This window comes from Paenibacillus sp. RU5M (assembly GCF_900221055.1).
Taxonomy (GTDB): Bacteria; Bacillota; Bacilli; order Paenibacillales; family Paenibacillaceae; genus Paenibacillus; species Paenibacillus marchantiae.
The window spans coordinates 519,042-634,384 of sequence record NZ_OBQM01000002.1; the positions used below are offsets into that span (position 1 = coordinate 519,042).

At 45.0% G+C, this 115,343-nt stretch carries 124 protein-coding genes and 1 pseudogene (1 of these 125 only partly in view); 15 read left to right on the forward strand and 110 right to left on the reverse strand.

The features are described from left to right. Positions 1-16 precede the first annotated feature (16 nt). The 36 genes and pseudogenes from CRO25_RS08040 to CRO25_RS08220 form a co-directional block, all read right to left on the reverse strand. A complete protein-coding gene (locus CRO25_RS08040; RefSeq protein WP_079694605.1) occupies positions 17-901 on the reverse strand; it encodes a class I SAM-dependent methyltransferase in 885 nt (294 codons plus the stop codon). A gap of 13 nt (positions 902-914) precedes the next feature. Then, on the reverse strand, positions 915-1,346 hold the full coding sequence (locus CRO25_RS08045; protein WP_079694606.1) for a GNAT family N-acetyltransferase: 432 nt from the start codon (positions 1,344-1,346) through the stop codon (positions 915-917). Between the two features lie 33 nt (positions 1,347-1,379). After that, positions 1,380-1,802 carry a DUF1801 domain-containing protein gene (locus tag CRO25_RS08050; RefSeq protein ID WP_079694607.1) on the reverse strand — a complete coding sequence of 141 codons (423 nt, stop codon included), beginning with the start codon at positions 1,800-1,802 and terminating at the stop codon, positions 1,380-1,382. A gap of 245 nt (positions 1,803-2,047) precedes the next feature. Then, positions 2,048-2,470, reverse strand: coding sequence for a GNAT family N-acetyltransferase (locus tag CRO25_RS08060; RefSeq protein ID WP_079694609.1), 423 nt, complete (start codon positions 2,468-2,470; stop codon positions 2,048-2,050). A 143-nt stretch (positions 2,471-2,613) separates the two neighbouring features. Beyond that, a complete protein-coding gene (locus tag CRO25_RS08065) occupies positions 2,614-3,087 on the reverse strand; it encodes a GNAT family N-acetyltransferase (protein WP_079694610.1) in 474 nt (157 codons plus the stop codon). Between the two features lie 98 nt (positions 3,088-3,185). Then, positions 3,186-3,449: an N-acetyltransferase gene (locus CRO25_RS08070; RefSeq protein WP_079694611.1), complete on the reverse strand. Its 264-nt coding sequence runs from the start codon at positions 3,447-3,449 to the stop codon at positions 3,186-3,188. 75 nt (positions 3,450-3,524) lie between these two features. Then, entirely contained in the window at positions 3,525-4,049 is a 525-nt protein-coding gene (locus CRO25_RS08075) for an AAA family ATPase (protein WP_079694612.1), read from the reverse strand. Continuing rightward, on the reverse strand, positions 4,050-4,568 hold the full coding sequence (locus CRO25_RS08080; protein ID WP_079694613.1) for a GNAT family N-acetyltransferase: 519 nt from the start codon (positions 4,566-4,568) through the stop codon (positions 4,050-4,052). A gap of 25 nt (positions 4,569-4,593) precedes the next feature. Next, positions 4,594-5,142 carry a GNAT family N-acetyltransferase gene (locus CRO25_RS08085; protein WP_079694614.1) on the reverse strand — a complete coding sequence of 183 codons (549 nt, stop codon included), beginning with the start codon at positions 5,140-5,142 and terminating at the stop codon, positions 4,594-4,596. A gap of 244 nt (positions 5,143-5,386) precedes the next feature. Next, positions 5,387-5,911, reverse strand: coding sequence for a GNAT family N-acetyltransferase (locus CRO25_RS08090; RefSeq protein ID WP_079694615.1), 525 nt, complete (start codon positions 5,909-5,911; stop codon positions 5,387-5,389). A 133-nt stretch (positions 5,912-6,044) separates the two neighbouring features. Further along, a complete protein-coding gene (locus tag CRO25_RS08095) occupies positions 6,045-7,040 on the reverse strand; it encodes a serine hydrolase (protein ID WP_079694616.1) in 996 nt (331 codons plus the stop codon). Positions 7,041-7,065: 25 nt separating this feature from the next. Next, the gene (locus CRO25_RS08100; protein WP_079694617.1) at positions 7,066-7,536 is read right to left on the reverse strand and encodes a DUF5662 family protein; all 471 of its coding nucleotides are present in this window, start codon (positions 7,534-7,536) and stop codon (positions 7,066-7,068) included. Positions 7,537-7,668: 132 nt separating this feature from the next. Further along, a complete protein-coding gene (locus CRO25_RS08105; protein WP_079694618.1) occupies positions 7,669-8,070 on the reverse strand; it encodes a GNAT family N-acetyltransferase in 402 nt (133 codons plus the stop codon). A 45-nt stretch (positions 8,071-8,115) separates the two neighbouring features. After that, complete coding sequence (locus tag CRO25_RS08110) at positions 8,116-8,865, reverse strand: class I SAM-dependent methyltransferase (protein ID WP_079694619.1); 750 nt, start codon at positions 8,863-8,865, stop codon at positions 8,116-8,118. A 211-nt stretch (positions 8,866-9,076) separates the two neighbouring features. Continuing rightward, entirely contained in the window at positions 9,077-9,784 is a 708-nt protein-coding gene (locus CRO25_RS08115; RefSeq protein WP_256863607.1) for a GNAT family N-acetyltransferase, read from the reverse strand. Positions 9,785-10,710: 926 nt separating this feature from the next. Continuing rightward, the gene (locus CRO25_RS08120; protein WP_079694621.1) at positions 10,711-11,079 is read right to left on the reverse strand and encodes a hypothetical protein; all 369 of its coding nucleotides are present in this window, start codon (positions 11,077-11,079) and stop codon (positions 10,711-10,713) included. A gap of 12 nt (positions 11,080-11,091) precedes the next feature. Next, positions 11,092-11,352, reverse strand: a complete 261-nt coding sequence (locus tag CRO25_RS08125) for a hypothetical protein (RefSeq protein ID WP_079694622.1) — start codon at positions 11,350-11,352, stop codon at positions 11,092-11,094. 304 nt (positions 11,353-11,656) lie between these two features. Continuing rightward, positions 11,657-12,277 (reverse strand): zinc dependent phospholipase C family protein, encoded by a 621-nt coding sequence (locus tag CRO25_RS08130; protein WP_079694623.1) that lies wholly within the window; start codon positions 12,275-12,277, stop codon positions 11,657-11,659. Positions 12,278-12,352: 75 nt separating this feature from the next. Further along, positions 12,353-12,868: pseudogene (locus tag CRO25_RS08135) on the reverse strand (AAA family ATPase). Between the two features lie 64 nt (positions 12,869-12,932). Continuing rightward, the gene (locus tag CRO25_RS08140; RefSeq protein WP_143806518.1) at positions 12,933-13,289 is read right to left on the reverse strand and encodes a hypothetical protein; all 357 of its coding nucleotides are present in this window, start codon (positions 13,287-13,289) and stop codon (positions 12,933-12,935) included. A gap of 68 nt (positions 13,290-13,357) precedes the next feature. Beyond that, entirely contained in the window at positions 13,358-14,416 is a 1,059-nt protein-coding gene (locus tag CRO25_RS08145; RefSeq protein WP_079694928.1) for a DUF3626 domain-containing protein, read from the reverse strand. Between the two features lie 254 nt (positions 14,417-14,670). Then, on the reverse strand, positions 14,671-15,060 hold the full coding sequence (locus tag CRO25_RS08150) for a hypothetical protein (protein WP_079694625.1): 390 nt from the start codon (positions 15,058-15,060) through the stop codon (positions 14,671-14,673). Between the two features lie 232 nt (positions 15,061-15,292). Continuing rightward, the gene (locus tag CRO25_RS08155; protein ID WP_079694626.1) at positions 15,293-15,859 is read right to left on the reverse strand and encodes a histidine phosphatase family protein; all 567 of its coding nucleotides are present in this window, start codon (positions 15,857-15,859) and stop codon (positions 15,293-15,295) included. Between the two features lie 173 nt (positions 15,860-16,032). After that, entirely contained in the window at positions 16,033-16,512 is a 480-nt protein-coding gene (locus CRO25_RS08160; protein WP_079694627.1) for a hypothetical protein, read from the reverse strand. Positions 16,513-16,717: 205 nt separating this feature from the next. Next, positions 16,718-17,248, reverse strand: coding sequence for an ATP-binding protein (locus tag CRO25_RS08165; RefSeq protein WP_079694628.1), 531 nt, complete (start codon positions 17,246-17,248; stop codon positions 16,718-16,720). Between the two features lie 195 nt (positions 17,249-17,443). Next, positions 17,444-18,247 carry a hypothetical protein gene (locus tag CRO25_RS08170; RefSeq protein ID WP_079694629.1) on the reverse strand — a complete coding sequence of 268 codons (804 nt, stop codon included), beginning with the start codon at positions 18,245-18,247 and terminating at the stop codon, positions 17,444-17,446. 137 nt (positions 18,248-18,384) lie between these two features. Then, positions 18,385-18,876 (reverse strand): NUDIX hydrolase, encoded by a 492-nt coding sequence (locus CRO25_RS08175; protein WP_306454208.1) that lies wholly within the window; start codon positions 18,874-18,876, stop codon positions 18,385-18,387. Between the two features lie 178 nt (positions 18,877-19,054). Next, a complete protein-coding gene (locus CRO25_RS08180) occupies positions 19,055-19,708 on the reverse strand; it encodes a lysozyme inhibitor LprI family protein (RefSeq protein WP_079694631.1) in 654 nt (217 codons plus the stop codon). A gap of 264 nt (positions 19,709-19,972) precedes the next feature. Next, positions 19,973-20,755: a nucleoside phosphorylase gene (locus CRO25_RS08185; RefSeq protein WP_079694632.1), complete on the reverse strand. Its 783-nt coding sequence runs from the start codon at positions 20,753-20,755 to the stop codon at positions 19,973-19,975. Positions 20,756-20,961: 206 nt separating this feature from the next. Next, positions 20,962-21,468 carry a hypothetical protein gene (locus CRO25_RS08190; protein ID WP_079694633.1) on the reverse strand — a complete coding sequence of 169 codons (507 nt, stop codon included), beginning with the start codon at positions 21,466-21,468 and terminating at the stop codon, positions 20,962-20,964. A 199-nt stretch (positions 21,469-21,667) separates the two neighbouring features. After that, on the reverse strand, positions 21,668-22,765 hold the full coding sequence (locus CRO25_RS08195; RefSeq protein ID WP_079694634.1) for a Gfo/Idh/MocA family protein: 1,098 nt from the start codon (positions 22,763-22,765) through the stop codon (positions 21,668-21,670). A 94-nt stretch (positions 22,766-22,859) separates the two neighbouring features. Further along, positions 22,860-24,032: a Gfo/Idh/MocA family protein gene (locus tag CRO25_RS08200; protein ID WP_079694635.1), complete on the reverse strand. Its 1,173-nt coding sequence runs from the start codon at positions 24,030-24,032 to the stop codon at positions 22,860-22,862. Next, complete coding sequence (locus tag CRO25_RS08205; RefSeq protein WP_079694636.1) at positions 24,029-24,940, reverse strand: sugar phosphate isomerase/epimerase; 912 nt, start codon at positions 24,938-24,940, stop codon at positions 24,029-24,031. Before CRO25_RS08205 ends, CRO25_RS08200 begins: the two co-directional genes overlap by 4 nt. A 231-nt stretch (positions 24,941-25,171) precedes the next feature. After that, positions 25,172-25,669 (reverse strand): metallophosphoesterase family protein, encoded by a 498-nt coding sequence (locus tag CRO25_RS08210; RefSeq protein ID WP_079694637.1) that lies wholly within the window; start codon positions 25,667-25,669, stop codon positions 25,172-25,174. 36 nt (positions 25,670-25,705) lie between these two features. After that, a complete protein-coding gene (locus CRO25_RS08215) occupies positions 25,706-26,137 on the reverse strand; it encodes an Rrf2 family transcriptional regulator (protein ID WP_079694638.1) in 432 nt (143 codons plus the stop codon). A 62-nt stretch (positions 26,138-26,199) separates the two neighbouring features. Then, complete coding sequence (locus CRO25_RS08220; protein ID WP_024630343.1) at positions 26,200-26,577, reverse strand: DivIVA domain-containing protein; 378 nt, start codon at positions 26,575-26,577, stop codon at positions 26,200-26,202. A 205-nt stretch (positions 26,578-26,782) separates the two neighbouring features. Between CRO25_RS08220 and CRO25_RS08225 the strand changes: the two genes are divergently transcribed. Then, on the forward strand, positions 26,783-27,349 hold the full coding sequence (locus tag CRO25_RS08225; RefSeq protein WP_063563237.1) for a TraR/DksA C4-type zinc finger protein: 567 nt from the start codon (positions 26,783-26,785) through the stop codon (positions 27,347-27,349). 155 nt (positions 27,350-27,504) lie between these two features. Here the strand turns inward: CRO25_RS08225 and CRO25_RS08230 are convergent, their stop codons facing one another. The 7 genes from CRO25_RS08230 to CRO25_RS08260 all read right to left on the reverse strand — a co-directional run bounded on the left by CRO25_RS08230 (position 27,505) and on the right by CRO25_RS08260 (position 33,659). Beyond that, a complete protein-coding gene (locus CRO25_RS08230) occupies positions 27,505-28,188 on the reverse strand; it encodes a transcriptional regulator (RefSeq protein ID WP_063563236.1) in 684 nt (227 codons plus the stop codon). A gap of 110 nt (positions 28,189-28,298) precedes the next feature. Continuing rightward, complete coding sequence (locus CRO25_RS08235) at positions 28,299-29,585, reverse strand: MFS transporter (protein WP_063563235.1); 1,287 nt, start codon at positions 29,583-29,585, stop codon at positions 28,299-28,301. Between the two features lie 188 nt (positions 29,586-29,773). Further along, positions 29,774-30,049, reverse strand: coding sequence for a barstar family protein (locus CRO25_RS08240; RefSeq protein WP_079694639.1), 276 nt, complete (start codon positions 30,047-30,049; stop codon positions 29,774-29,776). A 17-nt stretch (positions 30,050-30,066) separates the two neighbouring features. Next, positions 30,067-30,507 (reverse strand): ribonuclease, encoded by a 441-nt coding sequence (locus tag CRO25_RS08245; RefSeq protein WP_079694640.1) that lies wholly within the window; start codon positions 30,505-30,507, stop codon positions 30,067-30,069. Between the two features lie 286 nt (positions 30,508-30,793). After that, complete coding sequence (locus tag CRO25_RS08250; RefSeq protein WP_072732446.1) at positions 30,794-31,801, reverse strand: Gfo/Idh/MocA family protein; 1,008 nt, start codon at positions 31,799-31,801, stop codon at positions 30,794-30,796. A 2-nt stretch (positions 31,802-31,803) separates the two neighbouring features. Further along, the gene (locus tag CRO25_RS08255) at positions 31,804-32,178 is read right to left on the reverse strand and encodes a helix-turn-helix transcriptional regulator (RefSeq protein ID WP_063563231.1); all 375 of its coding nucleotides are present in this window, start codon (positions 32,176-32,178) and stop codon (positions 31,804-31,806) included. Positions 32,179-32,513: 335 nt separating this feature from the next. Next, on the reverse strand, positions 32,514-33,659 hold the full coding sequence (locus CRO25_RS08260; RefSeq protein WP_079694641.1) for an acyltransferase: 1,146 nt from the start codon (positions 33,657-33,659) through the stop codon (positions 32,514-32,516). Between the two features lie 61 nt (positions 33,660-33,720). Between CRO25_RS08260 and CRO25_RS08265 the strand changes: the two genes are divergently transcribed. Continuing rightward, positions 33,721-34,131: a YidH family protein gene (locus tag CRO25_RS08265; protein WP_063563228.1), complete on the forward strand. Its 411-nt coding sequence runs from the start codon at positions 33,721-33,723 to the stop codon at positions 34,129-34,131. Between the two features lie 140 nt (positions 34,132-34,271). On the opposite strand, the gene CRO25_RS08270 is transcribed toward CRO25_RS08265, so the two are convergent. Then, entirely contained in the window at positions 34,272-34,874 is a 603-nt protein-coding gene (locus tag CRO25_RS08270; RefSeq protein WP_079694642.1) for a general stress protein, read from the reverse strand. A 121-nt stretch (positions 34,875-34,995) separates the two neighbouring features. Here CRO25_RS08270 and CRO25_RS33255 point away from each other — a divergent pair, with 121 nt between their 5' ends. Further along, positions 34,996-35,148 carry a hypothetical protein gene (locus tag CRO25_RS33255; protein WP_170867772.1) on the forward strand — a complete coding sequence of 51 codons (153 nt, stop codon included), beginning with the start codon at positions 34,996-34,998 and terminating at the stop codon, positions 35,146-35,148. On the opposite strand, the gene hrpB is transcribed toward CRO25_RS33255, so the two are convergent. The 10 genes from hrpB to CRO25_RS08320 form a co-directional block, all read right to left on the reverse strand. Beyond that, on the reverse strand, positions 35,132-37,648 hold the full coding sequence (gene hrpB / locus CRO25_RS08275) for an ATP-dependent helicase HrpB (RefSeq protein WP_079694643.1): 2,517 nt from the start codon (positions 37,646-37,648) through the stop codon (positions 35,132-35,134). The two genes, CRO25_RS33255 and hrpB, sit on opposite strands and share 17 nt — an antisense overlap. Before the next feature lie 178 nt (positions 37,649-37,826). Continuing rightward, complete coding sequence (locus CRO25_RS08280; protein WP_079694644.1) at positions 37,827-38,633, reverse strand: SDR family NAD(P)-dependent oxidoreductase; 807 nt, start codon at positions 38,631-38,633, stop codon at positions 37,827-37,829. Between the two features lie 188 nt (positions 38,634-38,821). Further along, a complete protein-coding gene (locus CRO25_RS08285) occupies positions 38,822-39,649 on the reverse strand; it encodes a hypothetical protein (RefSeq protein WP_079694645.1) in 828 nt (275 codons plus the stop codon). Positions 39,650-39,659: 10 nt separating this feature from the next. Then, a complete protein-coding gene (locus CRO25_RS08290) occupies positions 39,660-40,412 on the reverse strand; it encodes a vWA domain-containing protein (RefSeq protein ID WP_064639011.1) in 753 nt (250 codons plus the stop codon). A 33-nt stretch (positions 40,413-40,445) separates the two neighbouring features. Further along, entirely contained in the window at positions 40,446-42,536 is a 2,091-nt protein-coding gene (locus CRO25_RS08295) for a hypothetical protein (RefSeq protein ID WP_079694646.1), read from the reverse strand. A 157-nt stretch (positions 42,537-42,693) separates the two neighbouring features. Beyond that, positions 42,694-42,969, reverse strand: a complete 276-nt coding sequence (locus CRO25_RS08300) for a WXG100 family type VII secretion target (RefSeq protein WP_017689071.1) — start codon at positions 42,967-42,969, stop codon at positions 42,694-42,696. A gap of 193 nt (positions 42,970-43,162) precedes the next feature. Beyond that, positions 43,163-43,711, reverse strand: coding sequence for a hypothetical protein (locus tag CRO25_RS08305; RefSeq protein WP_079694647.1), 549 nt, complete (start codon positions 43,709-43,711; stop codon positions 43,163-43,165). 6 nt (positions 43,712-43,717) lie between these two features. Then, positions 43,718-44,548, reverse strand: a complete 831-nt coding sequence (locus CRO25_RS08310; RefSeq protein ID WP_079694648.1) for a hypothetical protein — start codon at positions 44,546-44,548, stop codon at positions 43,718-43,720. Positions 44,549-44,564: 16 nt separating this feature from the next. After that, on the reverse strand, positions 44,565-48,569 hold the full coding sequence (gene essC, locus CRO25_RS08315; RefSeq protein WP_079694649.1) for a type VII secretion protein EssC: 4,005 nt from the start codon (positions 48,567-48,569) through the stop codon (positions 44,565-44,567). Positions 48,570-48,625: 56 nt separating this feature from the next. After that, positions 48,626-48,946 carry a hypothetical protein gene (locus tag CRO25_RS08320; protein ID WP_063566325.1) on the reverse strand — a complete coding sequence of 107 codons (321 nt, stop codon included), beginning with the start codon at positions 48,944-48,946 and terminating at the stop codon, positions 48,626-48,628. A 423-nt stretch (positions 48,947-49,369) separates the two neighbouring features. Between CRO25_RS08320 and CRO25_RS08325 the strand changes: the two genes are divergently transcribed. Continuing rightward, positions 49,370-49,609, forward strand: coding sequence for a hypothetical protein (locus CRO25_RS08325; protein WP_063566326.1), 240 nt, complete (start codon positions 49,370-49,372; stop codon positions 49,607-49,609). A gap of 126 nt (positions 49,610-49,735) precedes the next feature. Here CRO25_RS08325 and CRO25_RS33260 read toward each other — a convergent pair whose 3' ends face one another. The 5 genes from CRO25_RS33260 to rsgA form a co-directional block, all read right to left on the reverse strand. Next, positions 49,736-49,888, reverse strand: coding sequence for a hypothetical protein (locus CRO25_RS33260; protein WP_170867771.1), 153 nt, complete (start codon positions 49,886-49,888; stop codon positions 49,736-49,738). 248 nt (positions 49,889-50,136) lie between these two features. After that, the gene (locus CRO25_RS08330; RefSeq protein ID WP_079694650.1) at positions 50,137-51,612 is read right to left on the reverse strand and encodes an aldehyde dehydrogenase family protein; all 1,476 of its coding nucleotides are present in this window, start codon (positions 51,610-51,612) and stop codon (positions 50,137-50,139) included. Positions 51,613-51,775: 163 nt separating this feature from the next. Further along, positions 51,776-52,318: a GNAT family N-acetyltransferase gene (locus CRO25_RS08335; protein WP_063566328.1), complete on the reverse strand. Its 543-nt coding sequence runs from the start codon at positions 52,316-52,318 to the stop codon at positions 51,776-51,778. A 65-nt stretch (positions 52,319-52,383) separates the two neighbouring features. Beyond that, entirely contained in the window at positions 52,384-52,722 is a 339-nt protein-coding gene (locus CRO25_RS08340) for a L,D-transpeptidase (RefSeq protein ID WP_063566329.1), read from the reverse strand. 56 nt (positions 52,723-52,778) lie between these two features. Further along, positions 52,779-53,858 (reverse strand): ribosome small subunit-dependent GTPase A, encoded by a 1,080-nt coding sequence (gene rsgA / locus CRO25_RS08345; RefSeq protein ID WP_063566428.1) that lies wholly within the window; start codon positions 53,856-53,858, stop codon positions 52,779-52,781. Between the two features lie 150 nt (positions 53,859-54,008). Here rsgA and CRO25_RS33820 point away from each other — a divergent pair, with 150 nt between their 5' ends. After that, positions 54,009-54,200: a hypothetical protein gene (locus CRO25_RS33820; RefSeq protein ID WP_063566330.1), complete on the forward strand. Its 192-nt coding sequence runs from the start codon at positions 54,009-54,011 to the stop codon at positions 54,198-54,200. A gap of 153 nt (positions 54,201-54,353) precedes the next feature. Here CRO25_RS33820 and CRO25_RS08355 read toward each other — a convergent pair whose 3' ends face one another. Beyond that, a complete protein-coding gene (locus CRO25_RS08355; RefSeq protein WP_063566331.1) occupies positions 54,354-54,947 on the reverse strand; it encodes a metalloregulator ArsR/SmtB family transcription factor in 594 nt (197 codons plus the stop codon). A gap of 176 nt (positions 54,948-55,123) precedes the next feature. Here CRO25_RS08355 and CRO25_RS08360 point away from each other — a divergent pair, with 176 nt between their 5' ends. From CRO25_RS08360 to CRO25_RS08370, 3 genes are all read left to right on the forward strand, one after another. Continuing rightward, entirely contained in the window at positions 55,124-56,122 is a 999-nt protein-coding gene (locus CRO25_RS08360) for a YpdA family putative bacillithiol disulfide reductase (protein WP_079694651.1), read from the forward strand. Positions 56,123-56,127: 5 nt separating this feature from the next. Next, the gene (locus CRO25_RS08365) at positions 56,128-56,571 is read left to right on the forward strand and encodes a DUF441 domain-containing protein (RefSeq protein ID WP_024630316.1); all 444 of its coding nucleotides are present in this window, start codon (positions 56,128-56,130) and stop codon (positions 56,569-56,571) included. A 185-nt stretch (positions 56,572-56,756) separates the two neighbouring features. Continuing rightward, a complete protein-coding gene (locus tag CRO25_RS08370; RefSeq protein ID WP_063566333.1) occupies positions 56,757-57,272 on the forward strand; it encodes a hypothetical protein in 516 nt (171 codons plus the stop codon). 125 nt (positions 57,273-57,397) lie between these two features. Here CRO25_RS08370 and CRO25_RS08375 read toward each other — a convergent pair whose 3' ends face one another. Continuing rightward, complete coding sequence (locus tag CRO25_RS08375; protein ID WP_063566334.1) at positions 57,398-57,847, reverse strand: NUDIX domain-containing protein; 450 nt, start codon at positions 57,845-57,847, stop codon at positions 57,398-57,400. A gap of 71 nt (positions 57,848-57,918) precedes the next feature. Continuing rightward, positions 57,919-58,215, reverse strand: a complete 297-nt coding sequence (locus CRO25_RS08380) for a HesB/YadR/YfhF family protein (protein ID WP_024630313.1) — start codon at positions 58,213-58,215, stop codon at positions 57,919-57,921. A 531-nt stretch (positions 58,216-58,746) separates the two neighbouring features. Between CRO25_RS08380 and CRO25_RS08385 the strand changes: the two genes are divergently transcribed. The 5 genes from CRO25_RS08385 (at position 58,747) to CRO25_RS33265 (ending at position 64,604) form a co-directional block, all read left to right on the forward strand. Further along, positions 58,747-60,492: an ABC transporter ATP-binding protein gene (locus tag CRO25_RS08385; protein ID WP_063566335.1), complete on the forward strand. Its 1,746-nt coding sequence runs from the start codon at positions 58,747-58,749 to the stop codon at positions 60,490-60,492. Positions 60,493-60,504: 12 nt separating this feature from the next. Continuing rightward, the gene (locus CRO25_RS08390) at positions 60,505-62,595 is read left to right on the forward strand and encodes an ABC transporter ATP-binding protein (RefSeq protein ID WP_063566336.1); all 2,091 of its coding nucleotides are present in this window, start codon (positions 60,505-60,507) and stop codon (positions 62,593-62,595) included. A 338-nt stretch (positions 62,596-62,933) separates the two neighbouring features. Then, entirely contained in the window at positions 62,934-63,617 is a 684-nt protein-coding gene (locus tag CRO25_RS08395) for a TetR/AcrR family transcriptional regulator (protein ID WP_063566337.1), read from the forward strand. A gap of 23 nt (positions 63,618-63,640) precedes the next feature. Next, positions 63,641-64,405: a DUF4097 family beta strand repeat-containing protein gene (locus tag CRO25_RS08400; RefSeq protein WP_079694653.1), complete on the forward strand. Its 765-nt coding sequence runs from the start codon at positions 63,641-63,643 to the stop codon at positions 64,403-64,405. 25 nt (positions 64,406-64,430) lie between these two features. Beyond that, the gene (locus CRO25_RS33265; RefSeq protein ID WP_162842452.1) at positions 64,431-64,604 is read left to right on the forward strand and encodes a hypothetical protein; all 174 of its coding nucleotides are present in this window, start codon (positions 64,431-64,433) and stop codon (positions 64,602-64,604) included. Positions 64,605-64,651: 47 nt separating this feature from the next. Here the strand turns inward: CRO25_RS33265 and CRO25_RS08405 are convergent, their stop codons facing one another. The 5 genes from CRO25_RS08405 to argS all read right to left on the reverse strand — a co-directional run bounded on the left by CRO25_RS08405 (position 64,652) and on the right by argS (position 69,446). Then, positions 64,652-65,299 (reverse strand): YdcF family protein, encoded by a 648-nt coding sequence (locus tag CRO25_RS08405; RefSeq protein ID WP_079694654.1) that lies wholly within the window; start codon positions 65,297-65,299, stop codon positions 64,652-64,654. After that, positions 65,299-65,850, reverse strand: a complete 552-nt coding sequence (locus tag CRO25_RS08410) for a hypothetical protein (RefSeq protein ID WP_063566340.1) — start codon at positions 65,848-65,850, stop codon at positions 65,299-65,301. Before CRO25_RS08410 ends, CRO25_RS08405 begins: the two co-directional genes overlap by 1 nt. A 101-nt stretch (positions 65,851-65,951) precedes the next feature. Then, the gene (locus CRO25_RS08415; RefSeq protein WP_079694655.1) at positions 65,952-66,662 is read right to left on the reverse strand and encodes a hypothetical protein; all 711 of its coding nucleotides are present in this window, start codon (positions 66,660-66,662) and stop codon (positions 65,952-65,954) included. After that, positions 66,659-67,702, reverse strand: coding sequence for an ATP-binding cassette domain-containing protein (locus CRO25_RS08420; RefSeq protein ID WP_079694656.1), 1,044 nt, complete (start codon positions 67,700-67,702; stop codon positions 66,659-66,661). The genes CRO25_RS08415 and CRO25_RS08420 overlap by 4 nt, the downstream gene beginning before the upstream one ends. A 4-nt stretch (positions 67,703-67,706) precedes the next feature. After that, on the reverse strand, positions 67,707-69,446 hold the full coding sequence (gene argS, locus CRO25_RS08425; RefSeq protein WP_079694657.1) for an arginine--tRNA ligase: 1,740 nt from the start codon (positions 69,444-69,446) through the stop codon (positions 67,707-67,709). A 130-nt stretch (positions 69,447-69,576) separates the two neighbouring features. Here argS and CRO25_RS33005 point away from each other — a divergent pair, with 130 nt between their 5' ends. Then, the gene (locus CRO25_RS33005; protein WP_143806520.1) at positions 69,577-69,948 is read left to right on the forward strand and encodes a hypothetical protein; all 372 of its coding nucleotides are present in this window, start codon (positions 69,577-69,579) and stop codon (positions 69,946-69,948) included. A 145-nt stretch (positions 69,949-70,093) separates the two neighbouring features. Here the strand turns inward: CRO25_RS33005 and CRO25_RS08430 are convergent, their stop codons facing one another. Together CRO25_RS08430 and CRO25_RS08435 are read right to left on the reverse strand one after the other, a co-directional pair. After that, on the reverse strand, positions 70,094-70,429 hold the full coding sequence (locus tag CRO25_RS08430) for a four-helix bundle copper-binding protein (protein WP_079694658.1): 336 nt from the start codon (positions 70,427-70,429) through the stop codon (positions 70,094-70,096). A gap of 67 nt (positions 70,430-70,496) precedes the next feature. Then, positions 70,497-71,591, reverse strand: a complete 1,095-nt coding sequence (locus CRO25_RS08435; protein WP_079694659.1) for a GTP-binding protein — start codon at positions 71,589-71,591, stop codon at positions 70,497-70,499. A 166-nt stretch (positions 71,592-71,757) separates the two neighbouring features. On the opposite strand from CRO25_RS08435, the gene CRO25_RS08440 reads away from it, so the two are divergent. Further along, positions 71,758-72,279 (forward strand): molybdenum cofactor biosynthesis protein B, encoded by a 522-nt coding sequence (locus CRO25_RS08440; RefSeq protein WP_095206169.1) that lies wholly within the window; start codon positions 71,758-71,760, stop codon positions 72,277-72,279. A 41-nt stretch (positions 72,280-72,320) separates the two neighbouring features. Here CRO25_RS08440 and CRO25_RS08445 read toward each other — a convergent pair whose 3' ends face one another. The 41 genes from CRO25_RS08445 to CRO25_RS08640 form a co-directional block, all read right to left on the reverse strand. Beyond that, complete coding sequence (locus CRO25_RS08445; RefSeq protein ID WP_143806521.1) at positions 72,321-72,854, reverse strand: hypothetical protein; 534 nt, start codon at positions 72,852-72,854, stop codon at positions 72,321-72,323. 95 nt (positions 72,855-72,949) lie between these two features. Beyond that, a complete protein-coding gene (locus CRO25_RS08450; RefSeq protein ID WP_063566348.1) occupies positions 72,950-73,969 on the reverse strand; it encodes an acryloyl-CoA reductase in 1,020 nt (339 codons plus the stop codon). Between the two features lie 101 nt (positions 73,970-74,070). Further along, a complete protein-coding gene (locus tag CRO25_RS08455; RefSeq protein WP_063566349.1) occupies positions 74,071-74,718 on the reverse strand; it encodes a hypothetical protein in 648 nt (215 codons plus the stop codon). A gap of 309 nt (positions 74,719-75,027) precedes the next feature. Continuing rightward, positions 75,028-76,482 carry a nicotinate phosphoribosyltransferase gene (locus CRO25_RS08460; RefSeq protein WP_079694661.1) on the reverse strand — a complete coding sequence of 485 codons (1,455 nt, stop codon included), beginning with the start codon at positions 76,480-76,482 and terminating at the stop codon, positions 75,028-75,030. Between the two features lie 206 nt (positions 76,483-76,688). Beyond that, positions 76,689-77,258, reverse strand: a complete 570-nt coding sequence (locus CRO25_RS08465) for a cysteine hydrolase family protein (RefSeq protein ID WP_079694662.1) — start codon at positions 77,256-77,258, stop codon at positions 76,689-76,691. Between the two features lie 64 nt (positions 77,259-77,322). Then, positions 77,323-78,126, reverse strand: a complete 804-nt coding sequence (locus CRO25_RS08470) for an NUDIX domain-containing protein (RefSeq protein ID WP_062326181.1) — start codon at positions 78,124-78,126, stop codon at positions 77,323-77,325. Positions 78,127-78,184: 58 nt separating this feature from the next. Further along, positions 78,185-78,610, reverse strand: a complete 426-nt coding sequence (locus tag CRO25_RS08475; protein ID WP_063566353.1) for a PaaI family thioesterase — start codon at positions 78,608-78,610, stop codon at positions 78,185-78,187. A gap of 245 nt (positions 78,611-78,855) precedes the next feature. Next, positions 78,856-79,269 (reverse strand): RicAFT regulatory complex protein RicA family protein, encoded by a 414-nt coding sequence (locus CRO25_RS08480; RefSeq protein WP_372828763.1) that lies wholly within the window; start codon positions 79,267-79,269, stop codon positions 78,856-78,858. 304 nt (positions 79,270-79,573) lie between these two features. Beyond that, positions 79,574-81,130 (reverse strand): tRNA (N6-isopentenyl adenosine(37)-C2)-methylthiotransferase MiaB, encoded by a 1,557-nt coding sequence (gene miaB, locus CRO25_RS08485; protein ID WP_079694663.1) that lies wholly within the window; start codon positions 81,128-81,130, stop codon positions 79,574-79,576. 306 nt (positions 81,131-81,436) lie between these two features. Next, the gene (pduL, locus tag CRO25_RS08490) at positions 81,437-82,009 is read right to left on the reverse strand and encodes a phosphate propanoyltransferase (protein WP_053783855.1); all 573 of its coding nucleotides are present in this window, start codon (positions 82,007-82,009) and stop codon (positions 81,437-81,439) included. Between the two features lie 234 nt (positions 82,010-82,243). Beyond that, the gene (locus tag CRO25_RS08495; protein WP_079694664.1) at positions 82,244-83,209 is read right to left on the reverse strand and encodes a dipeptidase; all 966 of its coding nucleotides are present in this window, start codon (positions 83,207-83,209) and stop codon (positions 82,244-82,246) included. 92 nt (positions 83,210-83,301) lie between these two features. Continuing rightward, positions 83,302-83,562, reverse strand: coding sequence for a stage V sporulation protein S (locus tag CRO25_RS08500; RefSeq protein WP_019005392.1), 261 nt, complete (start codon positions 83,560-83,562; stop codon positions 83,302-83,304). A 117-nt stretch (positions 83,563-83,679) separates the two neighbouring features. Beyond that, the gene (locus tag CRO25_RS08505; protein ID WP_024630289.1) at positions 83,680-84,474 is read right to left on the reverse strand and encodes a TIGR00282 family metallophosphoesterase; all 795 of its coding nucleotides are present in this window, start codon (positions 84,472-84,474) and stop codon (positions 83,680-83,682) included. A 160-nt stretch (positions 84,475-84,634) separates the two neighbouring features. After that, entirely contained in the window at positions 84,635-86,176 is a 1,542-nt protein-coding gene (gene rny / locus CRO25_RS08510) for a ribonuclease Y (protein WP_062326115.1), read from the reverse strand. A gap of 310 nt (positions 86,177-86,486) precedes the next feature. Then, positions 86,487-87,224: a regulatory protein RecX gene (locus CRO25_RS08515; RefSeq protein ID WP_079694665.1), complete on the reverse strand. Its 738-nt coding sequence runs from the start codon at positions 87,222-87,224 to the stop codon at positions 86,487-86,489. 354 nt (positions 87,225-87,578) lie between these two features. Beyond that, complete coding sequence (gene recA, locus CRO25_RS08520) at positions 87,579-88,643, reverse strand: recombinase RecA (protein ID WP_053783851.1); 1,065 nt, start codon at positions 88,641-88,643, stop codon at positions 87,579-87,581. 240 nt (positions 88,644-88,883) lie between these two features. Beyond that, positions 88,884-90,140, reverse strand: coding sequence for a competence/damage-inducible protein A (locus CRO25_RS08525; RefSeq protein ID WP_063566358.1), 1,257 nt, complete (start codon positions 90,138-90,140; stop codon positions 88,884-88,886). Between the two features lie 107 nt (positions 90,141-90,247). After that, positions 90,248-90,835, reverse strand: coding sequence for a CDP-diacylglycerol--glycerol-3-phosphate 3-phosphatidyltransferase (gene pgsA / locus CRO25_RS08530; RefSeq protein WP_063566359.1), 588 nt, complete (start codon positions 90,833-90,835; stop codon positions 90,248-90,250). 323 nt (positions 90,836-91,158) lie between these two features. Then, a complete protein-coding gene (locus CRO25_RS08535) occupies positions 91,159-91,650 on the reverse strand; it encodes a YajQ family cyclic di-GMP-binding protein (protein WP_017689115.1) in 492 nt (163 codons plus the stop codon). A 153-nt stretch (positions 91,651-91,803) separates the two neighbouring features. Beyond that, positions 91,804-91,974, reverse strand: a complete 171-nt coding sequence (locus CRO25_RS33270) for a hypothetical protein (RefSeq protein ID WP_157258470.1) — start codon at positions 91,972-91,974, stop codon at positions 91,804-91,806. A 67-nt stretch (positions 91,975-92,041) separates the two neighbouring features. Beyond that, entirely contained in the window at positions 92,042-93,082 is a 1,041-nt protein-coding gene (locus CRO25_RS08540; RefSeq protein WP_079694666.1) for a RodZ family helix-turn-helix domain-containing protein, read from the reverse strand. Between the two features lie 66 nt (positions 93,083-93,148). Then, on the reverse strand, positions 93,149-93,916 hold the full coding sequence (locus CRO25_RS08545) for a DUF3388 domain-containing protein (protein WP_024630282.1): 768 nt from the start codon (positions 93,914-93,916) through the stop codon (positions 93,149-93,151). Between the two features lie 197 nt (positions 93,917-94,113). Next, positions 94,114-94,377: a DUF3243 domain-containing protein gene (locus CRO25_RS08550; protein ID WP_063566361.1), complete on the reverse strand. Its 264-nt coding sequence runs from the start codon at positions 94,375-94,377 to the stop codon at positions 94,114-94,116. A 177-nt stretch (positions 94,378-94,554) separates the two neighbouring features. After that, positions 94,555-95,325, reverse strand: coding sequence for an elongation factor P 5-aminopentanone reductase (gene ymfI, locus CRO25_RS08555; protein ID WP_079694667.1), 771 nt, complete (start codon positions 95,323-95,325; stop codon positions 94,555-94,557). A 1-nt stretch (position 95,326) separates the two neighbouring features. Beyond that, a complete protein-coding gene (gene yfmH, locus CRO25_RS08560; RefSeq protein WP_063566363.1) occupies positions 95,327-96,607 on the reverse strand; it encodes an EF-P 5-aminopentanol modification-associated protein YfmH in 1,281 nt (426 codons plus the stop codon). A gap of 3 nt (positions 96,608-96,610) precedes the next feature. Beyond that, positions 96,611-97,891, reverse strand: a complete 1,281-nt coding sequence (gene yfmF / locus CRO25_RS08565) for an EF-P 5-aminopentanol modification-associated protein YfmF (protein WP_063566364.1) — start codon at positions 97,889-97,891, stop codon at positions 96,611-96,613. A gap of 126 nt (positions 97,892-98,017) precedes the next feature. After that, positions 98,018-98,848 carry a spore cortex-lytic enzyme gene (sleB, locus tag CRO25_RS08570; protein ID WP_063566365.1) on the reverse strand — a complete coding sequence of 277 codons (831 nt, stop codon included), beginning with the start codon at positions 98,846-98,848 and terminating at the stop codon, positions 98,018-98,020. Between the two features lie 187 nt (positions 98,849-99,035). Then, complete coding sequence (locus tag CRO25_RS08575; RefSeq protein WP_063566366.1) at positions 99,036-101,750, reverse strand: DNA translocase FtsK; 2,715 nt, start codon at positions 101,748-101,750, stop codon at positions 99,036-99,038. A 90-nt stretch (positions 101,751-101,840) separates the two neighbouring features. Next, positions 101,841-102,071 carry a YlzJ-like family protein gene (locus CRO25_RS08580; RefSeq protein WP_079694668.1) on the reverse strand — a complete coding sequence of 77 codons (231 nt, stop codon included), beginning with the start codon at positions 102,069-102,071 and terminating at the stop codon, positions 101,841-101,843. Continuing rightward, positions 102,068-102,841 (reverse strand): ClpP family protease, encoded by a 774-nt coding sequence (locus CRO25_RS08585; protein WP_371121193.1) that lies wholly within the window; start codon positions 102,839-102,841, stop codon positions 102,068-102,070. The genes CRO25_RS08580 and CRO25_RS08585 overlap by 4 nt, the downstream gene beginning before the upstream one ends. A gap of 215 nt (positions 102,842-103,056) precedes the next feature. Continuing rightward, complete coding sequence (locus CRO25_RS08590) at positions 103,057-104,736, reverse strand: ribonuclease J (RefSeq protein WP_063566368.1); 1,680 nt, start codon at positions 104,734-104,736, stop codon at positions 103,057-103,059. Positions 104,737-105,213: 477 nt separating this feature from the next. After that, positions 105,214-106,089, reverse strand: a complete 876-nt coding sequence (gene dapA, locus CRO25_RS08595) for a 4-hydroxy-tetrahydrodipicolinate synthase (protein WP_079694669.1) — start codon at positions 106,087-106,089, stop codon at positions 105,214-105,216. Positions 106,090-106,136: 47 nt separating this feature from the next. After that, the gene (gene dapG / locus CRO25_RS08600) at positions 106,137-107,354 is read right to left on the reverse strand and encodes an aspartate kinase (protein ID WP_063566369.1); all 1,218 of its coding nucleotides are present in this window, start codon (positions 107,352-107,354) and stop codon (positions 106,137-106,139) included. 421 nt (positions 107,355-107,775) lie between these two features. Continuing rightward, a complete protein-coding gene (locus CRO25_RS08605; protein ID WP_024630269.1) occupies positions 107,776-108,372 on the reverse strand; it encodes a dipicolinate synthase subunit B in 597 nt (198 codons plus the stop codon). After that, positions 108,369-109,268, reverse strand: a complete 900-nt coding sequence (gene dpsA / locus CRO25_RS08610) for a dipicolinate synthase subunit DpsA (protein ID WP_079694670.1) — start codon at positions 109,266-109,268, stop codon at positions 108,369-108,371. The genes CRO25_RS08605 and dpsA overlap by 4 nt, the downstream gene beginning before the upstream one ends. 226 nt (positions 109,269-109,494) lie before the next feature. Continuing rightward, on the reverse strand, positions 109,495-109,941 hold the full coding sequence (dut, locus tag CRO25_RS08615) for a dUTP diphosphatase (RefSeq protein ID WP_170867769.1): 447 nt from the start codon (positions 109,939-109,941) through the stop codon (positions 109,495-109,497). Further along, positions 109,901-111,184, reverse strand: coding sequence for a pitrilysin family protein (locus CRO25_RS08620; RefSeq protein ID WP_072732415.1), 1,284 nt, complete (start codon positions 111,182-111,184; stop codon positions 109,901-109,903). Before CRO25_RS08620 ends, dut begins: the two co-directional genes overlap by 41 nt. A gap of 98 nt (positions 111,185-111,282) precedes the next feature. Beyond that, positions 111,283-112,278 carry a polysaccharide deacetylase family protein gene (locus CRO25_RS08625; RefSeq protein WP_076289532.1) on the reverse strand — a complete coding sequence of 332 codons (996 nt, stop codon included), beginning with the start codon at positions 112,276-112,278 and terminating at the stop codon, positions 111,283-111,285. 222 nt (positions 112,279-112,500) lie between these two features. Then, positions 112,501-114,603: a polyribonucleotide nucleotidyltransferase gene (pnp, locus tag CRO25_RS08630; RefSeq protein WP_063566373.1), complete on the reverse strand. Its 2,103-nt coding sequence runs from the start codon at positions 114,601-114,603 to the stop codon at positions 112,501-112,503. Between the two features lie 252 nt (positions 114,604-114,855). Next, the gene (gene rpsO / locus CRO25_RS08635) at positions 114,856-115,125 is read right to left on the reverse strand and encodes a 30S ribosomal protein S15 (protein ID WP_056700672.1); all 270 of its coding nucleotides are present in this window, start codon (positions 115,123-115,125) and stop codon (positions 114,856-114,858) included. A gap of 159 nt (positions 115,126-115,284) precedes the next feature. After that, on the reverse strand, positions 115,285-115,343 hold the 3' portion of the coding sequence (locus tag CRO25_RS08640) for a bifunctional riboflavin kinase/FAD synthetase (protein WP_079694929.1). Its footprint extends 880 nt past the window's final position; 59 of the gene's 939 nt are visible here — the last part of the coding sequence; the start codon falls outside the window, past its right edge; it ends in the stop codon at positions 115,285-115,287.

Below are 115,343 nucleotides of genomic sequence, written 5' to 3' on the forward strand. Positions count from 1 at the left end.
GAACCCACAGTTTTTATCACCCTTCTCTACGGACCGTTCCAAATGAAATCTTCATGCTGGCTGCATAAGTCAACCAAGATTCATTATCAAATACTTTGGAAAATGTTAATTCCGCTTCATACTGCGCCTTTGCTTCATTTTGGGTTAAGCCCCGAGTTGATAATCGTTTGGTTACCTCTACTGAATCGCCAGGATCCTGTCCTATACCATCTTCTTTAATTGAGTGATAGAGAATGTTTTTTTGGGTAGAGTCCATGTTTTGATCTAGAAAGTTGACCTTATCACTCATTCTACATTCCACATTCGTTAATCCTAATTGACTCATTAATATGGGCAACCGCATTCCAATATTTCCATCTTTACCTGTACGTATATGATCTTGTTCAAATAATCTCTGTAAAACGCCTAGTTTAATGATTTCACTTTGTTCAACGCCCTCCACATGATAGTTCGCCATACTCCCAATCCAATGAGGTTCAAAACAGATGATTCTTCCACCCTCCAGTACACTTTCAATCATCTTTTGGAGTATTTTCACAGAGTCATCCATATGTAATAAAAAAGCATGACTCAATGCAATGTCATACTTCCTCTTCAATACAACGTCTTCTATATCCCAAGTAATAAACTCTGTTTCATAGGGAAGTTGGGAGAAGATCGTCTTAGCTTCATTGATTAATGTTTCACCCTTATCTACTCCAGTGTAGGTTGACCCTTTTGGTAACAAAGGCAGCAGTTTAAGACCCAAATAACCAAACCCACACCCATAATCGATAACGCTTACAGGTTTATCTATCTTCCAAACAAATTGCACTAAAAATTGAAGGTAATCGTCATTGTAGTAAAGCCATCTCGTATTTTTAAGGTATTCAATTTTATTATCCCAATAATATTCAGACATTCGATTAGGCTCCTTATAGTTTCTTTTGTAGCAATACTTCTTCCGTTCTGGCATAGTTTGATTTTTCGTATGTCTTTATAGCCCTTTCATTACTTTGGCCTGTCAGAATCTTTACACTGGTAACACCTCGTGCTTTGAGCTCCTCCTCTATAAAAGCAATTAACAACGTAGCCAATCCTCTTCTCCGGGCAACTTCGGCAATATACATTTCTGTGATTTCTCCCTGGAGTCCACGATAACAAAAGGATTTAAAATATTGAGCACAAGCGAACCCAACTGCCTGGCCGTCAATCACAGCTAGAGCAATCAACTCATTAGATAAAGCAAGGCTCTCTTTTACTTCCTCCATGTTTGTACCAACGCCATTAAAAGCATCATTGAGCTTAAGAAGGTCCTCTGCATCATTTTCGTTCGCCCATCGTATGTGAATGTTCTCTTCTTTCATCACGTGACCTCCAATAATAACAGTGTACAGAAATTAATGATTCGGATAGGTTTCTCTCAAGAACTTGATGGATTGGTTGATCAATGCTTGTAATACATCTAGATTGATATCTGCAACTTTATTGACGTATACACATGCTTTTCCTGTCGTATGTTTTCCAAAGTCTTTTAATAGATTCTCTCGCTCGGCATCACCTGTCGCAAAATACAAACTGATTTTTGCTTTTCGAGGAGAAAAGCCCACCAGTGGTGCATCACCTTCATGACCAGATTCATATTTATAATGATAGGCGCCGAATCCAATAATACTCGGTCCCCACATCTTTGCTTTATACCCTGTTGTTTCAGTGAAAATATCTAATAGCTGATACGCGTCTTCACGTTTTTTGGGACTATCAACATTTTCAATAAATTCAATGACGCTGTTGTCTGTTTCTTTTGTTTTAAGTTTATACATTGATAAAATCCCCCTTCATGTCTTTCGTAGCTTTAACGCAGGAAAAAGACTTAATATCAGACCAAGAATCAGAAACAATATCCATTGTGCGTAACTAATGATTAGAATCAGTTCCCACAAGCTTGCTGACCCGGAGTTTGGTTCATCACTGTAGGGATAGTCAAAAATAGCTGGTATTACTCCAAGGGCTATAAAAATTATCCCGATGATCAAAGAAAGAAAATAAACAGCTCTCTTCAATGTCATCACGCCCTCAAATAATCAGGAAGTCTTATCATGAAGCGTTCACTATTTCTATTAAATTGATATTGTTCATATAATTCATGTGCATCCAATGTTCCGAGTAACCCCATTAAATCTTTAAAGCGATCCGATTGTGTAATCACTTCAATTAGTTTCTTACCAAGTCCTTGGCCCCTATATTCCTCATGAATAAAAACATCACAAAGCCAATACATTGTCGCATCATCTGTGACAACCCTTGCAAAACCAACTTGAATTTCTTCCTTATAAATCCCAAAACATACTGAAGAATGTATGGACTTCTCAATTTTTTCATCGGATCTCTTATTGGCCCAATAGCTTCTAGCTAAGAAACCCTTTACCGCATGGATATCCATAAGTTCTTTGTTTTCACTGATAAGATATTCTCCATATATAAAATCCATCAATCCCAGCTCCTCTCAAAATCCTTGATGATTCAAGTAATACTTAATTCCAGCACGATCAACATCAGAAAAATCTAATGGATTCTCCATAAATAAATCTCAACTGCTCATCAGTTTCAATGTTTTGACCTTTTTTTGATAACCTAGGTCATACGTTTTTCATAAATCACAATTGTCATTTTGTCGTTAATTTGTTTCGTATCTCCCTTCTGTCTATATCCTAATTTCTCATAAAGGTAACAATTCCTCTGCTCTTCTGAGATTGTAGCCAACTCCCATATTCTCGCATCGCTATACCTATCTTCTATCATTGAAAATACTTTTTGTGCAATCCCTCTCCCTTGATAGTCGGGTAAAATAAATACAGGGCTTACTCGATAGATTTTATTCTCTTTTTTTACTATTCTAATGGCCCCCACAGGAATATTTGCTTCTCTTATTAGGTGATAATCTGTATAGCTTTGATTTATTCGATCTTCTATTTGTTCTACCGTTTGATTTGATGGGTTTGTTTCATAGTCTTTATATTTATTTAATAGAGGCATGAATGCTTTTATTTGCATTTCGTGAATGATTGAAGCTTCTTTAAGACCTGCTTTGGATAATGAGATTTCCATTTCATATCATCCTCCGTTATTGAAATTTGTGTTCTTCTTCTATGTTAGTTCCCAACATTACACGTATAATATGCGGTTTCGTTCTTCTTGAATGCATTCTAAATCTCTAACTTCATTTGTATAGTTATTATTTTTTGTTCATCTAAATTCGTTATTCGCATATCAATGGGTGTAAATCCATGCTTGTGATAAAATGCTAGTCCTCTTGAATTCGTGCTATGACATGATAATAATAAGTGTTTAACTTTATAAATCGATTTTGCCTTCATTATCATCGTTTCCAACAAATAATTAGCAGCACCTTTTCCTCTAAAATCCTTCGATACAATAACGTTGCCTAACCAACATACTTCTTTCTTTATTTCTAGAGTTACGACTGTCGAATTTTTTTAAAGCGTTTGCATTTTTTCTCATTAGATCTTCGATTTCACGACACATCATTCTTCATCAATATAATTTAAAACATTATTTAAATACATCTCTATAGGTTGTGACGAATCAACAAGCAAACATTGAATATCATTAGGTTTCTTACTTTCATTAATATTTTTTCTAAACTCTTCTTCAGATGTGCCCGAAATCTGACTTATCATCCGTTCTCGATGTTGTAATCTTTTACTTATTTCCTGATAGTCATTCAGGTAACATTCAACGTACTTATAATTAGCATTATACTTCTTACTTAATGACGAACCTCTTTCAATCATCTCAGAATAAAAGCATGGACTATCGAATATTACGTCATAGCCTTGGGAGAGATAAAACTCTATCAGGGCCCAATCAATATTATATGAAGTCATACCTAAAACTTTTAATTCTAAATTACTATCCCCAATGGATTTTAATATGGAAGACTTTGAGATATCATGATCAATAATTATGGCACCCGTAATTTTAGCGATCCTTCTTGAAAGAGTTGACTTACCGGAACCAGGAAATCCCGACATTTGAAGAAAAAACATCTATGAAACCACCTTTCCCTTAGAGATTTCCAATTCATATTTAACTTGCGTTTTACTGTGCCCTTCTATGGTTTCGATCATTTCTTCTATTTCTTTAAATCCACTTTTCTCATAAAATGTCCTTCCTCTATGATTCTCTTTCCCTACCCAGGCAACCATTTTATTTATTGGCTTTAAAATTTGAATGAATCTCTTAATAAACTCTTTACCTATTCCCATTTTGTGATATTCAGGTCGTATATAGATTCTTAGCAATTCGTATTCTTCTTCTTTCACTTGTCTTGTTTGAGCATATCCAACGACCTTGCCATTGAATTCAGCTATTAAAAAACTCCGTTTGACACTTTGAACATCTCTCTCGACAGATCGACTTAAATTCTCATCTGAATATGCTCTACTTAGAAAATTTTGTATGTAGCCTTCGGAGTATATGCCTTTATAAGTATAATTCCATGTTCCTTGAGCTATGGATTGAATGTGTGGGATATCCTTATTTGAAACAAATCTAATTGTAATCATCTGGTTATCCTTCTTTCGTTAGTTGTTAATGACCTTTATAGTCTTTCTTAAGAAATGCATAAATGGCATTATCAACAAATCGATTCTTCCAAAAATAATTTTCCTTTAATATGCCTTCTTCTATAAAGCCGATTTTCTCAAGAACCTTTCTTGATCCCACATTCTCTGGTTCTACAAATGCTTCAATTCGGTTTAAGCCAAGCTTATTAAATCCATATTCAATTACCTTTTCAACTACTTCGGTCATAAAACCTTGATGCCAATATTCTGGTGTTAGTTCATATCCAATGACAGCTTTATAATGATTTTTCATCCATCCATGAAAGCCACATGTTCCAATTACTTTGTTTTCAGACTTCAAAGTGATTCCCCAACGAATAGCTTGACCTGATTCAAATCTTTCATTCCATCTTTGAATTAATTCTTCTGCTTGTTTAATGGTTGTAAAACTCTCCACATCATAAAACTTCATAACTTCATCCAATGAAAAACATTGAAATATATCTCTGGAATCATTCTGTGTTAGTTCTCTTAATACAAACCTTTCTGTTTCTAACTTGGGAAACTGCGACATTTTAGTTCTCCTTAATAGTTTAAGTAGTTTCACTCAGCGTCTCTAGAATCCAAATAAAAATAAATCCATAGAAACCAGGCATCCAACATGTCCTTTAATCAGGAAATTATATGCACTAAGCACTAACCATATTATTACATATATGAAGTAAATCAAGCAAAAAAAAGCAGATGGTTTCTCATCTGCCCTGAAATATGGAGAAAGCCATGCAGCTGATTTAAAATCCCCCTCCATGCTCTTGATCTTAATTTTCCTTGACTGCCAATCTCCAGTCATTACATCGTATGGTAGTCCCAATAGGGTATTCAAAATCACACTCGCCAATATACGAAAAGCCCAGCTTGCGACAAATGGCATTTGAAGCGGGATTCTTGGTTTTAGGAAAAGCGTGAATGAATTTATGTTTCTTCTTTTCAGAACGGATAGAAGCTATGGCTTTTGCTGTTGCTTCTGTCGCTATTCCTCTACCTTGATATTCAGATAAAACACTCCAGCCTATTTCGTAAATAGATTCTTCTTTCCAGGTCTGATCCCAATACCCTACACTACCCACGACTTCAAGATGCGGAAGCAAGAGGATCTTAAACATTTTCCCTGTTCCATTTTGTGCGATTTCATAATAGCGCTTATGACGAGCTAGGATTTTCTCCTCAGTCTCTGGTCCTCCGAAGTGTACTGTCATCTCAGGCGAATTTAATTGGCGAAGCAAATCTAAATCTCCTTCGTCCCATAGTTCAATTCTTACCTCTGGCGCATTCCTTTGTTCCATCTCACTCACCTCACTGTTTTTATTTGTAACCAAATTTAGAGGAAGAGATTTACTATTTTCAGTTCAATTATACCAGAACATATATTCTTATTCAGTAAAAATTTATCATTATCATTTAAGCCAAGTTCACGGTTTATATATCTTCTATGTACTTACAGACCAAATTCCCAAATGTTTTGATATCCTCAAGATAATCGTACCCCAACGGATTTTGTTCAGTCTGATTATACATTCTTACCGCTACAGCTTTACACTTAGGAATGACAAGACAGGCACATCCAGTGGCACCCAGAGACTGAAAAGAACCATGTGGTAGTTTATCACCTAATTCTGTATTAGACCGCGGCTCATCTTGCACAAACCAAAAAAAACCGTTTCTCGGCAATTGTTGTTCCAGGTCAGGAGGACTAATAATAGTGGTTGTTTGCTCGAATATTTCTTTAGGAAGTATCTGCTTCCCGTTTATAGCTCCCTTATTCAAATGCAGATAACCCCAATATGCCAGTTCCTTTGTGCTCATAAATAAGTTAGCTTGGTTACCTTGATCATCCTTATATTGCTCATCAAGCCATACTAATTTTTCATTACTTTCCTTTCTCCATCCTGTTTGGCTAAAGCCCATAGGTGAGAATAAACGCTCTGCGAGTAATTGTGATAAAGGGATTTTATATAATTTCCGAATAATCTCAATTAGTAGATTAACACCAATATTATTGTACTTCCAGTCAGTTCCCTGAAGAAACAATCTATTATGCAGATCATTTAAACCATGAGTATGGGTTAACAAATGTCGTATTGTTATATGCCTTAATGCGTCCCTATCTACCTCATTCAAGTAGTCCACAACAAGATCATCTATACTTCTGACCTTACCCTCAAGTAATGCGAGACTAATAGCAAATCCTAAAAATGTTTTTCGAACTGAAGCAACATTAAATTGTGAATCCTCATTAACTAATCGACTATGTTTAGAATTGTCATGTACTCCTGAGTACCATTCATTCACGATACGATCATTATGAATAATATATGTCGCAGCAGCGGTAGCAGATATTTTATTCTTTACCTGTAAGACATAATCATTCAGTTCAATGAATGCTTTATTATTTGATATTTTTAAGTTAAACAATGAAAGGTGCACCTTCTTCACTGTGTTATTGTTGTTGTTTTTTCTTCATGAAATTTTCAAGTTCTTCCCTTGTATTTGGGTGTAATATTATACTTTCAGATGTCATCATTCTTTCTGGTAAATTAGTTTCTTTAACTTTACGCCCCCATTTTCTTGAGAATGCCCGCCAGTCACATACCATTTCTACTAAATATTTCTTTGGCATTGGTAAGGCTTCTCTAGTATTTTTATTTACTATCCAATATTCCCAGTGGTGTTTATTATGATTTTGATGGTGCAGCCACGCATTCTTCCATCTCAGCTCGGTATCCTCGTCCTTCTGATTTGAATAGAATTTACGTGCATAAGGAAAAAATTCGTTAGGAGAGAATTTAGACATGTCATGGATTACCCCTTGAAGATATAATCCTTCTTGCCAACATTCGATTAGAACGTTTAATTTATGATCCATAACATAAAGAAAATACCGCCAATATACTAGGAGTATAGTGACCATCTCCTTCGGTTTTAAAGTTTCTTACTCAATTTCAAACAATTCTTACAACGTTCTCATATTCAATAATGCTCCTTTTTTATGATTTTACATTTCTTTCACATAACGTTCCCGTATACACCACGTGAGCCGACCTTAAATTCCTTGATTCTTATAATGCATTACAATTTGCTTTGTCCGTTTAAAACCTGACAATTCGTAAAAACCACCCAAATCCTCTGTACAAAACAAACTAATAACGTCAATATCTTTTAACTCATCTAAAATTCTTTTGACCATTAGTTCTCCTATTCCTTTATTTCTGTACATACTTAATACAACAACATCTTCTACATAAGCCCGATATATTCCGTCTGAAATAGACCTACAGAAACCAACTAATATATCATCTTTCCAAGCTCCTACTGCAACACCACTAACAAGTAGCTGTAATATTCCATTCTCATCTCGGTTAGGCCACCAACCAGCATCTTGATAAAGACCCATTAGTTCAGATTGTAGAATCGGTTTCTCTGTATGTAATTTTAAAGTTACCATGAGTAACCCCCATAGATAATATTTTTTTGGATCAATTCAGTAATTTCAAAGTTTTCTTGCTTTGATAACAAAGGTTACAGGAAACATTTTTGCTTTTTTTATAACATCATTATTTTCATCATGCAGTTGGATTATTTCCTGATCGGTTTCTTCAATCATTTGTTCAATAACAAACCCCGCTTTCGCTAACGCATTTATATAGGTTGATAGTTTACGATCAGACAAAGTTAGCTCGCCTTGAACAAAATCAGGAGCGACCGAATACCAAGATTCATCAAAATAAGACTTGTTAAAAACCAATCTATTATTTTCATCAACAACACATTTGTGAATTGGATGAGACCAACTGAAAATAAATATGCCGTCCTTTTTCAAATAAGAAGCGATTCGACGAAAAGTTCCTTCAAGATCGGTTGTCCAGCCTATGGCGTAAATCGAATAAACAAAATCAAAATAATCCACAGGGATGTTAGATCCTTCTTCCATAGGAGAACAAATCAATTTTGCTGAAAGACCACACGTTGTCAGATGTTGCTTCGCCTTTTCAATTTGCTTTTCTGATATATCCATCCCCCATAGCTCAGCTGCTTTACGATCTCCCTGATATTGCAAAGATTGACCATCTCCACAGCCGATCTCTAACATCTTTTTTCCTGAGACATCGCCAAAAAGTTGGCATTTTTCCTCTGTTACAAATGCTCCATAAAAAGGAAGCACGATTGCTCTTAAAAAGTCATTTCCTTTTGTATCCCAATAGGAGCTGTTTGTTTCATAAACACTATGTTTATTCACCATGATAACCCCCTCAATATAATTTTGTTCGCAGCTCCATTCGTTTACTTAATGCCTCTTCGTAATCGATCTTGCAGCCCCCTGAACTTTTCCGATTAGTTCTGTTATTTCAATTGGGAGGCCCTGAATATTCATGCATTCATCCTTTCTTACAATCCTTTCCCTTTTAGATAGCCTTCACTACATTCACGAACCCGAAAGGCTTAAGAAAGTATCAAATGTTATGCCAATAGAAAGTAAAATGAGAATGCTGTTGAAAGCCTATTGACTTATAAAAAGAACTATCCGAAATAACATATGCTTTTTCTGCACCCAGGGAGCGGCCTCTTTTCAAGGCTTCTAAAACTACTGCTTTTCCCAGCCCCTTCTGCCGATACTCTGGAATTGTACATACAGGTTCAACATAAACATAATCCGTTTTTTGACTGTACCATAAGCCACAATAAGCAACGTATTCCCCATCTTCATTTTCAGAAACAATATGTAGGAATGAATTCATATTTCTTGCTGACAACATTCTTTTTTTCTTATCAATGGTGATTTCATCATCAGGCACAGGACCTTCATGATTAGAGCCTTTCCATAATAATTTCCGATACTTAAACAAATCATTATTAACATCCATATTCTTTAAAATTACGCCTTCAGGATTTACATAATCAAGGCTAACATTCTGTAGTGTAAGTTCAAGTATGTTTTCAGTCAGATCATTCTCCACAAACTTCTTACTGCGTAATAAATCTAGAGTGTGAGTATCTTTGTCATTCACCGCAATCCCAAGGCCATTTTCATTACTGAAAGTAGTAGTGGTATATTCTAATATATCTTTTTCCAATTCTTCAAACCCTGGTTTAGTAGCAAAAAATGCTTCACCAAAATAGTGGTCATAGGTTGCTATCCCTAAAAACAATCTCCATTTCAATCCCCCATAAAATATAAATTTTCCAGTGAAGAATAAAACACTAATGCGCCTTATACACGTTACATAAACTATATTTCTTGCTCTCCAAGTTCGGTGGTAAAGATCAATTCGTAACTGAAGGGGGCTACTCCGTTTACTTCTTGTAAAGTTCTTTACCCTCATTGTCGAATATTACTAAGTTTTCTACTTCATTAATTTGAGTATTAGGAATCAGATAACCCTTCTTTTCCGTAATCCCTCTTGAATAGGACTTACCATCAGTATAAGTAATAAAAATACGAGCAGCTCCAGAACTTAACATCTTGTTATTAATTATGACTGCTATATATGGATTTCCGTTTCCTACAGTCACAGGATCTGAATAATTTATTCCCCACGATAGTTTTTGGTCATATACCTTCCCATGTTGATCTGTATAAAGGGTAATTAATGAATTTTCGAGTAAAATGATTGCTGAGTCCTTAATCCATATACTATCTTGTAAATCTAAACGATGACTATTTACATAACAGTGATTTGTTCATTGGTTGGGGCGTTATATATTAGCTCGTTCTTGTTACACCCCATTAATAAGGTTGAAATGAATAATATAAACACTATACATTTTTTCATTTTTCGCTCCTTGTATATATATCCGGCATTTCACATAACGCTCCTGTATTAACGATGTCCGACGAAGTCGAATGTTTTACTGAGCCAGCTTCCCTGAAATTCATTCTGCAGACCAAGGTTCCGTAAGAAGCCGCTGCGTAAACATATTGTTATCTGATTTTGGCTCATATCCTTGACTAAAGACAGGACGTCAGGAGGTGCATGATTTTTATAATTCACTATGAACAAACTATCATGTCCCGTTATTTAAACAGGCTACCTAATATCGGTAGCCTGACCCGTATTACATATAAAATTAACAAAAGATGCTCATATCATAATTCATAATGCTCCCGAACTAATCTGAATTGTTCTTCTATACCCAAGTCAGGTGTTCTTTCAAGTGTTTTGATATTGTTATTAACGCAGGCTTTTCTAATTTCATTGGAGAATTTCACCATAGTTTTGTTGCTATGTTTAATCGTTTCCGCTGGATCTGATGTAAGGTTAATAACATCCAAAATCATCTTATGGTCTTCTCTAAAGAAATATAGCCTTTCTATTTCTTCATCAGATGTATAAAGACATATCATTCTTTCTTTAGGAATAAAGGGTAGGATATGTTCAGGCATTATTCCTAAATCGATAATGATTGGTTTATCCGTCGGCATCTTCAATAAATCAATAACTAAAAATTCCATCATCTCTACAACGATTTAACAAAGCCACCGAAATACCACATCAGTTGGCCTATTAAACCACTCCTCCCAGTTTAAACCTGGATGGGGATATTGAAGAGCAGGATATTCAGTCGGATTAGTGAATGGTCTATACTTCAAGACATCATCGCTCAATGTTTGAAACCCTAACTCTGCAACAAATTTCTGTGTCATCGTTGTCTTTCCCGCGCAACAACCACCATTTAACCAATACACATGCTTTAATTGTTCTTTTAGATAATTGTTATTTATTCTCATTTTATTCCTCCTCAATTTTTAATATTGAGGGAGATTACGGATTCTTATCGGTTTTTTATACACACAACAAAACCACATAATATAATCCTCCTTTTCTTATTTATACCTAAATAGTATTCGGCGAATTAAAGCTTACTCCTTCATTTACCATTAATCTGTCCGTTAGATTAATTATTATATTTACAACTTCGAGCTACATGACATTGCGATTGACTTTATCTTATGTCTTTAGATCGAACAGCTACCATGAGGGTGGGATACGTGGATGCATTGTTAAGGGACACCTCAGACTTCACAAAATTATTTACAAATTGTACTTTATCTTTATATACTTCATATTCAATATTCCCATATCGACTGATGTCTCTAAGTATCCAATGATCTGCTCAAAAGTAAAAACATTAAGGGCTTCTATCAAAATTTCTTTGTCATAATTCAAATCGTCAAATATATATGGCACAAACTTTTCGACATCTGTAGATTTAACTTCCTCTAAATCCGGTATTGTTGGAATGTGATTGAGCCTGTTTCTTAATTCCTCTTTATATCCATAATGTTCAAGCAACTTCCCATTCATTAATCTAAAGTCGTTATGATAATGTTTATATAATTCCTTATTAGCTTCCATTCTGTTCCTTAACCAAGGTAAATTAAAACCTTTCAACCATATATCATCTGCAATTAAATGTGTGAAATAACCTAGAACATAAAGGTCTTCTGCCTGTGATCGATACTTATGTAAAAATCCTTTATAGTCTACGTTCCTTGAATAATCCTGAATTTCACCAGCAAAAAAATGTGATGAATCTTTTGTTGTAACAGCATCCGGTGCAATATTTCCAAGTAAAAAAGGCGTTTTATCTACTATAGATAAGGAATTTGCGATTCTATTTGCCACAATCAGATGCATTATTCTTGAACCCATACTTCTTCCTCCCCTTAATGAAAGTTTGAAGTCTGTTTACCTGATTCTGATTCCTTGAACTGATATTTCAAATCATTATTTCTTGAATAGTGATGTGATAATCATTTCTGCACATTCTTCCGGCGTATTCAAACTCGTATCGACTGAAAAGCTATAGCGAATGTGTTGCGACATTATTTTATTTTGCTCATCGGATTGATCTTCTCTTCTGTCACCACGTTCTATATTTCGCTTACGACAAAGATTTAACGGGCAGTACACCTCAATGATATCCAAAGGATATCCATCAAATATATCTTGGACTTTATCATAATGTGGCTTTAATTCCGGTCTTTCAACAAGTACCCCATCGATTAAAACATTCTTTCCATGATCCGAAAATTATTTTGCTGTATGATACATTAGAATGATGGCTTCACTTAAATACTTCCAGTAGTCTGTTTGCAAATGTTTATCACCAATCGTATTTTCAAAAAGATCATTGGCCACAACATATAAAAAGGGTTCATCGTAATTTTGCATCGCTTCTACGATTGAAGTTTTACCTGAACTGGTTACGCCATTCAGAAATATAATTTTCCCTTTATCCATTTTCTCATCTTCCTTTGCGCGAGTTATATTTAAAGTGTCTATGATTCTTCGAATTGCTAAATTTCTAAAACTGTACCTCTTTTAATTTCAATTTTTTTATGAACTGTTCAATTAAGTTGAATATGAGGCCACTACACATACCAATTTCATAAAAGATAATCACTTCGTTCGAAAAGAATATATCTATTCCATGTTCAGCTCCTGTAATTCCTAACAATAATATTGTAATTATTAATCCACCAAATAGATGCACTATTAATTCAATTAGGTTGAACTTATAAGAATTTCGAGAAGTTTTTATTATCACTGATGCTGTTACTGAAAATGGAATGCCTCCAATACCATATAAAAGCATGAACATTATTATCCCCAATAAAAATGTACTTCCGAACTCATCAGGAAAGAATATCGTTGCGCACATAAAAGACATAATAATCGTTGATAATACAGCACTTGTTAATTTTATTAATAATGATTTCTTCAGTAGAATCATCCTTTATACAGCTTATCAATCGATTTACCATATCGAACGAGTATATGCCACATGTATTTTAATTCCTGAAGCACTTCTTCGTAATTACCTCTGTCAGACCAGAGATCAGGATTGTGCTTCAAATCGTTGACAGCATTCCCGATCACACTTGCGTCAATATTACCGTTGCTTGCAATTCGCTTCGCTAATGATGGCATGGTTGGACCCCTAAAATCAGAGGGCACTTCCTCTGCACGCATTGCAAATCCCATATGCCAAAATAGTTCAATGGAATATTTGATGCAGATTTGCTCTAAGTAATTCCCTATTTCTGTTCCTTTGAACGATGGGTCAGCTACTAAAATTTCCACATCATCTTCAAGATATATATCTCCATGAATTTGAGTTTCGATAAAATGGTTAAGATTCCGATGTGGGGCCAGTTTTGACGGATCCTCTAACGGGCGTTCCAGATTGTACAATAGCTGATCTATCAATTTTTTAGGAGTAAGATCTTTTTCTCCAATAGCATAATCCCGAAAGAAAGCATCCGTAAAAAGCGCAGATAAAATATCGTCTAATTCCTCATATGTCCCCTTTTCCTTTGGAGCATCTTGAGAGCCACCGTAAGTGAACGTACAGCGATGTGAAGCATTCGGTTTTAAAAGAAAATAACAAGAGCCGAATCGTGGAGACGGTCCATCCGGATGTAACAACAAATGAAGAGCACCATACTTTGGCCGTTCAAAGTTGGTTGCACCTTCTAACTGATATGCTCCGTCAAATAGTTTTTCCTCCCAAAGATCTCTTGCACCACCTACGTATGCAGATACGCTCCCATTAGATATGAAAGTCTCGAACTGACTTTTATAGATTCCCTGCTTTAATAAAGATTGAGCAACACTTTTCATATCTACAACCGGACGATCCGGATGAAAATGCAAAGCCACCCGTGCATGGGATTTAATCTTATGAACTGCTTCTTCATAGGTATTCCACGGAATATTGGAAAACTGAAAAATTTCTTTGAGTGATGCTTGAGCTTCTCTTTTTTGGGATCTCGTGCAATTACTCATATACTCAATCGCTGCGTTCTGAGATCTTGTAAGTTGGCTGTTGTTCGACACAAGAATCACCACCCTTTCTAAAATTGAGACCTCAATTTACTTTTAACAACAAGATTAAATTTTTCCAGTCTGTGAATGTCTCCAGCAAATCTGCTTCTCCGAAATGCCTCTTCCGGACCACAAGTCGGGCTTGACCCGGACGATACGTTGAATACGACGCTAGAGGGCGTCACTCACTTCTTCGAGTTACATTTAGAGTAAATTTATTCTTGTTTCCATTTATGTATTTCGAGTAGTTTTCCGGTTCCATAAAAATACTTTATTACTTCAAGCATGGGAATTAATTCTATACAAATGTTATCACAATAATTGCCTAACTGACCACCAGCAACCAGGGGAATTTCACTGTTGCCCTGGTTATCGTTCATAAGAGTATATATATTATCATCAATAGTAATAGACACAATGAAATGTTCCGGTCCACCCCCAACTAATACTGAATCGGTGTCTGATACCTCAAAAAATACTAATGTAAATTTATCTCCATCGAGTTTTCTCAAAAAACTTAAAGTGTCCGTCCATGTGGGATTCACAACGATTTCTTCCTTAAATGTGGCCCCATTCCATTCATCAATACTAATAGATTTTATCATTTTTTCTTTTCATCCTTCTTAGATGTTTAATTATTTGGATGTTTTCATATAACGTTCCTGTATTCACGATGCCGAGAAGCTTAAGAACCAAAAAATCCGGCTGCGCTTGCTCAGTTTGCCTCTCAGCGTTGTCTTCCTGCTCACACTTCACCGAATTGCTTCCAGCAAGACCAAGGCAGCGTGAATACTCTGTCATGTAATGTCTCAGTTTTCTTTATATACCTTAGGAAATCTAATCATTCCACATTCTTGTTACTTCTTCTAATTCTAAGTCCTCGAATTGCATTTTATAAATATCTGGTTTCTTTAATTGATTCAAAAACTCCAAACCAAAAGCTGAATTAAAATGATTCATCATCAAAGTCATCACAAGACCATGAGTCCCGATTGCTATTTTCTTCCCTCTGTTCTCTTTTAGTAAGGGTTTTAGAACTGAGATTGCTCTTTTCTGACAATCAGCATTGGACTCTCCACCCGGCAAGGTATAATCAAAATCTTTAAAACTATCTCTGATACTAGACATTAACTCTGCATTTTCAATATTATACGAAGCAAAGTGTCGTTCTCTGAGATCTTCAAATACTTTAATATCTAACTTTAAGTGCTCGGCCAATCCCTCAACACTCAGAATTGCTCGAGTATAAGGACTTGATATAATCATGTCTATTCCTTCACCTATAAGTAACTTCGTTACTTTTTCAATATCGATCTTTCCTTTTGGCGTAAGCCCTCTTGTTCTTTCATTTCCTTCGTTGTATGGTGATTCTCCATGCCTAACCATATAGATAATTGTCTTCATACAAGCCTCCTTTAGATGCTTTCATTAAATGTCACACTATGATTTCACATAAAGTTGATATAATCGCATGGGTACCAGCCTGATTACTCTTCTCGAATATACTTCTGGTAGATCAAGGGCCGTATAGACCTCAGTTCGAATATGGTGTTATGTGATTTGACCGTCTTCTTGCGTTACTTACAATTGATTATTTCTAGAGCTGCAAGAGCTCTCCTTCTTACATATTCAACATAGTCCTCACTATATTTCTTAATTAATTCTATTACTTTAGTTTCCTGATCTTTAACCTGTATTAAATAGTGTGCGAATTGCCACCTAGCATCATTATCAGAATACCTAAGAGCCTCTTCTGCAAGGAACAAAAAACTTGATGATCTTTCGCTTAGTTTATCTATAATCGTTTCACATTCATTGTCTCTTGCAATTAAATATAATAAGTTATTTAGAGTATTTTGATCCCATTCTGTATACTCTGTTGTTTCTATTAATGAAAACACCAGAGAGATTAACAAAGACCAATTTGAGTAATTGGTTTCCCATTCTAGTACTTGCTTTTGCTTCTTTGACCATATCCAAAAGTCGTCTACTATCTCGTCAATTTTTGTGTAAATATCTTTAGATGGGTCATGTATTAAAAGATATAGGTCTTCCATCTTTGTTTTTCCTCTCTGACCTGCTTTACAGTAATTTCACCTAACGATATTGTATTCACGACTCGATCCGGCCTTATATAGCTCCTATCTTAGGTCGGCTTGTGTGTCGTCCGATTATCTAACATGAGTATAAATCGGGACGACAAAGGGGCGTAAACCCCGAAGCTTGGATATAATGTTATCTGAAGGATCAGCCTTCATCGAATCATCTAGTACCCGTGATTGCTATTATTTGTTGAATAATTTCCGCTGTATTATTGGGATCCTTAATGATAAATACATAATTTGCTTCATCTTTACTAGGTTGTATTTCTGAAAAATTTTCTTGTCTCTCCAATACTTCCAAAAAGCTTGATGCACTTCTAAATATAGCCTTGCTTCTTTGCGTACGTATAACACGGTCTTTCAGTAAATCATTGGGTAAATCAAAATAAACAATAATACTTTTAAATTCTTTATTATGAAAATATCGGAGAACTTTTGCTCTTCCTGATTTATTCAAATTAGAGTTACTTAAGATAATGTGGAAATTGCTTTGCTCCGTAGCATAGTTAACAATTGCGTCAGTGACAGAGAATTTTAAAGTGTTCGGGCCTTCTGTAGGGCGAAGTTTCTTGTAGTGTTCATTAATAAATTCAGCATGATTATCTTGATCAATTACAATAGCTTGTTGTAATACCGATTCTAATTCTTTGGCAAAGGTAGTTTTGCCACTATGAGTTTTTCCTACCGTCATGACTACCAAGCGTTCCTTAAGAATCTCTCCTATTTCTATTATGGTTTTTACCGGTCTCTCACTTAAAGTTCTCGTATCCACAACGTCTCATCGCCCGGTCGGAACGAGGGCCCTATGCATGAATATAGTGTGATGTGATGCTTAAGACTTCATTTGAATTTCTCTCGAATTCCTATTCCTATATCTGTATAGTCATTACCAATCTTCAAGTTCTGAAAGTAATACACCTTTTTTGGTAAGTTTAAGACTTTTATTGCTTGTAAAACCTTCAAAACTCTGAATTTGCTTATGGATAAATGAGAATTCAAATATCTTTGTAAAATCTCCATTCAAAGTAAAATGAACTTTACTTTCTTCTGGAACAAATATAAGTGAAAATTGGGTTGGATAATCCCCACTTTGCTGAGCAGTATCCTTAAGCAAGTTAAGGCCTGTTTCAATATTAAATGTTTCTTTGTTATTTGTAATGACTTCATAGGCCTTTATATATCTATCCTTTCCTGGTCCTTCAACATTCTTATATTCATTATTGAATTTATCCGATACTGGAAAATTAGTTAGTACCATGAAGTCACTATCGGAAGAGTTAATATCAATGTTCTGTCTTCCAGGCTCAACAATATATGTCTTCCGATTTCTCCCGGCTATCAAACTGTGGACACTATGACTCGGGACATTAACAATTACGTTATTGGTTAAATATTCATTTAATTGAGATAACTCGATCCGTCCTGAAAGAATTTCATCAAACAATTTCATAATATGTACGCAATTCTTGCCACGTCTATATTTGCCTTCTTCAATTGGATCGACCATTAATAAATTCATGAATGTACCACTACTATTCAAACCGAAGGCTGGATAAAATTGTCCATCATCATTCTGAAGAACTAATAGTTGATCTTCACCAATCATAATAATTTTGATTGGTCTTCGAGAAATATCGAAGTTCATACCAATAAATGTCTTGTCTAAATGAACAGCGAAGCTAGTACACATTGAGGTAATCTCCTTTTATTGTTTTTTCTTTTTTCCGCCATTCCAGAGTTTCAAATAACGTTTCTGTATTCGCGAGGTCCATCCCCCTTAGATAGCTCTTATCTTAGGGAAATGGACCTCGCGAACAACTAACAAAATTACTTATTGCCTTCGTTAAAATATGTTATTTCATGTCCATCTATTAATCTTCTTAATCCTTCTTTATAATAAGGCATTAATTGTTCAGCCCTCTCTATATCAATCCAAGCTATTTGAGAAATTTCATTAGGTCTAACTATTTCTTCATTCCCACCGATTACCTCACCTTTAAATGTTATAAATATTACATGTTCTTCTTTTTCCGGAAATTTACATTCATTTACTGCCACTATTCCATGAACTTTAATATCTAGTCCAGTTTCTTCTTTAGCTTCCCTTATTGCTGCTTGGTCTAATGATTCTTCTCTTTCAACAGCGCCGCCTGGAAGTGACCATCGGTCACTAGAATCATCTACATTCCTTACCATTAATATTTTGGAATTGGTTGGGTCAGTAATTAAGGAATAAGCTACATCGACTCTGATCATTATGTTTGACTTCCCTTCTGATTTAGATCTGATATATCTTTCACATAACGCTCTTGTATTCACGAAACGAGCCAGCCTTTGATAGCTCTTATCTTAGGCTGGCTCGTTTGTTGTCTGAGTGTTCTTCCATGATTATACATCTGGCAGCCAAGGAGTGATATCCCCGCAACATGAATATATTGTTATGCGCTGTTAATGTCTCCTAAGCATCACCTAGAAACCTTTGATCAAGATTCCCACTCTATTTTTTACTTTGGTATAAAAACTCAACTTCACTATCTAGCAAATATCGATATTCAAATAATTGCATTGTTCTTTCCCTAATTCTCTCCCGTATAACCGTGCCTAGGCTTACCGATCCTTTTGATCCAAGGTAACCATTATTAATAAATGTCTTCTCTACAAATGTTGTTTCCCTTAAGTGATACTGTAACCATTCTTTCTGCGATTCGATTAGTGCTTCTCTTGGTTCTCTATCCAACTTAGAAAGAAGCTTTTTATATATTTGATTCAACTCTTTATCCCAAATTTCTGTATATTTGCTTTCCAACGATCCCCATCCCATTGTTGTAATAATCTCTTTGGAATTTTGAAATTCATTAAATTCTACTTCATAATCATGATCTATAGGATTTCGAAGCATTTCATCATAAAATTCTCCTTTTAAATCGTAGTTCCCAATTCTCATGGATAACACTTCATTGTTAGAAGGCTCTGATCGACCTTCAGTTATTTCTTTCGATTCTGTTCCATTACCTTTACTCTCTACATCAGGATGCAGTTCAGAATTCATTATTGATTTAGTTTTGCTATTCAAAGTAGTCGATTGACTAATATTTTGACAAGATGAAAACATTATCGTAATAAAAAATAAGAAGAGTATCTTACCTTTCATAAATTATCTCCTTAAATATTATCTTTAATATTTACCGGTAATGGCGCATAACGTTGTTGTATTCACGAACCCGAGAGGCTTAAGGTCCGCTAAAACCGGGTGGCTACGCCACTTAGCCTCGCAGGATTGTCTGCTGAATCCACTTCTCCGAAATACCCCTTGCAGACCAAAGACCCATCAGGGGCCGCAGCGTGAATACGGTGTTGTCTATTTAGCATTTCCCTTTTAATAAATGCATTAATAAATGGATTATAGCTATTTCAGTTATAAAGAACTGCATATCCGCATTGATATTTGAACAAGGTTTTCTCTTATTTCTGATCTGCTATTCCAACTTCGACTATCCCATTCGACACCACTTAAATCATCACCGCCATACAAGATAACACCTAATTTTACATTTCTAAATTGTGAGACAGCCATAAATGCTGCTGCTTCCATTTCTACAGTTATACACCCTTCTGCTTTCCGCAACTCAACCTTTTCTTTAGTCTCTCTATAAAATGAATCTGTCGTCCAAGTTTTGGCCTTAATATACCTTATATTATGTATATTAAAATCGTCCTCTATGAATTTTAATACCTCTAGATTACATTCAACTTCTCTTGATGGCTTAATGTAATGGTATGATACTCCTTCATCTCTCACTGCCGAAACTGGTACTATTACATGTCCAACAGCAATGTCTTTTTGTAATACACCTGCACCACCACATACTATAAATTTCTGAAAACCATAGGCTATCAGTTCTTCTAAGAATCCTGCTGAACCTGCAGATCCTAAATACCCCAAAGTAATATGTACTTTTTTTCCTTGATAATATGTTTCATATATTGGCAAATCTACAGTCTCGCAATGTAGAGATGCAACTTCTTTCAACTTTCCCTCCGTTTTCATTTTTTCAATTACATCTCGAAAAAATGTTATTACACAGTATTCAAATTCTTCTTTTGGCTTAATAAAATTAGTTGCTTCTATTATTGCAACTCGCGATTCATCAAATTCCAATATCGGGAATTCATTACTATCGATTTTTCTGCTTTCCATCTCGACTTACCTCCAAAGTAATTTAAATTTTTTTTATTATTTCTTTGCAGCTATTACATATAACGTTCCTGTATTCACGACGTCCGACGGAGTCGGAAGTGTCCGCCTGCTCCTGCTTCCCTGAAATCCCTCAGCCGCACCGAGGGCGTATGCCCGATGTGTGAATATTATGTTAAGTGGAGTTACGAACCTCTTTGAATTGCTGTCTAGGTATTAATTGTCTTTGTATATGTTTTTACTGAATCCGGAAAAGCTCCTTTAGACTCTGCTTCTTTGCTTTCATCACTTATCTGTCTCGCAATTATCTCCAATCCATCAAAACATGCATTTTCTTTGTACCAGTCAATTAATTCAAATAAAGATACACTTTCTTGCACCTCCTTATCTTCATAATGCGATACAATTGTTATTGTAAATGCCGGGACTAGAGCATCCGCCTTCAAGTAATACATAAAATTTTTACCTGTGTAGTGCTTCATAAGGTATATCTCAATTTCTTTCTCAAGAAAAGAAAACACTTCAATCAATTGATCTGATGATATTCTATTATTCTTTATAAGTCTATTGAATCCATGGATGTACACGTAATTATAATTTGCTTCATTTCTGATTAGAGTAGGGTCATTAGAAAACAAAAAAGTTGGACAAGTTATTATTGAAGTAACCTCTCGATAAGCCTTCTGAGCATATTTATCTAAATATTCTAAAATCAAGTACTTTCCCTCTCTTCAGTAATTTCACTTAACATCTAATTTATGTACTTCATAAACACCACACATTCAAGCCAATTTCTGAACTACATACATAATAAACCATATTGTTCCATTTGCGAAGGTACTACAACAAACAAAAGAGCGGCCTTTACATCAGGCCGCTCTCCACCTACATATTCTATTACTATCTTAAAACCCTTTACTTCGTACCACTGCTCCATACCACTCTCTCACTCATTGCCTTATGCTGTGCAATTAAGCAGAGTTCTGCCGCTTTAAACGCATGCTCCTGTGTCATCGCATTCTCTGTTCGATCCAGACAATCCCGGATCAGTTCACCGAAGAATGGATAACCAACCTTTCCTTTGACGCTATAATGGTATTCCCCTTCATGGTTAACCAGGTACACCTGATCACCCTCAGGCTCTCTGGCCACGTCGATATACTTACGCAGCTCAATGTATCCGTCCGTTCCCAAAATAACCGTTCGCCCATCGCCCCATGTACCCAGACCATCCGGTGTAAACCAGTCTACGCGGAAGTAACCGGAAGCCCCGTTGTTGCCGATAAGTGATGCTTCGCCAAAGTCCTCTAGTTCTGGGAATTGTGGATGATTGAAATTGTTCACCCGACTGAAGGCCACTTCTGCATCTGTACATGAAGCAAAGGTCAGAAACTGCTCGATCTGATGACTTCCAATATCACAGAGGATGCCGCCATACTTTTCATGCTGGAAGAACCATTCAGGCCGACCACCCGCATTCAATCGATGCGGTCCTGTCCCCATAACCTGTACAACCTTGCCGATCGCTCCCTGTTCGATCAGTTGTCCGGCATAGATCGCACTTTCCACGTGCAGACGCTCACTGTAATAGACCATATACTTCTTCCCAGTGCGTTTAACCTCTTCACGCGCAAGGGCCAGTTGATCCAGTGTAGTAAAAGGAGCTTTGTCCGTAAAATAATCTTTGCCTGCGGCCATGACTCTCATGCCGAGTGGCGCACGCTCCGATGTAATGGCTGCTCCGGCTACGAGCTGCACTTCATCATCAGCAAGTACCTCCGCTTCAGATGCCGCGATCTGTGCCTGCGGGAACTGTTTCCGAAAAGCCTCGACTTTAGCTGGGTCAGGATCATATACCCATTTGAGCGTTGCCCCAGCCTCCACCAGCCCGCCAACCATACCGTAGATATGTCCATGGTCCAACGCTACAGCAGCAATGGTAAACTCACCTGGACCGCATACGATCTCTTTTTTCAGACTCTTTGGTGCATAAAACATGCCGTCTTTAGCCATACCTTCTCCACCTTTCCAATTCAATTGGATTTTCCGTTTATCGGTTCAGTTATCCTGTACACGCCTTAAGTTCAGCCTGGTGTATAAGTTCCACTTACTTAAATGTCTTTGACAGATCAGCAGGTTGACTGCCACTCTCTGCCTTGTCTTTCTTTGTATTTGAACTGGCAATCCGCTGCTGCAAATGCTCATAGAACAAATCCTCATCAATCGGCAGATCTACCCAGTTATCGGTCCATGTTGACAGCAGCATAGCATTAGACAAAGTCAAACCATGGATACCCTCTTCACCGGGAGCAATGAGCGGTGTCCCGTTCAGGATGGCATCGATCCAGTTGCGAATCAGGCCAGGATGTCCGGTTTCCACACCCGTAATTGGCACCTCGCATTTCCAGCATTCCGGCTGTCCAAATCCTCCTTTAAATCTCTGATTGAATTCAGGCTCGGGTTCACGAAGACGCCAGAAGGTCAACTGACCATCTTCAATGACAATTTTCCCACGATCCCCATTGACTTCGAATCGGTTGGTGCCTGGTGCTTCACCCGTTGTGGTCACGAATACACCTGTTGCTCCATTTTCATATTCGACATATGCCGTTACATCATCTTCCACTTCAATGTTCCGGTATTTGCCGAATGAACAGAAGGCACGCATACGCACCGGCATCATGCCGATGGTCCATTGCCACAGGTCCAGTTGATGAGGGTCTTGGTTGATCAGGACACCGCCCCCTTCACCAGCCCACGTTGCCCGCCAGCCGCCTGAATCATAATAGCTCTGAGAGCGATACCAGTTCGTAATAATCCAGTTGGTACGCCGTACCTCACCCAGTTCTCCCGAGGCAATTAGATCTTTTAGTTTGATATATAAAGGGTTGGTTCGCTGGTTATACATCATGGAAAACACTTTGCCGCTGGTAGCCGCGGCTTCATTCATCTTGCGTACCTGTTTGGTGTATACTCCGGCAGGTTTCTCAATCATGACATGCAAACCATTCTGAAAAGCCTGAATGGCCTTTTCGGGATGGTCATAATGCGGGGTTGCTATAATTACCGCATCAATCGTCCCTGATGACATCATCTGCTCCGCATCCTGCCAATAGGTGACTGAAGCCGGAAGATTGCTGGATACCCAGCTCTCCATTTCTTGTCTCACATCACACACAGCCACCAGTTCTGCACCAGGTACCTCTCCTGCTACCAACGTTCTGGCATGGGCTGCACCCATATTCCCAATTCCAATAACGGCTACTCGAACCAAACTCATACCTGTACCTCCTCGTCCACACGACGTTCAATTTCGGCAAAAACATCTGCAAAATGCTGTAACATCGCCTTCGATTGCAAGACCCCGCTAAAATCCTCAATCCCGTAATATCCATCATACCCAACGGATTTGAGGTCACGGAATACTTGCAACCAATTCACCACGCCTTCAGTCAAGGGGGCCCACTGACAATGCCAGTTTGATGTTAGCGAGACTGTATTTTGTTCATTCACACTGGAATTCGAATTCTTGTTTGATTCATCCTTGAACCAAGCCGCATTCTTCACATGCACATGTGCCAGATAAGGTCCCAGTAATTCCAGTCCCATACGATGGTTCTCATATCCTTCATGCACCATGTTGCCTGGATCGTACAACACCCCTACATGCTGTGAATCTAGCGATTGCACGAGCCGATAAGCTAGTGATGCAGTGGGGGCAATCGTTTGATGATGGGTCTCTACTACAGCTTTCACCTTATACTGTTGGGCCATCTCTTGAACCTCATTCAGATAATGCACAGCTTGTTTGTACAATTCAGGATAGCTGGTTTTGCGATCATAACCCGGAACCCCCACACGCATCATCGATGCTCCCAAGGCTTGAGCAGTTTGAAACGCCTGCTCTGTAGCAAGTAGATCCCCACAGCTCAGATATGGCACCAATGCAATCGAATGTCTGTTATGCTTTTTTGCTGCTTCTCGAAATGCAGGTACCTGTTCCTCCCATTGGTCTGGATCTATCGAGCAACGATTATGTCTCCAATAAGAAGGTTCTTCGGACAAAGCATCCGCCGGAATTCCACGATATCTCCATTCGATCCCTTCAATGCCTGCTGCGGCTGCAGCAGAAGCCAATTCTTCTGCGGTCAAGTCCGGTGTGGCAACAGTGAATACAGACAATTTCATCAACATTCATCTCCTTATGTAAACGTATTCAATTTATTGTTGTAAACGCATTGTATCATTCATACGAAGGCCTCCATAGGGGGCAACGAGAAGAGATGAATGACAGATAAACAGCGGACCATATTCCCCATTCAGAGATAACTTGCAAGTTCCCTTTTGAATGCATACATAACAAAAAGCACCCCGAATAACAGAAGATCCTTCTGATTCGAGATGCCTGGTTTGCAACTTCTATTTTGCATCATAAAAAACATGTTCCGCCTGCAATTTCCCTAAATGTGTAGTCATGATACCAAAAGAATATTGGGGCTGAAAGCGCCGATCCGTAGGAGAGCCCGGATTAAATATCAGCACATCATTGACCGTATGCATCACTGGAATGTGCGAATGTCCAAAAATCACAGCATCCACCTGCTGTCCTGCAAAAGTGTGAATCGCATTCTGCTCTGTAGACTTCGATCCCAGATGACCATGTACAAGACCAAGACGCAAACCGTCCGCTTCAACGATGCGGGAGAACCCGAGTTTTTGACCTATTTCAGGCGGGTCCGTATTGCCTGCAACACCTTCAATGGGGGCGTAAGCGCTGAGCAGCTTGTGTACACTCCAGTCCGACCAATCCCCGGCATGGAGAATCAGATCAGCATCTGATAGCGCCTCAACCAAGGGATCGGGTAACTTACGTGCTTTTCGAGGTAAATGAGTGTCCGAGATGACAATAATTTTCATAGTACAGCACACCTTCCCTTTCCCTTACATTACGCTTTATTCGGCATGTGATGGAACTTCAAGCTGGGAACAGGAACGCTCCATATCTTCAAGAGTAATGGATGCGAAGAACTGTTCCACCTTTGCTTCGGCAACCTGATACAGATTGGTCAGAAGGCTGTCAATACGAAGGCCAACATCACAATTCGGATTACAGTTACCATGAATCGGAAACAATGGCCCTTCATCCTTGGCAGCCTGATAGATCATGGCTAATGAGATTTCGCTTGAGGGTTTGGCGAGGTAAAATCCTCTTGTTCCTGGTGAGGAGTCCACAAGTCCTGCCTTTTTCAACCCACCGAGAATACGTCTGACCACGACAGGGTTGGTATTCACACTACCTGCAATCAGTGCCGAAGTGATTCGTTCAGGCGCGCTGAAAGACAACAACAACAAACAATGCACACTGACCGAAAAATGAGTACTCATGATTAACCACCTTTTATTTGAGCATTATAATGCTGATTTTATATCATCCCGGATGTGTAGACTTACTCGGAGAACAGGTCCTGTTCAGGGCGTGCTCGGATTTTTAATTGCCGAACGCTGTACTCCAATTGTTTCACAATATCATCCAGTTGTTTGCGATCAATCTTCGTTGGATCTTCCACTGGCTTCGCCGACGACTTCAGATCCCGAATCGTTAACTGCTGCTCTTGCCACTTGTCCATCAGATCCGCTATATTGGCATAGAAACGTTCGTAATCTTTAATAACCAAATCAAGATAGGCATCCACCTCATCCGGATCATAACCACGAAGTTTATAGTTGAATTGTTTTTCATGAATCGATAAAGCGTCGAGCTGCACGCCCAATTGCTTGAACAATTGTCTTTGTTTGTCCAATCTTCGTTTCATATGCTCATCCATATTGACAACCCTCCATTATCAAACGCGCCGCGGTAAGCACAAGAAGATCTTCGATACCGCCGCATTTTCTCTCTATATTTTTTATAACACATTATCCGTCAGATATAAAATCGAACGAACCTCTTTGCACACGAAACTGATTGCTTCTTATGAAATTCGGGTAAGGACTGACTACAACCCCATTGCGGGAAAGGAGCATGTCCTTATGAGTACATTAACCAAAGATCAACTTCAAGAGCTGAAAAACGCTCTTTTGGAACAACGTGAAAACCTACAACGCCATTTTGAATCCAGCATGGAAGACGGTGCTCCAGCCGAGTCCCTGAAAGATTCAACTGGTGAGCTGTCATCATACGATAATCACCCGGCAGATGCTGGTACGGAGACGTTTGAGCGAAGCCGTGACTTGGCGATAGATGATACGTTGACCGACGAGTTCAATCAGGTGAATGAAGCGTTGGAGCGAATCGAACAGGGAACGTATGGCTCCTGTGTGACCTGTGGTAAGGATATTCCTTTTGAACGACTCGAAGCGATCCCTTACACAGCCTACTGTATCGATGATACGCCTAACCGCGAGTTAAGCAACGAACGGCCTGTTGAGGAGCAAGTCATGACGATGCCGCCAAGTGGTGCTGGTGAAGTCAGACAGCGCAATGCTGGCAAGTTCGATAACGCTGACGCCTGGGAAGCCGTCGAGGAATATGGCACATCGAACTCCCCCGCAACTGCAGCCAAACGTGACGTGAAAGACTATGATGAAAACATGTAGTTTATGAACGAATTAAGGTCGTTTGCGCTAAAATAGGTACATGTCTTCCATCATGCCAAATTACGCATGAAAAAGCCGCCAATGGCGGCTTTTTTCTTGGTAGCATATCATCTTTACACAGATGAAACTTCAATATGACGATGAATATGCTTCGATTACTCTTCCGCCTGACCACCAGACGAGGATTCCTTCTGCTTTTTAGCAGGTCTTGACGTTTTCGCAACAGACTTGCCCTTATCGGGTGAAGCCTTCTTTTTCAATTTTCCAGCGGTTTCCGAAACGGGCTTATTCACCGTATCTTTGGATAGGGAACTGAATAAATGAAAGACCTCTTGGTCCGCATCATGCCTGTCTTTCGTTAAATAGGGTTCACACATCTTCGTAATGTTGTTGTACAACTGCTCTACTTCTTCCCGGCTAGCATACAACGTCATATCTGAGATAAACATACGGTCCCCGTTTTCCGCCTGATTCATAAATCTCCGACGGCTCTGCTCAAACATTTCATTTAACAATTTGAAGGTTTCGGAACGAAATACCTCCTTCAAAGGTGAATTTTCTTCATCTTCGTTACGGAGCTGGATTTCTCCCTTGAAGGGCTCATAATATTTGGCGATGATTCCATTAATTTCACGAGTGGATACGATGGTAAGCAGACCGATTTTCTCCAGTTTCTTCACATGATAATGTACCTTGGCTGGCACTTCGCCCATCTGGTCTGCGATCTCTTTAACCGTAGAGGGTCTGCCCTGTTTATTAAACATATTCAAGATCTGTATCCGATACGGATCGGAGTAGACCTTGATTTCTTCAATCGTTGAAAGTACTTTGCGCTGCATACCTGTATCCTCATTTCCGGGGTACCTGTTGCCCATCATGTGTATATTATACCGTCCGGACAGGGTTTCGGTCAAAACAGGCTAGCGATAACACGTTTGAGGAAGCCTTTTTATAGAACGGTGCGGAAAGTCTTGCTTAGAAGCACCAAAACGGCTGACATGGCAAGCAAAACACCAAACACGATAAATAGAATCGGCAATGCCACCCAATCGGCAAGGGCTCCTGAAACCAAGCTACCTAATGGAGCAACACTCACGACGAGCATAGTTTGAAGGGCATACACTCTGCCAAGCATCTCGGAAGGCGTAACTTCCATGAGATAGGACGCAAGGGGTGTTGTAGCGAGTGGAATCCCCATACCCATCATCAGACAAAAGACAGCAGCAACAGGCAGCTGGTAGGACGTCATGTAAGCCGGGAGTGCGGTCATGGCATAACTGAGCCCCAACATGACAATGCCTACAATGACCAGCACACTTTTACGGTAATTCGATCCTCGATGAGACAGCCACAAGCCACTCAGTACCATGCCTGCCACAATCAGCCCACTGAGTAGACTTAATCCTCCCGCTCCGGCGTGCAACGTTTCAATGACATATGGCGTGCGAAGAACATTGAATGGCATCAGACAAAAGTTAACAAAGGCAAACAGAATGGAGACGATCAGTAACAACACATGTTTACGCATAAAATGAAAGGCTTCTGTCATTTCAGAGAATATACTTTTTCTTGCTGGAGGAGAATCAGATGAATCAAATGACGTATTATCATTGTTAGATGATGTTGAAGTTTTCGGGTACCCCACACGGCTCATCAGGAGTGCACTTAAGGCAAACAAGCCCGCATCGATCAATATCGTCCACGTGATCCCTGCCGTTGCAATTAACGTTCCCGCCACTGCAAGTCCTGCGAGTTCTGCAACCCGGGTTGCAGATGATGCCATGGCATTACCAGACAGCAGCATTGATTTGGGAAGTAATCGCGGTACAGTGGATACCTCAGCGGGTGACGCGAAACATTCCAGAAGGGAATTCAGAATGGTGATGACGAACAGATGCCAGACTTGCAGCTCACCCAGACCAAACAATAGTGCTGTAATGCCAACAAATAAGCCTCGACCAGTATTCGTGAGCACAATCACCTTTTTGGGCGACATGCGATCAACCAGTGCGCCGACAAACAGCCCCAGAAAGATACTTGGCAAAAAGTTAACTGCCAGCAGTGTTCCCATCAGCAGCTTTGAACCTGTCAAAATGTACACCATCCAGCTATAGGCAATGGAATCAATCGAATCGCCGAATCTGGATACTACCTTGCTCACCATAAACTGCACATACGGTTTAATCCGAATTAATTCCCCGATCCCTTGTTTGCGTGCGACTGTACCTTCGCTCATGATTACTCCGCCTCTCAACGTGAAAATATTTTTAATGTTAATTTTATTTTAACGTATGATATGCGAAAATCAACCCTTTCGTGAAAATATTTTTAACGTTGTGTATATCCCTATAAACACAAAAAAACAGACCGAAGGGTCTGTTCTCTTTGCACCAAAATTTGCTGCTATGATTCGTAGTTCATGTACTAGTCCTCAGTCTTGAATTGAAATCCGATACTCTCTTCTTCTGCCTCCAGCATCAACTGGTATACCATCTCTGCTTCACTACCCAGCCGTTTCTTGCTGATCTGGTAGTTCGTCCAGGTTAATTCAAGCGGCAGCTCAATCATGCCTGTAAGGCAGTCCCACAAGGCGTCCAGATTTGCACCGTAAAAGTCTGGCAGTTCAAGCTTTTGCTTCAATAGCTCATGCAGTTCTGTTGTGCTGTAAAAGTCCTCACCGTTAAGTACTACCCTCTTCATGTCTGTCCTGTCCTTCCTTATTTCAAGCGAGTAAAGGATGCATAGTGGTCTGTCGTTTTGTAAATCAAGCCGTCACTGGAATACAGGATGCGGTCCGAATTACGGAAACCGGAAGTGTAGTTGATATCCGCTTCACGCCAAGTACGGCCACTCGCTGCTGGAAGCAAGCCTTCCCGGTTGCTAAACACGTCTCCACCGATACTTTTGCCCGGAGCAACCGTAGCGAGGTTGCCTTGAGAAGAAACCCAGCCTAGTGCCGTTGCCTGTGCTTTGGTAATGTAGTTACTTGGCAGTTGCCCGTTGGCGCTGAGATAGTTGGCTACACCAGTAAACGTATTGATAATGGTACACGTTGCAGCTGAAGCCTTCTGTTGTCCAACCGGAGCGATCTGTGAACCTGTGAAGAAAACAATCGTCAACATAACCGCGAGCAGAGCCGTAGACAAAAACTTTTTCATAAATTCGCCTCCCAATGACTTAAAATGGATGAACGTTGCCACTATGTAAGTGATATGAGATGTAAATTCTGCCAGGATGTACGTTCTGCTAGATTATAGTGAACAAGCCATCTATTTACTATTTATATCACATCATTTTGGAGGAAAGATCAAATTCAACTGCTATTTTTGTAAAAATATATAAATATAACATTTAAATATAAAAAAAGACTCACATCCCGGGGGATGGAGTCTGCCATTTCGATCATTTCCTATCATCTAACATGCTAGCATGTTAGCTCCTGCTTTAATCCACTAACTGCACCCGTTGACGGGTTCGCGCCGATTCTAGGCATGCATCAATGACACGCATATTCTGAATGGTATTTTGCGGACTGAACGGTAGCGCTTTTCCTTCAAGCACTGCGGCTGCAAAGGTCTCCACCTGCAAAACATAGGAGTTGGATACCGATACACGTTCCTCACGGCTGACGGAATCGGTGTGCACGATAATCTGTGGTGGAATATCACTATTCTCCCAGCCGAACACCTTAGGAAGTTCAATCCGCCCATCGGTACCGAGAATCTCCATCTCGGCTCGTCCAGAGGCCCACATGCCGCAGTCAAACGTTAATGCTACTGAATTGGGAAACTCCACAAGACCTGAAGCCATCATATCGACGCCATCATGCTCTTCCGAAAATAGAGCGTGTACCGTTACCGCTTCCGGCTCCTGCCCCAGATACATGCGGGCTGCAGAGATTGGATATACGCCAAGATCAAATAATGATCCTCCGCCCATCTCCCTTTTGAACCTTACATTGTCTTTGTCGTCAGCGGTATTACAGGTGAAGTTGCCATGGAGGGCTCTGACCGTACCAATCTCCCCACTGGCTATTATCTCTTGCACACGTCTATGCTTGGGATGGTATCGATACATAATGGCTTCTGCAAATAGTACGCCGTGCTGTTGACATACCTCAATCATTTCCGCCGCTTCATCTGAATTCAGAGCAGCCGGTTTCTCACATAATACATGTTTTCCAGCCTGAGCAGCCTTAATCGTCCACTCCTTATGCATATGGTTCGGCAGAGGAATATACACAGCTTCAATATCCGGGTCCGCAATGAGTTCATCATAGCTGCCATACGCTCTGGCAATGTCGAGTTCATTCGCAAGAGCTTCCGCCTTCTCCTTGCTGCGGCTGGCTATCGCCAAGACCTCACCCCGTTCGGATTGTTGAATCGCCGGAATGACTGCATTTTTCGCTATTGTAGATGTACCAAGTACACCCCACTGTAAGTGTCTGTCCATGCTTATCTTCCTTTCACTCCGTAATTGTCCTCTTCTGCCTTGTGTAACATGCCGAGACAACGATCGAGATCGGCCTTAACCTGTTTTTTATATAATTCGGCTTTCTCCGCACCATCATCCGTGAAGTGATATAAAACGATTTCCTGAAAATCGACTTTGGGATCACTGCCCTTCAGCTTCTTTGTACGATAAAAAACACCCTGTTGAACCAATTCATGCAGCGCCCGGTATATCTCGCTCTGGGGTGGTACATAACCGTAGGCTTTGAATTCCTGCTTCATGGCCTCCAGCATTTCATAGCCGTATCCCCTATGCTGTTCAACCATCGTAATCAGATACAGCTTAATAAATGCCCGCTGCGCAATCATAAAAGCCACGTTCATTCCCCTCCTGTCAGCTCTATATATCTAGTATTATAAAACTTATGTTCCCCTTCTGCCATCTTTATCCGTCTTTCTCCCTTTAATCCATGGGCGTTGGAAGGCAAGAAGGAGAAATGATGGATAGGCAGGACGTAAGGTAGAGCGGGATTTGAGGTTTTCTGTTATGAATTTTTCAGGTAATGAAATTTTAAAATTTATTTCAAAAGTGTTCGTCGTGGTATTGGCGTCACTTTTATTTTCAGGTTACTGCCTTCATTTTTATCGACCCTCTTTATCGGTCCTCAACTCACTGTTGTTCTGAATTTTTCATATAATGATGTATTCACCTGTTAATCAGGTTTGGACTTCGGTACAGTTCCCACAATCCACTTGCCCCAGCTTACGCGGGAGATGAGCCATGTGAGTACACAGGATAACGTAAGCGCCAGCAACCAGGTGATGATCATGCGTACTACGGGGTTTAAACCCAATGTCACATAAAACTGTTCATCCGGAATGTAGCTGTAGCGCAACATCAGCATATGCATCAGGTAGCCCCCGTATGAACCCCCGCCAATCCACGCCAGCAATCGTGTTACTCTGATATTGTGGAGCTTGCCAGCCAGCTGGTACATCACCATGATGGAAGGTATGAGGAATAAGATCATATCCGGCCGGATGAGACTGACGGTATAGAACGTAATCTGTATGCCCTCCGGCTTCTGGAACTCCTGCATTAACTTATATATAAACCGAAGACCAAGGACTATAAACACGGTCCAATATCCCCAGCGCAAACGTTGAATCCACTCATTCCAGCGTTGAACCGATAGCCCGGCTGCCGCACCAAGCACAAAATAAAAAAAGAAATACAGAAAATTTCGATCGGCATAGGTTGTAAAGGCATCGGTCAGCACCGGGACATTCAACCATTCCATGAACCTGGCGATATTTCGCAATTGATCCGCGAGCACAAGATACACCACACCGGAAATCAGAAGAGCTATTGTGCGCCCCTTCGCCTCATATCGTTTATAGACATAACGGATTGCCCGCAAAAACAGGGGAAACAACAGATAAAACTGAATAAGCATAATAATGTACCAAAAATGCGAGGTCGTCTTACCCGTGATTAATTTTAAACCAAGGTCAGGAATATCCTGCCAACCAAATCCGTTCCAGCCGCGAGGCGCGAGTGTGAAGTAGATCAGTGACCAAATAATATAGGGGACGATTACATCGGTTAATCGCTTTTGCATGAAACGTCCATAATTCAACTTGTCTCCTGTATTATAGAAAAGCACCATGCCTGTGATAAAAATAAATAGAGGTACTGCAAATTTGGACAGCATCAGCAGGATGGCGAGCAATACGCCATCTTCCAGTCCCGCTTCTGGGACCAGGGAATAATGTGCTATGGAGTGCTGAAGGACGACCGCCGCAAAAGCAATTCCCCTCAGACTCTCGATTTCTGTAATTCGTTCTTTACGAGGCATAACAGACAGCCTCCTTTCTTGGTTTTGCCATGAAAACGACGTACAATGAAGCCATATATTGATGAACGGGGTGATTCACATCTCAGATACAGACCAAGACATAACTACCATTGACTCCAAATATGTACAACAGCATCTGGCTAACGAGCGGACCTTTCTGGCTTGGGTTCGTACCGGCATTGCCATGGTTGGCATTGGCTTTCTCGCAGCTGGCTTCGGCTTCAGTTCAACGGCCTATGATCGGATGGCCCATATCGCAGCAATCATCATTGGTATTACTTCCTTAGTCAGCGGCATTCTGATCATCCTGTGTTCTGCAGCCGCTTACCACCGAAAACGCAATCAGATTAATTCACAAACATTCCAGGCATCCACGAAATTAATTCGGTTCCTGACACTGATGTTGCTGGTGATTGGACTGGCCCTGGCCGTATTACTGTATGTATTGTTATTCCCTGCTTGGCAGGTTTAACACCTGAACCTCTGACGTTCATTTATGCATCATACACAGGAACAAAAGCCGGCTTCCTCTAAGGAAACCGGCTGATGACCACCTGGTGGTTCACATATATCATTCCAGTTGAAGAATCCTGTCTTTGGTGATCCGATTTATTATAGAAAAGTATTGTTGCCAAGTCGAGCGGCCTTATCCCGAGCTTCCAATCTTTGATTTTCCATATCGAGATCCGTGCGCTCAACCGTAACATCATCCCGATTGACATCGATTCTGTCCCGGTTCACATAACTGTTACTGCTGAACACGTCATAAACATCCGTGTCCCGATCCGTAGAGTCCACGAGTAGCAGGATTTTACCACTTTGCACGTATTCCTCATACTGCCTTGCATCCTCTTCCGGAATGCCGAGACCCACGAGTCCACCTACAAGTCCGCCTGCTCCTGCACCTACAGCTGCACCCGTAAAGACTGCGGCAATAGGGCCTGCCGCCAGAATAGGACCGATGCCCGGAATCGCCAATGCTCCAATGCCAGCGAGCAATCCAGCTACTCCACCTAGCACTCCGCCTGTTGCCGCACCTGCAGCTACACCTTCGGGTGCTTTTGTACCCGTCTCTTCGCGAATGGCCTTCAGTTCATCCCGATCCTGTGTAACTACCGAGATTTCATCTGAAGTAAATCCTTGCGCTTTCAGTCCCTCGATTGCGGATGATGCCTCACGTTCTGTATTAAACACACCTACGATTTTCTTCTGCATAGTGAATCCCTCCTCATCTAATTGAGTGGTTCGCTATGTTATTACCCGCTTTGTTTTCTTTCAAACGCTTCCACCACAATATCTTATCCTTGAAGGCCTAGGAGGATGGCCGACCATTGATATGCAGCGAGTCACCGCGCTAGGACCTGCACGTGGTTCGTTAGTGCTCAAAACGCCTGATCCGCCGATCGCATACTCGCCCATTCAGAGCACGTTCAGACCCAACTTTCAGACCGAGGCTGGCAAACACATTCTAGCTAAACTCGTGGTTTAGCTCGGTTAGTAGCAATCGCTTCCAGCGGGTCATCCGGCCAATAATGCTTGGGATAACGACCTTTCAAGTCTTTCTTGACCTCAAAATAAGTTTCCCGCCAAAAGTTCGCCAGATCTCGTGTGACCTGTACAGGCCGCTGCGCCGGGGAAAGCAAATGTATGGTCAGTGGTACTCGACCACCGCCAATACGCGGGGTCTCCTGCTGTCCAAACATCTCCTGCAGTCTCACCGCGAGTGTAGGATCTTCGGGTCGGCTATAGTCCACCGGAATACGTGAACCACTAGGCACCTGTATATGTGTAGGAGCTTCACGATCCAATTGCTGTCGCTGTTCCCAGCTCAGTCCGCCGAGCAGCACATCCTGCATCGACAATCTCTTGAGATCCGCAGCAGATCGCATACCTGTCAAAAAAGGGCTGAGATGTTCTGCCAGTTCTTCGGTCAGATGATCTTCGATAAGATCAGGCCATTCTGGCAAATGATGATGCAAAAAGCGCATCCTGTCCGCCAGCTGTCGCGATGATTTTGTCCAGGGCAGGCAATCCAGCCCCTCGATACGTATTCCTGAGAGTAATGCTTCGAGCACCTGGTCTTCGGGTGGCTGCGCAATACTGTTCTCTTTCAACGTAATGGCTCCAATTTGCAGCCTTCTATGTGCTCGCACACTGCGGGTGTTTCGGTCCCAGGCCACTTGAACTTCTTCATGCAACAGATGTGGACCAAAGTCCAGCAATCTCTTCTCCTGCACTGGCGCAGCCAGCAGGATGCGCGCATCCGCGCCCTGGTCGTCGGCTTCAGCTGCGACCAGATAGGCTGAACGGCTCAGCGATTCTGTCGCTGCGAGCCGTACCCCACGGCCGCTGCTCAGCAGATAGCGGCCGTCCTCCCGGCGTTGCCCGATCCGGTCCGGATAAGCGAAGGACAGCAGCCATCCGCAGCTGTCCTCATCCGGCCGTACCGGATCGGCCGCCGGGCCGAGCGCCGAGCGCAGCTGGCGGCTCTCCTGGAGCATGCGGCGCACGGCAGCACCGTCTGCGACAGACGCTGCCGCTTGCGGCATGCCGCTGCTGTCCGCAGTCAGCAGCGCTTCCACGCGCGGGCGCAAATCGGTGCCCGCGCCTGCACTGCCACTGCTGAGGAGGCCGGCAGGCTCCTGCAGCAGTGCCGCCAGCATGCTGGCGTAGCTGGCCAGCCCAAGCTCCGCCGCGCGGAGCAGCATGCTGGCCAGTCGCGGATGCACGCCAAGCGTGTTCATCCGCCGCCCGAAGGGCGTGATGCGGCCTGCATCATCCAGGCCGCCCAGCTGGCGCAGCAGCGCCTGTGCCTGGCCGTAGGCTGCGGCAGGCGGGGTGTCCAGCCACTGCAGCTCTGCAGGGGACTGGACACCCCAGGCGGCAAGCTCCAGCGCCAGCGGCGCAAGGTCCGCGGAGGCAATCTCCGGCTTTGCTGCCTCAGGCAGTACGCCATGGGCCTCTTCGCTCCATAGCCGGTAACACACGCCCGGTGCAATTCGCCCCGCGCGCCCCCGCCGCTGATCGGCTGACGCCTTGGACACCGGCAGGGTGACGAGCCGACTCATGCCGGTCCGCGGCGAGAATACCGAGGCACGGCTCAGTCCCGCATCCACCACGACTTTAACTCCAGCCAAGGTAAGACTGGATTCAGCAATGGACGTGGACAGTACAACCTTCCGTTTTCCTTCATCTGCGGGTCGCACAGCTTCATCCTGCCCTTCTACAGGCATGCTGCCATATAGAGCATGCACCTCAACATGAGCAGGAAGAATGAGGTTTGACAGCTCTCGCTCTGTGCGATGAATTTCTTTTGCGCCCGGTAGGAAAACCAGCACATCCCCTTCCTGTTCTAACAGTGCCCTAACAACAGCCTGAGCTGTAAAAGTCTCGATCTGCTCGGATACCGGTTTGGATACATATCGGGTTTCCACCGGAAACGTTCGTCCAGGACAGGCAATCCATTTCGTCCCCTCACCAAGCAGCGCACAGACAGGAACAGGGTCCAGCGTGGCCGACATCACCAGCAGTTTCAGATCAGGACGCAGCATGGCCCGGGATTCAAGCGCAAGCGCCAGACCAAGGTCACCATGCAGATGCCGCTCATGAAATTCATCAAAGATAATCATCGCCGTGTCTTCCAGGCCCTGGTCCTGTTGAAGCATCCGGGTCAATACACCCTCCGTCACCACTTCTATGCGAGTGGATTGACTTACACGCGTATCCATCCGCACCCGATACCCTACGGTCTGTCCTGCTTTTTCACCTAGTGAAGCTGCCATTCGTGCAGCTGCCGAGCGAGCGGCGAGTCTGCGGGGCTCCAGCATAATGATTTTCCGTCCAGTAACCCATGGCTCCTCCAGCAGTGCCAGCGGTACTACGGTCGTTTTACCCGCACCCGGCTCCGCAATTAACACACCTGTATCCTTCTCCTGAAATAACTGCCTTAGTTCAGGAATAATCTGTTGTATCGGTAAATCCGTCTTCATCTCATCTCTCCTAATTAATGTTCCACGTGTCTATTCGAATGTTAGCATTATAACAAAAAAAGCCGTTCCAGAGGAACGACTTCATACATACATCCATTTCAACATTTTACATCCTTCCATTTAACTCGCTCACAACGCTGATTGAAAGTAGCTCTATGGATGAATACAAAATGCTCATTTAGCTCAGCAGCGACTCTGCACCGTCAATGACAATTTCCGCACCTGTGATATGTCTGGACTCCGCAGAAGCCAGGAACGCTACCAGATCAGCGACGTGCTCTGGCTGACCCGGTCCGTCCGCAAGCGGTTGCTGGCCTTCCGGGAATTCCATTGGAATGACAATTTGCTGCAACTCATCCGTTTTGACCGTACTTTGGTCAATATTCGTTGCAATCGCTCCAGGACAGATGACATTGACACGAATCTTGAACTTCGCCAATTCCAGCGCAGCCATCTTCGCAAAAGCAACTTGCCCCGCCTTAGATGTACTGTACGCCGACATGCCGAAGCTGGAGAAGCGCTGATTACCGTTAATGGAGCTCGTGATAATGATACTGCCCCCACCACGTTTCTTCATATGAGGCAGTGCATACTTGATCGTAAAAAAAGTACCGTTCAAATTGGTCGTAATAATCTGCTGCCAATCCTCAACCTGAATTTCCTCAATCGGTGCCGATACACCATTAATACCTGCGTTGGCAAAAACGATATCCAGACCGCCGAACAATTCGATAGTCTCCAGAACTGCTTTTTCCACCCGGGCAGGATCGGAAATATCTACATCGAATGCTCTTGCCGTACCTGCACGCAGCTTATTAATTTCGGCTTCCGTCTCCGAAATCCGATCATTAACCAGATCGAGCAGCGCAACATATGCTCCCTCACTCGCCAGTTTCAGCGCTGCCGCTTTACCAATCCCCGAACCAGCACCTGTAATAATGGCGACTTTACCTTCGAACCGTGACTTGCCGTTATGTTGTGTCATTATCCATTCCACTCCTTCTCGCTCAGTAATTATGTAAGAATGTACGTTCATGCCTATCTGTAAGTAGATTCTTCACAAGATTACCCAAAAAGAGTGTCTTTTAAATCAACATGGACAAGTTTTTTCGTAGGTGATGCTCACCCTTTTCAGCAGCATGATTAGGTCCTCCAGTTATGCTTCACCCGACCTCACCATTCCAACTCAATGAAAGCGGCATCATCTTCAAGCCCGCCCGTATGCCTTGCATCCAGCAGCACCTGGATGTGCTCATCCGGAATATAAGCCTGGATCGCATCCAGGTCATTGAGACCGTCTGTGTACATTTGCAGACGTATCGCTTCATTAGCAGGCATTTTTGCCTCATAGATATGCGGTTGGCCACCCACTGGTCCCTCCAGTGTAGACCAACGTTCATTCGTACGGCAGTTCATCAGAAATGCAGCCGATTGTTCTTGACCGTTACGCCAAAGACGGATGCGGGAGTCCCCTTGCCAGGCTAGCCATACTTTGCATTTTCGATTGCCTGCCGAGAGCTCGATGCGTCCACACACATACATGGCCTGACTTCCCTTGCTCCGCTTCTCCATCAGCACTTCCCGCAGCAGTACAGGGGAGTTTTCCAAAGGCTGCAGCTTCTCCAGCTGTTCGGATGCTGGACGGGTCAAATCATGAAGCAAACTTTCCATAGCCTCCAAAGAAGGATGATTAGTCGTTTCCAGCCATTCCAGCAAGGCGTTCCCCAGAAAGCGTGCAGCAAAATCACCAAGGTAACTCATGCCTACCCCATCACATAATACGAAAGTACACACATTACCATTCATGCGAACAGCAGCAAAATCCTGTCCGGTGTCTCCCTGATTAACGGTCTCCGCCGCTCTTCCATAACCGTACCTGCACTTGAATGTACCTTGATAACGGGTCAGCGGCTGTTCCCCTGTCTGGACACTCACATAGCGAAAGTTGCCCTGATGATGTTCCACACGGCTTCCCTTATCTCCAGCAGACAATGTTTTCATGATTCCCCTCCTATCTCACAGGCGTAGCAGCGGACATCTGAAACCCGATGGATACCAGTTCTGCACAAGTACCAGGAAGCATCATCAATGCACCAGGTGAAAGCAAATAATCTGCCTCAACCAGCATTTCACGATAACTTTCCGGCAGAACCGAGGACATATTGCGCAGCTTCTCCCCATGTTCATCCTGAAGGACCGTCTCCTGGGATATTCCCTTCCATCTTCGGGGCTCCGGAATAGGGCCTTCCAGCAGATGATCGGAAATAAAAATATTCTCGACGAGTACATTGCCATCAGGCACACTCATACCCATAATTCTTTTGGCAATAGGCTCCGGATCTTCACCTGTAGCTACCCCATCAGTCATATGACATACAAGCGGCGCAGGACAATCTTGCATATTGGGAATTTCAGCCTGTAGAATCTTCTCGGCTTGCAGGAAAGCCTTCGCTGAATCCGAGAATCTTTTCGGCGTTAAGTCCGGCAACGAACCCACAGCAGCAATCTCGTCGATGCCCTTAATCCCGTTCAACAGATCGTACACATCATCGCTGTATGCCAGAATCGCGATCCTGTAACGGGGTGTCAATCGGTTTCCCTTGGTCGAACGAAACACCATTTGGCGAATAGCCAGAGATAAGGCATCATAGACGACATCAATCCGCCGACGGTTGTCCAGAACCATATTCATGGAGGCGCTAATATCAATTAAATAGATAATCAGTGCAGGTGTGCGCTGGGATGCTTGAATTGTGTAGTTCATCTGGGATGTGTCACCTCCGTCTTTCACATTATTTTACAAGTTGGGTAAGGTATAATCCGTATTGCTTAGGAATTTATTGATCGCATTCATTCGTGCTGCCACTTTACCGACACCTTTGAAATAGGTCGCGTCGGTGTTGTACAGATTTTTGAAATCACGCGCGTATGATTCCGCATTCTCAATTTTTCTGCCTTTTTGCGCATTATACGTTTTATTGTAATGGGCAATCAGTGTGACGACATTCTGGGCACGTTTTTTCTTGAGCGCAGCTTTCTGGGCTACTTCCTGTTTGCGTTGAGCCTCGGCTGCTGCCTTACGCTCGGCTTCCTGCTTCGCAATTTTAGCGTCATTTTCTTTTTTCCAGACTAGATAGGCTTCATATTTTACCTGTTTGTCGTACTTTTCCTGTTCAGCCTTCTTGGCTGCTTCAAGCTTCTCTTGTTTCTGCTTGGCAAGATAAGCCTCATATTTCGCTTGCTTATCATACTTGGCCTGAAGCGCTTTACGCTCTTCTTCTTTCTTCTTGGCCTCTGCCTGCTTTTTCTCCGCTTCAGCCAGCTTTTTCTTTTCCTCTGCATCAAGTTTCGCCGCATCTGCTTCTTTTTGTTTCTTTTCTTCTTCCTGCTGCTTCAGAGCAGTCACCCTCGCAGCTTCGGCCTCTTCCGCAGCCTTTAGTTCGGCCTGCTTGGCAGCCGCCTCCTGCTCCTTCTGTTTAACCTCGGCCTGATCAGCCAATATTTTAACCGTTGGCACGCTTCCAGCTAACAGAACAATCAGCACAGCCGAAGAAATCATAAACTTTTTGGATCGGTAAAAAGGAATCTTGGCTGGCTGAGCTGCATCATCATGCTTGGGATTTAGCTTCGCGTCCAGCTCTTGAATCGCAGCCTCAACTTCCATCTGCATCGCACTGTTATCCGGAATGAAATGATGTAGTGAACGATACACTTCGAGCGCCGCAGCCGGTTTGCCTTCATTCTCCAATGCTCTCGCCTGAAGGAAGAGACGATTCACTACCGCTTCCTGACCAGGAGAAGGTTCCACAGCGGGCACGTTCTGATCCGTATTTCCCTGCTTATCCGATATACCGCTTGCTGCTCCTGTCCCTTTGATCTGGTTCGTCTCGACTGCATTTGTCTGGTCTGAAGCCTTGACTTCAGATTCTACAACAGATGCTGCACTTGCCAGATGGATGTCCACAGCAGCCAGCGCCACAAACCACTCGCCAAACGTAGGGCAACTGCTGAGATCATGACTCTCCCAGGCACGAATAAACAGATCGGACACCTTCGAGCCCCAGCGCTTCTGCAGCGACTCTCTCATGGCATAATAACGTTCATTTACTGTCTGCATTTCGTGCTGGTCAAAATAACTTTCTCCCCATGCTTTCTCCACAATCGCTGCATCAGACCAACTTAACATCTCAGCAATGATAACTGCTCCGGCAAAACGATCGGCATACGCACTCCACAAACCGCTGTGCACTGTCCGATGGGCCGCATACCCCGGTGAACCGGCAAGCAAAGCATCCGGACGATCCATTCTGGAACCATACATCTGCTCAACATCTACCAGTTCAACTGCTGAAACCCCTCTCAGGTTCTCCACTTCGGAAAAAAACGGAATCATCACATTGGGTGCGGACAAATCACAATGAGCCAGCCCACGCTGTTCCATGGCCGAGCCGATCCCGGCCAGAGCTCTCGCCAGCTTCAGACTCTCCTCTGCTGTCAGCTGCTTCTGATCGCTGATTACATCGAACCAGGTCAGACCATGTACCCACGGCATCAATACCGCGTACAACAGATCAGGATGTTCTCCAATGAGCGCTCCGTTTCTTTCCGGAGTGAGCACATCACGCTTGCATACCTGCAAACCTGGCAGTTCACTATAAGACTCCATATGCTCAGACTGATACACCATAGCCGGAATACGGAATTTAGGGAAAAATACTTTTAGTGCTTTGGCCCCACTTACGGAACCGTTACGGGGTAACAACTGATAGACGATACCCTGCCTTCCAGCTTGGGCGTAAGCCAGACCAGGTGCAGCCGGATGCTGCCCAATGATATAGGCAATGTCGTTAATCACCACTTCATCCCCGGGATTTGGTTGAAAAGACATGCTCATCCCTCTCTCTGTCATTCTGTCATAGTGCAACAAAAACCGGGTGTTGTGAAAACGCCCGGTTTTTGCTGTAGTTGTAAATCTTCAGCTTGCTTCCTGCATATGATTCTGGGCGAATTCGGATATGGAACCTGCCCGAACTATGTATCGCAGATTAGCGAGCTTGGTCTGCCGTACGGAATTTGTTGGCAATAGCCGTCAGTTCCGCGCTGATGCTATTTAGCGTTTGAACGAAAGATTGCATTTGTTTGCTGGCTTCTTGAAATTCCTGGAAGAAGCGTTGTTTCGTCATACCTTCCCATTGTCCTTCCATACTTGTGATGGATTGAGTCAATGTAGAAACGATTTGCTGACTTTGCTCACCGCTTTGTTTAAATTGGTTGGAAACCTGATCAAGCTGTTCTGGGGTAACTAAAATACGTCCTGCCATTTGTAAATTCCTCCTTGGTTTGTGCAATTAAATTCACTTGTTCAAATTGTACTATACAAGGATCGATCGGACAAAAGCCGAAGGACCTAATCCTATTTACCCCATTTTTGGTATTCGAAACTTCGCCTAACAGCCTATTTATAAAAAAATTCACTTTCTGCTGTCTTGCTTATTCAGCCTTGTACCCGTGAGCTCAGGAAACCACAGGTTCGGTTCCTCTTCTCCCACGAAAGGAGGGATCTGTGAATCTCCACGCCACAGGTTCAGGCTGCATGGCCTGAATCAGGGTCGCCGGTGAGCCATCAGGCGGTGCGGCATCCTGTACACGGTACACTGCCGCTACCGCGGAAAATGGATCGGATACAACAGCAGCAGTTGCCGAATGCGCAGGCATAATCTCTCCTGCACGCTCCGTCTGAAGAACATTCAACATATTGACCGCATTGCCATAGGCTGTGTTCACATGACTCAACACTGTACGATACTCCATGTCCACTTGCTGGAATAACAAGGCCTTGCGTCCCAGCTGTACGCTCAAGTCCATAAAACGATGTACTGCTGCTTCACAGAGTCGCTTGCTGTGATTCCATTCATTCATGATCGCGGCGCGGGCTTCAAGATCCCACTCCAGCGAATGAATGGCCTGATCCAATACTGTCATCTTTTGCTGTATTTGCTCCGCCGCATACTGAATCTGCCTGCTCAGTGCCCGAAGCACATCCGGTTCCACACGAATGCGCATTTACCATCACCTTTCCTCTTCCCCTGCAGGCTGTTTAAGCCAGTCCAGCAGCATCTCGTGAAACTGTTCTCTCGTCGTCAGTGCTGCAACAAGCCAATCATCCGAAGCCGATGTGCTCATGCGAAACAGCCAGTTGGATACCGTACTTGCAGCGAAAGCCGCAGACTGTGATTTCCATCCTTCTCCGTTCCATACAAGCAACCGTAGTTCCCCTTCTGATTCCTTGTTCACCAGACAGCGCGCAAGTGCAAGTGATCCCTCGGGATCGCTCGTCTCTGTTACTAACTCATCAGCCACTGCCTGTAATTCTTTGTTCTTCAGATCATTCATCACATCATAGAATTTTTTCTTGGAGCACATCAGAGCCGGCTTTTCCGCCGGAGAATGACCACTCCAATTCATTCTTTGAATCAGAAAATCAATCGCTTCACGAACATTCCCCAAATCACTCAGCCGGAACGAATCCGGTTCGTCTGCAACACGGGATACTTCAACGACCCGTTCATCCGTGCAGTGCACATAACTTTCATACGACTTGCCGCTGTGCGTGTAGCGAATCCAGCAAGCCCTGTCGGACAGTCCCGCAATGGCTACCCTGGAGAATACGGTCGGTGTCATGATCAACTCATTGCTGTCCTGATCCTGAATCAGATATCCTTTGTCGAGCAGGGATGTTTTTACACGTTCCCACTCCAAAGCAATGTCTTCCGCCATATATCCGCGGAACGGATCTTCCACGCCAAGCAATCGGTCTGAACCGAGAATCCCGGCCAGGAAAAAAAGCTCTTTTATTTGCAAAGTGACTACCTTTTGCTTGGAATCATGAACCGTCAACATTATGAGCCACCTCCCCTCAAACTACAACATGCCATCGGTCACGAATTTCAGAAATCCAATCGGTCATTTTCCAGGTGCCATCACATGGAATTGCACCTTTAACCCTGGAATATTTACGTTTAACATAATAACCTTGACCCGGAGGCAGTACCTTCAGCCCATTTGAACTCCCACCGGATTCCGAATAAGGAATACGGAAGAACGAGAGGTCATTAGGGTCTAAAGTCCCGAACAACAATCCGCTCTGGGAAGCCTTCACATCGTTCACCCAGTCAGAACCAAAGGTTGGAAAGTCTGCCGGAACTCCTGACAGAATCACATGTATACCTCGATCCCGTCCTTGACGAACGATCGCTCCCAATTGATCCTTCACATTAAAATCATTTAATTGCTTGGATAACGTATCCGCATCGTCGATAACGAGAACGATCTCCGGTCCACCGGTTAACTCGCCTCTTTTTAGAACTTCATCGTACAACTGTTGGATCACAGGTGCAAGCTGTTCTTCACGGGATACATGTCCACGGACATGGGGTAAACTGCTGATTTCCCCCAGTCCTCCGGAACCATACCGCATATCTACCGTGTATATTTGCACGTCTTCAGGAGACGCATGATAGGCAAGGGATAACATCCAGGTCAGCAAAAATGTCGTTTTGCCACCTTCCATCGGACTCGTAACCATGAAATGTGGCCCTTCACGCAAATTTAACTGGAAGGGTTCCAGATCATCGGTTAGCAAACCTACGGGTACTGTTAAGGATGATACGTCTCCAACTTGCCCGAAGGTTCCTGTACGGATAAGCACATCTTTGAGCTTAACCTCTTCCGGGAGCGGCGCAATCTGCGGCGCTTCTTCTCCGTTCCAGCTTTCTCTGATCTCTGCAATCGTGCGGCGCAGAGCGGAAGAACGTTTGCCTTCATCTGCTCCGGATGACGGCAACGCCGCCTGGAACATCAATGGAGGAACCTGTCCTTTGACCAGTCCTCTTCCTGGTGGAAGCTGGCTAGGTGCCTTGGACGGCCGACCCACTGCGTAATAATAGTCGCTTGGATCAGATAATTCAAACGAAACCGCATTGGGAATATTGCTTCTGAATTTCTCAAATACATCCGTAACACGGTTGGCCGTGAGGATAAATGTGATTCCCAGACTGCCGCCTTCACGAAGGATCGTTTCCAGAAGTTCATTCTCCTCGGGATACGCATTTCGGAAAGAAAGATAACCATCAATAACAACTACAATTTGCGGCACAGCTGCATGGGCTGTGCGACGGTAGGCTGATATTGTCTTAACCCCGGCTTCCGAGATCATGTCCTTGCGTTGTGCCGACAGTTTCAGGATGTACCGGAATAACCGCTTGATCCGATCTTCCTCTTCAGACATCATTACCCCACCGATCTGAGGCAAACTAGCAAAATCCTTCATCATCCGGCCCATATCAATAATATAGCCATGCCAAGGTTCAGTCCGCTTAGAACGGGCCAGTGACATCAGCAAGGTTTGCACAAACGTCGTTTTCCCCAGACCAGGCATACCGTATACAACCAGATGTCCCTGATCCACCGGAAGTGCGAGCGGCTGCTGTCGTTGATTAGGCAGATCATCCAGCAGTCCAACTACAGGTTTCAGGCCACTGGCACCCCCGTCAAGCAATGCCTCACGATTCTCTTCTTCCTGCCAGTCGTTGAGAATTTCCCATTCCAGGGTCTCAGGCAAGGGTGGCAACCAGGGTCCCGGTAATCGGGTGATCCCCGCCTCTGCTGCCGCTTCCGCCACATAATCAATGAATACCTGAAGCTGCTTGGGCACATCCTCCCCTTTGAGCACAGCTCTGCGCTCTCCAGTCAATAGTGGCTCACGTTTCCCATTCAAACGAACTTCCATAACAGGCAGTACCGTCGTTGTATCTTCCTGCTGATTATATGGCGCACCGCTCCAGGCGAATTGCATTTCCTCAAACACTTCATCACTGCCTACCTGGAAGTATCCACGACCCGGCTTGGTGATCCAGGCCGCATTCGGAATTTTGATCATATCCCGACTATCCCCTTCGCTTTGAACGCGAAGACAGATACGGAAACGCGAATTGCTCCAGATTTTATCATCGACCACACCTGCAGGCTTCTGAGTTGCCAGTATAAGATGTACACCTAGTGTCCGGCCGATGGCCGCTATGCTGATTAATTCATCCATGAACTCCGGCTGATCCCGCTTCAATTGCGCAAACTCGTCAATGATGATAACTAAGTGCGGCAGAGGCTGTTCATGTCTGGAACGCAGAATTTTGTAGTACTCATCAATGTGCTGGAGATTTCCTGCATCATTTAATATTTTTTGCCTTCTGACCAGTTCGGCCCGCAGTGAGATATTGGCTCGTTCAATCAAATTCCCATCCAGATTGGTGATCGTGCCGACGACGTGAGGCAAGCCCACAAATGTATTCGACATCCCGCCGCCCTTATAGTCAATTAACATAAAAGCCAGATCATGCGGATGAAACTCGGCAGCCAAAGAGGCCACAATCGACTGGATAACTTCACTTTTGCCTGAACCTGTTGTCCCTGCGATCAGGCCATGCGGGCCATGGCCCTGACGTTCAATTTTATCATGTAAGTTAATCGCAATTTTCTTACCCCCAGCTCGCACGCCCATAGGTACGGGAAGTGTGTCCGGGTATCGTGTCTGGCTCCAGCGTGCGACCACATCCAGATCCTCTACTCGTGATGTACTTAGCATGTCGAACAACGGAAGCACCTGTGGTATATCCGAAGCGGATGATCGTTTCAGACGGATCGGTGACATATAACGCGAGAGCGCCTCTGCGGACTCTCTGGAGATCACATCTGGCGTGTACGCTTGCCTGATCACGTCGGCATCCTCGGTTTTTTTGATATAAAGCCCTTTGCCTTTGGAAGCCTCCATAATTAACTGACAATGCATGGGTAGCGATTCCTTACGGTTTGCCAATATGATGGTACATACATCGATCTCCTGAGCTGATTCCAGCAGCAGAGGAAGCAGCGGCTCTTCTTCTATTAATTGAGTATCCGAGAGAACCACCACATAACATGGAGTTTGCACGGTTTTCTTGTAGCGATCTTCCTTATTATTGCGCCTACGGTTCAACACGGAAAACAAGCTGTCCGCCAATTGATGCGCACCGCTGTGCCTGTCGGCCATATAGCGTTGTCCTTGATCTTCATCCCAAATGTGGGGCAGCCAGCGTAGCCAATCCCATTCCTTCGATTCCTTTTCTTCATAAAAGGCAGCAATCTTCAATTCATCCGGTGAATGACGAACGGTCAGTTGTGAGATAATCACTCGAAGTGAAGAAAGAACTTCCTCACGATTGCCGACCAGACCCATCACTTTCGATTGAAATAAAGGCAGTGTAATCGATGCTTCGGGCACCGTCTCGAATTCAGCTGCCAATTCATGAGCCGCTTCAATTAACTCATCCTTTTCGTAACCGTCCACACGAGGAACCTGAAGTTTGATCCGAAACGGAATCTCGCCTGTGCCAATTCGTACCTGCAGGAAATCATCATCTTCAGGAGAACGTTCCCATAACGAACTGTTGCGATTCTTCACCAACTGAAGACATACATTCGGATCACCATGAATTTCGTACAGACTCTTCACTTGCTCCGCTTGAGCTTCCTTCAGCTCTTCACGATGCTTCTCCAGTTGTGCTCGATACATAGTAGTACGCTCTTCCAGCTTTTTGCGATAGGTCTTCTTGTTGCTCAGATACACAAAAAACGGAATCGTGTATGACGTAAGCATCATCATAACCGTCATCATCTGAAACATCATATAATTGGGATTGTTCATTTTGCCGCTCATATTGATATATACGTAGAAACCGATGCTGACCATCGTCATCATGATCGGTACAATAATAGAAATCATTGAAAACGTAGGTTTGTTTGGTTCTGCCGGAGGCCTCAGAATTTCCAGCCTTTCTTCCTTGAGAACCGGTGTCATTCTTGGAGAACGCTGATATAACACATTCACGAAGAGAAGACCTCCTTATATTTCATTGCCGTAATCAATATATACGTCTAGATTGTTCATTCGTTGCTGTCCTGTTGAAACAATGAACGTCTTCCATACACAGGTGCTTCTTCAGAAGTGGTAGAGAACGCCCGCTGGATTCGCACACAGCTTCCTTGACGCAGCCCTGTTTCCATTAACTGTTGTGCGTTCTGTGGCGAGAACCACAATCCTTCCGGAAATTTGGCTTCAAGGATGTACTGAATGCCCTCTCCCGGTGCCTGCCCGAAGATGCGGACTCCCAGCAATGTCTTCAGATGTTCAATAGTACATTCATCCGGGACCTCGATGTCGAACCACTCGCCTTCCTCCCGGCCGGAATACACGGTAAGAATCAAAATAATCCCTCCCATGGTCTCATATGTAAATTGTCCTAGTGTCAAATTAAATCAAAAAAATGCAGATGAAACGATATTCCATCCCTATTTTCTTACATAAACACCCTGTTTGCAATGTGCAACCTGTAATTTTGTTACATATGACCCACGTATATATTAAAATATCGTCCATTCGACTCAGAACTTTCGAGGCAGTAGTCACGTTAATTATTGCAAGGATGCGAAACTACATGTCTTTCTTCCATATAAATGGAATCTGTAAATTGATTTTTCGGGACTTTTTAATGCTTCGCCCACAATTGAATTGTGAACACTTTTCAAACATTGCACACCTTTATGTTTTCATAAGCTGATTTTAAGGTAATTTTAAGCATTGGAATTTAATATAACCAGTAAGAAATAACTCTCGTGAGGTGATTTCTAGTGAGAACACTAATAACTTTTCAAAACAAATCAATCCCTGTATATTTCAATCAAGAAAACAAACAACCTGTACAAAAGACACTACGATTGCTTAGCAGTGCACTTGAGAACAAAATTAGCAATGGTAAACGTGCTTTACAGAAATGTCTGCAATCATTGATTAGTATTGAGATTGTCGGTGGTGAAGCCATTCTTCACAGCCGTAGCGAAAATGACTCCCTCGCCTTATCGCTTTATTAAGATGAGTCAGTTGTTTAATTCAACATGGAAACTGCGAATTCATTCATTCGCGAACATAAGGAAAAGGAAGCTTGCCGCTAAGGACAAGCTTCCTTTTTTTGTGTACAGAATCTCTTTTATCTATTTCTAATGCAATCGGCTGACGACATAAGCATTTTCGTGTTCTTCTTCCATTTCGGCCTTTTGGATTCGAATGACAAACAACCGAACCAGATTATCACGTGTATTTTCTTCCTGACAAGTATTCAGCTTTCTCAGAATGAAACGGTCAATGGACATGAAGTTCAGGCCCCTTTACCTATTGGATTTACGGATCTGTTCTGCCCGTGTATCCATAAATAACCAGATTACAGGTATACCAAACAGCTTTTCCACACCATTTCCTCACCTATTTTTCAAATGTGTAAAAACATGCAAAAGGCCGCCCCATCAAGCATGAGGCGGACTCTGCGCAATCTTTGTCACTCTTTCCCGAACCCTATCTGATTATAAAATAAAGTATTTTCTAATCCATGTTCACTGTCGAACTATTGCACTCCCGGATAATCCCGATATTGATGCTGAATGCTGATCCAGCGTGTCCGCGTGAACTTTTCAATAGCCCAATCGCCACCGAAACGACCAATACCCGATGATTTCTCACCACCAAACATCACATGAGCCTCATCGTTCACGGATTGATCATTTACATGCACCATGCCCGATTCAATCTGCTGGGCAACTTGATACCCTCTTTCCAGATTTCCGGTGAATACGGAACCGCTCAATCCATAAGGCGTATCATTCGCCAAACGCACGGCCTCCTGCTCATCCTGCGCTTTCATTAATACCGCGACAGGTCCAAACAGTTCCTGTTGCACAATATGCTGCTCTGGTTTCACATCCGCGAGCACGGTGGGCTCCAGCACATTGCCTTTGCTAGTGCCACCCAGCAGCAATCTTGTACCTTCTGCCTCGGCTCTCTTAATCAAGTCCAGCAGGCGCTCCACTTCCTTCTCACGAATGAGCGGACCTACCAGCGTTTGGGCATCAGCAGGATCACCAGCCTGAATTTTTTTCGTTTTGTTAACAAAGGACTCCACAAACTTATCGTAAATATCAGCATGCACAATAATACGATTAAGTGCCATACAGATCTGCCCCTGATGCAGGAATTTACCGAACACCGCAGACTCTGCAGCACGTTCGATATCCGCATCTTCCAGGACAACCATCGCATTGTTGCCGCCAAGTTCAAGCGCAGTTTCTTTCAGATGCTCACCCGCCAGTTTGCCGATGCCCTGCCCCACCTCTGTGGAGCCTGTAAAGGAAATGACTTTGGGTACCGGATGTGCTACAAAATAATCCCCAATGTCACTCCCGCTACCAGCAACGACATTCAGTACACCTTCAGGCAATCCAGCCTGCTCAAATAGATCAGCAATAAGCCAACCAGCTGTAATCGGCGTATCGGACGCAGGCTTAATAACGACTCCATTGCCCAAAGCAATAGCCGGAGCTACGGAACGCAGACACAGGTGCAAAGGAAAATTCCAAGGACCGATAACGCCGATAACTCCCTTGGGCTCCCGTACAACACGATTCTCTTTCCCTGGTGTGTTTGAAGGTAGAATCTCCCCCTTCATCCGATAAGGGAACGAAGCAGCTTCATCCACAATCCGTTTCGCAGAAGCAAATTCCGCCTCGGCCTTGATGCGTGTGCTCCCGGATTCCGTAATCAGCAATTTTATAATTTCCTCTTTGCGCTCTACCATTAAAGCCGAAACTTTGCGAAGCACACCCTCTTTTACCGCCGGCAGGGATTTCTTCCATTCCACCGAGCACTTTCGGGCCGCCTCATATGCCTGATCTATATCTTCCTTGTTCGAGGATCGCCAGGTTGCGATGACCTCTCCCGTGTAAGGATTTTTATTTTCCACTATTTTCTCGCCGGAGCCTTCTACCCATTCGCCATTAATAAATTGTTTCGTCCATGTTGTATGTTCTGTCTCCATTAAAGTCATCTGAATAACGCCTCCCAAACAAGATGGAATGTCTCACCTCAAAGCGGTGTAGTAGTTCATTAACCTTGTTAAGGATTGCGCAAACGTGAAAAATAGCTGAATCCTTTCATCCTCTGACGGGAAAATGCTCCTCAATGCCCAACACATTCAGCCAAATTTGCATTTATTCAACTACCGGGAACCGTTTCTCTCCAAAAAGGGTCAAGTTCTCCCAACCATAAGCAACCTCTAACAGATCTTGACCGCCAATCCGGATATACTGTGTTTGTACAGGGATTCCGCCCATTTTTTCATAGAAACGACAGGCTGAATTTTGCTCCAGTGCCCAGATCAACAAGTTCCTCATGTCCAGGGAATGGAGATAACGAACGACGTGTCTCGCCAGTTGCTGACCTATACCCGTTTGTTGCACTTCTTTCAGTAAATAAATAGCATACAACTCAGCATCGTAAGGCAATTTGCCTTCACGTTCCTTTCCACCGCAGGCGAATCCGACAATTTTCCCATCTTCCTGTTCAGCTACCACCAGAATCTGATCCTTTTCGCCAGAACGGATATTTCGTTCCCATTGGGACAACCTTGATTCCGTAGTCAGATTGTCCAAAAAATCATCCGGCACGATCCCTCGATATGTCGTCTTCCAACTCTCTGTATGTACATGGGCTACGGCTTCCGCATCCCCTTCGCGCGCTGGTCTGATTCGCATGTTATTACTCCCTTTCTCTCGGCCACGCCGTGACTTTAGAATCCCTTCTTTGGATAAATCCGGCCCTAGGGCCGGATCGTTACTTGTGTACCCACTGACACTTTGGAAGACAGATCCAACACATCCGAGTTATACATGCGTATGCATCCATGAGAAACGGACTTACCAATGGATGAAGGATCATTAGTTCCATGAATCCCATAATGCGGCGCCGACAACCCCATCCAAAGAACGCCAAATGGTCCTCCTGGGTTCTCTTGTTTGTTAATAATCGTAAACACGCCATTAGGCGTCTGCGTGAGTATCTTGCCTATAGCGACAGGATAACCCTTAACCACCTGCGGGCCATCCAAAAGATATAACATGTGATCCGACAGGTCTACGATGATGCTGTAATCTGGCATGATGACATCCCTCCTTACCTATCCTATGCAGGATACAGAGGGATGCCCACCAGGCCTCAGGCCTCTTCCCAGTCTTTTGTACTGCGGACATGTTTCGGTTTGCGGGAACTGACGGGTTTGCTTGAAGCAGTCCGTCGTTTGGATGCGGCCTCTTCCTTACGCTGCTGAAACTTCAGTTCCTTTTGCATTTTCAAGTAGTTGCCCAGCCTTTTTTCATCCAATGAACCTTCCTGAATAGCCTCCTTCACGGCGCAACCGGCTTCCCGGGTATGCGTGCAATCCTGAAACCTGCATTCCGTTGCAAGCTGCTCAATTTCACCAAAGGCATGTGACAAACCATCCTGACCTTCATCCCACAGATTGAGTTCACGCATTCCCGGCGTGTCAATCAATACCGCTCCCTGCGGCAGTACAAATATTTCCCGATGAGTGGTCGTATGTCGTCCACGGCTATCGCCCTCACGAACGGCCTGCGTGAGCTGTACACTCTCGCCCATCATCCAGTTGACCAGAGTAGACTTGCCACTACCGGAAGAACCCGTCAAGGCAACAGTTGTGCCTGGAGACAGAAATTTTTCAAGTAAAGATTTGCCCTGATCCTGAACAGCCGATATTGCCAACACTTCAATCCCCGGAGCAATGCCTTCCACCAACGAAATTTGTTCTTCCACATTCTCGCTCAGATCACTTTTGCTTAGAATGATGACTGGTCTGACTCCACCATTCCAGGCCATCATAATGTATCTTTCGAGCCGTCTCAGATTAAAATCATGATTAAGAGCGGCAACAATCAGCAATGTATCCACATTCGCCGCAATCAATTGCTCTTTGGTCACTGGACCAGCGGCTTGTCTAGATACCCTGCTCTGACGTGGCACAATGCTGTGAATGATGGCTTCTTCTCCAGCTTGCCCTGTAACAGCGACCCAATCCCCAACGGCTGGTACAATGCCAGTCTCCTCATGATCATGACGCATCCGACCGGATACCCGTCCCCAGCATTCTCCCTCAGCCGTAATCAGGCGAAGCAATTGCCCATGATCCGCAATAATTCTTGCTGGTTTTCTTAATTGTTCTTCCATACCCGTCTGCTGCCACAACTCCTGCCACTTTGCAGACCAGCCGTATTTCTCCATCGTGTTATTCAAAATAAAAATTCCTCCCGATAAATGGTGTGTTATCCTTCATTGACATTGACAACAATCAACAGTGAACGCTCCGTTCCGGCATCAAAACCAAATAAGCCACGAGCAGCACTTCACCCGCGGCAATAAGAAGTTAGCCGAATGGATGATTGTTTGTATGGCATTCATATCGGACGCATCATTACGACAATCCGATACTCGTTATCCAGAAACAACCCATTTTCGGCATACAAAAAAGCCACGGGTACGTCACCCGTGGCTTCATCTGTGCATGTTATTCTGTGTTACGTACATATGGACAATATTGCGAACAATACTGCCCAACTGCCGTAAAATTACATGCATTGATCCGTTCCGGAGACGCTGTTCATATTCAAATTAACGTATACTGCCATTAGATTTGTCATTTAACATCGCCTCCCTTGTAGAATTATCCATCATGTTACACAGCTTCAACCGCTTTTGTCAAGTCTAATTATTTTTCACTTAATTTACTTGATCCCACCGTGTCCACATTTCCTTTGGATTCAGTTCATAGATCCCATCTTCCCGGTACATGAACTGGTGCATGATAAACTCCCGACGAATAGTGGCAAAATCCTCATGATAGTTTTGAATGAATGCATTGATCTCTTTCTCCGTATATTTCCGTCCGAATTCAAGCTGCTCTACCAAATGACCCAGTACAATCAGCTTTTTCTTGTATTGAGCCGGGATCTGACGCAATCGTCCATCCTTCGAGAAGAAATTCCGCATCACCGATGCCTTCAGCGTCTCATTCACATCACTCATATCGGCAACCTCCTCTTGTCTAAAAATAAAATCAACTGAAGCCTGCGCGTGCTCCCGGATAAAATAAGGATTGAGTGAAAAAAACACCGTATTTTTCTCTCTGCGTTCCTTGATTAGCGCCGCTTCTCTTAGCTTGGATGCATGATGCGTAACGGTTGGCTGAGACAAGTTAAGCTTCTCGGCAAGCGCTTGACCATGCAGTTCTCCCTGGGATAACAGCAGCAGCATCCGAAGTCGGGTCGGATCAGCCAGGGCTTTATGGTAAGCCACAATCTTCTCCAGTTGCATTTCGTTCAACTCGCTTTCGTTTAGATAATCATCTAATTTGATACTAGTCTTTTTCCTCTTCTAAGTCAATTCCCCAGGATCAAGATCAATTCTTTACGTCCGTATCCTTCTTGAACTGGCATTAAACCCATATTTACGGTAGGATTATAGTGCTTGAAATAAGGAGGATTAAGAACATGGAAGATGTCATTATTATCGGCGGAGGCCCATGCGGTCTATCTGCTGCCATTGAATGCGAGCGGCTGGGACTGTCCGCTGTAATTGTTGAGAAGTACAATATCGTCCAATCTATTTATCTGTATCCAACCCATATGCAGTTTTTCAGTACAGCGGAATTGCTTGAGATCGGGAATGTTCCGTTCAGCACACCGAACGACAAACCATTTCGTTACGAGGCACTCGCCTATTATCGCAAGGTAGTCGAACATTTCGGCCTGCGTGTTCATAACTATGAGGAAGCCCACGAAATTAAACGCAAAGACGATGGCACGTTCGAGGTACATACGGTCAATCGGCGTGGGCAGACAATCGTTCATAAAGGACGAAATGTCGTTGTTGCTACAGGTTATTTTGACCATCCTAACTATCTTGGCATTCCCGGAGAAGACAAAGATAAAGTCACTCATTATTTCCGTGAAGCTCATCCTTACACACGTACACGTGTCGCCATTATTGGAGGCAGTAATTCAGCTGTCGATGCTGCGATGGAACTGGTTCGTGTCGGTGCACATATTGACATGGTTTATCGTGGGAGCGGTGTTTCGGAACATATTAAACCCTGGGTTCGTCCATTGTTCGAAAGCATGGTGCAAAAAGGAAAAATCTCACTGCACCTTGGCTCACGTGTAAATGAAATTTTGGACGATTCCATTCGTTTGCTCCATTCTGATGGATCCACAAGTGAACTCGACAACGACTTTGTGTTGGCCTTGACCGGATTCCGTCCTGACCGCAAGTTGCTTTCTTCCGTAGGTGTGGAGATGTCTGAGGATATGGATAAACCCGTATATGACCCACAGACAATGGAGAGCAGCGTACCAGGCATATACGTTGGTGGAGTAATTGCATCAGGCCGCAATGCCAATGAAGTGTTTATTGAATCCGGACGCTGGCATGGAAGATATATTGCAGAACATATTGTAGGTCGTCATCGCGGGCAGACCGAAGGGGAATGAAATCGATGGATATGACCTCACTGCTGTTGCTCGTGTTTGCCGCGCTAGGTATTATCAGCAGTAATACACCCGTAACCGTAGCCATGGTATTTCTGTTGTTGCTGCGGGTGCTGAACCTTAATCAGGCTTTTCCCTGGCTGGAAAAGTATGGACTTACGATCGGTATCATCATCCTGACCATTGGTGTTATGGCACCTCTCGCCAGCGGCAAGATCAGTTTGCAGACGATTGGAGAGTCTTTTCTGCACTGGAAGTCGCTGCTCGCCATCGGTGTAGGATTACTTGTCGCTCATCTGGGCGGACGAGGAGCTACGCTAATGAGTACACAGCCTACCGTCGTTGCCGGGCTGCTTATTGGTACGGTGCTTGGGGTTGCCTTGTTCAAGGGTGTACCGGTCGGTCCCCTGATTGCAGCAGGAATTTTATCCTTACTGCTCGGAAAATCATGATCAAAGTTGGGACTTGACATCCTTCTGCTGACTGGCTGTTTTTCCCATCGTTGTATGATATACTTCTATTCATGCAATTCAAGCACTCAAGTCCATAGCAGAGAAATCAATTTGATGATCCTTCATACAAAAAGAAAATTGATTCACCTCGCAACTATTAATGGCCGCAGGAGGATTCAGGAACCATGTCACGTCAGTTTGTAACAGAAGCCGTGATGGTGGCTATTTACGGTCAATTACTCGCGCCGCCGGCGCCTGTTGAATATATTGTTCCTTACACCACCATCCTTGAGTTATATGAATTTCAGACCAGCCCTGACCCTTTGATGGATAATCCGGCGGATGACCAGCATGTGAAATCCAAGATTAACGAAATGATTTCTTATTTTGAAGAACCGTTGAATAAGAAAAAAATAGAGCGCGCCCTGGCTGTTCCCTGGGCTAAGAGTCCGTCCATTCTGTTTGGTGATCAGGTCTCCATCGCCATCATTAATGCGGTTGATACCGCACAATATGGTGAATATTTTGATCCCATTGAGACTGAACTGCTTCTCACTTCACAGCGCCTGGATACCCCCATACTTACTGATCAGGTCGAATTGATCGCACGTATTATTGAATCGGCATCTCCTGTGCAGGTCTTCGATATTGACGACTTTGATTTTGCGATGGATGATGAAGAACCGCTTGATCAAGTCTAGTTAGGACCGTGGCCTGCTGTTTCACAAGAATGATCATCGTAATCATGGATATTAGGCCATAGATTACTGACTGCCACAACAAAGAAGACGCCTTCCCGGCAGGAAAGGCGTCTTCTTTGTTGTGTTTATTCTATTTCGGAAAACCTGAGCAGTAAGCGGCTAAGATCATTCAGCCTGGGCAATGATTTGAGATCAAAAAACTTCAGCCCTGCTTCGCTATTTACTCGGGATTCTACGAGCGAATCCTGAACAATTTGTGCCCTGAACATGGCAATGACAAAATATTCTTCATCCCCACTGGCATGCAAATGTCTCAGATTCGGACCGGAATGCAAACCTTCAAGTGTCATATGATTGGTGGTCCACCCCGTCTCTTCCCACAGTTCCCTGTGCGCGGTGTCCTCAATGGCTTCTCCCGGGCGCATCTGTCCCGCAGGAATACGCCAATGTCCGTGTTCAGCATGCTGGATCAGCAATAATTCACCTTGTTCATTCTCGGCCCGAACCGCCGCCTTAACAACAATATGAGAGCGATTCGCGATATACTGGGCCAAATCTCGGGCTGGCGGATTCATGTCGTATCTCCTCCTGTTCGAAAATCGGTGCGACCGGTGATGAGCCATTCTTTATACGCAGAGATATTACGTTAAATCTCGGTGTAGCGATATTCGATATCCTGTCCTTCTTCAACGACATCTACATGTAGTTGATGACCCTTCAGATACCAGTAATCATGATCTTCCATAAAAAATTGGATACCCGATACCTTCGTTTGATCAGCAGGATGTCTCGGTTCCTCCACGGCGATTCCGAGGGAGAAGCCTGGATGAAGACCTCCGCCGGAGCTATAACGGGCGAAGAAGCGAATGCTGTCTCCTTCGTTCAAATTCAGTTCTTCCTTATACCAGCGAGCAGCGCGGTCAGATACATGTATGGTACTCATTTGGTGTCAGCTCCTTCTCTATATATATGTTCCATCATATCGCTACAATGGCCTGATTACAAACCTCATCCACCCCAAATACGCAAAAAAAGTTCATTCACTTGTCATAATTCCATCATAATGCGCAGCATCTTCTGTTTTGGAAAAACGTTTGACAGATTGTAAAAGTCGGTGTTAAGATGCAAACATACGAGATCTACATGCAATTTATTACCAAAAAAGAAAGGGTGGTTACGGTGTTTAACAATGACGATCTACATCAATTCAGCATACAACTAAATACCGGAGCACCCATGAAATCGTTATTCCGTTCATAAGACCGCATCACAGAAGCCTCTAATCAGGTTTGCTGTTTTGTACTCTCACAATCGAACTTTATCTACGGTGGTGGCTCTGCTCTCGGAGCCATGCTGCCGTATGAATGATACCCAAGACATACCGCCTGCGTGCGGTATGTCTTTTTTTGTGGGCTCAAATGGCTAAACATGAACGGAACATGCATTTCACGAACTTGAAAGGAAGGGATACCACTTGTTCTCTGTACTTAAAAATCTAGCCTGGTTTTTCCGGCTGGAGCGCAAACGATACCTCATTGGTGTCACCTTGCTTATTATGGTGGGCGTCATCGAACTGCTGCCACCTCGTCTTCTGGGCAATGCCATTGACGAGATTGTACGCGGTTCCATCACCGGCGCCTCACTTACACGTTACATTTTACTTATTCTAGGATCGGTCATCATTATTTATCTGACAACGTACATATGGATGCACAAACTGTTTGGCGGTGCCAATCTGGTTGAACGCTTGCTGCGGTCACGCTTTATGGACCATTTGCTGCGAATGACCCCGCCCTTTTTTGAGAAAAACAGAACCGGCGATCTGATGGCGCGTGCCACAAATGATCTTCGTTCCATTGCTACCACAGCAGGCTTCGGCATGCTGACGTTAACAGACTCCACTGCTTTTCTGGCAACCGTATTATTCGCCATGGGTTTTCTGGTTAGCTGGAAACTGACCCTAGCCGCAATTCTGCCTCTGCCTTTTATCGCCATCGCCATGATGATCTATGGTAAAGCCGTCCATCAACGATACACATTGGCACAGGATGCATTCGGGGATATGAACGATCAGGTGCTTGAGTCTATTGCCGGCATTCGAGTCGTGCGTGCCTATGTTCAGGAACGTCTGGATGAGAAAAGGTTCGCTGATGTCACTGAAGATGTGTACCGCAAAAATCTGGCCGTTGCCAAGATGGATGCACTGTTCGAACCTACCATCCGGTTATGTGTTGGACTCAGTTATGTGATTGCACTTGCCTACGGCATTTATCTTGTTTTTCATAATGAAATTACCCTAGGGGATCTCGTATCGTTCAATATGTACCTGGGGATGATGATCTGGCCAATGTTTGCGATTGGCGAATTGATTAACCTGATGCAGCGTGGTAGTGCCTCACTCGATCGGGTTAACGAGACGCTATCTGTAGAACCTGCCGTGAAAGATGTTGAGCAACCTGCTCATATTACTAATCCGGAAGAGATCGCTATGCAGGATGTTACCTTCCGTTATCCTAGTTCTACCATCGATAATCTCAGTCATGTCAGCTTTTCACTTCGACGTGGGCAGACACTGGGGATCGTGGGACGTACAGGTAGCGGCAAGTCCACCTTGCTCAAACAATTGCTTCATGAATACCCGGCTGGATCTGGTAAGTTAAGCATCTCCGGTCATCCGATTCAAGATATCGCCAAAGATGACCTGCACAGCTGGATTGGATATGTTCCGCAAGAACAGGTGCTGTTCTCCAAATCAGTCCGTCAGAACATTCAATTCGGCAAGCCGGGTGCTGATGATAATGTGATTATGGAAGCGATTCGCACCGCAGCCTTTGACGGAGATCTGGGCACTTTATCCGATGGTCTGGACACACTCGTTGGTGAAAAAGGAATTGCGCTGTCCGGTGGACAGAAACAGCGTGTATCGCTGGCGCGTGCCTTTATCGCCGATCCAGACATTTTGATTTTGGACGATGCTCTATCTGCCGTCGATGCACGAACTGAAGCTAAAATCATTGAAAATATACGAAATAAACGCTCGAGCAAAACAACGCTGATCTCGACTCACCGCCTGTCCGCTATTGAACACGCTGACCGAATCATCGTACTGGAGCAAGGGAAAATAACGGAAGAAGGAACCCATCAGGAACTGCTTGCTATGAACGGCTGGTACCGTGAACAGTATGAACGGCAGCAGGTGGAGTCTAATTTGTCCACGTAGGAGGTCAACGCTTTGAAGTCTAATACAGGCAAACGGCTGCTTCAATACGCCCTAAAAGCCAAAGGTACGTTTATTGCCGCTTTGATTATGCTTACGATTGGAGTTGCGGCTGAACTTGCCGGCCCTTTCATCGCCAAGTCCATGATCGACAATCATTTGCTCGCTATTGAGCAACCTTTCTATGAGACTACAGCTTCAAGCGAAGCGGCGGTCTACAATGGAAAGAACTACAAACGTGAAGGCCGGTTTGAACCGGATGAAACGAAAGGTACCGAGGTACGCGTACTGCAAGCCGGTAGAAGTTTTTATTTTGTGAATGAATCCGTAAGTGCCCCCGATGGAGATCGAACCTACGCGGACGGAACACTGACAGTTACACGCGCAGGCGAAGTGACGGGTCAATATGCGGCGGTGCCTTTATCCGCTGGTGAACTCTATGCCTTTTACAAACCGGAAATGCCAAGCATCTATCAACTGATTGTGTATTACATGATCTTCCTTGTTATCTCAGTCATTATGGAGTTTGGTAAAACATACTGGCTGCAATCATCTGCCAACAAAGTCATCCAAAGACTTCGTAACGATGTGTATGCACATATCCAGCGATTGCCGGTACACTTTTTCGATAACCTGCCCGCAGGTAAAGTGGTCTCTCGGGTTACCAACGATACTGAAGCCGTCAAGGATCTGTTCGTTGCGGTTCTTTCGAACTTTTTCTCAGGCATCATTACGATTACTGGAGTGTACATTGCGCTTTTCCTGCTGGATTTCCGCCTCGGATTGATCTCGCTGTTCGTTGTGCCGATGCTGGTTCTGTGGATTGTGCTTTATCGTAAAATCGCCACTCGTTACAATACGATTATTCGTTCACGTCTGAGCGAGATTAATGCGATTATTAACGAGTCCATTCAAGGGATGTCCATTATCCGGGTATTCCGTCATCAGAAACAGACCAAGCAGGAGTTCGAGGATCTGAATGATGATTATATGAAACACCAGAATAAAATGCTCAACCTGAACGCTTTCACCTCACACAACCTGGTTAACGTCCTGCGGAATATCGCTTTTGCAGTTGTTCTGTGGTACTTCGGTTCCAGTGTGCTGGACGGTACGAGTATCATCTCACTGGGTGTGCTGTATGCATTCGTTGACGTTCTCGGACGTTTGTTCCAGCCAATTACAGGTATGGTGAACCAACTCGCGAACCTGGACTCCTCTATGGTATCGGCCGGACGTGTATTTGAACTGATGGATGAGAAAGGTGAACCGGTAACCGATGGCTCGATGCCGAGATACAAAGGAAATGTCGTGTTTGACGATGTATCCTTTGCTTATAAAAAAGATTATGTGCTGAATAACATCTCGTTCAAAGCATCACAAGGTCAAACGGTCGCCCTAGTGGGCCATACCGGTTCCGGTAAAAGCTCGATCATCAACCTGCTGTTCCGGTTCTATGATCCACAGAAGGGCATGATCACGATTGATGGTCAGAACGTAAAGGATCTGCCTAAACAGTGGATTCGCGAACATATGGGCATTGTACTGCAAGATCCGTACCTATTCACGGGTACAGTTGCTTCCAATGTCAGTCTCGGGGATGAGCAGATTACTCGTGCACAGATTGAACAGGCGCTGCGCGATGTAGGTGCTGAGCGAATTCTCGCCCATCTACCGCAAGGATTCGACGAGCCGGTTATCGAAAAAGGAAGTACATTATCTGCCGGACAACGGCAATTGATCTCCTTTGCTCGTGCACTGGCATTCGATCCAGCCATCCTGATTCTCGATGAAGCTACGGCGAACATTGATACGGAAACGGAAGCATTAATTCAAAATGCGCTCGAAGTCCTCAAAAAAGGACGGACCACTTTCATCATCGCCCACCGTCTGTCCACCATTCGTTCAGCAGACCAGATTCTGGTTCTGCATCGCGGACGGATCGTTGAACAAGGTGCTCATGATGAATTGATGGAACTTAAAGGTCGCTATTATCAGATGTATCAGTTACAGCAAGGTGCTCAAGCAGCACCGGATACGAATGGAAACAACCCACTGGGCGAGGCCATTCGAACCACTTCTTCCTTTGCTGGAGGCGGCGTGTAAGTAAAACGGGAATAAATGTAAATATACTTCAACAACCAACCGATATGCCCGCGGACCTCTTGGTCTGCGGCAGATCGGTTTTATTTTGTCCATGACGCAAAATCCGAAACAAGGTTGGTTGTTTGGTTGCTCAATCTACTTTACTCTGGTCCCACTTTACTTTTCTCCGCGCTTATTTATCTTTTCTTGATCTTACCTTTTCTCAATAAACTCAAGATTTGATCGATATAAACTTCCTTCGTGTATTCACTCCTTCTGATTTCCTCTTATTGACAATGGAAACATCTCTCTGTATTATACATACCAACGGTCGGTATCTAAAATATAAGGAGGTTATTATGGCCAGAAACAAGCACCCTGAGCAGACGGTACAGCAGATTCTGAACGTCGCTGCGCAGTTGTTCACAGATAAAGGATTTGAAAAGACGAGTATCCAGGACATCATTGTTACCCTAGGCATGTCCAAGGGAGCTGTGTATCATCACTTTAGATCCAAAGAGGAAATACTGGAGGCGGTCATGGAGCAACAGTTCAACTATACGGCTCAAATGCTGGATCACTTAGTTACAAATACAACGACCACCCCAGCACGAGACAAGTTAGTTCAGATTTTGGAGCATGTCGTCTCTGATCAACAGGCTCATTCCTTGGATCGCGTACTTCGAGCCCAGATCAAAAATCCAGTGTTCATTGTACGAGGGATTCAACAAGCCGTGCGAATCGATGCACCGGTGATTGCAGCGATTTTGCGTGAAGGCATTACAGATGGATCTATCCATACCGAAGATCCCGAAGCTTGTGCAGAAGTATTCATGATGCTGGTCAATATATGGATTAATCCAACACTGTTTGACCGCAATTCGACCGAAACGAAGCAACGTCTTTATTTTTTACAGCGGTTGATGAACATGCTTGGTGCCGATATTGTGAGTGAATCGCTAATTGAACGTATTCTAGACCAACATGCTGCGATGGGCGCTTATCCTATTCTGGATGAAGAGGATGACAGAAATGAGGGATAACCATTTTGAAATCTAATAGACATATGATTTGCAAAGAATGGTTGTCCGAAGAACCCCTTCTCGCCCTTTCTCTGGAATGGATGCAAGGTGAAGTGCATATTAGCCGGGGTACAGAAGCCGTTATCCGTGTTACTCAATGGGGATCCGCTCGTTTTCCAAGAACTCGATGTTTTGAAGCTAACGTCAGCCACGGTTTATTACATCTGATCGATGGACGAAAACAAGCTTTTCCGCTGGGCATTAACTTTCACCGCACATCGCTCCACATTGTACTGCCGCCTGCGGTCTTGAAAAGGCTGTCGATCAACGGAGTTGGTTCCCACTTTCTTGTAGATAACGTTTCTTCGGAACAATGGGATTGTGACTGTACATCCGGCAAGCTCATCTTAACTGGCCATGCCCAGCATATCCGTCTACGATCCGTGGGCAGTCGGGTTACAGCAACAGACCTCCATGCCGAACATATGCAACTGCAAGCCACTTCTTCACCTGTTCAATTATCCGGTCAGTTCACCCATATTCAATCCAAAGTGACAGGCAGCCAACTCACCATTCACTCCTCAACGATGCTTCAATCTCTGGATAGTCGCTCCACAGGTTGTAACGTTGAAGTGCGAATCCCAGCAGATAACGATGGATTCAAGTTAGACTTCAAGCAGGCTGGGGGCCGATTCAGCAGTGATCTCTCGCTTCAATCCAATCATAATCAACATACGTATCGTAACGGTATTTATCCATTTCAAGCAGAGGTCAGAGGTGGGAAGCTCACCATAGGGAGCTCTTCTTAACATTCCATATAGAGGAGGTAAACATATGAGCATCGGCTGGATTGTTGGCAGCAGCTTGGCTACCGTGGTATTACTTGCGGGGATCATCAGTTTGTTCATCGGTATACGTAAAAACAATCATCGGCGCTGGCCTTGGTGGTTCATCGGTTTTGGGGTGGCTGCACTGGTTAGTGCAGCGATTAATTATCCCGGAACATAGAAACGCCGCATCAACATACGCAAAAAAAAGACAATCGCGCAGACCAGTCACTTTCCGTGCTGCTGCGGATTGTCTATCCATCCTTTGACCACATATCCCATATATAATATTGTTTCTCTTGCCAGAAAAGGAAATTGGCTGCGCCAGGTCTGGTAAGCCGTCGTTCGTGTTGGGGACGGGACGGCATCCATGCCGAGTCCGCTAGCGAGCTTCATCGCCCGTTTCATATGTAGCGGGTCACTTACAATGGTGTAGGTGCGAAACCCTGCCTCTTCTCCAACGCTAAGCGAGTTGACCAGATTCTCCTCCGTAATTCTCGACTCCGTCTCCATTTGAATATCTGCCGGATCTACACCATGTGCAACAGCATAATCTCGTCCTACTTCGGCTTCGGCACGCTCTCCTGCACCGCCAGAACCACCAGTAAAGAGCAGATGACTGATCGTCCCCTGGCGATATAATAAAATGGCATGCTCAATACGTTCGCGAAATACGGGTGATGGGTTGTCCCCTTCTACGGCTGCACCAAGGATAATGGCTGCATCACTCTGTCTGGATGATTCCTCATCGGTGTAGGCCCAGATGAGCGATGCTGTAGTTATTGTCCATATGACTCCTATCAGTACTAGCGATGTAATGGAGATTACAAGCCAGTGTCTGCTTTTTAATTTACGTATCCGGGACTTGCCTTCCATCACAATGATTCATCCTCTTCCAGTGCCCGGGCGTGCATGCTCTCTGCATGCATACGTTCGAGTGTCTGCAGCGCTGCCGCGGATTCAGCATCCAGCCCCAGCTCTGCAATCCAGGCACCTGTGTACTGCTGAAGACTAATCTCCAGTTCCTGTGCACGGTCTTTGAAATCTTCCAGCTCCTTGATCATACGTGATCGTCCTTCAGGACTGAATGTCTCATGAATTCGTTCCTTAAAATAGTGATGTACAATGCTATTACGCTGCTTCCATAGTTCATTCAACTGACGAGTCTCTTCCTCTGAAAAAGTAAAATGATGACGCACCTCATGAATGAGTTGCCCGAGTGAACTGCTCATCTTCCGTTCGTACAGATCTTCCAGATCTTCTTCGGAAACAACTTTGCCCTGGGACATTTTCATTAATAAAATCAGATTGACCAGTTGCTGTTCAAGCGCCTGTCCATAATATACAGCCAATCCGTAGTATGCAAACAATTCTCTGGAGTGTTCGCTGTCCAGCATGTCACCATGCTGCATGTCTGTCTTTTGCATAAGCGAGCCCCCTTTATCTCCGTACAATACATTCCATTCTAACGTCCCTCTATGGTAACGAAACATGGACCAACATTCAAGTTAAACGGAATAATAGCCCTCTAACTCCGTATATCCCTTCTTCCCGATAACCATATATGAATGATGAGTAGAACTATGGCATAGAGTATAGCCCACACTGTTGTCAGAACAACAGCCCCCAACTTCGATTCTTCAAATAACATCATCTCACGCACTAAATAAAATGCCGGTGGCAGAAGCTTGACAACCCACTGTATGGATTCAGGCAAACGTCCGCTTAATGAACCTTGGACAAACGATAATAACATCACCACAATGAAAGGCGGCATGCTGCGACTCAGCATGGGAATGTATGATTTATGGAAGAAAACACTGAGCCCCAGACCCAAGAGCGACAAAGCCAAATGTCCGGCCCAAGCCATGATCCACTCTCCAGTACTCGGTAGCCTTCCAAACATGCCCGTAACAACCGGGTATAACACGGTAATTGCAGTCAGACCAAACTGCATGATCAACGCACAGATCAGTTGTGCGAAGACAACCTTGCGTTTGCTTCCTGCATGCAGAACAAGCAATTGATACTGCCCCGCAGGTTCCGTATTCAATACCGTCAAGCCCAGCCAGGCCGCACCAAAAAAGAGCAGCATGGCCGTAACGCTATAACTATCCGCAACCGGATTAGGTTTGTAGGAATAGATAAGAAGCATCGTAATGATATAAAAGATCACCGGCGCAACATATTTCTGTGAACGTATGTAATGTTTTAACAAATAACGAGTCAAGTAGATCATTGGAGGTCGCCTCCTGCCGTAGATATGGAGGAAAGGTTCTCAGCAACTTCCCTGCTTATAACCTCACCCGGGTGCCGCCCCTCCATCAATCCTTCCATATTTAATCGGCTCTCTTCCGGCTGTACAGACACAATGGAACCGCCAGCTGCCAGAATCATTCCAATAATCCGATCTACCGAACTGCGTGACACCTTCCAATCCCATACTTCTCGACCATAATCCTGACGAACCATGCCGCAATGGCATGCAATGATTCCCGGTTGATCAACAAGCAGCGATTTGATAACGGATTGTTCCAGCCCTTCCATCACACTTTGGATACTCACAGCGGGCTCACCAGCTTGCTGCAATTCTTCCTGACTCCAGCGACGCAGCACCGTTCCCTTCTGTAACACGATGACCTGATCTGCGAGACGTTCAATCAGCAATGGCTCATGGCAAGCTGTAACGATCTGGCTTCCTTCCTTTTTCCACTGTCTGAGCAAAGCTACAATTGCTTCCTGTGCCGGAACGTCCAGACCGGACAATGGTTCATCAAGCAGCAATAACCCATCAGGTCCAGGCAGCAAAGCCTGAATCAAATTCACCTTCTGCAAAGTACCTTTGGATAACTGAGGCAGGTTCTGATCCAGCGCCGTGCCCACGAATAACAGCTCACTCAATTCGCCTATCCGTTGTCGCAATATTTCAGGGCGCATGCCTCGAATACGTCCCATTTCCCACAGGTACTCTCTTGATGTGAAGGGCAGGCGTGACAGTCCATCCAGTGCATACATAATCTGTCCATGCCTGGGCTTGCGCAGCGAGCCTGAGTCAGGCAGTAACATACCCGCCAGCACACGCAGCAACGTGCTTTTGCCTGAGCCATTCCTGCCCACCAGGACGATACACTCACCCTGACCTACTTCCAGATTGATATCATTCAATACCTGCACATCCCCAAGTCGTTTGCTCACCTGCTGTAGCGATATGATTCGTCCGTTTAAGTCTGCTGTTGCTTTTCCTGCTTTATCGAATAATCTACTTGTCCTCCATCCCATAGAATCACATCCGTTCAGGGGCCTGAACGCCCAGTAAATATAGGCTGTAGGCAAGACGCTCCGCCGTACGCTCTGTTAACGCCACCCGGAAGGGTTTGACGTCAGTCGGCGCATCCGCAATTCGTTCCGCATGGTAAAAGCGGTTGAACGCTTGGGCAACATCTATCGCATACTTGGCAATGACCGAAGGCTCGTTGCGATGAATTGCTTTTTCCAGATACTGCGGATAATCCGCCAGCAGTTTCAGCAATGCCCATGAAGTGTCACCGACCATGACCGGCTTATTCTGAGTGTTGGCCGCAGCATTGTTACTAACACTGCTAGGAATATTCTCTAATTGATTTTCATTTTCCACATGCCCCGCCTCTGCTGCCTTCGCAAGCACACTGTTAATCCGGGCATGTGTGTATTGCACATAAGGTCCTGTCTCGCCTTCAAAGCTCACCGCATCTTCGAGCGAGAAATCGACGTCGTTCAACCGGTTATTGCGCAGATCTCCGAATACAATCGCACCTACACCAACCGCTTCCGCAACCTCCTGCGAGTTCGGCAGATTCGGATTTTTCTCCTGAATAATCTGTAATGCCCGAGCAACCGCCTCATCCAATACCTCCTGCAAAAAGACGACTTTTCCCCGGCGGGTAGACATCTTCCGTCCTTCGAAACGCATCAAGCCAAACGGAATATGTTCACAAATCTCAGACCATGCATACCCCATCCGGGATAATACCGCAAAGACCTGACGGAAATGAAGCTTCTGCTCTCCCCCGACTACATACAGCATTTTATCTGCCTTCATCACATCATGACGATAAACGGCTGTTGCCAAATCCCGTGTTGGATAGATGGTTGTTCCATCGGTTTTGATAATCAGGCAAGGGGGCATATTCTCCTCCTCCAAACGTACCACCAATGCGCCTTCGCTCTCTTCGAGCAATCCTTTTGCTTTCAGTTCTTCAACTATTGCATCCATCTTGTCGTTATAAAAGCTCTCACCCAGCGTATGGTCAAACTGTACATTCAGACGCTCATACATCCGATTGAATTCTTTCATGCTCACTTCTACAAAAAAGGTCCATAACCGCTGCGCCTCTTCATCCCCTTGCTCCAGCTTGCGGAACCAATCTCGTGCCTCGATTTCCAGAGATGGATCATTCTCCGCCTCATCGTGAAAACGCACATACAGCTCCAATGAGGTACGAATTGGCGCAGCCTGTAGCGCTTCATCATTACCCCAACGTTTGTAGGCTGCAATCTGCTTGCCGAATTGCGTTCCCCAATCCCCCAGATGATTCACACTGACCGAAGTATAGCCTGCCTCGTTATATAACCGATACAATGCTGCCCCAATCACGGTGGAGCGCAGATGACCGATTCCGAACGGCTTTGCAATGTTAGGCGACGACATGTCGATCACGACGCGTGCACCTGCCCCCAGCTGCAACTTGCCAAATGTTTTATGTCCCAATTCTTGCAGTAGCTTCGGCGCCAGATCTTCCCGATTGAAGCGTATATTCACATAAGGTCCTGCTGCTGAAGCATCCAGCCCAACGGTCTGTAATTCGGCAGCGATATCCGCGGCGATAACCGCGGGTGCTTTTTTCAACGACTTGGCCAGAATAAAGCAAGGAAAAGCCGCATCTCCCATCTCCGCCTGTGGTGGAACCTCCAGTAATCTCAACACCTCGTCTTGCTTCAATCCCGTTAACGGAGCAAGTTGTGCTGCTGCCTGATTCATCAACATGTCGAACACTCCTAGTCATTATCGTATTTAGCCATGCTATAGAAAACAAAAAAAGCCCTCGTCTCTATATCAGAGACGAGAGCTGATCTTCACAGTTCCCGCGGTACCACTCTAGGTGAGCCTGCAGCAAATGTACATCTTAGTACATTCACAACGTGCTCCGCTCGTTGCGATTAACGGTCGCCTGCCGGATTGCCCTCTAGTCCATGCTCTGCACCCTCTCAAGGATGCAAACATGCCTTCGGACAACCATCTCACGGGTGCGCTTCACTCAGGTCATGTCATACCGGCTTCCACCTGCCCCGGCTCGCTGTTATGCATGGATTCTGGCTACTCTCCCGATCACGGATATTCATCGTTTCAATTCATTGCCATCATTATACAGATCACGCTCTGCTTTGGCAACCTGTTACATGCATTTGCCAATGTAATACCAGCTATCGATAGAAAATCTCACCGTCGTATGGGCAGTAACAGAAACGTTTCTTTGCTGAATCCATAAAAAATCCCCTCCAGCAAACAACCTTGAAGTACATCTTATCAGATGTCTTATTACGGTGTCTTTTCTGTGAGGGGATTAGCCTGGCATCTTTGCAAATTGCCCAGGCTTTTTATTTTCAATTCAATTTAATTCAATGGAGTTATATTTACGCTACTGCGGCCATCATGCGGCAAGTCTCTGCACATTTGCGGCAAGCTTCTGCGCAAGCCTGGCAGTGATCATGTTGATGTTTGCCACACTCAGCAGCACAAGCTTCACATGCTTTCACACATAGTTCGCAAATTTCGGCGATGAAATCACTTCCACGTGTCATGGATTGAGCAGCAAAATTGCAGATCTCTGCACATTCCCGATCCAAACGAATGCAATCACGCAGCATCGCCAGATCATATTCTTTCAGACTCGATATGTAACATACGTTGCAAGCATTCATACACTCCAGGCAAGCATCGATACATTGTTGATATTGTTGTTGTGTCATTTAAAGTTACCTCCCAGACTAAGTTTGCTATGCTTCTTAATACCCCGTCTGGAGGAACCTTGAATCATTAAACCTGATTTGCCGCCTCTAATTCCAGCAATTGGTTGCGAATAACCGACTGATCGAAATGCTCACCTATAAACACAGCGACGTTAGGCACATCCCCTTGAGGTGTGATCTTCATATAATCCGATTCCCGGTAAGCATATTGGAACCAGAACCGGCTGGACGTATCGCTAAAAGATAAAATCCCTTTTGCCCGGTACACGTCGCGTGGTAACTCAGCTATCAAGCGCTCAAAAGCCTCACTGTTCACCGGCTGGGTGAAATAGTGTGTATATACCATGACATGTTCATGCGAAGCATGGGGATGGGCATGATTATGTCTATGGTTGTGATCATGATCCACATGCTCATGATGTTCATGTCCATGATCCTGGCTGCATCCATGCTCTGCACAAGCCTCAGAATGCACGTGATGTTCCTTCTCCGCGTTTTTACTAGTTTCCTCAACAGATTGATAAGCATGCACATTGTCTCCACTGCGGAGCAGCACATCCATATCAACTTCACACTTCACCGTAGGCAGTACCGGAGCAAAACCGTTCCAGCGGGCCAACAGGTCCCGCAGATCTGCCAACTGCTGCTGATTCACCCGGTCCGTTTTATTCAGGAGAAGTACAGACGCACAGCGAATCTGCTCCTGCATCAGCTTGAAGGTTTGTCCCTTCTGCTCCTGGTACAGCCCTGACAGATGCGCGGCATCTACTACAGTAATCAGGCTTCTCAGTTCCAGTCGCATATAGAGGGATGTTTCCGTTACTGCATCCAGAATCTCCATCGGGTTGGCTGCTCCTGTTGCTTCGATGATAATGACATCAGGCGATTCCTCCTGCACAAGATCAGCAAGTTGCAGCCCCAAGTCACCGCGCACGGTACAGCAAATGCATCCTCCCAACATTTCCGTCATGGGCACGGAAGCATCAACAATCTGACCATCCAGATTCACTTCACCCAGTTCATTCATGACAACGGCGGGCCGGAGACCTTGTTGCTGCCAATGTTCAATCAGTTGAACAAGCAGTGTCGTTTTGCCACTGCCCAAGAAGCCTGACAATATATATACTGGTATGGATGATTCATTTGTTTTTAATTCACTCATCATTGTTCACCTCTCAATTTATCCAATGGTACTGGTCTATCTCTATCCTAGCGAGTGTACACTATCCTGCAATCTTTGCGCAATCCTGGCCTTCTATTTGCAAGTCCATTGCCTCATTCTACTGAATGGTCTATGCTATGAGAACATGTTGATTGGAGGAGGATGTATTATGACCAATTCAGTGGAACAACATCGTCAGGAAGCCCCTGACACGGTATCCTGTATGATTGTAACCGTTTCAGATACCCGTACCAAGGACACTGATACAAGCGGACAACTTATGCATAAGCTGCTAACCGATTCAGGCTACCAGATCGTCGAATATATCATTACACCGGATGAAACTGAAACCATTCGAAGCATCCTGCAGGATGCAGCCGTTCGTGACGATATCGAAGCCGTGCTGCTCAGCGGTGGGACCGGAATTGCACCCCGAGATACAACATACGAGGCAGTGTCTTCACTACTCGATAAGGAGCTGCCGGGGTTTGGAGAAATCTTCCGCTTCCTCAGCTATACCGAGGATATCGGTTCTGCTGCCATTCTTAGCCGGGCAGTAGCAGGAACCATCGGGCGTACAGCCGTATTCTCCATGCCAGGCTCCAAGGGAGCTGTCAAGCTGGCAATGAATAAACTCATTTTGCCTGAACTGAGACATGTCATGCGTGAAATATATAAACCCGTCTGAATAATCAGACGGGTTTATCAGATTTATTTTAGTGGAGTCGATTACTTCAGTTGCTCAAGCACATGTTGGAATATCTGCATGACGTCTTCTTCATAATCGTCCTTTTCTCCACCTGAAGCCGTATAGACCAGTGACACGTAGTCTTTGCTGCGAATCGTTGTTTTGCCAAGTACATTTTCCATCACAGCCTCATCGCCATCATTACCGTACATTTCGTTCATCCGGGCTACTCTTGTAGGGGCATCACTGAAAATATGGACCTTTACAATATGTCTGCCACTTCCATTCAGCAGGTACATATAAGAGATTCCGTCCTCACCATCATCAGCGGACATATTATTCATTAACTTTATGCCTTTTGCAGCAAAAGCTTCATCCAGCTCCTGAATTAATGGACCATTTAACCCGTGACCCTGACTCTTTGCCCGAACATTTCCTTCATCTGTCGCTTGTCGGGTATATATTTTCCGTTCCTGCTCCACATTCGATGCTGAACACGCTACTACCGATATTGTACATAGTACCACGACCATACTGACCAAGACCGAATTCACACGTCCAGATTTATGATGCAATCCTCTTCCCTTAACACGCATACTCATCCTTCCTTTCCCGCCACATGCACGGTGACGCTCTCAGGTAGAGTTAGCATGTCTAGGAGAAAAGGATCTTATTCGGCAGGCGTATCGGACATCGTATTAACTACCGTACGACCTACAGCACCGCCCTTGAGGATCGTTTCGAGTGTCTGAGGCAGTTGTACCCATGAGATTTCCTGAATCCCCAGCTCCAGCGCCCGATCCGGCTTCCATTCTCCGCCAAGCAGCTTCCATATCCGTTCCCGCCGTTCCATCGGGCAATAGACTGAATCAATCCCAATCAATTGAATCCCCCGCAAAATAAACGGAAATACGGTGGACTCGAATGCAGCCCCTCCGGTTAAGCCTGATACGGCGACAGCGCCTCCGTATTGAATCTGTTTCAGACGTTCCGCCAGTGCCGGACCTGCTGCCGGATCAATTACACCTGCCCAGAGCTGTTTGCCCATTGCTCCCTTGGCTGGCGCATCCGCTTCTTCGCGTGAAATGACGTGTGAGGCACCCAGATTTCGAAGCAGCTGCTCCTGTTGATCTTTTTTGCCTGTACTTGCTGTCACTTCAAATCCCAGCTTCGCCAGAATAGCTACTGCCATACTCCCTACTCCTCCGGTTGCTCCGGTCACCAGAATATTGCCCATCTCCGGAGTCACTCCAGCCCGCAACAAAGCATCTACCGAAAGTGCCGCAGTGAACCCTGCCGTTCCAATTGCCATCGCTTCCTTCTCACTGAGTCCATGCGGCAGAGGAACAAGCCATTCGCTGCGCAGACGCGCATATTGACTGTACCCTCCAAAATGAGAAACGCCCGGTTCGAAGCCTGTGCTGATCACCCGATCCCCCGGTGCAAACCGACCGCTCACGGATTCCTCTACAATCCCTGCAAGATCGATCCCCGGTACGATCGGATATTCGCGAACCACACCGCCCTTTTCAGTTGTGGCGAGACCATCTTTAAAATTGACGCTTGAGTATTGAACCTGTAGGGTTACGTCACCATTAGGCAAGTCCTCTTTCGTCAGCTGCTCCATAGCAGCCTTCACGCCACCCTGTTCTTCTTTACGCACGACATAGGCAGGAAAAGTATTCTTCATTCGTTATCCTCTCCTCAGTTATAAATTTACTTATTTTTCTATTCATATCATGAATTGTTCGCATTCAATTTAAACAAGTATAAGGGCGACATCCGTCGAACTCAATCTCTCCGGCTGGTCATCAAATAAATGAGCGGACCTATCAATGGGATCACCCCTGCAACTGCCCACCCGCGAGAACGACGATTGTCAAAAGCATCCCTGAACAATGCGATCACGGAAAGCAAAGTTAGGATGACGAAATCAATTGTCATAATATGTACAAAGGAAGACTCCCTGAACGCTTCCATGTATACATCAGGATTGCCTTGAGTCACTGCATAGAAGCCTGTGCCCAATGTAAGCAGCAGCAGAACCACATGGGTCAGCTTATGAGCTGCCACACGTCCAATACCCGATTCACGCTGACTACCAAAGGAGAGGCGTTCGTATCCCGAACCTCTGTGTGTTTGCGAGGACCACGCAAAATAAGGCAGCAGCGCAAAGGCTCCCAAACCAAAAGACAGCAACACAAAAGGCCACGCCGGTACACGAGATCCTCTCGCTTTCCCTGACCTCCTTAACAGCAGGCAAGCGAAAATAGCCGGATAAATCCCAAGCCACGAAAATACCGTTAGTAGCCAGGGTTCTTTGCTTTGCAGTGTGACCAGCTCTTTAAACACAGGGTCACTCCCAAGAGGCTGCCCAGGCACCCAAATCCAGGCGTACGCAATGAAAGCCAGCCAGGTCAGTGCCAAAATCCATTTCATGGTTGCACCTCCTCTTTCATTCATCCCCGGCAGATACGCAATTGAAACAGCCATAGAAACAGATCCTGTCGAAAGGCAAGCTCGGAAAGATGCAGTATTTGACGTCTCCTGCGCTTTCCCGAGAAATAACTGCTTCATTTCCCTGTAAACCTGCGTCCGTTGAAGGTATAGTATACCGCAGTTCAAGGACTGTCTGTCCATGATGTTTCACACACCATCCATTCGTCATGCGGGACAATCAGCAAGAAAGAAGAAACCAAAAAGGCATAACCCGGTCTACGTCCTTCCGGTTATGCCCCTTTATTTGATTTATTCTTCGGTGGATTGCACGTGCTCAGCAATGAGCTTCTGCTTCATATTCCAGGCCTCAGGGCTGATATTTACGCGGTAAATCTCAGGATTGAGTTTCCGCAGATATTCCGGCCAGAAGAGATCCATCTGCTCGCGGTGATAACTTCGAATTTCATCCAGGGTAGGCAGCTCATACACTTTGCGCCCATTCACAAAGATCGGTTCCAGCATGTTCACTGCTTCGTAGCGGGTTACCGTCTTTTTCAGATAAGGGTGTAGCGGGTTGAACAGCTTGAGCGGCCCGCCCTGTAGCGGCTGCTCTTCTCCTGGATAGCAGATATAATCTGCAATCGCCTTGCCATGTTTCGGATCAATGATCCGGAAGACTTCTTTTTTACCTGGTGTGGAGACTTTTTCGGGATTGGCCGAAATTTTGATCGTAGGCAGCATGGCACCATCCACTTCACGCTCCACCAATTTATATACGCCACCCAAAGAAGGTTGGTCGGAAGCGGTAATTAGTTGTGTGCCCACTCCCCATGTATCGATGCGAGCTCCTTGCGCCTTAAGGTTGAAAATTGTATTTTCATCCAGATCGTTGGAAGCTACAATCTTCACGTAATCCAGTCCGGCGTCGTCCAGCATCTGCCGAGCTTGAATGGATAGATACGCAAGGTCCCCGCTATCCAGACGAATGGCGTTCATCTTTTTGCCCTGGCTCTCCAGCTTCTTGGCGGTCTTGATTGCATGGGGTACACCACTGTTCAATGTATCAAAAGTATCGACCAGCAGTGTCACTTGATCTGGCAGCACTTTGGCATAGACGTCAAACGCCTCCTGCTCACTCATAAAACTCTGCACCCATGAATGGGCATGTGTCCCTGCTGTCGGAATTCCAAAGCGCTCTCCAGCCAGCATATTAGACGTTGCATGGAATCCTGCCACATACGAGGCACGCGCCCCCCAAATGGCCGCATCCGCTTCCTGTGCACGTCGTGTTCCGAATTCGAGCAACGTGTCCTGACTTGCCACCTGTTTGATCCGGGAAGCCTTCGTTGCAATTAACGTCTGATAATTCATGAAGTTAAGTATCGCCGTCTCCACCAGTTGTGTCTCCATAATGGAGCCTTCTACCCGAATGAGCGGTTCATCAGGGAAAACGAGCGCCCCTTCCTTCATGGAATGAATCGTCCCCTGAAATGAAAACTGGAGCAACTCTTCCAGAAAGACCGGATCGTAATTTTCCTCTTGTTTAGATAAATATTTGATGTCCTCCATCGTAAACCGAAGCTGGCTGATATAATTCACAATGCGTTCCAATCCGGCAAATACGGCATATCCGTTGCCAAAAGGAAGCTTGCGGAAATAGGCTTCAAACACCGCTTTCCGTTTGTGAGTTCCATTCACCCAGTGGGCGTACATCATATTGATTTGATATTTATCCGTATGTAAAGCCAGGCTAGTCGTCTGCATTTGTCTCATCCTCTCTGACTTCCGCTTGTGTCGGCAGGTCTAGCCTTGCAGACACGGGTCAACATGTGGAGACTCATTGCTCATGATTCATGATTCTGGTTACGTACCATTGCATAAGTCTCCGGTTTATTCCTATTCACCATATTCCCCAGCAACATAACACTTGTTCAACCAACAGAATATGATGGATATGATCACAGGTTCAGTTACAGGTTCAAGCCTGCGAGAACGGTATCGCTCGCTTTGACCACCTGGGCCCCAAGACTGGAACGAAAATGTCCAAGCGCCCAATCATGTCCCGCTTGATTGAAGCTCGCCACGGCGTCTTCATATACCGTTATGTGAAAACCTTTATTATAAGCATCCACTGCCGTGTGCAGTACGCAAATATCCGTACATACACCGATCAGTGCAATGTCTGTTATTCCACGTTCACGCAGGCGCAGCTCCAGATTTGTACCGCAGAATGCGCTGTATCTTGTTTTATCCATCCATCGAATCTGAGATTCCCGTTCTTCCATAACCTGGGCTAGACGACCATAAAGCTGTCTTCCCTCCGTACCCCTGATGTTATGGGGAGGAAAAAGAGCAGTTTCCGGATGGTAAGGATCATTCTCTTCATGCAAGTCCACGGCCATAACAACCTCATGCTTGTTATTGCAATAAGCCTCCGTTATTGCTGCAATCGTCTCCTCAATCTCCACAGCAGGCTGGCCTACAGGCAACGAACCTGTCACAAAATCACGTGTAAAATCGATTACAATCAGTGCTTTCATCGTCCACACTCCCTTTTTGAGAATAGGTTGATCCTGATTCAATCCATCATGATTCGCTTGCGAATTAAGTATAGATGGAAAGACGAGGTACAAGCTCCGTAAAACGGTATAGCTGGGCCGGACGCTGTGAATATTGATTGGAGCTTAGCAGGTTGCCCTCCTCATCCCGAACCTCTTCCACAATGCCTTTGCGGCTGCGTGTAGAAGTGATCTTCCGAATGAAATTCGGTTCTTCAAAGTCAGGTACAACACTCTGAATCACTTGGTATAACTCGCTTAGTGTAAAATCACGAGGCAGGAACTGTCGTGCAATCGTCGTTTCCAGCATTTGCTGTTGAATACGCCGGTACGCATCTTCTATAATCGTCCGGTGATCAAAGGCAAGCTCGAGCTCTTGCAAAGCTTCCTGAATCGTAAATAATCCAACATCCTCAGCATCATCTGCAGCCTGACGGTGTTCCAACATCCATTCCTCTACCAGTGCAAAAAACGCATGTGAGATAATCCATCCTCTGGGGTCACGCCCAGGCTGACTATATACATTCAAATACTCCAGATGTCCGCCGTCCACACCTGTCTCTTCCATCAACTCGCGCTTTGCAGCACCATAGATGGATTCATTTTCCTGACAAAATCCACCGGGCAACGCCCATCTTCCCGCAAAAGGCCAACCTTTGCGTTTGATCAGCATGACCTTCAACTCCCGGATTGGGAGTGTCTTGGTTACCGTCTTGCGTTCCCGCTTGGTCAAGGTAAACATGACGATATCCGCAGGAACACCATCGGGTGTACGATATTTCTTGGAACTATAGGCACGTGCTGCCTGTTCATCGCTTTCAGCATTGAATTGTTCGTAGTTTTCGCTCATGGGCACCACCGACTATTCTCATTTTGATATTTTCATTATGACATAATAATATCTTTTGTCAACCTTGAGATTCCGTGTTTTGCGCTTTTACTCGCGCTATACGGAATGTAGCTGTTGCCATACATCCCAACGTTCCAGATGCATCCCGGACCTCAGATTGTGCCGTCACACTACGCCCCGCTTGATGCAGGATCGTTGATGTCACGATTAATTCCCCTTGTTTCATGGGTGCCAAGAAATGAACATTCAGGTTGGTAGTCACACAACTGTCTACTGCCATTGCGGCTGTAGCTACCATGCCCATCGCCTGATCCATGAGGGACGTCAGCACTCCACCATGAATAATCCCCATGGAGTTAGTGTGATGTTCGCCCGCTGTCAGCGCGATCTGTACTTCTTCTCCGTCACCTTTAATAAACCGACAACCGAGAAAGCCCCAAAATCTTCCGTTTCCTTCTGCAACCATTTTGTCCAAAATACCCATATTGATTTCCCCTTTAGTGCACTTTAAGTATAAAGCCCATGATGTATGTTGTTGATGATTTTACCAGCATTGGTTCTTTTCGTAGTTGATCTAAAGTGCTTCGTTATTATATTAAGCCTGCTCTTACGGAACAGGTCTTATCCAGTGAAGTTGTCTTGATCAGGCCACCACACAAAATAACCCCACCACGTGGAGTCTGAGATGATCAAAAAAGGCGCGGACTGCGTCCGCACCCTTCCGTTCACTTACCCGCAGCTGGTCGGAGGTGAATCCGTACCTGCCTCCACGTTCACTTTCTCGGAGACGGTATCCCGAATTACAGAAATAACAAGCTGAAGCAAATAATTGATATCGCTTTGACTTTGCTGGAATTCCGTAACGAGTGGAATGCCGTCCAACTCTGCCTGCAGATCCTCAATTTCCTGTTCAATTTTGCTGACCATGTCTGCATTTTTGAAGCTTTCAAAAGCAACGATTTCCTTTTGTTTCTTCTTAATCGTTGCAATCAATTGTTGGATGCGCTCATGATCGCGAATTTTGGACTCAGCCTGTTGGAACTGTTTAACTTCCTCGCTCGTTCCAAGCATATCAGCCAATTCTTTGGCTTTTCCCATAATGTCGTCGCGTATAACCAGATCGCGCGTATCGTAGGTAGGCATTCCATAAGGGTTGTACTGCACTTCTTCCTGCGCCACTCGAAATCACTCCATTCTATGAGATGATATAAGATGAAATACTCGATGTTGCACTAAGCTTAGTTAACTGCTTGAGTGACCGCTGCGGTTACGGATCGTTCTTTCGATCGCTGTTGTCTCCAAATTTTTCTGATTGTAATAGTCTGTGGATAAAATTTGGAGACAAAGGCGAACGCTTCGCTTCTACAGAATCGATTCCGTCACCTTCGCTACGCTGGGCCGTAACCCGCCAAGTGCAAAAAGACATTCATCTTATTTGGTTTGTGTATTACTGATTGGCGGCTACTGGCTCTGAGAGCAGGTTGCCCCGAATATAGAAAGTCATTGGATCGGTGATTTCTACATGTACAAAAGTACCGATCAATTCTTTAGGTCCTTCAAAGTGCACCAGCTTGTTGCTGCGTGTACGTCCTGCCAGAACATTGGAATTCCGTTTGCTCTCACCTTCGACCAGCACTTCAACAACCTTGCCGCGCTGCTTTTCATTGCTGCTATGGCTGTATGCGTTGATCGTCTCGTTCAAGCGTTTCAAACGTTCCTTCTTCACGTCCATCGGCACGTTATCCTCCATCACCGCAGCAGGTGTACCTTCACGCGGAGAGTAGATGAATGTGTAGGCAAAATCGTAGCCAACTTCCTTGACCAGTGACAGCGTATCTTCGAACTGCTCTTCCGTCTCCCCCGGGAAACCAATGATAATATCAGTGGTTAACACGACATCTGGAATTGCAGTTTTAATTTTGTCAGCAAGCTTCAGGTAGTGTTCCCGACTGTACTTGCGGCTCATACGTTTCAGCACTTCCGTGCTACCAGACTGCACAGGCAGATGGATATGTTCCACCAGGTTCCCGCCCTTCGCAAGCACCTCAATCAGATGATCATCGAAGTCACGTGGATGACTGGTTGTAAACCGAACCCGTGGAATATCGATTTTGCGGATATCATCCATCAGGTCACCGAAGCTATACTTCAGATCCGTGAAGTCTTTGCCATAAGCATTAACGTTCTGGCCGAGCAGCGTAATTTCCTTGAAGCCTTGTCTTGCCAGTTCACGAACTTCGGCAATAACATCTTCTGGACGTCGACTGCGCTCTTTCCCCCGTGTGAACGGGACGATGCAATATGTACAGAACTTGTCGCAACCATACATAATGTTCACCCAGCCGCGCATGCCCTCACGTTTTTTCGGTAGGTTCTCAATGATGTCGCCTTCCTTGGACCATACCTCAACAACCATTTCTTTACTGAACAGCGCTTCTTGAATCAGGTGTGGCAGCCGATGTACGTTGTGTGTACCAAAAATCATATCCACAAAACCATGCTTCTGCATGATCCGGTTCACGACGCCTTCTTCCTGCGACATACAGCCACACACACCCAGTAACAAACCTGGACGTTCGGTTTTCAGGGTTTTCAGATGGCCCAGCTCACCAAACACTTTATCTTCCGCATTTTCTCGAATCGCACATGTGTTTAACAGAATGATATCTGCCTCTTTGCGATCCTCGGTAGCCTGATAGCCCATCGATTCAAGCAATCCTTTGATGGTCTCCGAATCATGTTCGTTCATCTGGCATCCATACGTATATACGATATAGTGTTTGCCTTTCCCCACGTTTTTCAGTTCCTCGGGTACGGCTGTTTCGTAAAGCACCTGGACGTCTTCCTTGCCCCGTTGTTTCTCCTGACGATGATTAGGTTCGGATTTGATGTTAATCTCCCGGCCCCGGATTCTTATCTTTTTGCTGAATTCATCTTGCGAAATTACTTTGGCATCGGAGAAATCAAAATATTGGGAGTAATCCTTTTTTGAGTCTTTAGCCATTTCCTTCGGTCACTCCTTACAGCCTCTATTAATAAAAAATCGTTATTTCATCTTGTTTCACGTGATTTGCACGCTTTATACATCAAAAGAGCATTACAGCAAATTATAACATGAATTGGGCTGTAGTTCCACATCCAAAGCCGCTGCCCCTTCGCCTATCCCGAAATCTGCGCAGGTCTGCTAAACAGCCCGAAAATACACAAAAACCTGAGCTATCCCAGGTCGAATGTAGCGACGCGTGGATATACTCAGGTTTATACGTTCATTCAAACCGCCAAGATCACGGCTGAAGATTGTTCCATGTGATTAGTCGATGATTTCAGCAGTATCGCCGTTACGAGCGCCAGCTGCATTAGCTTCATCCGTATCAATATGCATGTCCAGTGCAAAGGAATCCGATACACGAGCCAGTACATTTTCCAGTACCAGACCACGATCTCCACCCAGACGAACTTTCAGCAATTGTTTGTCCTCAATGCCCCATTTAGCAGCATCAGAAGTATGGAAGTGGATATGACGAGCAGCAACGATAACACCTTTATCGATCGTAACTTCGCCAGCAGGTCCTTTAATCGTAATACCTGGAGTACCTTCGATGCTTCCGGATTCACGAACAGGTGCCTTAACACCAATAGCGAAAGAATCTGTCATCGAGATTTCCAGTTGTGTTTCCGGACGAACAGGTCCAAGGATACGCACTTTATCAAACTGTCCTTTCGAACCAATAACCGCTACTGTTTCGTTAGCAGCATATTGTCCTGGTTGGGACAGAGGTTTAAACTCAGTCAATTCGTAGCCTTTACCAAACAAAATTTCAACGTGCTCTTGAGATACATGAATGTGACGGGCAGATACGCCCACAGGTACAGTTTTGCTCATTGTGAATTTCACTCCTTGTTTATCTATGGCCTGTAGCCAGGCTCTTAACAATCCTATGGTATTATACCCCTTTTTGAAGTGAAATGAAAACGAACTGCTGAAAATTCATGAAATACACTTATTTTGCAATCATTAATCCCCTGCATTTGGTAAATCCATCTGAACATGGACGGATACTCCTTCCAGCTCGTTTTCTTCAGGGGACCAACGGTATCATGATTTACCATGTTCCACCTACAAATTTTCCCTTGGCAAATTTTCTCCTAAATAACTCATCGCATTGCCCCACATCCAACCGTGAACGAGTGATTCGTCGTAGTGCTTGAGCAGCGTATCTATCAGCTTTGGATACTGCCCGGTATGTTCAAGGTCATGGATGTACGTAGCAATTCCGTCAAAATCAGACCCCATCATCAGATGATGCTCCCCACCCAGAGAACATATCTGCTCAATATGAGGCAATAGATCTTCAATACATACTTCGCCTTCCTGCTTCACAAACCACGGTACAAACGTCAGCCCAATACGCCCTTCCCGGGCAATAATGGCCCGTATCTGATCATCCTTCAGATTACGCACATGCGGGCATATGGCATAACTGTTGGAATGCGAAGCGATAAAAGGACGTTCACTAAGGTCAGCAAGCTCCCAGAAGCCTTTCTCGGTCAGATGTGATACATCCAGCAGCATGCCGATTTGGTTACACAGTTGAACCAGCTCTCTGCCCTTCTCCGTAAGTCCCGCCCCACGTTTCTCCAGTACACCATCAGCTGCCCAATTGGCATAGTTCCAGGTAAGGCCAACGATCCGCACACCCATTTGATAACATAACTCCAGATAAAAGAGATTGCCCTCCAGTCCATCGACACCTTCAAGTGTAAGTAGTCCCCATGGTCTGTCCGTTTTCCCGATCTGCGTAAGCTGTTCTCGCCATAACAATGTATTTGTGCCTTCAGCTCGTTCTTTGGTTATCTCCACTCGCTTGCGGTAGGTGTCCAACTGGCCCATCACATGTTCAAACTTTCCTCTGCCAAGCACTTCGGGCAAATAGATTGCAAAGGCCTGTAAACCAATGTTACCTTCTCTCATACGTTCCAGATTCACATCCAGCTGTGAAGCATTTTCAAATGAATGGCTAGGGTTCATCAGCATTTTACTCAAAGCATCACAATGAAAATCGGCTACTCGGCAGTTGTGCATCACAATCTCTCCTTCTAAACGGTTATGTTATGGAATAAAACGCAAAAAAACCTGTCTACTTCGTAAACAGGTTCAATGCATAAACGCATGTATTATCTGGGCTCCACAATCAGCTTAATGGCCGTTCGGTCCTCGCCGTCGATCACAATGTCTGTAAAAGCTGGAATACAAATCAAGTCAACTCCGCTTGGTGCTACAAATCCCCGGGCTATCGCTACCGCTTTAATGGCTTGGTTCAGTGCTCCCGCTCCAATTGCCTGCAGTTCAGCATTTCCACGTTCACGAAGAACACCTGCAAGAGCGCCGGCTACGGAATTGGGATTGGACTTTGCTGAAACTTTTAATACTTCCATGGTAAGTACCTCCCTGGGAATGTTGAATGTTTGTTTCCACTTACTAGATGTTATTCGCGGGAGGCAAAAAAATTCCTTCTTTTTAGACGGGTTTCCCTGCAAATTGGGACAATACCCCTATTCCATACGCCACTCGTCCTCCATCAGACGAATTTTCTCAATGCGTGTTGCAGCACCTGTGGCTTCATCGATCTCCACAAATACACCGTGGAAATGCCATTTGCCATCATCCACAACAAATCGTACCGGAAGCTGAGTGTAGAACTTGCGAAGCACCGCTTCACGCTCCATGCCCAATATGCCATCACGCGGCCCTACCATACCCGCATCGGTTAAATAAGCTGTTCCTCCTGGCAAAATACGATCATCGTTGCTCTGCACATGTGTATGTGTACCTACGACCAGCGACGCACGTCCATCCAGATGCCAGCCCATAGCAATCTTCTCAGACGTTGCTTCAGCATGCATATCGACCAGAATGCATTTGTGGTCTTGACGCAGTTCATCCACAATTTCATCGGCAACGCGGAATGGACAATCCAGAGCAGGCAGGAATGTCCGGCCTTGCAGGTTGACAATCGCCAGCTCCTTGCCTTCTCCTTTGACTACGGTGTATCCTCTGCCTGGTGTTCCCGGCGGAAAGTTCGCAGGACGAATCATACGTGGCTCATCATCTATAAAATCAAATATGTCCTTATTGTCCCAGGTATGGTTACCAAGGGTGATGCCATGCACACCCCAGTTGAAAAACTCATTTGCAATTGCCCCGGTGATTCCCCGGCCTGCCGCTGCATTTTCCCCATTAACAATGACTACATGTGGCTTATACTTCGTTTTGAGGTAGGGGAGGTTTTCCTTCAATGCCTTACGCCCCACGTTCCCCACAATATCACCAATAAACAAAACTTTCATTTTACTGCCTCCTTAAACCCTACTAAGCGCAGCCTTCTTCAAAGCATCCGAAACTTCGCAGGACCTCTATCTCTTGCTCACCATTTTTTTATTAAATGCCTTTTAACAAGCTATCAAAAGGAAAAGTGGCCCACTACTGCGGCCACTTTTCCGTAATGCTCTATTTTGCGTATTCAACCGCACGGGTTTCCCGGATGACGGTGACTTTGATGTGACCCGGATAATCGAGTTCGTTCTCGATCATCTTCGTGATGTCACGCGCGAGGCGGAAGGCTTCAGCATCGTCGATTTTCTCAGGCTGTACCATAACGCGAACTTCGCGTCCGGCCTGGATGGCATACGATTTCTCGACACCTTCGAACGATTCCGAAATCTCTTCCAGCTTCTCCAGTCGTTTGATATACGTTTCCAGCGTTTCGCGGCGTGCGCCTGGTCTTGCTGCGGAGAGCGCATCTGCTGCGCCAACCAACATGGCAATAACCGAAGTCGCTTCGCAATCCCCGTGATGGGACGCGATACTGTTGATTACAACCGGATGTTCTTTGTATTTCTTCGCTAGTTCCACGCCGATTTCGACGTGTGATCCTTCCACTTCGTGATCCAGCGCTTTACCGATGTCATGCAATAGACCTGCACGTCTTGCTAAGGTTACGTCTTCTCCGAGTTCGCCAGCCATCAATCCAGCCAGATAAGCGACTTCCATCGAATGTTTCAAGACGTTTTGACCGTAGCTTGTACGGAACTTCAACCGGCCCAGAATTTTAATCAAGTCCGGATGCAGACCATGCACGCCCACTTCAAAGGTAGCTTGCTCACCGTATTCACGGATACGCTCATCCACTTCTTTGCGGGATTTCTCCACCATCTCTTCAATCCGTGCCGGGTGAATACGTCCATCAGCCACCAGTTTTTCGAGGGCAGTACGGGCGATTTCACGGCGAATCGGGTCAAAGCCCGACAGAATAACAGCTTCTGGCGTATCATCGATAATGAGGTCAATCCCTGTAAGGGTTTCAAGCGCACGGATGTTACGTCCTTCACGACCGATAATCCGGCCTTTCATTTCTTCATTTGGCAAAGTAACAACGGATACCGTTGTTTCCGCCACGTGGTCAGCCGCACAACGTTGGATAGCGAGTGTAATAATCTCGCGGGACTTTTTGTCCGCTTCTTCCTTCGCTTGCTGTTCAATGTCCTTGATCATTTGAGCCGTCTCATGACGAACTTCCTGTTCTACGTTGGACAGTATGATACTGCGTGCGTCTTCCATAGTGAGGTTGGATATGCGCTCCAGCTCCGTCACCTGGTTTTTGTAGATCATCTCGATCTGCTGCTGTGTCTCATCAATTCGTTTCTCTTTGTTAGCCACTTGCTCTTCTTTACGTTCGAGTGATTCCAATTTTTTATCCAGCGACTCTTCTTTTTGCAACAATCGTCTTTCTTGTCGTTGAATTTCGTTCCGACGTTCACGAGTGTCTTTTTCAGCTTCGGCGCGAATGCGATGGATTTCGTCCTTCGCTTCCAGCACCGTTTCTTTCTTCAGTGCCTCTGCCTCTTTCTTCGCGTTCTCCACGATTTGCACGGCAGCTTGTTCCGCACTGGAGATTTTAGCCTCTGCAAGAGATTTGCGAATAAAATACCCTACTCCGAACCCAATAACGAGCGCGGCCACAACGAGAACGATCGTGATTACGATGTCCATACTGTTCACCTCCTCGTTGGTTCCTCCAAGGCACTCCTTGGGTCAATTTGTTGTTTTCAAGCCTTACATATTTTTGGGAATAACGAATACTCACGGCGATCCCCCGCCGATTTTCATTTCAAGTGTACATGTCTCCACGCACTATCCGCCGTCTCCGACGAACCCATAATCATGAATGGTATAAATCTTTAAAAACAGAAACCGCTTTTTTGGAAGGAAAAAGGGTTGTCCATTTCTTACAGACTCATGTCCATTTTAGTATTTGACGAAAGAAATTGTCAAGAGAATGCAGTATAGTGAGTCCAGTCTGCTAATCCCATAACAACGCTTCGTCTTCTTCCGGGTCTTTAACCTCGTCTTCTTCAATTAAACAATTCACGACCCGACGCACCATATCCATGGAAAAACCTCGTCGCATCAAGAAGGGAAGCGTTTTACGTTTCTTCTCCTGGATGTCTCCTTTGACCTGATTCCATTTTTTGCGTCCGGCGGTTAGAGCCGTCTCAAATTCCGCATCTGTACTTACACCTTCCAGCGCTTCAGCAATCAGATCATTGGCAATGCCCTTCTGACGCAGCTCTTGCCTTATCCACAGTTTTCCCTTCCGCTGGCCCTCCATACGCTGACGAGTCCATTCCTTCGCAAACAGTTCGTCATCGACCAAATTCTCCCGCTCAAGCCGATCCAGAGCCTCTTCAATCAACGGTGCAGCAAACTCTTTCTGACGAAGCTTCTGACTTAATTCGTGGCGTGTCCGAGGTTTATGCTCCAGATATCGCAAAGACTGCACATACGTCCGCTGTCGCTCGTCAGCTACGATGATATCTTCCAAGTCTTTTTTCAGAAACGTATTTCCCCGGGTCATCCGATATTTAATCATTACATCTTCAAGCACCGTAATTGAATATAAACCAAAGGTAATTCGGTAACGAGCTTCCCTGCTCTTCGTTCGTTCAACTCGTGTAATGGTAAGTTCTTCGTTATCCGGGAATTGGGAGATTCCCTCCAGCTCGGCTTCTTCATATAAATCATCTTCATGTTGATCCATTTCGGTCTCCCCTTCCATGTCATTTTGTGTGTCTGAACTGCATGGCCTAACTGACAAGTACATAGCAAAATAAAAGACTTCCTCGAATACATCTCCGACGGAGATAACACAGCTACACTGAATACGTTTAGCGTAACTTCACAGAGACATCAGACGCTAATACAAAAGGCCGGAAACAATATCCGGCCTCTCCCTAATAGTAAATGTGCCAACAGCCTCTGCCCATTCGGACAGAGGCTGTTGGACAGCGCGAGCGCACACACCATACCCCAAGCTAGATCGAGCAAGCTCAATCAGACAAGCTTTGGGAGTTCAGAGGGCAAGGCCCTCTAGGGCCCTTCCTACAAGGGAGGGTTACTCGTTAATTTCAAATAGTTCTTGTTCTTCTGCTGCTTCTTTTTGTTGCTCTTCGCTAGTTGGCGCAGGAACTGCAGTAGTCAAGTTACTGGCTACACGAATTTTTTGTTCAATGATTTCAGCAATATCTTTATGCTCTTTCATGAACTGCTTCGCGTTCTCACGGCCTTGTCCTAAACGCTCGCCTTCGTATGAGTACCATGCACCACTTTTATTGACGATGTCCAGCTCAGTACCAATGTCAATGATACTGCCTTCTCTCGAAATACCCTCACCGTACATGATATCCACTTCCGCTTGTTTAAACGGAGGTGCTACTTTGTTTTTCACCACTTTAATACGCGTACGGTTACCAATCATGTCATTTCCTGATTTGATACTCTCAATACGGCGTACATCCAGACGTACCGTGGAATAAAATTTCAGGGCACGACCACCAGGTGTTGTTTCTGGGTTACCAAACATAACCCCGACTTTTTCACGAAGTTGGTTGATAAAGATGGCGATCGTTTTGGATTTACTGATTGCACCAGACAGTTTACGCAGTGCCTGAGACATCAGACGCGCTTGCAAACCGACATGGGAATCACCCATTTCGCCTTCGATTTCTGCTTTCGGTACCAATGCAGCCACAGAGTCAATAACGACAATGTCCACAGCACCACTACGTACAAGAGCTTCTGCAATTTCAAGCCCTTGCTCACCCGTATCTGGCTGAGACAGAAGCAATTCGTCAATGTTAACACCCAGTTTACTGGCGTATTGTGGGTCAAGAGCATGCTCGGCATCGATAAATGCAGCTTGTCCACCCACTCTTTGTACTTCAGCGATAGCATGCAATGCTACGGTTGTTTTACCAGAAGATTCAGGTCCATATATTTCAACAATACGGCCTTTAGGCAAGCCGCCTGTTCCTAATGCAATATCCAAAGCCAAGGAACCGCTGGGTATAATTTCCACATTCATGTGAGTCGACTCACCCAGTTTCATGATGGATCCTTTACCAAATTGCTTCTCTATTTGACGGAGCGCCATATCAAGCGCGGCACGACGGTCTGACAATAAGCTCACACCCTTTACTGTTTATAAGATAATGATACCTTGTTTTAACACGTTTGCCAAGCTTTTTTTCGAACATACATTCGTTTTTTTTTGTAAAGGCCGAGGCGCCTCTTCCTCAAGGAAACTTTCCATTAAACAGAAAAAAGAACCGTAAACAAGGCTGTAAAGCCTGATTTTACGGTTCTTCCGTCTTCCTTTATTATACTTGCTTGCCTTGGCAAATGCAATCCGAGCTCTTAACTAGTCCATCTCCACAAGCTTGCGCCACAAACGGTAAAGAATCGCTTTCGCTGAACGAATCCGAACCGTCTCCCGATTGCCATTAATGCGCAGTTCATGAATTTCTGTCTCTTTACCACGCTCTGCCAGAGCGATGAAGACAAGACCTGGCGGTTTGCGTTCGGAATAACCAGGTCCCGCTACACCTGTCACTGACAGACCGAAGTCGGCATCCCCAATCATTCGAATCTGCTCTGCCAGCACTTTGGCCACTTCCGGACTCACTGCGCCCGGTGCATCTTCACCTTCCAGATAGGAATGCGGCACATGGAGCAGCTTCTCTTTAATTTCATTGGAGTAACATACAATTCCGCCCTTAAGCATCGACGCACTGCCAGGAACTGATGTCAGACTTTGCATGACGAGCCCTCCTGTGCAGCTCTCAGCCGCGCTAAGAGTCAGACCCATATCAGACATCATCGTTACAATTGTGTACTCTATAGGCACATCCTCGTTCGCGTAGAGATGCTCTGGCAATCGTTCCCGAATCTGAACTTCCATTGCATCCAGCTTCAGCTTTGCCTCATTCTCACTTGGAGCCTTTGTAGATACACGTACCGTAACTTCTCCCTCACTTGCATAAGGAGCAATGGTAGGATCTGTCTGTGTATCAATCAGATCAAGGAGTCGGTCTTCCAATGCCGATTCGCCAATTCCTGCAAACTTCAGCATTTTCGAGTAGATCGGCATTTCTTCTGTCAGTACATGCTGGAACAACCAAGGCTTAACTTCCTGTTCAAACATAGGAATTAGCTCTTTCGGTGGTCCAGGCATCACTACATAATGCTTGCCATTGTCAGAAATCGCATTTCCTGCGGCAAGGCCTGTTTCGTTCGCCAGCGGTGTCCCGCCTTCTATAACGATGGCCTGACGACGATTGTTTTCGGTCATGTCTACATTACGATCTCGGAAGAAGCTCTCGATCTTGTCCATGGCCATTCGATCTATATGCAGCTTGCGGTTCAAGACCGCCGCGATCGCATCCTTGGTCAGGTCATCCTGTGTAGGACCTATGCCCCCAGAAAATAAAATGACGTCTGCACGACCCTGAGCGATGCGAATAGCGTCACTAAGTCGATTTAGATTATCACCAACCACCGTTTGGAAATATACATCAATCCCGATTGCAGCCAATTCACGGGATAGATATCGAGCATTGGTATTCACAATTTGTCCAAGCAACAATTCTGTGCCAACTGCAATGATTTCTGCCTTCATTCAGCATCCTCCTGTACACGTGGTGAGTGATCAAAGGGCAATAGGATAATTTCCTATTGCCCTTCGTACAAATGATTTCTTCATACTTACCCATTTAACCTCAAACGTTACGCTTTCGATAAATGAAGCAAATTTTTGTTTTTGATAAAGTAATCAATACCTGACCAAATCGTAATAATCGCTGCAGCCCAAACGGCAATAACGTCCATGTGAATACCCGTGAATGAGAACGGGAAATTATTCAACAACAGCAGTACAATCGCCACAATTTGCACGACGGTTTTCAGTTTGCCCCAGGCACTTGCCGCAACAACCGAACCATCCAATAACGCAATCTGACGCAAGCCGGTAACCGCAAACTCACGACTAATAATGACCACAGCAATCCAGGAATCCAACTTGCCCATTTCCACAAGAGAAATTAGCACCGCAGTAACCAACAACTTGTCAGCCAGCGGATCAAGCAATTTTCCCAGGTTGGTGACCATATTATTTTTCCGCGCCAGATAGCCGTCAATTCCATCCGTGCTTGCTGCAATGATAAAAATGACAGCAGCAATCAACTGATTATACGGGAGCGATAAGCTTCCCAATTGCAACGGCTCTGGATAGAACGGAAAATCTACGAGCAGGAACACCATCAAAAAAGGGATTAAGCAAATTCGTGCAAGCGTAATCCGGTTGGGTAAATTCACAAGACGCCCTCCCTCTTATCCTCCATTACTCCAAACATTCATCTTAATCCCGTATTCATCATCCGGAACATGAAATTTACAGTTTCACTGTCAATCAGCACTAAAAGTGCTCTCACTATGTAAAAACGCAAAAAATAAAGTCAACCGTTCAAACGCAAAACCGTTTTAAACGTTCCGGTGACTTTCAGAAGATGTACTGCTTTTCACAAAGTCAGCAAACGATGATGACTGGGCTTTGATGCTTATCTGCCAGCAATGCACACTTAGTATAATATACGCCAATTGCAGTGTCAAAAAACATACCTAGCTACAATGAGGAGATCTTACTTAAAGTTTGTATATTGCAGATCTAGAGGTAGATTGGCACCGTTCAACAACTGCATAACTGCTTGCAAATCATTCTTACTTTTACCTGTTACCCGGAGCTGATCTCCCTGAATCTGACTCTTCACTTTCATCTTGGAGTCACGAATCAGAATATTAATTTTTTTAGCGATATCCTGATCAATCCCCTGCTTGAAATTCAAACGCTGGCGGACTGTACCTGAAGAAGCTGGTTCTACTTTTGCATAATCAATGTTTTTTAAAGGTAAACCCCGCTTAGCCATCTTGGATTGCAGTACATCGATAACAGCCTTGAGTTTGGTCTCATCATCAGATACGATCGTTAACGCATCCTTATCAAGTTTCAGACTGCTCTTGCTGCCCTTGAAGTCATAACGCGTGCCAATTTCTTTTTCCGTTTGTGTAACGGCATTTGTCAATTCCTGCAAGTCCATTTTGGACACGATATCAAATGAATTTTCTGAACTCAAACCAGTCACCCTTTCAGTTAATCATATGTTCTGTAACATTATAGAGGATACGCCAAGCAAAAGTCTAATTTTATGAGGTTTTTCAAAATAAAAAAGCATTTTTGGCTGCCACTTGAGGTGGTTGCCAAAAATGCTTACCGTGCGGCTGCCATTCTAATAACGACTGCGATTAGGCTGTCTGAACATGTCAAGCACACCCAGAAGTACATGTGCAAGTCCAAAACCCAAAATACCGTAACCCCAAGCAGTTGGGGTCAAGTAATAACCCAGGAGGCTGACAATGATCCCCAAACCTGTTACGATCCAGCTGACTGTCACAGCCATCCACCTCACTTCACCAAAAGTTGACTGCAAGTTAAGACAAGGTTAGTGTCTCCCGCAGAAACTTTGGTTATTCGCCGTTAGTGCCGGTGCTTCCTTCGGTAGTGCTTCCTGTTTCATTCGTCGTAGTGCCTTCAGTACCTGCGGAGGACGTATCCTCACCAAGTCTTAACCGAATGCGGTTTGTCGCTTTCCCGTCTGTCACAACCTGCCCTGCAACCTCAATTGTGGTCGCTGCAGCGTAACCGGACTTAATGTACATTCCTGCACTGTCCAATTCAAAAGTATAACTGTCTCCTTCAGCGGTGTTTCCGTACTCTAACTTTTCTCCACTAGAGTTCTCGCCCTTGTATACTTCCAGCCAACTATGCCCCGTTGCTTTAATTGTAACGGTCACAGGCTGCCCTGCACTGCCGTTTACTTTGAAGTTCGTAATATTGCCTGATTTTCCGTCTTCAGCAACAGTTACAGAAGCTGGCGGATTATCCGTTGGGTTCTCTTCATTTTCACCCGTCGTTTGCCCATCCGTCTGTCCGTCAGTCTGCCCCTCTGCTGTTCCGCCACCGTTACCGCCTGCTTCGCCTTCATTCGTTTCTCCGCTACCTGATTCATTCGCTGGAGGATTAGAAGCTTGGCCATTATCTGTAGGCTCATCCGGTTTATCTAGAGGTTGCTGCTGGCTGTCTGTGATCTTCGTCTGATCCAGCCCTTGTGTATCCGAATCATCCCTGTTCATCACTACATACACGTACAACAACACAAGAATTAATACCGGAAAAGTCCACATCAGCGCAACAGACATCCAGCGGTTACTGCGCTCTACCGGGCGGCTTGAACGCTTTTGAATAACCGGCTCCATGGTTGCTTCCGTTTCTTCTGCAGGTACATCTTTCTTATGTCCCTCCAGCAGCTCATCAGGATTTAGTCCCACCGTTTCCGCATAGGTTTTGATAAATGCACGCACATAGAAGCTACCAGGCAGCACTTTGTAGTCTCCTGCCTCTATTGCCTCCAAATACCTCTTGCGAATTTTAGTCATTTCCTGTACATCGTCAAGACTCATCCCTTTTTGCAGCCGGGCCTCTCTTAACTGCTGACCCAGTTCAGACATGCCATCTCCTCCTTATGTTTATCTCTATGGTTGTTGCTTATCTATTTCATGATCCCGTACGGAGCGTTACAGTTCGTCGGTATAGCTGGCCGTAAACGTATCATAAATAATTTCTTCATTCGGATTGTTGCGCAGTTCAATAATAATGTCAAAATCATTAAAATCATATTCAGACTCCTGCACAAAAATATCCGGATGTTCAATAACTTTGGTGCTTGGCATCGTCATGATGTCCTGTAACAGATTATAATGCCGTTCGCTTGAACGAATCGTACTGACAATTCCGTCAATGATAAACACATTGTTTGGATTCAATTCGTCCTCGGACATCTGGCTTCTTATGGTCTGACGAAGAAGTGTGGAGGAAACAAACGTCCAGCGCTTCATCGCACATACGCTGCCCGCAATAATGGATTCCGTTTTGCCTACACGCGGCATTCCACGCAAACCAATGACTTGATTGCCTTCCCTCTTAAATACTTCACCCAAAAAGTCCACAAGTAACCCAAGTTCGTCCCGCGTAAAACGAAATGTTTTGCGATCATCCGAATCACGATCAATATAACGACCATGACGCACAGCCAGAATATCTACCAGTTTCGGTTGACGCAAAGCAGACACAGTTATGCTGTTCACTTTGCCAAGCATTTCACCCAGCAGACGGATCTTCTCGTCATCGTCCGATTCCAGCAGCATCCCCCGGGTTTTGCCTTCAACACCGTTGATGGTCAATATATTTACTTCAAGCATCCCCAGCATAGAGGCAATGTCCCCTAAAAGGCCGGGTCTGTTCTTATGTATTTTATACTCCATATACCATTGTTTAGATTCCATTTAAACACCCCGTAAAGCATTATTCCACATTATTCGACAGTAACAGAACGCGTCCATTGGACGACAATCTGAGATATCTTCTAAAAATGGGTCACGTTAATGATATATAAAAAGAAAATGAATTACAAGAACAGGTCTGTAATCAATGTGTAATCATTAGAGAAAAGCCCCCTTGCGGGAGCTCTCCATCTGTAATCTTATGCGTTTTGTTTGGCCAATTTGACCATCAGGCACGCAATCGTACGACGTTCATCCTCGTCGCCGACTTCCCATAGTTCTTTCAATGCCCGGTTGGAAGGGTTCGCCGGATCTACTTTCTCATCCAGGAAGTCACCGATTTCATACGCAAGTTTGTTGATGGTTTCTTCATTCATTCCCATCTTCTCTGCTTGCTGTACGCGGTCACCCAAAAACTTCTTCCAAGTGTCAAAACTCGTGAGCACCGTTTTTTCTGTTGACATGATAAATCCTCCTTTGCTTGACGCATGAGATTTAAAATCAACAGTTGTAATATGTGCTTCCCGGACATTTTATATACGAGCATTTTTGAATTAATCGAAGATTATCTACAATTCATTAATTTCCATCAAGGCAATACCTACGAAGTTAAAACAAAATTGAATTCGCGCACCCATATATTACGTGAGCCAGCCACCATTTGGACTTATAATCTGCCCATTAATATATCCGGACTCGGGAAGTGCAAGGAAGTAGACCAGTGAGGAGATTTCATCTGGCTGGGCGAGTCTTCCTGCCGGAATTTCCTCTTCCAGCATTTTTAGTTCATTCTGATCCAGATGGTTCAACATGGATGTTTGAACCGCGCCTGGAGCTACAGCATTCACCGTTACGCCAGATGGAGCCAACTCTTTGGCGAGAGCTTTGGTGAATGCATTTACACCACCTTTGGTTGTAGAATACAACACCTCACAAGAGGCACCCGACAGTCCCCAGATAGACGAAACGTTAATGATTCGACCGTATCTTTGGGAGATCATGTGAGGCATCATTTCCTGTGTACACAAGAACGTGCCTTTCAGGTTGATCGCCATCACTTCATCCCAGATTTCTTCAGTAACATCGGCCAGCATTCCATAATGAGATATCCCTGCATTGTTCACCAGAATATCCGGCATCAGCCCATGTGATTCCAGCTTCTCACGCATACGTTCAATTTGCTCCCGACTGCGAAGATCAGCAGACACCGTCATGACTTTACCACTGCCTTGTTCCATGCACCTTCTCGCAGCTTCATTTGCTGCTTCATGCGATTTCATATAGTGAATCACTACATTCATGCCCACCTTGGCAAAACGCTCTGCGATGGCCGCTCCAATGCCTCCGCTCGCGCCCGTTACAAGTACCGTCATTTCTCCAATTGGCTTCAATTGTCCTGTTCCCCTCTCCATATTAAGGACTCACGACAAGCGATATCGCCAGTTGATCCCAACGAATATGCTCTTTCAATCTGCGGTTTACCTCTTCCAGTGTAAGCGATTCATACAACGGGAGCATGTTAAAAAAATCACCACCACGGAATTGCTGCCGCGTGAATTCATTTGCAATGTTTTCTGGTGAATTGAGCATACGCAAATATCCACCTATTTTCTTTTTGCGTGCGCGCTCAAAATCGGTTGCATCAAAGCCTTTTTCCACAATAGCATCGACTTCTTCACGGATACGCGCAAGCAGTTGATCAGGGTCTTTGGTGTCCCCGCCAATAGCAGAAAAAGCGTATTGCGGCGAACTGTTATATTCATGTCCAAAGCTGTCCGAAATTAGGTCTTCATCATACAATTTTTGAAATAGCGAGGTACTGGAACCAAATAACAGATCCATCATTAGTTTGGTTGTCATATCCCGGCGCAGCAGGTCTTCTCCAGTTAGTCCCACATCGGTTTCCTTAAAGCCAAACAAACATTTGGGCAGGGAAACGGCCAACTTGGATTCACGTCTGGCTTCCCCCACTTTCTCAGGTTCCGGTTCAAATATCCGCTCGATTTTCCCTTGAGGTTTATAATTTTTCTTTGCCTGGTTCGAACGAACCATATCAATCACTTCCTGCGGGTCTACTCCACCCACGACAAACAGAAGCATGTTGCTTGGATGATAAAAAGAGTTGTAACACGTGTACAACGTTTCTTTGGTTATGGTGCCAATGGATTCAACGGTTCCGGCGATATCAATATGCACGGGATGTTTCTGATACATCGCCTCGATCAGGCCAAAATAAACGCGCCAATCTGGATTATCCGCATACATATTAATTTCCTGTGCGATGATCCCTTTTTCCTTTTCTACATTCTGATCGGTGAAGTAAGGATTTTGCACAAAATCAACTAATGTTTGTATATTTTCATTGACATATTCCGTCGCCGAAAACAAATAAACAGTCTGATCGAAACTGGTAAAAGCATTGGCAGAAGCTCCATGAGAAGCAAATGTGGCAAAAATATCACCTGTCGGTTCTTCAAACATTTTGTGTTCCAGAAAATGAGCAATACCGTCCGGAACCTTTACTTCTTCCTGTCCTTCAACCTTAAAATGATTGTCGACCGAACCGTATTTGGTTGCAAAAGTGGCATAAGTTTTTTGGAAACCTGGTTTAGGCAAAATATAAACATGCAGCCCGTTATCCATCACTTCGTAATACAGCGTTTCCTGCAAACGATCGTATGTTATGCTCTCCACCGACTATTCCCCCTTCTCATCACGCAAGAAATAAATCGTATCCAGACGGAATTTCTCTGCCGCCTCACGAACATTTTCTTTGCTGATCTGTTCTACCTGGGCCAGCAGTTCCTCGGCGGTCCGCTCTTTGCCGGATAACTGTCGATTGAAATCATAAGCAATTAGCTCAAACGCAGAATCCTGCATTTCCTTGAGCAGATTACGGATCATCGCTTTGGTCTGAGACATTTCCAGGTCAGTGATATTCCCGTTCTTCATTTCATCCAGCTGCTGCTTGATAATCATAACGGCTTTTTCGTAATTGGGGATTTCGATCCCCGATTGGATCGTTGCAATACCCTTATGTCCGTCATAACGCGAAGAGGCATAGTACGCCAGACTTTCTTTTTCACGAACATTAACAAACAGCTTGGAATGAGGATATCCTCCGAGAATGCCGTTATACATCAATGCTGCCGCATACTGAGGGTCACCATATGTGATAGACGTGCGAAGCCCCATATTGAGCTTACCCTGATTAACATTAAGCCGTTCTACAACGGTTTCCACTTCTTTATCTCCACGAATAGCTTCCTGTGTATGATAGTCGGAAGAGGTGGCACGTTCTACATTGAAATAACGCTGTACCAGATTCTCTACCTCTTCCAGTGTGGTGTCGCCCACCACATACAAGTCCATACTTGCCTGCTGTAACCATTCCTGATACGAAGCTGTCAATGTATCTGGATCAATGCCCGGCAAATCCTTTCGCTCACCAAGCGGGTGCAAGCGGTAAGGTTCGTTTTTACACATCTCCTCAATACTACGTTCCGCAGCATAACGCATTTTGTCATTGACGATGGACTCCAGCATTTTGCGAACAGTCTCCCGCTCAGCTTGAACATAAGAGGTTCGGAAATGTCCATCCTCCTGTGCAGGGCGTGTAAGCACCTCTCCCAAAAAAGCAAAAGAACGATCCAACAGCTGCTCGTCCCCACCAACAAAGGAATCATTAATGGTGTCCATACGGAACTGTACGATCTGGTAATCGCCACGTTTATAGACATCAAAACCAAAACCCGCTCCATACAAATGTTCCAATTGTTCACGAAATTGCGTTGTTTCCGGATAGGATTCGGTCCCACGCCGAAGTACGAAAGGTGTTAAGGCTACTTTGGTAACCGTATCTTCCTGCAGGGGAACCCCTGCGTAAAGTGAGATCGCAAATGTCTTAAAACGTTTCGTAGGAAGAACATGTATGCGGAATTCTTTCCGGTTTCCTCGTTCAAATCCTGATGTATTCAAATGTCAAAACCCCTTTACGGCGTCATTTATCGTGCAAGAAGTGAAGCTTAAACGTAACAACCATTTTAACCCATTCAAAAGGCAAGAAGCAACCGAAGTCACGCCTTCTGGTTGCTTCCAAGATCATCACATACAGAATATATGCTGCCCGATTGTTTTCACCTGAGGACGTGTCCATATCCATTTGGATGTAGCTGTCTTCGGATTAAAATAATAGAGGCATCCACCGGATGGGTCCCAACCATTCATCGCCTGTTCAACTGCTTTTTTAGCTTGTGCATTCGGTTCAAGATAAATCTGTCCGTCTGCAACGGCAGTAAACGCACCCGGCTGGAAAATTACTCCTGACGGTGTGTTCGGGAAACTCGGTGATTTCACGCGATTCAGGATAACTGCCGCTACTGCAACTTGACCTTCAAATGGCTCTCCGCGAGATTCACCATATACGGCGTTAGCCATAATTTTGATTTCGTTCTCCGACAACCCCATGGAATTGGCTGAGCCCATATTGTCCTGCTCTTTATCCGCAGTATTGTTATTTTTCCCACTATCTCCTGAAGTTTGATCCTTGTGCAACGGTGTTTCTGTTGGCGACCATTGTTTTGAAGCATTGTAAAGTTTCAGCTTGGTTTTGGCTCCAACGACACCATCTGCCTTCATGCCGAATTCCGATTGAAACCATTTTACCGATTTCAATGTAGTGCTGCCGAAATTACTGTCAATTTTACCATTGTAAAATCCCAAATATTTTAGCCGGCCTTGAAGCTCGTATACATCCTGACCGTAACTTCCATATTTCACAGCATTGGTGCTAAAGGTGGGTATCGACTTCTCTTCGACTTGCGGGGTACTTGGGTTTGGACTTTCGGTTGCTGTATTCCCAGGAAGCAAATAACGAATTCCCAATGCGGACATCAGCAAAATAGCAGTGAAAAGCCATATGTTCATTTTTCGCATCGACTGTGCTCTACCTTTCTCTTGTGGGATTAACAGAATCGCTAAGGTTATTATGACAAGCATACTTCGTTCCTATGCACCAAATCCTCCGATCATTGGACATCATGGCAAATCTTCAGTCAAATGGCATGCAAAAAGCCCTCAACCAATAAGGTTAAGGGCTTGGATCGTTTACACATGCTGTGTATTACGAGCTTATTTTATTCTGTTGATACTGTTCCAGTGAGATCAATACTTCCCTTGGTTTACTGCCCTCGTAAGGACCAATTACACCTCGGGCCTCCATGGAGTCAATCAAACGTGCTGCGCGCGTGTAACCCACTCGCATTCGGCGCTGCAGTAGAGAAACGGAAGCTTGCTTCGCCTCCAAAATAATCTGCACTGCTTGTTCATATAACTCATCCTGCACTTCATCTGCTGCCTGAACGGAATCGTCCACCTCTGGCACAATGGATTCGTCATACTGCGCTTCACCTTGACCACGCACGTAATTCACGATATTTTCAACTTCCTCATCACTCATGAAAGCGCCTTGTACACGAACCGGCTTCGAAGCTCCCATTGGCATGAACAGCATATCTCCCCGACCCAACAACTTCTCGGCCCCACCCATATCCAAAATGGTTCGAGAATCCACTTGAGAGGATACACCAAAGGCAATCCGGGACGGAATGTTGGCTTTGATTACACCAGTGATAACATCCACAGAAGGGCGCTGTGTGGCAATGATCAGATGGATACCCGCTGCACGCGCCATCTGAGCCAATCGAGCAATCGCATCTTCCACGTCACCCGCGGCAACCATCATGAGGTCAGCCAGCTCGTCCACGATAACAACGATGTAAGGCAAAACCGCCGCTGGGTTGTCTTTCATCAGATTGTTGTAACCTTCAACGTTACGTGTACCGGATTTGGAGAACAGCTCATACCTTTTCTCCATTTCAACAACGATCTTTTTGAGAGCAAGTGAAGCCCTTTTAGGATCCGTTACGACCGGTGCCATCAGATGCGGAATACCATTATATACGTTCAGCTCGACCATTTTGGGATCGACCATCAGAAATTTAACTTCATCTGGCTTCGCTTTGTACAGGATGCTGGTAATAATACCATTGATACATACGGATTTACCTGAACCCGTCGCACCAGCCACCAGCAAATGGGGCATACGAGCCAGATTACCGATGATCGTCTGTCCAGAGATATCTCGTCCAAATGCAATGGTCACTTTGGATTCGGCTTCCTGGAATGTGGCAGTCTCCATAACCTCCCGCATTGTGACTACGGATACCTCTCCATTAGGTACTTCAATACCGATAGCGGATTTACCAGGAATGGGTGCTTCCATTCGGATATCTTTTGCCGCCAGGGCTAAAGCAATATCGTCTGTCAGACTTACAATTCTGCTAACCTTCACACCAATATCCGGTTGGATCTCATACCGTGTAACAGCAGGTCCTCTGACTACTTCAAGTACTTTGGCACGAACACCGAAGCTTTCCAGCGTTGCTTCCAGCTTGCGTGCAGTCTGCATATAATCCTTCTGGTCGCCACCCTTGCCTCCATTGTTCGGCTTGGAAAGAAGTCTGAATGACGGAAGTTTATAAGGTTTCGGAGGTGGTGGTGGAGGCTTAACTGGCTGCACTTCCTGCCCCTCCGTATCTGAAACAACCGAACCTTGAGCCCCATTGCTCAACGTAGACCCAACGTCTGAACTACCCTCAACAGCATCCGTCGCTCCAGGCCACTCATTGTTATCCACAAGTTCATCTGAGATCTTGATTGGGATCCCTTCTCCCTGCATGTTAGCCGTTAGATCATCTGGGAAAGGATACGCATCATCCAGATCATCATCTTTACCCGCATCCTCGGATCTGACATGCTCAAAGAAGTCACGGATGATTGGAGCCGAATTAGGTCTTGATTGCACAGGAACTGCTGCGGGAGCCATAACATCGGATGCGATGATTGGCTCGTCATGCCATGAATCTGCAGGCGTTTCCTGCTCGGCTCGGTAGACGATATGTTCCGTATCTAAAGAATCATCCTCGGCCACTCCACGCTCAGCCTTCGTCCGTTCCCGATCAGAACCCCATTTTCCAAAGAGTTGGAAAAATATTGGTGCTTTTCGTTTCGGTAGTTGCTGATCCTGCATATCATCGTCATCATCTTCCTCGTCGTCCACTGGAACAGGCACCACTTTGCGAACATTCCCGCTTTTCTTGCCCGCAGAGCTTGAAGTGGCACGTGCTGCTGGTCTAGCTTCCAGCTTTTTGTACATCGCACTTCCTGCATCCCATATCTTGGTTCTGAAAATGCGAATCAGATCGACATAAGAAAGATTGGTAATTAGCATGAAACTGATAACGAACATCACGATCATAATCAATCGTGCTCCCAAGCTGCCAAACAACCACAAGAACAAGGCAAACTGCGCCGCTCCTATATAACCGCCGCTAATGTCCTTATTGAGCATCGAATCCCGTTCGCCTGGCGCAGCAGGCGTGAGTAACTCGGTTTGCATATCATTATGTATCTGTGTAAGTACAGCACCAGGCTCAAGGGCTCCAACCGGTATAAGCTTCTGGTGCATAGCAGAGACGGTACTCATCAGGGTTAAAGCAAACACCAGCAATACGAGCCCTGTCTTGCGCGTTGTCCAGCCACTTGGCCATTTTCGATGAATCATCACCATTAAGCCATAATAAATCCCTATAAGCGGAATCGCAAAATAGAACTTGCCAAGCATCAATCCAAACATCTTGGAAAGCGAGCGCCCTACGGTTGCTTCACCCGACAAGGCAATGACAGCAAGGGTAATAAGCACAATGCCGTAAATTTCATATTTTAAAACGCCGCTAAATGCTGCGGCCTTTTTTTTCCTCTTTTTTCTTCTGGCCAAAATCAGGTCACCCCCAGAAGAATATTATACCATACAAATATAATCCGTACATATGTTCTTTTTCTGCTCAATTTGTCTTATTTGGTCACGTTATGTTGGTCCCGGGTTACCCGAAAGTGGAACGATCGATCCGGGCATATTGGCGGGATTCAGATAAGCTTCCAAGGGGCATTCAAGTAAACGTACAATGACAGCTTCATTTTCATTAACAGGTCTGACCTGCATCAATAATCCGTTCATCTTGATCTCCTGGGTGTCTTCTCCCTCATTCCACATCCCTGACCACAACAGTTCAGGTGGCATCACTGTGTAGAGTGTCATTGGGTATAACCCCCTGCCTGCAGCGTCTGTCTTTTGTCTCCTATGAGCTGATTCAATTGAGCGATGGCCTGGCCGATCCCGCCTACGGCATCCATCAATCCATATTTAACCGCATCTGCGCTACCCACAGCTGTTCCGATATCGCGGTTGAGTTCACCTGTCTTAAACATCAGTTCCTTAAACATTTCTTCAGAGATATTGGAGTGCGACGTAACAAATCTTACGACACGTTCCTGCATCTTCTCCATGTACTCAAACGTCTGAGGCACGCCTATCACGAGTCCGTTCATACGGATCGGATGAATGGTCATTGTTGCACTACCCGCAATCAGGGAATAGGTTGAAGCAACTGCGATTGGAACCCCGATGCTGTGCCCTCCTCCAATGACGACAGTAACCGTAGGTTTGCTGAGTGAAGCAATCATTTCAGCAATAGCCAAGCCCGCCTCCACATCTCCTCCTACCGTGTTTAAAATGATCAGAATTCCTTCGATTCGCTGATTCTGCTCTGCTGCAACCAGCTGAGGAATGAGGTGTTCATACTTTGTTGTTTTGTTTTGCGGAGGTAAAATTAAATGCCCTTCCACCTGACCGATAATGGTCATACAGAAAATGTTCGATTCAGCTGCAGGTGATTGCGTCTGTCCAAATTGCTGAATAGCCTCCGTTACAGGTGACATCGCCTTTTCCTCTTGTGCAGGCACTTCCGGTGTCTCGGTACCCGGTTGTTCCGATTTGGGTGTTTGCTTGTTTTTCATATATTCGCTCATTCGATTACTCCCCTTCTCCAGAAACATGTAATGTATTTCCTTAGTATGGGGAATGTTCCAGCTGACTTATACCCGATTACTCATCAATTTCTCCATAATCTGGTGTAAGGCCAGAAAAAAACAAAAAAAGCCCCTTCTCTACGAGGAACCGTCCAATATTACTCGTAGAGAAGGGGCGACTGTGTGCCTGAATTTATGTTTTTGTTTGATTTATTTTAAACTTCCATAATGATTGGCAAAATCATCGGTCTACGACGAGTTTGCTCATACAAGAAGCGTCCGAGTGCATCTTTAACATTCGTTTTGAGTGAAGCCCATTCGTTAACGTTCTCACTCATCAACTTCTGCAATGTGCTGCTGACGATGCGATTCGCTTCATCAAGCAGTCCTTCCGATTCGCGTACATAGACAAATCCACGGGAGATGATGTCCGGACCGGAAACAATTTTGCCATCCTGTTTGCTCAGTGTTACCACGACAACCAGAATGCCATCCTGTGACAGCAATTTACGGTCACGCAATACGATGTTACCTACATCGCCTACACCCAAGCCGTCGATCAACACGTTACCTGCAGTAACTTTACCTGCCTTGCGTGCTGCTCCACCTTGAATTTCAACAACTTCACCAATATCCGTAATGAAAATGTTGTCTGGTTCAATACCTACAGATTCAGCCAGTACCGCGTGGCGGCGCTGCATACGGAATTCACCGTGAATCGGCAGGAAATATTTCGGTTTCATCAGGTTAAGCATCAGTTTCAGCTCTTCCTGGCTACCGTGACCGGATACGTGAACGCCACTGTTTGCACCGCTGTAATGCACGTTGGCACCCAGACGGAACAGTTCGTCAATCGTACGGCCTACATATTTCTCATTACCTGGAACTGGAGTTGCAGCAATAATTACTGTATCACCAGGCAAAATATCTACTTTACGATGAGTGGAACGAGCCATCCGTGTCAATGCTGACATCGGCTCGCCTTGGCTACCTGTGCAGAGAATTACTACACGGTCTGCAGCCATTTTGCCTACTTCTTCCGGCTCAATAATCATGCCGTCTGGAATCTCAAGGTAACCCAGTTCAGAAGCAATACCCACCACATTTACCATACTACGTCCAATAACTGCGACTTTACGTCCAGTTACTTCAGCTGCATTGATAACCTGTTGAATCCGGTGTACGTTGGAAGCAAATGTTGCTACAACGACACGTTGGCTTGCTTTGCGGAAGATATCTTCCAGAACGATACCCACATTTTTCTCCGAAGGTGTAAATCCAGGTTTCTCTGCGTTGGTACTATCGGACAAGAGGGCAAGTACGCCATTGGTTCCGATCTGTGCCATACGCTGGAGATCTGCATATTGACCATTGACTGGAGTGTGGTCAAATTTAAAGTCACCTGTATGAACAACAGCGCCTTCCGGTGTTTCGACACATACGCCGACGGAATCTGGAATACTATGGTTAGTAGCAAAGAACGTTGCTTTCAATACAGAGCCGAGTTGAATCTCGGAATCCGCATCAATCAGGATGCGTTTTGTTTCACCCAGCAAATTGGCTTCTTTCAGCTTGTTCTCCACAAGTCCGAGAGTAAGCTTTGTTCCGTATACAGGAACATTCAAATGTTTCAGAACATATGGCAGACCACCGATATGATCCTCATGTCCGTGAGTCAAAATAATCCCTCTTACTTTGTCACGGTTTTCAGTTAGATAAGAGATGTCAGGAATGACAATGTCGATTCCAAGCATATCTTCTTCCGGGAATTTAAGACCAGCATCTACGACTACAATGTCGTTCGCGTATTGGATGACGTACATATTTTTACCAATCTCGCCTACGCCGCCCAAAGCAAAAATCATCAGTTTATCGTTGTTATTTTTCTTAGACAAATGAATCTAAACCTCCTATGGTAGTTGGACGTCGTACCTTATTATTTTATTGTAAGTTAAGAAAAGCAGTCCATCACACCCATGCCCGTAAATAGGGATGAATGCAAAAGAGCACCTTTATTCACGATATTTGGAAGAAGTTCTTCGAAGTTATTCCCCTTCACCAACAAGATGGATTTTGAAATGATCCTTCTTAGCCGTTCCTTCCTTTTTCACCACAAAGCTACACCAAGAAACGATGTCGCTTTCAATTTCAAAAAAATACCGCACCCAGTCACTTGACATCATTATACATGATTAAAAACAAAAAAAACAAGTCACTCTCTCGTTAACCTCTACGTTTGCCTCCAGTTGTGAAAAGAAACCTAACAATCATCGTCAAAAAAAAGAACCGCCTCCTCTTAAATGAGGAACGGTTCTTCTGCAATTTCTATGGGTTTATAAAAGTTAACAAATCAGTTCAATATCGTTCTATTGCTAGTTGAACAAGCCACGAATAAAGCCTTGCTCATCCTCTGTTGCGGCTATAAGCGGAAGGCGAACAGATCCGACGTTCAGACCGCGCAATGTCAAAGCGTATTTCACCGCTACAGGGTTCGGTAAAGGCTGCGGGCACTCGAATAGACCTTTGAACACCGGAAACAGCTTCTGATGTATCTGAGCCGCCTGTACAGGTGCACCACCGAAGTATGAATCAATCATTTGTTTCATCTCAGCGCCTACCACATGGCTAGCAACACTAACGATCCCGTAAGCACCTACAGCAATGGCTGGCAAGCCAGAAGCATCGTCACCGGAATACACCCTGAAATGTCCCGGTGCACTCGCAGCAATCTGCGTGACTTGCTCCAACGATACACATTCCTTCGTAGCTACAATGTTAGGAATCTGTGCCAAACGAAGCGTTGTTGCAGCCGAAAGGCTGGCTGCTGTACGTCCAGGAACGTTATACAACATAATCGGCAGTTTCGTCGCGTTCGCGATCGCTTCAAAGTGTCTAAACATTCCCTCTTGACTTGGTTTGTTGTAATAAGGAACAACAAGCAAAACACCATCTACACCAGCACGTTCAGCGTCCTGTGTCAGATGGATTGAATGAGCGGTGTTATTGCTACCCGTTCCAGCAATGATTTTGCACCGTCCAGCCGCATGTTTTACTGCGAATTCGAATAGTTCTACTTTTTCTTTGTCGCTAAGCGTGGGAGATTCTCCAGTTGTTCCTGAAATAACAAGCGTCTCTGACTTTTGATCTTCAATCAAATAGTCTATCAGACGTGCAGTTTCCTCCCAATGGATCCCCCCTTGTTCGTTGAACGGAGTGACCATTGCTGTAATCAATCTTCCAAAGTCCAATTCGATTCCTCCTTCAAAACAGGTCCGGCTCCGCTGACTTCAAAGTACTACAAGTGAAGTTCGAATGAGGCGTGAAGCGCCCTCAGAGCTTGAACCATATCTTCTTTTTTCACAAGTACCCAAATCGTTGTATTGGAATCTGCAGATTGCAGGATCTGGATGTCCGCCAGTGTCAAGGATTCCACGATCCGTGCCATAATGCCTGGCACTCCGTTGATCCCTCCGCCGATGACGGAAACTTTGGCACATCCGGAAAGACTTTGCGGTTTAAGACCAATTTCCTGCAGTACCTGTATAGCTTTCTCGGAATCACTATCGAAAACGGTATAGACAACTCCCAGGGGGGTAACATTAATAAAATCTACGCTAATCGAATTTTCAGCCATCGTTTTGAACACTTTTAGCTGCAAACGATCTGCACCGCCCGGCACTTCCACCGTTATTTGCGTAACATTACTTACATAGGCAATCCCTGTTACATATCGGTCCACAATGCCTGTCTGCACATCCTGGAATCCTTCTGGATGCGTTACCAGCGTCCCTTCACTATCTGCAAAGGTAGACCGTACACGCACTGGAATCTGGGATTGCATTGCAATCTCGACTGCACGCGGATGAATTACCTTGGCTCCTTGATGGGCCATATTACATATCTCGGCATAACTCACAACAGTCAACGGACGAGCGTCCTCCACGATACGTGGATCTGCTGTCAGTATCCCATTTACATCTGTGTATATGTCCACCATCTCAGCGTGTAAAGCTGCACCAAGAGCTGTGGCTGACGTATCACTTCCTCCACGACCAAGGGTCGTAAAGTCACCATTCTCGGTCTGCCCCTGGAACCCTGTAACAATGACAACACGCCCACTCTGTAGCTGCTCCAGCACACGAACAGGACGGACATCCAAAATTCGGGCATTCCCGAAATTGTCGTCCGTCACAAAACCTGCTTGTGCACCGGTCAGCACTGTAGTTGGAATGCCTTCATGTTCGAGCAGACTGCTCAAAGTCGTCGCAGAAATAATTTCACCACAGCACAGCAGTAAATCCTTTTCGCGTGCGGAGAGTGCATTTCCGTTCTGTGCAGCCCAGTCCAGTAACGTATCAGTCGCATAAGGCTCACCGCGGCGACCCATCGCTGACACAACAATGACCAGACTCAATCCTGCTTCAAGTTCACGTTTAACATGACGGAGCACATGCTCTCTCGCCTGAACGGTAGAGAGAGATGTACCTCCGAATTTCTGTACCATGATGCGCATCTTTATTCCTCCATTTGTGTACGCAAGAAGACTGGACACGGGTCAATCAACAAATGGATCACCCTAGGGAGCGTTCCGATGCGATAATTTCAGCATTTTATACGGCATTTCATGCCGCTCCTCATCAAAGATTAGTGAAACAATCCCATATGAAGGCCGCGGTTGTTATCGAGATCATGACGCACACGTTCCCCGTGCACTGATCCCGCTTGCCTGACCTTATCGTTGCAAGCAGGAATTCCCTTTTAATGAAAGGAACGTGGACACAGGTAGCTGTTTATACCAGCATAACGTCCCTCATGATTTTCTTTGTCTCTCGAACCATCTTCATTTCTTCAAGCGAATAACCGTTATCCCCGTAACTAAGTCTGTACAGAACCATGTCTATAACAAACTAATGTTACGGCGGACCCAAGAACTATCAAGCCTGTGCAGAGCGCTGCACAATCATTGGCTGTAACTGTTTGCCTTCAAGCGCACTCCAGCATGCCTCCGGAATGAGCTCCATTTTGGCCACTAACGAGTTCGGTTTTTTCACTGGATCATCCTGCCCAAATGGCACAAAATACAAATATTTGGCCACCAGCAGTTTGGCGATGTTCGCAGCATTCAACCCAAGGCCGTCATTGGTGGAAATGGCGAGTACCAGCGGACGCTGATTTCGCATCTGAGCTTTGGCTGCCATTAAAACCGGACTGTCCGTCATCGCGTTAGCCAGCTTACTCGTCGTGTTGCCTGTGCATGGAGCAATTACGAGCACATCGAGCAACTTGGAAGGACCTAACGGCTCTGCCTCAACAATTGTAGAAATGATATCATTCCCCGTTATATCTTTCAACTGTTTTTGCCAATTTTGCGCGGTCCCAAAGCGTGTATCCGTAGTCAGAACCGAATTGGAAATAATCGGGACAACATTGGCACCTTCGGCTACGAAGCGGCTAATCACCGGCATAACCTCTTCAAACGTACAATGAGAACCTGTAATTGCGTAACCTACCGTTTTTCCCTGCCAGTTCATTGTTCAACCTCCCGTGCGTTTTGTTCTTCCAAAAGCAAACGGATTAAGACGTCGGCAATAATGCCGCCAGCCGTTTTGGGAGCAACAATGCCGGGGAGGCCAGGCGCAAGTAGCGCTTTGATACCGCGTTTTTCGGCATACCGGAAATCACAGCCGCCAGGAGCGGATGCGAGGTCGATAATGACTGCTTTTTGCGGCATTTTGGACAGGATTTGTGCTGTGATTATCATAGTCGGTATCGTATTAAAAAGCAAGTCAACTTCCCCGGTTTGAGCGGCCAAATCCGTTGTCATGAAAGGCTTCCAGCCCATTATGGCTGCTCGAGCAGCATCCTCTTCGCGCCTGATTCCTACCCGTACATTTGCCCCAAGTCCCTGAAGCGTTTTGGCCATTGTGAAACCTGTTCGACCCAAGCCAAGCACAATGCATTCCGAGCCGTGGATCGTGAAGTCCGTCTCCCGAATCGCCATGGCAATGGCGCCTTCAGCTGTCGGAATGGAGTTGTAGAGCGCGATGTCATCACGATCGAGTACTTCAACAAGCCGTAGACCATTTTCCCGGCACAAATCACGTAAAAAAGGCTTCGCCATACCTGTGAACACAATACAATGCTCCGGCAATGCCGCAACATGTTCCTTTTTCAGTAAAATCGGTGTATCACTGAACGAAGTGCTCACTTTCCCCTGATCATCACACCCGACCACAGGAAGCACCAGCACATCTGCCGAAGCAAATACATCGTCCTCCAATTCCTGGTGTTCGATACCCGGAATGGAACGCTCCAGCTTGTCGAAGCCCACCACACTTACCGTAGCATCCAGCTCTGCGCATTTTTGAATGACTTCAAGCTGCCGCGCATCTCCGCCCAGGACTATAATCCGGACACCGGTCAGCATCGGGACGTCACTCCTTTCACCACATGTATGCCTTATCGTATGCAGTGGCCCACAGGGGGGTGAAACATTAAAATTGAAGCATGCAAAGAAAAATTATCTCTATCGTTCAAAAAAAGAAAAAAGAGCCGCCCCCTCGGGACGACTCTTCGAGAACATGCTCAGTAAATTAAACTGTGAAGCTCTTATTACAGAAGATGCTCTTATTTACAGCTTGGTTTCAAATCCTTTATTTCCCGGTATGACCGAATCCGCCTTCTCCACGTACAGTTTCCGACAGTTCAGCTACCTCTGTTAATTCAACTGCTGGAACCGTTTGAAAGACGATTTGGGCAATACGCTCCCCACGTACAATCGTGAATGGCTCCTGACCCAGATTGATCAGAAGGACCTTAACTTCCCCGCGATAATCGGCATCAATGGTGCCCGGTGTGTTCAGACACGTAATCCCATGTTTGAAAGCCAGACCGCTGCGAGGGCGAACCTGTGCCTCCAATCCAGCTGGCATAGCCATCGCGAGTCCCGTAGGAATCAACGTACGCTGTCCCGGCTGCAATACAACCTCTTCTTGTAATGCCGCAACTACATCAAAGCCGGAGGCCAGCTCTGACATTTTTTGAGGCAACTTAATATCTTCATTGCCCGGTAACTTTTGAATTTGAACGTAATGCAACAAAATCATCCCTTCTTAATCCAGCGATCGTACGATCCGAAGCACCGACCATAGCGAGCGCAAATGGCTCGGCAAACATCAGGTCCAGCACAGCATCGACATCGTCCATCGTTACTTCTTCAATTTTGGCAATCATTTCGTCCAGCGTGTGGTGTCTGCCCAGCATCAGCTCGTTTTTGCCCAGACGGTTCATGCGGCTGCCCGTGCTTTCCAAACTGAGGATCAAACTGCCTTTCAGCTGTTCTTTTCCTTTGCGCAGCTCATCTTCTGACAATCCATTTACAGCCAGATCGTTCAGAACCTCTTTGGTCAGATCCAGAACTTCTTTCGTCTGTTTCGGCGCTGTACCTGCATAGATGGTGAAGAGTCCACTATCCGCATGGGAACTATGATACGAATAAACGGAATAAGCAAGGCCACGTTTCTCCCGAATTTCCTGGAACAGTCTGGAGCTCATACCTCCGCCAATCGCATTATTCAGCACGACCATCGCGAACTGAAGCGGATCTCCGATCTTACATCCCGGGAACGAGATACAGATATGATTCTGTTCCGTTTTCTTTTTGTGAAAGAGTTGTCCGCTCTGGAATGCAGGCAGCGTGACTTGTTCAGATACACCATTGACATCAAAAGCACCAAAATGCTTTTCCATCAAATCGATCACACTGTCATCAATATTCCCTGCAATACTAATAACGGTATTCTCAATCGTATAGTGCTCCTTCATATATGCACGCAGATGGCTGGAGTCCATCGCCTTGAGACGCTCTTCAGTACCCAGAATTGGGTAAGCGAGCGGATGCTCACCATAGGCGGCCAAAGCCATAAGATCATGCACCATGTCATCCGGCGTATCCTCATACATCGATATTTCTTCCAGAATGACGTTTTTCTCCTTAAGCAGTTCACCATCATCCATTTTAGAGCGGAAGAACATATCGGATAACACATCGACAGCTATTGGCAGATGTTCATCCAATACTTTGGCGTAATAACAAGTGTATTCTTTCGAAGTGAACGCATTCACGTTACCACCAATGGCATCGAATTGCTCCGCAATCGCTTTGGCATCATAACGATCCGTTCCTTTGAACAGCATGTGCTCAATAAAGTGTGACACTCCGTTGCTTGCAGGCTGCTCATTGCGAGAACCTGTCTTGACCCATATTCCAAATGACACGGAACGACAGGTCGGAATCTGTTCCATGACAACTCTGAGGCCATTGCCCAGCTGAATTTTTTTCACGGTTGGCCCTCCTACATCTCTATAATTGCCTGGATTTCAACGCAAAATTGAAATCGACATTTGGTTCCAACTGTTTGATAGTAACAAAAAAACATCATTCACTCAACCGCTGATCCCTTCACGCGCTCGGATGACAACGTTTCGCTAACGGTTCCAAGCGTCAAACCCTTGGCCCGTATGGAATCAATCATTCCTTTTAAAGCTCCTGAAGAAGCAGCCGTGGGGTGCATCAGAATTAATGTACCGGCTTCTACGTTTTTGGCGATCTTGGCTACAACAGAAGCAGAACTTGGTTTGCGCCAATCCACCGTATCCAGTGTCCAAAGTACCGTTTGAAGTCCCATGCCAGAAGCAATGTCGACTGTTTGTTGATTAAAATCACCGGAAGGTGGAGCAAACCAGTGGTTCTCCACACCCAATTTTTCTTTGAGCAGGTCCTGGGTTTTGCTGATTTCCAGCTTGGCTCGCTCCGTACTCAACCGACTCATATTCGGATGTGAGTATGCATGATTTGATAACTCATGTCCACGCTTTTGGATCTCTTTAGCCAGTTCTTCGTTTTTGCTCAACCAGCTTCCATCCAGAAAAAAAGTAGCTTTGACTTTTTCGGCGTCAAGCGTATCTAGCATCGGGATAATGAATTCATTGCCCCACGCTACATTAATCATGAAAGACACCATTGGTTTCTCGGCATTCCCCCGGTAAATCGGGTGTGCACCCAAATCTTTAAGCTGGATTTCAGGTACAGTCTGCCGATAGACATACGCTATCTTAGTATTCAGCGTCCCACCAAGTGCTTTGCGATACGTGGCTTCCACATCAATTTCTATTCCGTTATACCCGGGTATCGCTTTCCAGACCCGATCCACTCTGGCATTTACCGGAGCGATTTTCGTTTCGGCCGCTTTATCCCGGATCGCCGACAACAGCTGATCTTCTCCGGTTGCCTCTTTGAACATATCAAATGCATTTTGCGTGCCTGGCCCATCACGGATTTCCGTAATGTATGTACGTACACTGCCCACTTGTCCGACCAGTATGACAGCTGCCATACCTACCAGAACAGCCGCCAGCTTTTTGGATTGGTTTCCCACAGCTCCATCCTCCCGCCGTCTTTGTCCCCATCATATGAGGACAAGTGCAAGAATATGAATAAAACAAGCTGTTCATGTAAAGTATCTTCAAAGCTGGATTCAGAGGCCTTATGAGTAGACAATCGATTTCATAAAGGTATTTAAACGTTAAAAAAAGAGCCAGAAATTCACATTCTGTCTCTTCATTCAATCTATCTTTTCAAAAAAATGATGGCACGCAGCCTATGATTGAGCTGGAGCTTCGGCAGTCAATACGGCTTTGCGGGACAAGTTGATACGGCCTTGTGGGTCAATTTCCGTTACTTTTACCGTAATGGAATCACCAATGGCAACAACATCTTCCACTTTAGCGACACGCTCTGTGGACAATTGTGAGATGTGTACCAGACCTTCTTTGTTCGGCAGCACTTCAACAAATGCACCAAACTTCTCAACACGTTTTACTTTACCTACATAAATCTCGCCGACCAGTACTTCACGTACGATGCCTTCGATAATCGATTTGGCTTTATCATTCATCTCTTGGTTGGAAGAAGCGATAAAGACACGTCCATCTTGTTCAATATCAATTTTAACACCGGTTTCCTCGATGATTTTATTGATAATTTTACCACCTGCACCGATAACATCACGGATTTTGTCCGGATTGATATGCATGGTTGTAATTTTAGGTGCATATTGTGACAACTGCTCACGTGGAGTTTTCATCACTTCGGTCATTTTGCTCAAGATGTGCATACGACCTTCTTTGGCTTGAGCCAATGCTTCGGACAAAATTTGACGATCAATACCATCAATTTTGATATCCATTTGAATAGCTGTTACACCATCAGGTGTTCCTGCTACTTTGAAGTCCATGTCACCGAGGTGATCTTCCATACCTTGAATATCACTCAGGATGGATACATGATCTCCGTCTTTGATCAGACCCATAGCTACACCCGCAACTGGAGCTTTGATTGGTACACCTGCATCCATCATAGCCAATGTGCTGGCACAGATACTTGCCTGGGAAGTTGAACCGTTGGATTCCAATACTTCGGATACCAGACGAATTGTGTATGGGAAGTCTGTTTCGGAAGGAATTACTTTGGAAAGAGCACGCTCACCCAGAGCACCATGTCCGATTTCGCGACGGCCTGGAGCACGCAATGGACGAGCTTCACCTACGCTGAACGGTGGGAAGTTATAGTGATGCATGAAACGTTTCGTTTCTTCAAGACTGATTCCGTCCAAAATTTGAACATCACCCAGTGCACCAAGTGTACAAATGCTGAGCGCCTGTGTTTGTCCACGAGTGAACAGACCTGAACCGTGAGTACGTGGCAGCAGGGAAGTATCACATTCAATTGGACGGATCTCAGCGAGTCCACGTCCATCCGGACGAACTTTATCATGTGTGATAAGGCGGCGCACTTCTTCTTTGACGATATCGTGCAGCACTTCTTTCACATCTTTGAGCAGTTCTGGAGTCTCAATATACTTCTCTTCGAAGTGAGCAACGGTTTCGTCATTCACAAGATCGATTGCATCCTGACGCGCATGTTTTTCAGCAATTTTAACAGCTTCAACCAGACGAGCACTGGCGAACTCACGTACACTGCTGTTAACTTCAGCATTAACGGCATGCAATTTCACAGCCATTTTTTCTTTACCAGCCACTTGTACGAGTTGTTCGATGACTGCAACAATGTTCTTGATCTCGTCATGTCCGAACATGATTGCTTCCAGCATTACTTCTTCCGGAACTTCGTTCGCTTCCGCTTCAACCATCATGATGGCATCTTTGGTTCCTGCTACAACGAGTTCAATCTCACTTACCTCTAGCTGTGCAATCGTTGGGTTGATGATGAACTCACCATTAATACGTCCAACTTTCACACCACCAATCGGTCCGCTAAATGGAACATCCGAAATGCTCAGTGCAGCCGATGTACCGATCATGGCAGCAATTTGCGGTTCGCAGTCCTGATCCACACTCATAACGATATTCAGAACTTGTACATCATTACGGAAACCTTCCGGGAACAAAGGACGAATCGGACGGTCTGTCAAACGGCTCGAAAGAATCGCTTTCTCACTTGGTCTGCCTTCACGTTTAATAAATCCACCTGGGATTTTACCTACGGCATACAATCTTTCTTCATAGTTTACCGTTAATGGGAAAAAGTCCAGATCTTTAGGCTCACTTGATGCTGTCACGGTACACAATACAACGGTATCCCCGTACGTTACCTTAACGGCAGCATTAGCCTGCTTGGCCAAACGCCCTGTTTCAAGCGTAAGCGTTCTTCCACCAAGCTGCATTTCAACACGCTGTTCCATGAAATCCCTCCTTTTATTCGTTCCTAACACAATGGATTCTGCATTTTCACAGTATTTCCTGCTTGTCCTGCATTCATTAACTCTACAGCAACATGCTCACTTGCAAAACAAAAGCTCCTTGCGGAGCCATCAGCTACAAATATATGGCAACATGTTCATCTACAAAACAACCCGGCTGTAAGCTCCGCTTGTCCTTTTAGACAAAGGAATGACGGATAACAGCCAGGTTGATTTTGAAAACATGTACGATAATTAACGACGCAATCCGAGTTTTTCGATCAGTGCGCTGTAACGTTTAACATCTTTGTTTTTCACGTAAGCCAAAAGCTTACGACGTTGACCTACCATTTTCAAAAGTCCACGACGTGAGTGGTGGTCTTTCTTGTGCGTACGCAAGTGGTCTGTCAAACTTCTGATGTTTTCCGTAAGGATAGCAACTTGCACCTCAGGTGATCCAGTATCGGACTCATGAGTTTTGTGCTCGTCGATCAGTTGTTGTTTACGTTCTTGAGTCAATGCCATCCTATTCACCTCCTTCATTATAATCGCCATTAGCCTCGTCACCGCCGGTGAGAGCAAGTAACCAAGCCAAGGTTATGTGTTGTCTCAAACGACAACGTAGTACATTATATCATAGTTGCCCAGACAAAGTAAATGTAAACATGTATTTTGTCCTGAGCTTTACGATAATAGGCGGGCGGCGGTTAATGCATCTTCACGAATCTGACTGATCAAAGCAT

What these genes read in the sequence shown, in the direction of transcription:
- CRO25_RS08040 (WP_079694605.1), bottom strand. Translation starts at nt 901, where the DNA reads ATGTCTGAATATTATTGGGATAATAAAATTGAATACCTTAAAAATACG.
- CRO25_RS08045 (WP_079694606.1), bottom strand. Translation starts at nt 1,346, where the DNA reads ATGAAAGAAGAGAACATTCACATACGATGGGCGAACGAAAATGATGCA.
- CRO25_RS08050 (WP_079694607.1), bottom strand. Translation starts at nt 1,802, where the DNA reads ATGTATAAACTTAAAACAAAAGAAACAGACAACAGCGTCATTGAATTT.
- CRO25_RS08060 (WP_079694609.1), bottom strand. Translation starts at nt 2,470, where the DNA reads ATGGATTTTATATATGGAGAATATCTTATCAGTGAAAACAAAGAACTT.
- CRO25_RS08065 (WP_079694610.1), bottom strand. Translation starts at nt 3,087, where the DNA reads ATGGAAATCTCATTATCCAAAGCAGGTCTTAAAGAAGCTTCAATCATT.
- CRO25_RS08075 (WP_079694612.1), bottom strand. Translation starts at nt 4,049, where the DNA reads ATGTTTTTTCTTCAAATGTCGGGATTTCCTGGTTCCGGTAAGTCAACT.
- CRO25_RS08080 (WP_079694613.1), bottom strand. Translation starts at nt 4,568, where the DNA reads ATGATTACAATTAGATTTGTTTCAAATAAGGATATCCCACACATTCAA.
- CRO25_RS08085 (WP_079694614.1), bottom strand. Translation starts at nt 5,142, where the DNA reads ATGTCGCAGTTTCCCAAGTTAGAAACAGAAAGGTTTGTATTAAGAGAA.
- CRO25_RS08090 (WP_079694615.1), bottom strand. Translation starts at nt 5,911, where the DNA reads ATGGAACAAAGGAATGCGCCAGAGGTAAGAATTGAACTATGGGACGAA.
- CRO25_RS08100 (WP_079694617.1), bottom strand. Translation starts at nt 7,536, where the DNA reads ATGGTCACTATACTCCTAGTATATTGGCGGTATTTTCTTTATGTTATG.
- CRO25_RS08105 (WP_079694618.1), bottom strand. Translation starts at nt 8,070, where the DNA reads ATGGTAACTTTAAAATTACATACAGAGAAACCGATTCTACAATCTGAA.
- CRO25_RS08110 (WP_079694619.1), bottom strand. Translation starts at nt 8,865, where the DNA reads ATGGTGAATAAACATAGTGTTTATGAAACAAACAGCTCCTATTGGGAT.
- CRO25_RS08120 (WP_079694621.1), bottom strand. Translation starts at nt 11,079, where the DNA reads ATGATGGAATTTTTAGTTATTGATTTATTGAAGATGCCGACGGATAAA.
- CRO25_RS08125 (WP_079694622.1), bottom strand. Translation starts at nt 11,352, where the DNA reads ATGAGAATAAATAACAATTATCTAAAAGAACAATTAAAGCATGTGTAT.
- CRO25_RS08130 (WP_079694623.1), bottom strand. Translation starts at nt 12,277, where the DNA reads ATGGGTTCAAGAATAATGCATCTGATTGTGGCAAATAGAATCGCAAAT.
- CRO25_RS08140 (WP_143806518.1), bottom strand. Translation starts at nt 13,289, where the DNA reads ATGTGCGCAACGATATTCTTTCCTGATGAGTTCGGAAGTACATTTTTA.
- CRO25_RS08145 (WP_079694928.1), bottom strand. Translation starts at nt 14,416, where the DNA reads ATGAGTAATTGCACGAGATCCCAAAAAAGAGAAGCTCAAGCATCACTC.
- CRO25_RS08150 (WP_079694625.1), bottom strand. Translation starts at nt 15,060, where the DNA reads ATGATAAAATCTATTAGTATTGATGAATGGAATGGGGCCACATTTAAG.
- CRO25_RS08155 (WP_079694626.1), bottom strand. Translation starts at nt 15,859, where the DNA reads ATGAAGACAATTATCTATATGGTTAGGCATGGAGAATCACCATACAAC.
- CRO25_RS08160 (WP_079694627.1), bottom strand. Translation starts at nt 16,512, where the DNA reads ATGGAAGACCTATATCTTTTAATACATGACCCATCTAAAGATATTTAC.
- CRO25_RS08165 (WP_079694628.1), bottom strand. Translation starts at nt 17,248, where the DNA reads ATGACGGTAGGAAAAACTCATAGTGGCAAAACTACCTTTGCCAAAGAA.
- CRO25_RS08170 (WP_079694629.1), bottom strand. Translation starts at nt 18,247, where the DNA reads ATGTGTACTAGCTTCGCTGTTCATTTAGACAAGACATTTATTGGTATG.
- CRO25_RS08180 (WP_079694631.1), bottom strand. Translation starts at nt 19,708, where the DNA reads ATGAAAGGTAAGATACTCTTCTTATTTTTTATTACGATAATGTTTTCA.
- CRO25_RS08185 (WP_079694632.1), bottom strand. Translation starts at nt 20,755, where the DNA reads ATGGAAAGCAGAAAAATCGATAGTAATGAATTCCCGATATTGGAATTT.
- CRO25_RS08195 (WP_079694634.1), bottom strand. Translation starts at nt 22,765, where the DNA reads ATGGCTAAAGACGGCATGTTTTATGCACCAAAGAGTCTGAAAAAAGAG.
- CRO25_RS08200 (WP_079694635.1), bottom strand. Translation starts at nt 24,032, where the DNA reads ATGAGTTTGGTTCGAGTAGCCGTTATTGGAATTGGGAATATGGGTGCA.
- CRO25_RS08205 (WP_079694636.1), bottom strand. Translation starts at nt 24,940, where the DNA reads ATGAAATTGTCTGTATTCACTGTTGCCACACCGGACTTGACCGCAGAA.
- CRO25_RS08210 (WP_079694637.1), bottom strand. Translation starts at nt 25,669, where the DNA reads ATGAAAATTATTGTCATCTCGGACACTCATTTACCTCGAAAAGCACGT.
- CRO25_RS08215 (WP_079694638.1), bottom strand. Translation starts at nt 26,137, where the DNA reads ATGAGTACTCATTTTTCGGTCAGTGTGCATTGTTTGTTGTTGTTGTCT.
- CRO25_RS08220 (WP_024630343.1), bottom strand. Translation starts at nt 26,577, where the DNA reads ATGGATGAGCATATGAAACGAAGATTGGACAAACAAAGACAATTGTTC.
- CRO25_RS08225 (WP_063563237.1), top strand. Translation starts at nt 26,783, where the DNA reads ATGAGTACATTAACCAAAGATCAACTTCAAGAGCTGAAAAACGCTCTT.
- CRO25_RS08230 (WP_063563236.1), bottom strand. Translation starts at nt 28,188, where the DNA reads ATGCAGCGCAAAGTACTTTCAACGATTGAAGAAATCAAGGTCTACTCC.
- CRO25_RS08235 (WP_063563235.1), bottom strand. Translation starts at nt 29,585, where the DNA reads ATGAGCGAAGGTACAGTCGCACGCAAACAAGGGATCGGGGAATTAATT.
- CRO25_RS08240 (WP_079694639.1), bottom strand. Translation starts at nt 30,049, where the DNA reads ATGAAGAGGGTAGTACTTAACGGTGAGGACTTTTACAGCACAACAGAA.
- CRO25_RS08245 (WP_079694640.1), bottom strand. Translation starts at nt 30,507, where the DNA reads ATGAAAAAGTTTTTGTCTACGGCTCTGCTCGCGGTTATGTTGACGATT.
- CRO25_RS08250 (WP_072732446.1), bottom strand. Translation starts at nt 31,801, where the DNA reads ATGGACAGACACTTACAGTGGGGTGTACTTGGTACATCTACAATAGCG.
- CRO25_RS08260 (WP_079694641.1), bottom strand. Translation starts at nt 33,659, where the DNA reads ATGCCTCGTAAAGAACGAATTACAGAAATCGAGAGTCTGAGGGGAATT.
- CRO25_RS08265 (WP_063563228.1), top strand. Translation starts at nt 33,721, where the DNA reads ATGAACGGGGTGATTCACATCTCAGATACAGACCAAGACATAACTACC.
- CRO25_RS08270 (WP_079694642.1), bottom strand. Translation starts at nt 34,874, where the DNA reads ATGCAGAAGAAAATCGTAGGTGTGTTTAATACAGAACGTGAGGCATCA.
- CRO25_RS33255 (WP_170867772.1), top strand. Translation starts at nt 34,996, where the DNA reads ATGCAGCGAGTCACCGCGCTAGGACCTGCACGTGGTTCGTTAGTGCTC.
- hrpB (WP_079694643.1), bottom strand. Translation starts at nt 37,648, where the DNA reads ATGAAGACGGATTTACCGATACAACAGATTATTCCTGAACTAAGGCAG.
- CRO25_RS08280 (WP_079694644.1), bottom strand. Translation starts at nt 38,633, where the DNA reads ATGACACAACATAACGGCAAGTCACGGTTCGAAGGTAAAGTCGCCATT.
- CRO25_RS08285 (WP_079694645.1), bottom strand. Translation starts at nt 39,649, where the DNA reads ATGAAAACATTGTCTGCTGGAGATAAGGGAAGCCGTGTGGAACATCAT.
- CRO25_RS08290 (WP_064639011.1), bottom strand. Translation starts at nt 40,412, where the DNA reads ATGAACTACACAATTCAAGCATCCCAGCGCACACCTGCACTGATTATC.
- CRO25_RS08295 (WP_079694646.1), bottom strand. Translation starts at nt 42,536, where the DNA reads ATGTCTTTTCAACCAAATCCCGGGGATGAAGTGGTGATTAACGACATT.
- CRO25_RS08300 (WP_017689071.1), bottom strand. Translation starts at nt 42,969, where the DNA reads ATGGCAGGACGTATTTTAGTTACCCCAGAACAGCTTGATCAGGTTTCC.
- CRO25_RS08305 (WP_079694647.1), bottom strand. Translation starts at nt 43,711, where the DNA reads ATGCGCATTCGTGTGGAACCGGATGTGCTTCGGGCACTGAGCAGGCAG.
- CRO25_RS08310 (WP_079694648.1), bottom strand. Translation starts at nt 44,548, where the DNA reads ATGTTGACGGTTCATGATTCCAAGCAAAAGGTAGTCACTTTGCAAATA.
- CRO25_RS33260 (WP_170867771.1), bottom strand. Translation starts at nt 49,888, where the DNA reads ATGTCCATTGACCGTTTCATTCTGAGAAAGCTGAATACTTGTCAGGAA.
- CRO25_RS08330 (WP_079694650.1), bottom strand. Translation starts at nt 51,612, where the DNA reads ATGACTTTAATGGAGACAGAACATACAACATGGACGAAACAATTTATT.
- CRO25_RS08335 (WP_063566328.1), bottom strand. Translation starts at nt 52,318, where the DNA reads ATGCGAATCAGACCAGCGCGCGAAGGGGATGCGGAAGCCGTAGCCCAT.
- CRO25_RS08340 (WP_063566329.1), bottom strand. Translation starts at nt 52,722, where the DNA reads ATGCCAGATTACAGCATCATCGTAGACCTGTCGGATCACATGTTATAT.
- rsgA (WP_063566428.1), bottom strand. Translation starts at nt 53,858, where the DNA reads ATGGAGAAATACGGCTGGTCTGCAAAGTGGCAGGAGTTGTGGCAGCAG.
- CRO25_RS33820 (WP_063566330.1), top strand. Translation starts at nt 54,009, where the DNA reads ATGGATGATTGTTTGTATGGCATTCATATCGGACGCATCATTACGACA.
- CRO25_RS08355 (WP_063566331.1), bottom strand. Translation starts at nt 54,947, where the DNA reads ATGCAACTGGAGAAGATTGTGGCTTACCATAAAGCCCTGGCTGATCCG.
- CRO25_RS08360 (WP_079694651.1), top strand. Translation starts at nt 55,124, where the DNA reads ATGGAAGATGTCATTATTATCGGCGGAGGCCCATGCGGTCTATCTGCT.
- CRO25_RS08365 (WP_024630316.1), top strand. Translation starts at nt 56,128, where the DNA reads ATGGATATGACCTCACTGCTGTTGCTCGTGTTTGCCGCGCTAGGTATT.
- CRO25_RS08370 (WP_063566333.1), top strand. Translation starts at nt 56,757, where the DNA reads ATGTCACGTCAGTTTGTAACAGAAGCCGTGATGGTGGCTATTTACGGT.
- CRO25_RS08375 (WP_063566334.1), bottom strand. Translation starts at nt 57,847, where the DNA reads ATGAATCCGCCAGCCCGAGATTTGGCCCAGTATATCGCGAATCGCTCT.
- CRO25_RS08380 (WP_024630313.1), bottom strand. Translation starts at nt 58,215, where the DNA reads ATGAGTACCATACATGTATCTGACCGCGCTGCTCGCTGGTATAAGGAA.
- CRO25_RS08395 (WP_063566337.1), top strand. Translation starts at nt 62,934, where the DNA reads ATGGCCAGAAACAAGCACCCTGAGCAGACGGTACAGCAGATTCTGAAC.
- CRO25_RS08400 (WP_079694653.1), top strand. Translation starts at nt 63,641, where the DNA reads ATGATTTGCAAAGAATGGTTGTCCGAAGAACCCCTTCTCGCCCTTTCT.
- CRO25_RS33265 (WP_162842452.1), top strand. Translation starts at nt 64,431, where the DNA reads ATGAGCATCGGCTGGATTGTTGGCAGCAGCTTGGCTACCGTGGTATTA.
- CRO25_RS08405 (WP_079694654.1), bottom strand. Translation starts at nt 65,299, where the DNA reads ATGGAAGGCAAGTCCCGGATACGTAAATTAAAAAGCAGACACTGGCTT.
- CRO25_RS08410 (WP_063566340.1), bottom strand. Translation starts at nt 65,850, where the DNA reads ATGCAAAAGACAGACATGCAGCATGGTGACATGCTGGACAGCGAACAC.
- CRO25_RS08415 (WP_079694655.1), bottom strand. Translation starts at nt 66,662, where the DNA reads ATGATCTACTTGACTCGTTATTTGTTAAAACATTACATACGTTCACAG.
- CRO25_RS08420 (WP_079694656.1), bottom strand. Translation starts at nt 67,702, where the DNA reads ATGGGATGGAGGACAAGTAGATTATTCGATAAAGCAGGAAAAGCAACA.
- argS (WP_079694657.1), bottom strand. Translation starts at nt 69,446, where the DNA reads ATGTTGATGAATCAGGCAGCAGCACAACTTGCTCCGTTAACGGGATTG.
- CRO25_RS33005 (WP_143806520.1), top strand. Translation starts at nt 69,577, where the DNA reads ATGTACATCTTAGTACATTCACAACGTGCTCCGCTCGTTGCGATTAAC.
- CRO25_RS08430 (WP_079694658.1), bottom strand. Translation starts at nt 70,429, where the DNA reads ATGACACAACAACAATATCAACAATGTATCGATGCTTGCCTGGAGTGT.
- CRO25_RS08435 (WP_079694659.1), bottom strand. Translation starts at nt 71,591, where the DNA reads ATGAGTGAATTAAAAACAAATGAATCATCCATACCAGTATATATATTG.
- CRO25_RS08450 (WP_063566348.1), bottom strand. Translation starts at nt 73,969, where the DNA reads ATGAAGAATACTTTTCCTGCCTATGTCGTGCGTAAAGAAGAACAGGGT.
- CRO25_RS08455 (WP_063566349.1), bottom strand. Translation starts at nt 74,718, where the DNA reads ATGAAATGGATTTTGGCACTGACCTGGCTGGCTTTCATTGCGTACGCC.
- CRO25_RS08460 (WP_079694661.1), bottom strand. Translation starts at nt 76,482, where the DNA reads ATGCAGACGACTAGCCTGGCTTTACATACGGATAAATATCAAATCAAT.
- CRO25_RS08465 (WP_079694662.1), bottom strand. Translation starts at nt 77,258, where the DNA reads ATGAAAGCACTGATTGTAATCGATTTTACACGTGATTTTGTGACAGGT.
- CRO25_RS08470 (WP_062326181.1), bottom strand. Translation starts at nt 78,126, where the DNA reads ATGAGCGAAAACTACGAACAATTCAATGCTGAAAGCGATGAACAGGCA.
- CRO25_RS08475 (WP_063566353.1), bottom strand. Translation starts at nt 78,610, where the DNA reads ATGGGTATTTTGGACAAAATGGTTGCAGAAGGAAACGGAAGATTTTGG.
- CRO25_RS08480 (WP_372828763.1), bottom strand. Translation starts at nt 79,269, where the DNA reads ATGCCTACCTACGATACGCGCGATCTGGTTATACGCGACGACATTATG.
- miaB (WP_079694663.1), bottom strand. Translation starts at nt 81,130, where the DNA reads ATGGCTAAAGACTCAAAAAAGGATTACTCCCAATATTTTGATTTCTCC.
- pduL (WP_053783855.1), bottom strand. Translation starts at nt 82,009, where the DNA reads ATGAGCAAAACTGTACCTGTGGGCGTATCTGCCCGTCACATTCATGTA.
- CRO25_RS08495 (WP_079694664.1), bottom strand. Translation starts at nt 83,209, where the DNA reads ATGCACAACTGCCGAGTAGCCGATTTTCATTGTGATGCTTTGAGTAAA.
- CRO25_RS08500 (WP_019005392.1), bottom strand. Translation starts at nt 83,562, where the DNA reads ATGGAAGTATTAAAAGTTTCAGCAAAGTCCAATCCCAATTCCGTAGCC.
- CRO25_RS08505 (WP_024630289.1), bottom strand. Translation starts at nt 84,474, where the DNA reads ATGAAAGTTTTGTTTATTGGTGATATTGTGGGGAACGTGGGGCGTAAG.
- rny (WP_062326115.1), bottom strand. Translation starts at nt 86,176, where the DNA reads ATGGACATCGTAATCACGATCGTTCTCGTTGTGGCCGCGCTCGTTATT.
- CRO25_RS08515 (WP_079694665.1), bottom strand. Translation starts at nt 87,224, where the DNA reads ATGGATCAACATGAAGATGATTTATATGAAGAAGCCGAGCTGGAGGGA.
- CRO25_RS08525 (WP_063566358.1), bottom strand. Translation starts at nt 90,140, where the DNA reads ATGAAGGCAGAAATCATTGCAGTTGGCACAGAATTGTTGCTTGGACAA.
- CRO25_RS33270 (WP_157258470.1), bottom strand. Translation starts at nt 91,974, where the DNA reads ATGGCTGTGACAGTCAGCTGGATCGTAACAGGTTTGGGGATCATTGTC.
- CRO25_RS08540 (WP_079694666.1), bottom strand. Translation starts at nt 93,082, where the DNA reads ATGTCTGAACTGGGTCAGCAGTTAAGAGAGGCCCGGCTGCAAAAAGGG.
- CRO25_RS08545 (WP_024630282.1), bottom strand. Translation starts at nt 93,916, where the DNA reads ATGGAATCTAAACAATGGTATATGGAGTATAAAATACATAAGAACAGA.
- CRO25_RS08550 (WP_063566361.1), bottom strand. Translation starts at nt 94,377, where the DNA reads ATGTCAACAGAAAAAACGGTGCTCACGAGTTTTGACACTTGGAAGAAG.
- ymfI (WP_079694667.1), bottom strand. Translation starts at nt 95,325, where the DNA reads ATGGAGAGGGGAACAGGACAATTGAAGCCAATTGGAGAAATGACGGTA.
- sleB (WP_063566365.1), bottom strand. Translation starts at nt 98,848, where the DNA reads ATGCGAAAAATGAACATATGGCTTTTCACTGCTATTTTGCTGATGTCC.
- CRO25_RS08580 (WP_079694668.1), bottom strand. Translation starts at nt 102,071, where the DNA reads ATGACACTCTACACAGTGATGCCACCTGAACTGTTGTGGTCAGGGATG.
- CRO25_RS08585 (WP_371121193.1), bottom strand. Translation starts at nt 102,841, where the DNA reads ATGAGCGAATATATGAAAAACAAGCAAACACCCAAATCGGAACAACCG.
- dapG (WP_063566369.1), bottom strand. Translation starts at nt 107,354, where the DNA reads ATGCGCATCATGGTACAGAAATTCGGAGGTACATCTCTCTCTACCGTT.
- CRO25_RS08605 (WP_024630269.1), bottom strand. Translation starts at nt 108,372, where the DNA reads ATGAACTGGCAGGGAAAAACGGTAGGTTACGCAATTACAGGTTCTCAT.
- dpsA (WP_079694670.1), bottom strand. Translation starts at nt 109,268, where the DNA reads ATGCTGACCGGTGTCCGGATTATAGTCCTGGGCGGAGATGCGCGGCAG.
- pnp (WP_063566373.1), bottom strand. Translation starts at nt 114,603, where the DNA reads ATGGAACAGCGTGTTGAAATGCAGCTTGGTGGAAGAACGCTTACGCTT.
- rpsO (WP_056700672.1), bottom strand. Translation starts at nt 115,125, where the DNA reads ATGGCATTGACTCAAGAACGTAAACAACAACTGATCGACGAGCACAAA.